Origin of the sequence: Bacillus sp. cl95 (assembly GCF_900115925.1) — a bacterium.
In the GTDB taxonomy this organism is placed as follows: domain Bacteria; phylum Bacillota; class Bacilli; order Bacillales; family Cytobacillaceae; genus Neobacillus_A.
In genome coordinates this window covers 86,507-201,849 of sequence record NZ_FOYF01000004.1, presented here as the reverse complement: position 1 = coordinate 201,849, position 115,343 = coordinate 86,507, and the positions used below count along the sequence as shown (strand labels likewise).

Below are 115,343 nucleotides of genomic sequence, written 5' to 3'. Positions count from 1 at the left end.
TTCCAATCCTTGCATTCCTGTTCTGTGGATATTTAGCATTGCAGCTTCCTTCAACAACTTGGATCAGCTTTGGAATTTGGATTACAATCGGGTTAGTAATCTACTTCCTATACGGAAGAAGAAATAGTAATCTCAACAATAATCCTGCAGATTTAAGAAAAATCAGCTAAGTCAAAGGGCAGCTTCCATTCATTGGGCTGCCCTTATTTGTTGTCATTGGACATCAATAAATGGTAAAAAGAGATAAAGAAATGTCGAATTTTCCTTGGTATTTGTCAAATTTAAATAAGCTGAAGGAGTTCATCTCAGCAAGGGGAGACAGTAGTGTTGATAAGGGAGAAAAAACTATGATAGATAATCTAAGAGATTCAAAGCTTATATCTGAGGAAATTAAAGCTACTAAGCTTTTCATTGGGATTTTTTATCTTGTATTCCTCTCCTATGATTTATTGTATTACTTCATCGTCCCGAGATATAACGAAAGATCCATAGGGTTGCCAGAAGGCGGTCTAGGATTAGTGATTTATTTGCTTGTCGGGTTACTCTTGCCCGTGACCTTTTATGTAATGAGAAAAAAAGATCCGTTCTGGATAAAGTATATAATCTACTTTGGATTTAACTTGATAGACATCATTAATAATTTTCTCATTTATTTTGGGACAGATTTAACTTTTAGAAGCGGGAATATCGTTGAAATCATGTTTATCATATTCGCCCCGCTATTTGTAGATAAGAAGTTCTTTTGGATTGTATTTACTGGATTGGTTGTAAAATATGTATTGTTTGGACTGGCTTTCCACGATTCAAGTGTAATTGTTGCGATTGGAATGTTGATCATCATAACGTTCGTGGCATACATCCTGTTGGTGAGGTTTACTTCATATGTAAAGGCCATCAGGTTAGCAAATGAAAGTGCTCGTCAAAAGGAAAATCTCGTCCTTATGGGGCAAATGGCTACAGCGATTGGGCATGAAATTAGAAATCCATTAGCTTCGCTAAGGGGATTTGCGCAATTACAGCAAGAAAATTATCCTAATCAAAATGAGTACTATCCAATTATGATACAAGAAATTGATCGAATTGATTCCATTGTAAGTGACTTAATGATGATAGGGAAGCCAAGAGTATCCCATTTTGAAAAGCATAGTTTGGAAGAAGTTATTGAGTATGTTGGTTCCATTGTCACTCAACAAGCAATGGAAAAAGGCATTATGATGAAGACGGAAATCAGTGAAAAGGTTGGCTATCTCGAATGTGATGACAAACAGATAAAGCAGGTTTTGATTAATCTCTTGAAGAATGCCATTGAGTCGATGGATAACGGGGGTACAATCCGAACAAAGTCTGAAATAGTAGACAAGAATGCAGTGTTGATTTCGATTAAGGATCAGGGCTGTGGCATTTCAAAAGAAGAACTGAAGCGGATAGGGGAGCCGTTTTTTACAACGAAGGATGATGGAAACGGCCTAGGACTGATGATTTCGAAGCTCCTTATAAAGGATCATGGAGGAGATTTAAGCATTGACAGTATCCTTGGAGAGGGCACCGAAATGAAAATCAGATTGCCTATTGTTCAATCTTAAGTGTTTGTGTCAGAGATGTGGCGAAATTGAATAAACTAAGGGATTTTTCCCCCGAGGATGGGGGAGTTCCCTTATATAAGGTACACTGACGAATTTCTTACAATTAGGGTAAGAAATTCGTCAGTGTATTTTTTTAGATAAGGAAGTCAATATTTTATCGAAGAAAACTGTCTAGCTCCAGCTCCCAGCCCCTCGGGGTTGTTTCCTAAAGCCGAAACAACCAAAATTGTTTTCTAAAGCCAAAACAATTTTGGTCATAAGCCAAATCACTCCAGAAATCAGGATTTCTTCTGTGATTCGTCTTATGCCTGTCGGGGCTAAGCAGGGCGCTTGCGCTTTTCTTATTAGGAGGAATAACTATGCAGGCAAGTACGAAAACAGCTAATCCTGATCATTCTTTTAACCGTGCTTTTGCTTCTCATTTTGCTAAATCAATGTTTTTAACGGTCAGTGGGCTCGTTATTTTAAGTTTTATCGGCACAAGAATGTTTACCCATGTCGATTTGAATCTATACGGATATATGGTTGGAACGCTTGTGTTTATAGGTGGTTTTTTCTACCGCTTCATTGCATGGGGAGAACGTCCACCTACGAAAATTTTCATTAAAAAAGGGATAAAACTTCTTTTCAGGAAGTCTACTCCGAAAACGACAACAGAACAATTGGTCACTTATAAGTTTATCTGGAACCGTGGTATTTACCGCTGGACACAGCATTTACTGATGGGTTGGGGCTGTGTGCTTTCTTGCTTTGTGACTTTCCCTCTCGTATTTGGCTGGATGTATTTCACAATGGATGACAATGGCTATTACACAGTCATTGGTATGGGCGTCGATTTAATGAAGGTAAGAGCTGACGGCATCATTGCTTTCTTTTTCTATAATGCTCTGAATTTTACAGCCATCATGGTGATTGCTGGCGTATGTATGGCGCTTTACCGCCGCTTGAAAAATATGCAGGCAAGAGCGGAGCAAAAATTCATCTATGACTTCTTACCGCTCTACTTACTTCTTTTCATTTCAATAACCGGTTTGTTGTTAACGTTTATGAACGTATTCTTACATGGTGCAGGGCAGCCAATCATGTCGATGATTCATCAATTCTCAGTCATTGTGACTTTAATCTACCTGCCGTTTGGAAAGCTTGCGCACATTCCATTCCGTCCTCTGAGTGTCTTTGCAAGAAACTATCGTGAACATTACAGTGAACAGGCAGAAAAGGAATGTAAGGTTTGTGGTACTCACTTCGTATCAGTTGAACAATCTAACGATGTAATAGACGTTTTAGGTATGAATAATCTTGAGTTTGCTAAAAAAGAAGGCTTCCATCTTGCAGAGCTTTGCTTACCATGCCGCAGGAAATACCGTATTGCACAATTCTCAGGCATCGCTACTCATGAAATAAAGGTCAAGGAGGCAAATCAAAATGCAAAGGGATAAATTTTTTAAAGAAATAGAAAACCTGAACCACCCTAATGAAAAATTAATTAAGACGCACTGCAGCTATTGTGGGATGCAGTGCGGTATGAATTTAAGAGTAAATACACAAACAAATAAGATTATCGGCGTTGAGCCTCGCTATGACTGGCCCGTTACGGTCGGGAAAATGTGTCCTAAAGGTGTAACGGCTTATCAACAGACCAATCACACTGATCGTCTTTTGAAACCGCTGATTCGTGATGATGCTTCTCTAAAAGGAACAAAAGAAGGTTTTCGTGAAGCTAGTTGGGAAGAAGCGTACGACCTCATTGTTAAGAAGTTTGAAGGACTTCAAGAAAACCATGGAAAAGACAGTTTGTCCGTTTTCAGTGGTGTATCAATGACGAATGAAAAATGTTACCTCACTGGTAAGTTTGCCCGTGTAGGTTTGCAAACACGGTATATCGATTACAACGGACGTTTTTGTATGGCAAGTGCAGCCGGTGGATTCATGCGCTCATTCGGAGTAGATAGAGGTTCGACGGTACCATGGACGGATCTACATGAGACAGATTGCCTGTTTATCGCAGGAAGCAATACAGCCGAATGTCATCCGACTTCTATGTTCCGTGTTTGGGCTGTACAGGAAAGAGGAGGCTATCTGATCGTAGCGGATCCTCGTGAAACGCCGATTGCGAGAAGAGCCGACGTTCATCTTGATTTACGACCAGGTACAGACCTAGCGCTTGCCAATGGAATTCTCAACCTCCTAATTCAAAACGGTGCTGCGGATGAAGATTTCGTTAATCATCATACAAATGGTTTTGAGGAAACAAAAGAGCTTGTAAAGCAATTTACTCCAGAATACACAAGTGAGATTACAGGTGTGGCGCCTGAAAAAATTATCAAAGCTGCTGAGATATATGGGAAAGCACCGAATGCGATCGTCATGTTTGCGCGCGGAATAGAGCAGCAGCATAAAGGCGTTGATAATGTATCTGCATACGTAAATATGGCTTTAGTTACGGGGAAAATTGGTCGTCCTAAATCTGGAGTCGCAACTTTTACCGGTCAAGGAAATGGTCAAGGTGGACGTGAGCACGGTCAAAAGGCTGACGCACTCCCTGGTTATCGAAAAATTACAAACCCGAAACACGTGGAAGAAGTTTCTAAAGTATGGGGAATTAAGCCGGAAGAAATGCCGCAAGCGGGTGTGTCGGCTTACGAAATGTTTGAGTTGATGGATCAAAAAACAATCCGTGGTTTATATCTGCTTTGCTCCAATCCAGCCGTCTCAGCACCAAACTTGAATTTTGTCAGAAAGGCTTTGAAAGGCTTAGATTTCATGGTTTGTGTAGACTTCTACCTTTCCGAATCAGCAGAATTTGCTGACGTAGTTCTACCAACTACTACTTGGTCAGAGGACGAAGGAACGGTTACGAACCTAGAAGGCCGTATCATCAAAATTAATAAGGCGCAGGAACCGATTGGTGAATCAAAGACAGATTGGCAGATTCAAGTTGAGTTGGCCGAACGTCTTGGACGCGGAAAGTACTTTTCACATTTAAAAACAGCTAGAGATGTTGCAGATGAATTCCGCCTTGCCTCTAAGGGTGGCTACGCAGATTACTTCGGAGCAACATGGGAGAAAATTGATGCTCAAGACGGAGTGTTTTGGCCTTGTAGGGACGAAAACGATAAAGGAACACCACATATGTTCCTAGATAAGAAATTTTATCACGATGATGGGAAAGCCAAAATCTGTGCGCTTCCATATCGTCCGCCTGCAGAAGAACCGGATGAAAAATATCCGCTTCGTTTAACGACAGGTCGAGTGGTATATCACTACTTATCAGGCAACCAAACAAGGAGAATTCAATTCTTACGCGATATGTGTCCAGATCCATACGTTGAAATACATCCGGAAACAGCTGCGAAATACAATATTGAACACGAAGAAAACATCCGCCTTTTTACTCGTAGAGGTGAAGCTGAATATAAAGTGAAAATCACGGAAGCGATTCGTAAAGATACCGTTTTTGTCCCTTATCATTTCGGCCATGATCAGTCTATCAATCTTCTAACAAATGCGGCACTTGATCCGATGTCACGCATGCCGGAGTTTAAAGCTTGCGCAGCCGAGATTCAAAAACTAGAAACTAAGAAGGTGTAATCATGAAAAAGAGGCTTTATATAGAACTAGAAAACTGTATAGGTTGCCGTTCTTGTCTGGCTGCCTGCACGCAGTGCGGAGGACATGAGGAACGTAATCGGAATTATGTTTATGATGTAAACCCGCTTGTAAACAGGCAGACGATGCCTCTTATGTGCCTTCATTGCGTGAATCCGGCATGTGCGAGAAGTTGTCCGGCCCAAGCGATTCAAATCCACGAAACAGGTGCTGTCCTTTCAGCGCTGGTCGAAAAGTGTATCGGTTGTCAAAACTGTACGATTGCTTGTCCATACGGCATTCCAAAGTTTGATACGGAACAGAACTTAATGTATAAGTGCGACCTCTGTATCGACCGAACAAAAGACGGTATCCCACCTATGTGTGCGAGTGTTTGTCCGGCCAATACCCTTCAATGGCTAACAGAAGAAGAAATCGATGCAAAACGAAATCAATTCAATCTTGATAACGATAAATGGGTTACAAGCATGCCTTTCTTAGAAGGCGAAACGAATGTAAAAGTAAATCTTCCTGGGATACTGCAAGGTGTCACCAAACTGTTTTAAGGAGGGATTGGCATGTCAGACAAAAATAAAAAAATCCCGTTTCATGAAGACAATTACACTCATAATATTGACCGGAATAATGAGCGTAAACTCGATCGACGCGGCTTTATGAAAACGCTCGTTGGGGCTGCAGGAGTCTTTGCTGTTTCATCTCTACCGTGGGGAGCAATGGCGGCAAAGGAACTGGCAGGACTAGGAGAGAAGGAATATCCTCATAAGAAAATTGCCGATGTAAATGCGGTCGGAATCGGGGATGCAGTTGACTTCGCTTTTCCTGGCGAGCATGACAGCGCGATTTTAATCAGAATTTCGGATGAAAAATATGTAGCATACCAAAATGCCTGTACGCATTTGCGCTGCCCTGTATTTTGGGTGAAAGAGGACGGAGAAATGGTTTGTCCGTGTCACCATGGAAAATTTGACGTGGCAACAGGTGAACCGACTGCTGGTCCACCGCGACGTCCATTGCCAGAAATTCAAGTGAAAGTAGAGAATGGATCAATCTACGCAGTAAGGGTGAAACGTTATGAAGCATAATTATGTGAGTGTCGCCATCCTCTGTGTCATCTTGATGCTGAACATTGTGTTCACGCAATATATGGTTCATCAATATTTTTATGAAAACTATGTAAATACGATTATATTTGGAACATTGAATATCTTGCTCTTCCCAGTGGCCATTTACGTATATGAGAAAGACAACAAACAAAAGGCGTGAGTCGTATGAATAATGAAGCATATATTGATTTTTGTTTTATCAGAGAAGACTTGGGCGGATTCTCTTCTGTGATAGATAGCTTGCTGAAATCGATGTTTGTGAACCATCGCTTGAGCTGGTATCTTGATGAAAAGAAGATAGATGGCGGTGAGATGGTGGTTGCCGAAATCAAAGGAATGAGCACTTGGAAGTCAGAGGAAGAAGCGATCGTATTCTTTGAAGAAAACGCAGATGAACTTTTTTGGGAATACCTCCAAGGTTATAAAATGTTCATTTATCCGGCTTCTACTCCTGGTATGCACGCGAAAACATCCTGTTCGAGTAAAAAGTCGCCGTTACTTAAGAAGGAATCAACGGCAGGAGGAGGCTGTGCCTGTGCAGGACATTGAATGGAAAGAGTTACAGATCTTAGTCAGTTCAAGAGTTGAAATATCAATTCATGATGCCCAAAACGAGGATCAGGCTCCTATTATCACAAAAATTATCTATAAAGTGGAATTGTGTCCAGATGGTACACATGTGAGAATCCATTTTGACAAAAAGAATTTCTTTGCAGTGCCATTGACTAGTAACTTCACTCAGACAGATCGGGAATGGAGAGCTACGGACACGCAGAGTGGACTAAGCTATGTCATTAGGGAAATCTAATGAAAGAAGGCTGAAGGAGGGGAACAATGGGACAATCGCCGGCTCACAAAGATGTCAGCAAGTATATTATTCAGTCGCAGGAAGAAGAGATTAAACGGATTGCATTAGAGCTTCACGAGGGAGTGGGGCAGAACCTGTATAGCCTTTATAATGGCTTACAGTTCATTGAGTCAGCCGTCGAAAAGCCCGAAGTGAAAAGCTACTTGAAGGAAATGGTGCAGACAATGGAAAGGACCATCCAGGAAATACGTCTTCTATCTGTCGAACTGCATCCGCCGTCCTTGCCTATACTTGGATTAGTGCCTGCTTTAAAAAGTTATATCAAACTGTATTCCTCAACATATGGAATTGAAGTTGAACTTCTTTCCTCAGGAAAAGAAAAGCCTATTTCTGAGCACAGTAAAATTTCTGTTTTCCGCGTGTGCCAAGAAGCGCTTGCCAATATTGCTAAATTTGCTGATACATCCCATGTGAAGATTTCACTTCAATGGGATGATGACAGCTTGTGTCTGTTTATTAACGACTTTGGCAGCGGTTTTGATGTCAGTCTAGAAGAATCATATGGGTTAGCCGCCATGAAAGAAAGAATGCGTCTCTGTAGCGGAGAATGCAACATTTCATCTAAAATAGGAGAAGGAACATCCATTGAAGTATTCTTGCCTTTATAGAAACGGTATACTGCCCAAGAGGGTAAATGGACCGAATACCAATCTCCATCTGAAAAGTCCTTTTGACTTTTACGGTGGGGATTATTTACCCTATATAGTAAGAAGTAAGGGGAAATAAAGACGCTTGCGCTTTTCTAAGGAGGGGTAATGTGATCAAGATTCTGCTAGTAGATGATCATGCGGTAGTGAGGATGGGTCTTACAATGCTTTTGAACGGACATCCCGATATGAGGGTTGTGGGGGAAGCATCCGAAGGGAATGAAGGAATCAACAAGGCGATTGAGCTTAAGCCGGATGTGGTGGTGATGGATTTGAGTATGCCACACGGTAAGGATGGCCTATCAGCAACAGCTGAATTAAAGAAAGTGATGCCTCAAGTCAATATTCTCATTCTAACGATGCATGATGATGAGGAATATTTGTTTAGAGCCATCCAAGCAGGGGCATCCGGATGCATTTTGAAAAGCGCCCCTCACGATGAACTGTTAAACGCCATTCAGACGGTTTCTAATGGGAACGCTTACCTTCATCCTTCAGCAACGAAGAGGCTGATGGAGGAATATATCGGTAATTTAAAAGAGGGTGCGGCAGATTCATTCAATCTTTTATCAGATCGAGAGAAAGAAGTACTTACCTTAATTGCAAAAGGATTTTCTAATAAGGAAATGGCTGAAAGATTAATGATTAGTGTTAAGACTGTTGAGACTCACAAAGGTAACTTGATGGAAAAGCTGCAAATGAAAACAAGGCCAGAATTGGTTGAATATGCATTGAAAAAGGGGCTGCTTGGTTATGGGCTTTAAAGGGAAACTTTATCCATGGTTTTGCTAGAAGAATTGGAACCTGTTGTGGAAGCTTGCAGTCAACTTAAGAGAGAAATAGGCTGTGATTTTGTCGGTCTCGCTCTCCAAAACGAATCAGGATTAGATGTTCGCTGGCACTTTGCCATCGGGAATCTAAATGACAAATATAAACGAATTACGGTTCGTTTTGGAAAGGGAATAGCCGGAAAGGTGATTATGACCGGCAGCCCTATGATGATAGAGGATTTCCCAAATGGTATTCAGGGCAAACCAACGGAACATCCAATCATGTTAGCGGAAAAGCTTATTTCTTCTTATGCATCTCCAATATTTTTGAGTGGTGCTTCAAAGGGAGTACTTTTTATTGGAGAAAGATCTAAGCGTTCATTTAACGAAATGGAACAGCAGCAAGTGAGAAAGACGGCTCTTCTTCTGGAAGAAATCCTGAAGGTACGTTTAGCACTTTAAGGCAGGAGGCTTCATATGGAAAGAGAAGGTAACAATCACTACGAAAATCCACATTTGAAAAAGGAATTTTCACAGTCATTAAATGAGCTTTTCGATCTGAAATTTGCTCTTGATGAATCCAATATTGTTGCGATAACAGATGCCAAGGGCAAAATTACATATGTAAATGAAAAGTTTTGTGAGATCTCGAAATATCGGGAGAATGAACTGATAGGCAAGGATCACCGCATAATCAATTCAGGCCACCATTCCAAAGAATTCATGAAAGATTTATGGAACACGATATCGCGAGGAGAAGTTTGGCGTGGTGAAATAAAAAATGTAGCCAAAGACGGTAGTTATTATTGGGTAGATACTACCATCGTTCCTTTTCTTGATGGAGAAGGGAAGCCATATCAATACATGGCAATCCGTCATGAAATCACGAAGCGTAAGCAAATTGAAGAAGAATTGAAAAGGTTGACAACAAGATTGATCGATGTACAGGAAGAAGAACGGAAACGGCTATCGCGAAACCTGCATGATGGTATTGGACAAAACCTTTACAGCCATCTCATTACAATCAATCGTTTGATGTCTGAGGTCAATCATCCTCTCATTGAGCAAATGCAGCAGGAAGCTACTCAATTGATTGAAGAAGTCCGTGAGATTTCGTGGGAGTTGCGCCCGTCCGTTCTGGATGACCTCGGACTTGTGCCAGCCATTCGTTCATTTTTGACTCGTTTCTCAGAGCATTATCGAATAGATGTGTACTTTGAATGCGTTTTGACTGAGAGGTTAGATTTCCATACCGAAACAACCATTTATCGTATTATCCAGGAATCACTCACCAATATCCGCAAGTACGCGGAAGTGCAGAAAGCAACGGTGACCATTCGTGAGACAGAAGAAATGATTCGAGTCATGGTTGAAGATCAGGGAAAAGGATTTGCCAAATCAGGTACGCCGCGTGGGGTTGGGTTGTTCAGTATGGAGGAAAGAGCCCGTTCAGTCGGAGGAGAATTGCAAATCATCTCGAGCCCCGATAAAGGAACGAAAGTTATATTAGAAGTTCCAAAATAGAAAAGACCTAATCTTCTTTAGGAGATTAGGTCTTTTTCATAGGCTCTTTTCGTAAACTTTGTTGTTTTCACAAGCAAAAGTAAAAATCGACTTTTGGATTTTTACGATTTTTTATGAATTCTTGATTCAGTAACTTCTCGAAAAGAGCCCCGAAGCCATCAAGAATGCGGTATGAAAGTAGCATGCGAAAAGCAACAATCAGTGCGAAAACGGCCTTTTTATGAATATTAAATTTTAAATGAACTCTTTAACGAAACGATGCGGTTGAAAACAATGCGATCGCCGCTTGTATACTTTGGATCAACATTGAAGTAACCATGTCTAAAGAATTGGAACTTGTCTTGAGGCTGAACATCTTTCATTTTCGGCTCAACAAAACCATGAACAATTTCAAGAGAATTAGGATTTACATGATCAAGGAAAGTTGTACCTTCTTCCTTAATTTCATCGTCCTTAATCAATGGCTCATAAAGGCGGAATTCTGCAGGAACAGCATTTTTTGCATCCACCCAGTGGATCGTTCCTTTTACTTTTCTTCCAGTGAAACCAGTGCCGCTCTTTGTTTCAGGGTCGTAGGTACAATGTAGCTCGACCACATTGCCTTCAGCATCCTTAATCACATCTTCACATTTAATAAAATATGCATTTTTTAAGCGAACTTCATTGCCAGGGAACAAGCGGAAATACTTGTTTGGCGGGTTCTCCATAAAATCATCTTGCTCGATATAAATTTCTCTTGAGAAAGAGATTTCATGCTTGCCCATTTCAGGGTTCTCAGGGTTAACCTCTGCTTCGAGCATCTCCACTTGATCCTCAGGATAGTTTGTGATGACAACCTTAAGTGGCTTTAAGATACCCATCGTTCGTGGTGCTTTCAATTTAAGGTCTTCACGTACAAAGTGCTCAAGCATTTGCTCATCAACAGCACCAGAACCTTTTGAAACGCCTGTTTCACGGACGAAGGCACGAATGGATTCAGGCGTGAAGCCTTTACGTCTCATACCAGAAATCGTAGGCATGCGTGGATCATCCCAACCATCCACAAATCCTTCATCTACAAGTTGTTTTAATTTTCTTTTGCTCATTACCGTGTTGGTAACGTTCAAACGACCGAACTCGATTTGTTGTGGAGTTGCGTTCATTTCACATTTTTCAACAATCCAGTCATAAAGTGGACGTTGATCTTCAAACTCAACCGTACAGATCGAATGTGTCACGCCTTCGATGGCATCTTCAAGCGGGTGCGCAAATGCGTACATCGGATAGATGCACCACTTGTCACCTGTGTTATGGTGCGTTGCATGTGCGATACGGTAGATAACTGGATCGCGTAAGTTGATGTTAGGTGATTTCATATCAATCTTGGCACGAAGGACGCGCTCACCATTTCCAAACTCACCATTCTTCATTTTTTCAAAAAGCTCAAGGTTTTCTTCAATGGAACGATCGCGGTAAGGACTCTCTTTACCTGGTTCCGTCAATGTTCCACGGTACTCACGGATTTCATCTGCAGAAAGATCATCGACATAAGCTAATCCCTTTTTAATAAGAAGCACAGCGCGCTCGTACATCTCTTCGAAATAATCAGAAGCGAAATAGAGGTTATCCCAATCGTAACCAAGCCATTTTACATCTTCCTTAATGGAGTTTACATACTCGATATCTTCCTTTAAAGGATTTGTATCATCGAATCTTAGATTCGTTTTACCTTTAAACTCATCTGCTAATTCAAAATTTATCAGAATCGATTTAGCATGACCGATATGTAAGTATCCATTTGGCTCTGGAGGAAAGCGGGTAATCACATGATCGCGTTTACCAGTTTCAAGATCTTTGATGACAATATCCCGTATAAAATTAGACACGTTATGGTCCACGATATTCAACCTCTTTCATTAATGAACTACTGTTAAGTTAATTGTATATATAACATAAATAAAGATATTTTTCCATCTATCCCGCTGAATTAACCTGTATGAAAGAAGAATGAAGACATTTGATGTTGGTTTTGGGGAGTGTTTTGTGTATGAGATGTGACAGATAAAAAGAGAATCGGAAATCCCACAAATAGAAGTTAGATTTACACAAATAAACCAGACAGTTACACAAATAGAGAATTCAAATATCTTTTATAATAGCTTAACTTAGTAACGGTTTACTCTTAAAGGGTAAATTCACCCTGTGTATTAGCACCCTCAATCGCAAAATCCCTACTTTGAGTATGAAAATTATTAATGGATATCCATTACCTCTTTCTAATAAAATTTACCAAATTATTATTTACAATTATTTCATTCATAGGTATAATTTGAGAGGAATACATTAAAGGAGGCTCGCAAAAATGATTGTTAATACTTTTTCAGCAACCAATTTAATAGATCGTTTTGAAGGCCTGCTTATTCTTGTGTAGTTGTATGAACTTTTTGTTGATAAAACAAACCACAGAGCAGCTGTCTGTGGTTTTTTTGTGCGCAAAAATCGAATATATGTTCGGAGAGGAGTTATTATTTTGATTACAGTTGAGAATTTAAAAAAGGAATATAAGCTTGTTAAACGTGATCCTGGTTTAAAAGGTGCGATCAAGTCATTATTCGTTAGGAAGTATGAAACAAAAGAAGCTGTAAAAGGCGTTAGCTTTACGATTAAACAAGGTGAGACAGTAGGTTATATCGGTGCAAACGGGGCTGGTAAATCCACAACGATTAAAATGCTGACGGGTATCTTAACGCCATCAGAGGGAAAAGTGACGGTCAATGGTCTTGTGCCTTATGAAAACCGTCAGAAAAATGCTAAAAATATTGGGGCTGTTTTTGGACAAAGAACGCAATTATTCTGGGATATTCCAGTTAGGGAATCTTTTCATTTGCTCAAGCACATTTACGAAATCCCAGAAGAACAATACCAAGAAACCCTCGCAAAGTTCACAGAAGTGTTAAACCTTGAACCATTGCTGGGAGTGCCAGTAAGGCAACTGTCACTTGGGCAAAAAATGCGCTGTGAGCTTGCGGCAGCCTTTTTCCACCGTCCATCCATTGTCTATTTGGATGAGCCAACAATCGGACTAGATATTGCTGTGAAGGTAAAGATTCGTAAGTTCATTAAAGAAATGAACGAAGAATGGGGAACGACGGTCCTTCTGACAACTCATGATATGCAGGATATTGAAGAGATTTGCGATCGCATCATCATCATTGATGACGGAAACATTCTTTACGATGGTGGTCTTGAAGAAATCAAGCGTAGATTTGGCCAGAAGCGTGTCATTCATTTTGAAATGGAAAAAATGGAAACGTTCGAACTGCCGCAAGGACTTCATGGCAAAGTAGCGGTATTGGAAAGTTCAGAGGAAGAAAACAAAGTCAGTTTATCTTTCGATCATGAAGAGATTTCAAGCTCATTTGTCATTTCAGAAATGATGGCAAACTATGAAATTCAGGATCTATCGATATCAGATCCGAAAATCGAAACAATCGTGGAACAATTATATACAAAGCAGGAGAAGGTGGGGGAAGATGAGAAAGTACTTGCAAATGGCTAAGATAAAAATGCAGGAAGGCGCAGCCTATTCTGCATGGTATTGGGCGGGAACGGCCTCGGCGGTCATGAGGCTATTAATCATTTATTATTTTTGGCAGGCTGTTTATGCCAAACAATCAACAATAGAGAATATCAATCTATCAACGATGCTCACCTATATCGTGATCGCGATGATCCTCCAAGGTTATGTGGGTGGGGTTGGTAATGAGTTATCACAAAATATTAAGAACGGAAATGTTTCCATAGAGTTGATGAGACCTTATGACATGATTTTTAAGTTGTTCGCCATGGATATCGGTTCAAAAATCATGTATTTTTTCCAAGGCACTATTCCCATTGTCGTCATCGCCTATTTCTTTCTTGATTTGAATGCTCCACCATCAGTAGGAACGATTCTGCTGTTCATTGTTAGTGGCATTTGTGGAATCTGGATTGGTACGTTTTTTGATTTTCTTGTTGGTGTGCTTGCCTTTTGGACAGTCAATGTTTGGGGAGTACGGGTCTTAAAGGAATCACTTATCGTGTTCTTTTCGGGTGCGCTTGTTCCAATTACACTGTTTCCGGATTGGTTACAGACCATTACAGAGTTCCTGCCTTTTCAGGCAATGGTGTTCTTACCGGTCTCCATCTATTCTGGATTGATAACGGGAACGGATGCTTATATGGCTATCGGCATTCAACTGTTTTGGCTCGTCTTCCTTTACGTCCTGGTTCGCGTGATTTGGACTCAGGCGCTGAAACAGATTACGATTTTTGGAGGATAGGAGGGAAAATTTTTGAAACGTTATAGCAGATTATATTGGGAGTTTGCGAAGAGCCATATGAAAGTCATGATGGAATATCGCATCGATTTTCTCATTGGTATCTTTTCTGTCATGCTGGAGCAATTTGCATCCATCTTTTTTGTAAAAGTTGTCTTTGATCACATCGAGCAAATTAACGGATGGAGTTTCTATGAAATTCTTTTTATCTATGGAATTGCGGCAACGGGTCGCTCGATTCACCAGATATTCTTTGATAATTTATGGACGCTTGGCTGGCAATATATCCGACCGGGACAATTAGATCGTCTATTAATCAGACCGGTGAATCCATTATTTCACTTATTGGCAGACCGTCTGCATCAGGATGGCTTTGGCCAACTATTTATTGGATTAATCATTTTAGGTACATCGATTCCGCATCTGGATATTGCGTGGGGAGCAATGGAAATCCTTTTCTTGATCATTATGATCATTTCATCCGGAATGATTTTTGTGGCGATTAATTTGTTCTTTGCTACATTTTCGTTCTGGATGGTTGATAGTTTGCCGATCGTGTGGGCAGTGTTCAACTTGAGTGATTTTGCCCGATATCCTTTAACTATTTACCACAAGGGCATCCGAACATTCTTAACTTGGATCATTCCATATGGGTTTACGGCATTTTATCCGGCTGCCTATTTTATCGGTAAATCAGGCTACAAGGAATTTGCCCTATGGACGCCAGTTGTGGCACTCGTTTGTTGTTTCATCGCCTACTCATTTTGGAATCGCGGATTGAAGGCATTTGCTAGCACGGGGAGCTAAGCCTATCGGCGAAAACCTCATCTATTTTTTAGGGAGTATCCGAATCATTTGGTTCGGATACTTTTTTCGTTTAAGATAGAAATATTACGAAGGGAGATTGATACATATGAATTTAGGTACAGTTGGAACAAGTTGGATTACATCTAGTTTTTTAGAGGCTGTTAAGCTCAGTGGAAAGCTTAATGTAACGGGCGTTTTTTCGCGTTCACTTGAGAAAGGGAAAGAAATTGCAGCCCCATTTCACTCGGCACGTGTATTTACAAACTTAGATGAAATGGCACAAAGTCCTGAAATCGATGTTGTTTATATAGCTTCACCGAATTCTCTTCACTTTGAACAGGCTCTTACTTTTTTGAAAAATAAGAAGCACGTGATTTGTGAGAAACCTATCTTTTCTAACTCTGCACAATTAGAAGCCGCATTTAAAACAGCTGAAGAAAATGGCGTTTTTGTTTTTGAAGCAATCCGAAATCTTCATGCTCCAAACCTTCAAATACTGAAAGATAACCTGAATCGAGCGGGTAAAATTTCAGGGGGTCTCTTTCAATACATAAGCTACTCGTCGCGCTATGATTTGTTTTTAAAGGGAGAAGACCCCAATATTTTCACAGCTGAATTTTCAGGTGGGGCCCTCGTTGATTTAGGGGTATATCCAATTTATGTGGTCGTCGCATTGTTTGGTGAACCAAAAGATGTTTCTTATCACCCGATGATGTTGAGGACGGGAGTAGATGGCAGTGGTACACTCCTGCTGCATTACGAGGATTTTAGCATTACCATTCTTTGTTCAAAAATCTCTGATTCCACGCTTCCTTGTGAAATTCATGGTGAAAAGGGCATATTTATCCTTGAGGATGCTGCGCCTATTACGAGCATTCAATTCCATGACAATCATTCTAAAACGAAGGAATCACTAGGCGTCGAGCAATCTGAGCAAGATATGGTCTATGAAGTAGAAGAGTTTGTGAAGATTATTGAATCAGGAAATACTTCTGAATATCTTCGCCTAAAAGAACTCAGCCAGGTTGTGCTGAATATTACGGAAAAGGCTAGAAAACAAAATGGAATTGTTTTTGGCTGCGAAAAATAAAAGCTTTTCTCTAAAACACTTGAATCTAGTATTCAGGTGTTTTTTCTGTGGAAATGGGGCGGAGCTGCGCAACCTAAAAGGGAATTGAAACTCATTGAACAGAATAGGAATTTTTATTCATAAAACGAGTCTAGTTCTAGCTCTGCTCACACCGCCATATTCTGTTTGTTCCTGCAAAGACAAATCCATTTCCATACTTGGGTTGGGAGGAATTTCTTTATAAAGAAAGTAGAAAAAAGTCGAAGCAGACACTGTGCTGGTTCGACTTTTTATTATTTCTTTCGACACATAGATTGAGATCGGAGCAGAAACCTAACTTGGCCGCATCCTTCTCTCCCTGAGGTCGGGTAACATGTTAAAAGCCCTCCCATATATATGTAAGGGATGAAATATTTCAATGTGCATGAAAACGGAACAAATGTTAGGAGTAATAGGAATGTACGATAAAGAAAATATGATAGACAGAATTAAGAATCTGTTGCCAATTGGAGCAAAGTTGTATTTAACCGATCTTTATTTAGATAAGAAGTATGAGGTTTCCAAATCACTTTACAGTGATAAGTACGGTGTATATACAATCGAGGACAAATATTATTTGTTTGTGCTGCAAGGTACTGAAACGGATTTTAGTCTTAGAGTGATTGCAGAACTAGAAGAACTCTCGGAGTTTGAAAAAATCCGAAAAGGAAATATTCTTCACCGTGCTTCCGTCAGAAAAGTTGGAGGTACAAAGTGGGGATTTATTAATAATAAAGGTGACTTTATCCTGCCTCCAATTTATGATGGAGCCCAAAACTTTCAAGAAAATGGCCTAGCGGTTGTAGAGTTGATGAACGAGGCGGGACTTATAAATGGAAAAGGTTATTTCATTGTTAAGCCTAAATATGATACGATCAATCCATTTTTTGAAGGGCGGGCAACGGTCATTACGTCTAAAGGGTTCAAAGTCATCGATGAGAGTGGCAAGGAGACAACTGAATCAGTTTATAGTTTTATAGGTGATTTTCATGACGGAAGGGCCGTCTTTGCAAATACAAATGCAGAAGGAAAATACTTATACGGTTATCTGAATCGACAAGGCCGCGAAGTGATTCCCCTTCAATTTGAAACAGCCTATGATTTTAAAAATCAGAAGGCTCTTGTCAAACGCCAGGATGGAAAATACGCACTAATTGGTTTGACAGGCAAAGAATTGGCCGTTTACGACTATGAGTATGTCGGGAATTTAGGTGATGGCCTCCTTGCTTTTCAAAAGAAAGCAGGAGAAAAATTCGGGTATATGGATGAACAGGGAATGGTGGTTATCCAGCCGCAATTTACAGGAGCGCAGCCGTTTTCAAAAGGTAGGGCGGTTGTAAATACAGCAGAGGATTATCAAAACATGTATGGGCTCATCAACAGGGAGGGAAAATTTGTTTTCCATCCAAAATACAATGAAATTGACAATTTAGGTGAAGGTAGATATTCAATCGGAAAAGCTCGAGATGCAGAAAAGCCCTATATGGGTTCAACTTACGCCCTTGGCGACGATAAAGGTCATATGTTGACAGGATTTTTATTCAATCGCATCTATGACTTTAAGAACGGTGTCGCTTCCGTTTTCAATGACCAATATACCTTTTTCATAGACCGTAGTGGAAAGAGAAATGAAAGATTACCGATGGTCAGTGGCAGCGGTATATTGGAGATTCAAGGATATCTAATTGAAGGGAATATTGATTATCGTCTTTACTATTTTGACAAAAATGGCAGTGTTGTGTGGAAGCAAAATACTGTCATTGAACTAAACAATCAATATTCCGTTCATGAAAGAAAGTTCAAACCCAATCGTGATTATTTAGTCTACTACCCTCAAATTGAGGGCTACTCTGATAAAGATATTCAAGTAAAGGTAAATCGAAAGCTAGCTGACATGTCAGGTGTGAAAAAGATAGACGAAAATGCCCAGCTCGAATCGAATTATGTCGGTGACTTTGAAGTGCCTTTTTATAAAAATATCCTCGTTCAACTAAAGTTAAGCGCTTATAATTATCCATTTGGCGCTGCACATGGGATGCCAACGAAGATTTATGCACATATCAATCTGAAGACGGGAACTTTCTATCAGTTAAAGGACTTATTTAAACCTGGAAGTGATTATGTCAAGGTGCTAAGTGATATCATTGCCCTTCAAATTAAATACGATGAACAATACAGTTATGTGTTTCCTGATACTTATAAAGGCATCAGTGCTGATCAGCCGTATTTTATTACAGAAAATGATTTAAACATTTACTTCGCTCCATACGAAATTGCTCCCTACGCAGCAGGCTTTCCAACGTTTAAAATTCCTTTTACAAGAATCATGGATATCATTGATACGCAATCGTCTTTCTGGAGGGCGTTTCATTAATAAAGAAATATTCTGCAGAAACCTCTTGGTGTTAAGAAAAAAGCCGCAATCGGAATTCAATCCATTGCGGCTTTCAATTATTTCATGCTTCTTTTACGAAATATAAACCAATAACTTCCCATTAAAAGAATGCTAATTATACCAATCGAACCTGGTAAAACGTATGCAGGAAAAGGGATATTAGCTGTATGATCATTATCGGGATTGATGGATGCAGCAACGGCTGGTCTTGCTGCGTCATCATGATTGGCAGAGGCATTAGAATGACTGTCTGTTTCTCCTGAAGCATAGGATACCGTATAGGAAAATAAGGTGGTACCTACAACATTAGAGAAGATGGGTGATGATAGTAGGCAAAGGATCATGGAAGAAAATAAGAAGACTTTTTTAATCATCTTTTCAACTCCGATATAGTGTTATCATCTCGTTTATTATTTTATCATCAATACCTACTGCTTTAATCGTCTGAACGTGGATGTTCACAATACTGTCATAATTGACTTCACAAATCCTTCAAAAAGACAAAATAAGATTTTTCATCTCTATTCATTTGGATTTGTTAACGGAACACTTTTGGAAGAGCAAAAGAATTACTTTTTTGCTTGTTTGCGTTGCATTGAAAAAGTTATCCGCAAATAGTAAAAAGGAATATTTATCCAGTAAAAAATAGGAAGAAATTTGTTGCGTAAATACACATAATTTGTTACTTTAACACCTATTTACACTAGTTTTGTAGGTTAGTAGTTTTAATATTTACAATATTTAATCAATTTGATAGGATGATTATCAGATTGGAAACACAATAATATTACATCTATTAATCTATCAAAACGGGGGGTATTCGATTGGGTAAGAAGCAAAACAAGTCACTAAAAGTTTTCTCAAGCATCACAGCAAGCACAATCATGGCTTCAACTTTATTCGCAGGGTCGTTTGTCGGTTCTACTGCAACGCCAAAATCGGTTTCAGCAGCTACATCTGTTGAATCGGCACCGATAGATATGAATGTAGTTGACCAAGATCGTCTAGCAAAAGCACTAAAGGATCGTGGTCTAGTTGCCAAAAATGCAACTAATGCCCAGGTTCAAAAGGCAGTTCAGACATATATTGAAAAGAAGCAAGGGGAAAAGAGTGAGCAAGCCCATGCTGAAAAAACCGTTACAAACGAACAACAAGCTTTTGACAAGAAAGCAAAGGACTTTGTAGCTAAGCAAAAGCAACAGCTAACAAAGCAGCTTCAAAAAGGCAATGGAACGTCTACGGCAGCAACTTCATTTAACGGTTTAGTAAAAGTTGATCCTGCTAAGCAAGCTACATACAGTGGTAGTGTGCGTAAAGACAAGGTCCTTGTACTATTAGTAGAGTACGCCGATTTTAAGCATAATAACATTGTCCAGGAACCAGGTTATATGTATGCAACTGACTTTAACCGTGAACATTATCAAAAAATGTTGTTTGGTGACAAAGACTTCACGTTATTTGATGGAAGTAAGGTAAAGACATTCAAACAATATTATGAAGAACAATCAGGTGGTAGCTATACAGTTGAAGGACAAGTATCTGATTGGTTAACTGTTCCAGGAAATGCTAAAGAGTACGGCGATGATAATCCTGCAGGAGGTCATGATAATTTAGCTCCTAAAGGACCCCGTGATCTTGTTAAGGATGCATTGAATGCAGCTGTAACAAAAGGCATCAATTTGGCTGATTATGATGAGTTTGACCAATATGATTTAGATGGTGACGGAAATCGTAATGAGCCAGACGGTCTAGTCGATCACTTAATGGTTCTTCATGCTGGAGTTGGTCAGGAAGCTGGCGGTGGTAAATTAGGTGACGATGCAATTTGGTCTCATCGCTGGACACTAAACGGAGTATATCCAGTTGCAAACACAACAGCAAAAGTAGGTTATTGGGGCGGGAAAATGGCCGCTTATGATTACACTATCGAGCCTGAAGATGGAGCTGTTGGTGTTTTTGCTCACGAATTCGGTCATGATTTAGGTTTACCAGATGAGTATGACACGCAATACTCTGGTCAAGGTGAGCCAGTAGCTTCATGGTCTATCATGTCGGGTGGAAGCTGGAACGGGAAGATTGCTGGTACTGCAGCACCAAGCTTCTCTCCACAAAATAAGGATTTCTTCCAAAAGACAATTGGCGGTAACTGGGCTAATATTACTGAAATTGATTATAAAGACATCAACAAAAAAGGTTATTTTGCAACAATTGACCAAAGTGTCACGAAGTCAAAAAATCCTGGTATTGTGAAAGTCAACCTTCCTAAGAAGGCTGTAAAAGGCATCCAGCCAGCATTTGGTGCAAAGTACTACTACAGTACAAAAGGCGATGACCTTCATACTACTTTAACAACTCCAGAAATCGATTTAACGAATGCTACAAATGCAAAGGTTGATTTCAAAGCTTTATACGATATCGAATTTGATTATGATTATGCATATGTAAAAGCTGTCACAAGCGATGGAACAATTATTCTTGATACTTTTGGTGACACTGATACAGATGGCGATGCTCGTGCTGAATCAACAAAAGGTCAATGGGTTGACAAGTCTTATGACTTAAGCCAATTCAAAGGTAAGAAAGTGAAATTAGTATTTGAATATGTTACGGACGGCGGTCTAGCATTAGATGGATTTGCAATGGATAATCTTACTGTAACAGTAGATGGCCAAGTAGTATTATCGGATGATGCAGAAGGCACTGCCAAAGTTACCATGGACGGATTTGTTGCATCAAATGGATTTGATTACAAAGATCACTACTACTACCTAGAGTGGAGAAACTGGGCTGGTTCTGACAAAGCACTTGAATTCTCACGTGGAGTAAAATACAATACTGGATTGGTTGTATGGTACGCTGACGACAGTTATTTAGATAACTGGGTTGGACTTCACCCAGGTGAAGGGTTCCTTGGAGTAGTTGACTCACATCCACAAGCGATTATTGGTACTCTAAACGGAAAACCTTCTGTAGCTCAAAGTACTAGATACCAAGTGGCAGATGCGGCGTTCTCATTAGATAAGACACCGAAGTGGTATATTAATAACGCTGCTCGTGGCATCTTTGATTACAAAGGGCTTCCTGGCGTATCTGGATTCGACGATTCTAAAACTTATATGAATACTGCAATTCCTGACGCAGGACGTAAAGTTCCAAACTTAGGATTGAAATTCCAAGTTCTTGGCGAAGCAAACGACAACTCTGCTGGGGTTGTTTGGATCCACAAGTAAGACAATTGAAGGCATCGGGCTGAATTTTAGATTCAGCTCGATGTCTTTTTTCATTGTCCATATGAAATTCAGCGTGTATTCTTTACCTATTGGGTAGACATTGACACTTCCATACGTTAGTATCAAAAACGACGCAAAGTGGATGAACGACTTGAAATAGCACTATAATAGAAAGAAACACCTAAAGGAGATCATGATGTTTAATATAGAAACTTTAAAGCCATTTATACAAAATGTGTGGAAAAAGTCTGAATTCAATCAACCGACGACGATTCAGACAAATGCAATTCCGCATGCAATTGAAGGAAGAGACTTAATTGCTGAATCCCCGACAGGGACAGGAAAGACACTTGCTTACCTTTTACCAGTATTAGAAAAAATTAATCCTGAACAAGGCGGAGTGCAGGCAGTAGTATTAGCTTCCTCACAAGAACTTGTCATGCAAGTGTATCAGGAATTCCAAAAGTGGTCGGAAGGTAGTGGGATTCGAGGTGCTACTTTCATTGGTGGTGCCAATGTGAAGAGACAGCTTGAAAAACTGAAGAAGCGCCCACAAGTTGTTTTCGGAACTCCAGGCAGAATGCTTGAGCTCATCAAACAAAAGAAATTAAAAATGCACGAAGTCAAGATTGTTGTCCTTGATGAAGGCGATCAATTGCTTGTTCCTGAACATTATGCGACTGTGCAAAACATCGTGAAGTCAACGCTCGCTGCTCGTCAAGTGTTGTTATTTTCAGCGACACTGCCTGCTCAAACGGAACAAAAAGCGAAAGAACTGACGAAGGACGCTGAAATTATTCGCGTTAAAAAGGATGAAACCATTACAGAAGGTAAAGTTGAACATATCTTCTTCAGTTGTGAGCCTCGCGACAAGATGAAAATGCTTGAAAAGATTATTCGTTTAGAGAATATAAAGGCCTTAGCTTTCATTAACGATATTGCCGAGATTACAGTCATGTCTGAAAAGCTGAACTTTAAAGATTTATCTGTGAAAGTTCTTCACAGTGACATGAATAAAGTGGAGCGTCAAAATGCATTGAACAGTTTCCGAGATGGAAAGGTGAACATGATGATTGCAACAGATGTAGCGGCACGTGGTCTCGACATTAAAGGTGTTACCCATGTTGTCCACTTCGACTTCCCGCAGGATATCAAGCAGTACGTTCACCGTTCTGGAAGAACAGGACGTTTCGGAGCGGATGGCACAGTCATCTCTCTAGTAACGGATCGTGAGGAACGCGAATTGCGCCAGTTTGCCCGTGAATTGAACGTTCCGGTTAATCGTAAAGTTTTTTATATGGGTAAAATTGCAGACGGAAAGCACGCAAAAAAATACTAATCCAAAGGCTGTATCAGACATAATCTGGTGCAGCTTTTTCTTTTTTTGAAAAGGATTCATCCAATGAATAAGAATATATTCTCCAAGATCTTCCAAGGGTCTCTAAGCCATTATTTTCCTGGCTGACAATGGGAAGCAGGCGGTTTTAATCGAGTGTGCCTATGGTCTTAAATAGTCGACCAAATATCGTATACCTCCCATTTTATAGTGCGAATAATAATTCTGACAGGCATCCATACTACGAAGGAAAGTGGGAAAAGGAGGCGAGTCAGATGGGAAAAACGAAGTTAGGTAACAAAAATGCGCAAGCGAACAACAATGTGAAAAAAGGCAAAACAAGTTCCGAATTAGTGGAGTTCACAACGGGACAGGAAAATGTAAAAAGAAATCGTCCTAATGACTAAAAGTGAGAAGAAGCCTGAAGTAATGGGCTTCTTTTTTTTAGGTTATGCTAGTTGGATTTTCAGACAGGCGTAATACTCGAGGATTTGCGCGGGATTTTTCTGAAATCAAGTGGGATTTCTGTATAAACTCGCGGGATTCAACTGAGAGGTGTAAAAGCCTCACTTCTTTATTTCAGTTTTTACAAAAAAAGTAAATTCCGCCCGCGCTATCTTCCATATTATCCCTGAAATATTTCAATCTTGCGAAACGAACCTGGATTCTTGCGAAAACCGCTAGGAATCTTGCAAAAAATGAGTGGAATCTTGCGGAAATCCTCCCAAATCTTGCGAAATCAAATTTTCAGCCTCCCAAATCAAATTGAAGCCCACACATCTGGTCTGTGTGGGCTTATTTCTATCAGTCGCTAATCTTTTTCAGAGGTTTCTTGGCAGGTCCTTCGACTACTTCGCCTGAATAAGCAAATCTTGAACCGTGACACGAGCAATCCCATGTCTTTTCGGCATGATTCCATTCACACTCGCATCCCAGATGTGTGCAGGTCGTATCGACGATAAATAACTCGCCGTTTTTATCCTTATAAGCGCCTGCTCTCTTACCATTTACAATGACAACAGAACCTTGGTCATTTTCTAAATCTCTAGTACTCTTAGGAACGAATTCGAGCTTCCCTTTCAATAAGTGGGCTGCTACATCAAGGTTTTGAGTGATTAGATTTTTTAAGCTTGGGTCGGCATTGAAGCGCGATGGTGTATAAACATCAACGTATGAATTCTCACGAGCCGTAATCAAATCAGTCATAAGCTGAGCGGCTACCGTACCGCTTGTCATGCCCCATTTTTTATAGCCGGTTGCAACTAAGATATTCTTTTTGTCCGATTTGATTGGACCGATATATGGCACCTTATCGAGGGAGACTAAATCTTGTGCTGACCAGCGGTAGATATACTCACTTTGTCCAAACACTTCTCCCGAAAATTCCTGCAATGCCTCATAGTATCTTAATGTATCCTTGCCTTGTCCGGTTTTATGGCTTTCCCCGCCGATTAAAATAAGTTGACCGTCATCGAGCGGAGTGCTTCGGATCGAACGTGTTGGACTATCAGCGCTAATGTACATGCCGCCTGGAAATTCTTCCTTCGTCTTAATTCCAATGACATAGGATCTTTCAGCATGCATTCGCGCAAAATAGAATCCCATTCCATCATAGAATGGAAAGTGTGATGCGACGACAAGATGTTTGCACGTCACTTTGTTACCGGATTTTGTAGAGATGATAGGAGAGTCACCGTCCTCGACATCGATTGCCGTTGTATTTTCATAAAATTCACAACCATTCGCTGTTGCCTCTTTCACAAGGTGAGTCAAATACTTCAAGGGGTGAAATTGAGCCTGTCCTTTCATGGATAGGGCATTTTTAATACTTATATTAAAAGGAATGCTGTCTGACAGTTCACCGGGGATTCCAAGTCTTTGGTATGCCTCATACTCCTTTTCAAGCTTTGATTGATATTCTTCGGTTGTGGAATAAATAAAGGCATCCTGCTCACTAAAATCGCAATCTATTCCATGCTCTTGAATCACATTCCTTATGAAATCAAGCGCCTGTTTATTAGATTCATAATAAAGTTTCGCTTTTTCTTCTCCGAAGTGGCTAATCAATTCATCGTATATCAGACCGTGCTGAGCTGTAATCTTGGCAGTTGTATGGCCGGTCGTTCCATTTAGGATGCTGCCGGCTTCCATGACCCCGACCTTTAAACCTGCTTTACTTAGTAAGTAGGCAGTAGTAATCCCCGTAATTCCTGCTCCTACAATCGCTACATCAACGTGTAGATCAGTCTCTAGTTTAGCGAATTGTGGAAGATTGGTTTCTCTCCAATACGTTTTAGGAAATTGAGGCATTTCGTTTGTGATATCCATCTATAAATCCTCCTTTTAAAAAAATCACTAGACTTAACTTTTCCAAAAATCTACATTTCATGTGCTGAACTTGATAACTATGGACATATTCCCTTTGCTTTGAAAAATAGCAATTATTTTGAAGATGTTAAACGAAGAGATAAAATAATAAAAAAGATATTCATTTACAAAGGAGGAATAAAGATGCCACAGCCTTGGACAGCAGAAATTGTTTTGACCGAGAAAGAGGCAGAAGGGCTTATCCTCTCACAATTTCCACAATTATCTCCGATTACAATAAAATTAATCGGAAAAGGTTTTGATAATACTGTTTTTAAGGTAAATAACCAATACGTATTTCGTTTTCCGCGTAGGGAAGTTGGACACGAATTATTGGAGATAGAGAATATGCTCCTACCTGCAATCGTAGCAACAGCTAGCATGGCCATTCCCAAACCAATCTTTTTCGGTCATCCATCTGAAAATTATCCTTGGTCCTTTACAGGTTATCGTTTAGTCGAGGGAATCACCCCTTCTACAGTCAACCACGATGATCGTCTGAAATCAGTTGAACGACTTGCAGAATTCTTAAAAGTGTTGCATAGCATTCCAATTAATCTCGCTGAAGGTCTGGGTGTACCGTATGACACACTTGAACGTCTCAGCATTAAAAAAAGGAAGGAACAACTCAAGAATTATGTGCAAAAGGCTGTTGGCAATCAACTGATAGCACAGGTAGAATTGCTCACGAAGTATGTGGATTCGTTAGAGCAGATAGAAACGGCAGGACCTCTAGTGCTAGTCCATGGGGATTTACATATTCGTAACCTGTTACTTAATAGCCAAAATGAAGTATCAGGGATTATTGATTGGGGCGACACGCATATTGGAAATCCGGCGGTAGACCTTTCAATCGCGTATAGTTTTATACCCAATAGCGGAAGGGGATTATTTTTCGAAAAATATGGACAAGTAAAAGGAGAGACAAAAAAGCTGGCAAGATTTAAAGCCATCTATACGGCTGTCTTGCTACTCGTATATGGACATGATCTGCAAGATGGAGAAATAGTAAAAGCAGCGCAGGAAAGTATTCATACAGCCCTTGAAGGGTGGGAATCATCATTATCATAAGTAGGTGATAGGTATGTTAGAATCCACTGAATCAGTAAAAGAGATTCAAAAGCAACGGGAAAAGTCAGAGAGGTTCGAAATTGCATTCAATCAAATTCATACCGAACTTCGCAAACTTGTAAAACTTGAGGACAGTGACCACTTCCTAGATTTATTGCATAAAGCAAAGAATAGACATGCTTCCATCCGAAATTTCTTTGATGATTTGAAAAGCTATGCACGGTTAAGAAATGCCTTGGTACACGAAAAAAGCCGAGAGAATTTCTATATTGCAGAACCTCATCTTGAGGTAGTAGAAAGAATCGAAAACATTTCGCAGTTTCTGCAAAGTCCACCCTCGGTATTGTCGATTGCATCAGGTCGAGTAAAAACATACGATGCTTTTGAAGAAGTGAAGGACTTTCTTGAGGACACGAAGGATGATCCGTATTCACAATTTCCCATCTATAGAGGTAATAAATTTGTATTCCTATTAACAGAAGGCGGGTTACGCAGCTTTTTCGCTGAGAAGATAAATGGACATACCATTGACCTTAAAGGAATAAAGGTTTTCGACCTTCAATCGTATGAAAAGGAGAGAAACGTTCAATTCATTACACCTAATCAAAACGTATTTGATCTTGAGGATTTGTTTGAAGGACGAGTTCAGGACGGCAATAAACTTGAAGCAGTTATTGTCACACCTAATGGTTCAAAGGAAGAAAAGCCTGTGGGGATTATTACTCCTTGGGATTTGATAAAAATGGATACATGATGACACAAGAAAAGAACCAGGCATCATCCTAGTTCTTTTTTTCTTGTTCATGTTGTTGATGGGCTAGGTAGCTGACTCTCTTTATGTTAACTCCTACAAAGGATTCAAGAATTGATTGTCCGCCAGCAATGGAAAGGATAAGAATGATGACAAAGGTTACTTTGGGGATGAGAAGGTATGCTGTGCCGAGGAAAATGGCACTCCAAATTCCTGTACACCAATAACAATTGAGTAGATAACCGAACATCGACTTCGGTACATTCTTTGTTTCTGTTCCGTGGTCGGTTTGAATTTCAATTTTTTTCATAAATGGCTTTCTGATAAATTCCGTTATCTTATCAAATACAACTAAGTGAGTTAGCCTGTAACTTGCCAGTATGAGCATCAAATATGTCATCCAAGTTAGTTCCTTCAAACAAATTCCTCCCTATTTTCATTTTTTTATTATCAGCGCTGACTTTCAAAATATACAAAAGCTCTCCTGAAGATGCCTTTCCCTTCCATCACATGGATGAATCCTCATTTCAAAAATAAGTCATGCAGGCAGTCTTGAAGTGAATATTTTTATCGGTAACTCACATCCTATTATCGGAGGTGCAAGTTAAAGATGAAAAAGGTATTAATAGCAGGCTTTATGTTTCTTATGGCACTCGTTTGTGTGCCAGCCATTTCCTTTGCGCAGCAGGTTTACACAGTTCAACCTGGTGATTCCCTTTGGAAAATTGCGGTGAAATATCAGGTAGGCATATCTGAAATTATTGAAGCAAACCCGCAATTTCCAAATCCGAACTTAATCTATCCAGGACAAAAGGTTAACATTCCGAATTACGATGCTGTAAAAAGTGTCGAACATCAAGTCATTCAATTAACAAACCAAGAACGTGCGAAATACGGTTTGAAACCACTCGTGGCTGATTGGGAGCTTTCAAGGGTGGCACGTTACAAATCCAATGATATGAGAGACAAAAACTATTTCTCTCACACAAGCCCAACATACGGTGATCCATTTACGATGATGAAGAACTTTGGTATTCACTATAATGCTGCTGGTGAAAATATTGCAGCAGGACAAACGACTGCAGCCTCAGTTGTTCAAGCTTGGATGAACAGCCCAGGTCACCGTAAGAATATCCTTAGCCAGAGCTACACTCATATTGGAGTTGGTTATGCGCAAGGCGGTTCACAACGTTACTATTGGACGCAAATGTTTATTTCTAAATAGAAATCTATATTTTTCAAAGAAGGGTCAGTCTGTTTAGCGGGCTGACTCTTTCTACGTCTCGGGACCTATATGAAAATCAAGCTCAAGCTCGTTATGAGAAATTCGCCAGAGAGGTAAGATGAATACATGAAAGAGAGGAGGAAACGTAAATGAAGAAATTTGGTTTACTTTTAGCAGGAGGTTTAGCGGCCATGGTGTTGTTAGCAACAGTTGGCCCGATGATCGGAATGGTGATCAGTCTTGCGATAATGTATTTCGTTTTCAAAAAGTTCATGAAGTCTGAGTCAACTGGAAGCAAGATTGGATGGGGCTTTGCCGGTTTCATTGCCTTAATGGCAGCAGCTCACAATGCTCCAGCCATCCTAGGTGTTGTAGCGCTATATGTTTTATACGTTGTCTACAAGAAATGGAATAGAAGCGAGTCACCATTAAAAGAAGAAAGCGATCCGTTCATGAATTTTGAAAAGCAATGGAACGAATTGAAACAAAATTAACCTAAAGGAGAGATGGAAAAATGACAAACTTATTTACTCGCATTAAAAACACGATCTCAGCTGATTTGCACGAAGTACTTGATACGAAGGAACGTAAAAATCCGATTGCATTATTGAACCAATATTTACGCCAAAGCGAACAGGAAACTGAAAAAGTAAGAAAGCTTTTGGAACGTCAATCTACATTGAAAGAAGAATTTACTCGTGAACTTCAGTTTGCTACAGACCTTGCAGCTAAACGAAAGTATCAAGCAGAAGTTGCCTCTAAAGATGGTGAATCGAATCTTTATGAATTCGCCTTACAAGAACACGCTCAATATGCAGAACGTGCAGAAAGATTGAAAGTTTCCTTGCAAAATACAATTGATGAATTGCAAGGGTTAGAGCGTAAATATGAAGAAATGAAGCACAAGTTGAAAGATATGCATATCCGCCGCATGGAATTAATGGGCAAGGAAAACATCACGCGTGCCAACCTTCGGGCTAACACAGTTCTTGATGAAAATGGTAACGGAGACAAAGCCTTTGCAAAGTTTCAGGATATTGAGAACTACCTAGAAAAGCTGGAGCACCAAGTGAATAGTTCTTACTATCGCAGCACCATAGATGCACGCATTGCACAATTAGAAAAAGAAATGAAAAAAGAGGAAATCTCGTCCATTTCTTAATCCAAACATGGTATTCTAAAAAGGCGTGGGAATCTGCGCCTTTTGAAGCTTTTTTCTGAAGTGGCACATCTTAAAAGGGTCTAGGAGATGAAGGAAATGCTAAACAATATTAAAAATAATTACTTGAGCTGGGTCATCTTCATAGGCAGTGTCGTTCTTTTGCTCGAAATCATCTTTTTTAACAGTGGCGTGATATTTTCGCTATTCGTATCGTCACTCATGATCTATTATGGGAAGAAGTCTCTTGAAAAAAGGAAAGGGAAATTCCTTTTCTGGGGCGGACTCATCTTTCTATGTGCTAGCGTATTTTCCATGATTACCTTTAAGTTTTTAATGTTAGCACTTTTGCTGTATTTCGTAATTAAATTTGTTTCCTCGAAAAAGGAACCTAAACATATTCTCCCCGTAATTAAATTGCCTGAACAAGAAACAAAGGACACTATTTGTATTACGAAGCCTTTCTTCGAAAATACCTTACTCGGACAACAGCGGACACCAGATGATGTTTACGAATGGAACGATATTAATATCCAGGCGGCTGTTGGAGATACAGTGATTGACCTAAGTTACACGGTCCTGCCAAAAGGTGAAACGGTGATTGCCATTCGTAATGTGATTGGAAAGGTTCAAGTTCTTGTACCATATGAACTGGAAGTGAATGTTTCCCATTCAAGCATAGTCGGGACAGTATCAGTATTTAATCATGCCGAGACCAAAGTATTCAATCAGGTGATGCAATATCAAACACCAGACTTCCTACAATCCGAGCAAAGAGTGAAAATCATTACATCCCTTTTCATAGGAGATTTAGAGGTGAAGCGCATATGAGTGCCGTACTTCGCCAAGTTATCTGGTCTTCGCTCTTTGTATTTTTCATTGTCATTACGATTTTAGTAGGCATGTTCATTGCGATTCCTGACCTTATTTGGCAGGATTTATGGAATGAAGAATTGATGGACATACCTGTAGGTGTGTTTATTCCTGCTTTTAGTATCGCCGTTGCCATAGTATTCGGCCTGGTTTCAGGCTTTTATTGGCGTAACCAATTTGCTGCTATCGATAAAGCCGTACATTCCCTTGAAGAAGGAAGACAGCTTGAGTTCAAGGCTGATGCCAATTTTTCCGAAGTTCAATCCATTCAAAGAAGAATAAGTAAAATTTACAAGCAAATGACTGAACAAACTATACTTTCCCAAAGGTTAGCAACTGAGAAGGTAGAAGACATTGAGGGAAGGATTCAAGAAATTATCTCCCAGGAACGAAACCGTTTGGCGAGGGAATTGCATGATTCAGTCAGTCAACAGCTTTTTGCGGCTTCCATGATGATGTCGGCGATAACGGAACCATTGAGTGAAAAGGAAGACCGCCAATCAAAGCAACTGAAAATGGTTGAAGAAATGATTCATCAATCACAATTAGAGATGCGAGCACTACTACTTCACCTCCGACCTGTAGCTTTAAAAGACAAGACGCTACAAGAAGGAATTGAAGAGCTATTAATCGAATTATCACAGAAGGTCACCATGAACATACACTGGAAGGTTGAAGCGTTCCCGTTGGATAAGGGATTAGAAGATCATCTTTTTCGGATTCTTCAAGAGTCTGTATCTAACACTCTCAGACATTCTAAAGCCACCAAACTGGAAGTTTTGCTTATTAAACGCGATGACTTGATTATCTTAAGGGTTGCGGATGATGGAATCGGTTTTGAAGATGGTTCCAAAGCAGGCTCCTACGGCTTGCAGAATATGCATGAACGTGCTTTGGAAGTTGGCGGCACGTTAAAGGTTGTTAGTCTTAAAGATAAAGGAACACGTCTTGAAGTAAAAGTTCCAATGATATTGAATGAGGGTGCTGCAAATGATTAAAGTGGTGTTCGTTGATGACCATGAAATGGTGAGGATCGGAGTTTCCTCGTATTTATCTGCACAAGAGGATATTGAAGTCATTGGAGAAGCGGATAACGGAAGAACAGGTGTTGAGTTGGCGCTAGAATTAAGACCTGATATTATCCTGATGGATCTTGTCATGAAGGAAATGGACGGAATTGAAGCGACCAGACAGATTATTGAAAAATGGCCAGAAGCAAAGGTTATTATTGTCACGAGTTTCCTTGATGACGAGAAAGTATATCCGGCACTTGAAGCAGGTGCTTCTAGCTACATGCTAAAAACTTCAAAGGCAAGTGAGATTGCGAATGCGGTGAGGGCTACATACCATGGTCAATCTGTTCTTGAGCCAGAAGTGACAGGCAAAATGATGATGAAAATGCGTCAGAAAAATGAGCATTTTCCACATGAGGACTTAACAAGCCGAGAGCTTGAAATCCTCATGCTTATGACGGAAGGGAAGACAAATCAGGAAATTGCAGACGAGCTTTTTATCGCCTTAAAAACAGTGAAAACGCATGTAAGCAATATCTTGAGCAAATTAGGTGTTCAAGACCGTACGCAAGCAGTCATTTATGCCTTTAAACATTCTCTTGTCGGTTAAATAAACAAAAAGATCGTCTACATGGTAGGCGATCTTTTTGTTTATTCCATTTTTAGAGTTGTCTCAACTCGAGAAAAAATGAAGTGTGTGACAGTCTGGGCATATGGATTGATCACATTTATAAATTCCTCTGCTTTCGCAAAAGTTTCGAATTGCATTTTAAGCATGTAACAGGCATTGCCTGCAATTCGATAACAAAATTCCAAGTTTGGCAAACTCTCGATAACACTTTTGAATGCTTTATAATCACCGTTTTTGACCGTTGCTTCGATTAAGCATTGTATAGGATAGCCAAGCTTTTCATAATCAACTTCCAATGTGTATTTCTTGATGATTCCATAAGACTCCATTTGTCTGACGCGTTCTGTCACGGATGGAGAGGAAAGATTGATTCTCCTTCCTAATTCGCTCATCGATAGTCGACTATTTTTCGATAATTCATCAATGATTTTTTTATCAATCGCATCTATTTTCAAATTTAATGTCGACCTTTCACTATTTGTTTATTTCTAAAAAGAAATTAGGTAAACAGGTTTCGAATTTAATGTAAAAAAGATTAATGGTTTATTATCATTAATTTAACAAGGAGGAGATGGAAATGGCAAGAATTAAAGAATCAGAATATGGAAAGACCCCGTTTCAAAAGTTGTTAGGACATAACAAAAAAGTGATGGAAGCTTGGACTGTTTTAGGAGAAAGTTTAGAAGGTGACGAACTGCTTTCCTCCATATTAAAGGAGCAAGTAAGGAGGACATTGGCTCAAAGTAATGGCTGTGAATATTGCAAAGCAAAAGGAAAACCTGATCCTCATTTATATGATGAGAAAACTTCCCTAGCCGTAGGATTTGCAGAAGTGTTCTTAAAGCAAAAGGGAGATATATCTGAAGAGACTTTTAAGATATTAAAAGAGGAATTTTCTGAAGGAGAAATCAGCGAACTTTGTGCCTTCATTTGCTTCACTACAGCTCAGCAGTATTATGGGGCGATGATGAAGCTAGAAGAAGTTCAATCAGGGGAGTAAAGTGGCTGACTTGTGTCTGAATTTCGACAGGCGCGAGTAGAATCGAGATTTGCGCGAGTAAAAGTGAGAATTACCCAAGTAAATCGAACAATTACACAAATAGAATGGGAAGAAGGATTAACACAGAGTGTAATAATTCTCTAAAAGTGAAATATTATTTTTTATCATCTGTATAAAGCTGCGTATTATAAGAAACTTAAACATAAGTAAAAACACCGGGTATAGTCCCGGTGTTTTGCCAATTTAGAATGGTTTTACTGACATAAGTACGATCAAGATAACTGCTGCAGCGTGAATCGCACCATTAAACGGTTTAAGTTCGGCATTCAATTTGTTATATGAATCAGGTAGTGTATCTCCCTTATACTCCTTAAGAATAAGGTCCATTTGCTTCATTTTCTTAGGCATGATGCCAGCAACAATTGGCTGTACAAGAACGTAGATTAACAATGATGCGATGTACCATCCTTGTGAAAATAATCCTGTATTTATGAATCCTAAAATTAGCCCGGTAGCCAAAAGTATAATACTACCGACTTTCGCAAATATCTCAATTTTGGTGTTTAGTTCTAATGAAAATCTTGCTTGTGTTGCGTTTTTTGCACTTTTCATGACCACTGGCATTGCAAAGCTCGCGCCAAGTCCTGTTACCGCAGCAATGACATGAATAAGTACGATAAAACTGTAAAGCGTCATTTGTGTTCCCCCTTAGAAAGAATAGAATAATTTTCCTTTTCTATTCTAATGGGTATTTTGCACTATGGCCATAGTAGAAATGGATATTTTTATTAAAAAAATCTTTCAGATTCTTGCATTGAAGAATTACTCATCAGATTCAGCCTTTTCAATTTCTTCTTCAAATTTATCTTTCATTAATTCCTTATCTCCATAAAGGACGATTTTATCTCCTGCCTGAAGTTTTGTATTCAGCCTTTTCTTGCGAATGACGATATCTCCACGTTTAATAAACATGATATTTATATCTTCGTTATCTGTAATCTTATCCACCAATGTCTGTCCGATCATATGTGAGGTTTGATGGATAGGAACTTCTAAAAAATTGTCTTCTTCATTGGTCATTAATACGTCTCGAATGGGCAGGTCTTTCAGGTCAAAATTTTTCTTTAGTTCACCTTTGAAAAAGCGAGCTATTTTTTTCTGCAACGGTGGTATTTTTAATATGATTAACGCTAGTAATAAAAACCCAGCAATAGATGCAATTTCCTTTGTTCTGAAATTATCCGATAGAATGCTACTTATCGCTGAAATCACAACTGCCAAAGAGAAGGCGCCAAATAATATGAGAAATGCTCCTACCCGACGACGAATCGGATGTCCAATGATTAGTTCGGATTCGCCGGTTGTAAATCCAGTACCTGTGAGCATAGAAATGACCTGGAATCTTGCAATATGCTTTTCCAGGCCTGTCAGGGTAAAGATAATGACATTTATTTCAATCACGGCTAAAACAATCGCCAAATACACCAATATGAATATAAAACCCATTCTTTGCCTCCTATTAAGATAGAAAAATTGGTCCTTTTAATATTTAGAAAAAAGAACAATAAACAGAGGAGCAAAAGCGCCTCTGTTTATTGTTCTTTTTCATTGTAATAATTTACAGAATACATAGCCCCTTCACTTACCATTTTGTTGTCATCGATATCATGGGGGTCAGGGTGTCCAGCTTTTTCAATAGGTGGTGTAGCAAGAGAAGTTGAAGGGAAAAACCTATTTTTCACAGTAGAATAGAGATTTTGCATTTTTGTATTACCGGGTCTTAAAGCTAACCAAACCGCAGTACCTATGCCTACGCCTGCTAGTACGAACGAACCTACTTGACGTGAGTTTCTCATATTCCATCATTCCTCCTTGAATAAGGTATTTCTTAACCTTTGTTCTTATATTTACCCACTCCAAAATATATAAAACCACATGATAATTGGAGAATGTTCCATTTATAGGAAATGTTTTTTTGAAGATGATTTGGGGAATCTAAATCTATATATTATGGACGGATACCAGATGGGTCTTGCAGGAGATGAGAAGATGGAGCACAAGTTTCATGATGAGGAATGGAAATGGTATCAGTTAGATGATACTGAAACTACAAAGATTGTTGAGTTAGCAAAACAGTATTCGTCTCTTTCCTTAGAAGAATGGAAAAAGGATATAGATAGACGCAATACTAATTTTCTAAAAGTGGATACTTCGGTTAGGGAAGAAGAAAAAGTGTCCGGTGCACTTGTTTATCAGCAGAACCTTGGAAAAAAAGATGATTTTGAGATTTTTAATTTTTTCATTACAAAAACATTCTTTGTAACTACTGGACTTAATTTTTCAAATGAGGGTATGCCCGTACACTCAACGTTGCTAAAACATATGGAGTATGCAGACAATGCAATTGAAGGATTTGCAATCTTATTGGGAGAAATTATGAAGCGAAACCTAATAAAGATTGACCAATTTGAATTAAGACTGAACGATTTGTTCTGGAAGGTCAAAGAACAAAATAGTACAACCATTCTCGAGGAAATCTATCAATGCCGACATGAATTATTGGTCGCCAAGCATTTGATGATGCCAATAAGAGAAATAAAAATGAGCCTAGACGAAGCCTTCGGAGACTCGATAGTGGAAACAATGGAATATCAGCGAACATGCAAAAGGATCGATCGGGGTCTCATGTTAATTGAAGGCTATGAACAAGAGATGGACACGTTGATTAACCTTGAAGAAGTGGTCTCTTCCCATCGAGGAAATGAAATCATGAAGACGCTAACAGTGATGACGACACTATTTACACCAGTAATGGCTTGGGGAGCATTATGGGGGATGAATTTCGACCATATGCCAGAATTAAAGTGGAAGTTTGGTTATTTAATTTCTCTTATTCTGATTGGTGGAACAACTATAGCTTTGTATATGTTGCTCAAGAAAAAGGGCTGGTTTGGAGATATTCTAAAGGGAAAGAAACGGAATACATTTTTTAAATAAACCAAGGCAGGGCCTCATAGGGTTCTGCCTTGGTTTTTTATGTGATGAATGACGTCATCTATGCTAGCATGATTTTCAGGAGATGAGTCTATATGGTGCCACAACAATTTTCCTTCAGAGGAGAATAGCCAGGTTCCGCCCTGAATAAAAACATCCTGAGTCTTCATTGATTTCTTAACAAATTCTTTCTGTCGGCTATCTTCAGGGAAGAAGTTCTTCACCTTACCTGTGATAAAACCTAATCCGGCTTTCAAGAGCAGTTTCCACTTTAGCATCGTAACATGTCCCATTCCTCTGTATGCCGCCCGTGATGGGTCACCAAATATCGGAAAAGGATAGGGTCCGAAGTGATCTAGAAACTGGTTAATAAAACTAGCCTTTGAAGGAACAATAACAATAACTTGGTAACCTTTTTCAGTAATTTCATTTATTCGCTCACGCAACTGCGTAAGATATTCACGGCAGACTGGTCAACCAAGGTGGCGGACGAAAACAACAACAGATCTTTTTCCGTTGATGAGTTCACTCAATAATACAGGAGTTTCTGACGAAGTGCTTTCTAATTGATAATTCATTCAATAACCTCCATTCATGGAAAGTGTACACCCATCTTAACATAGTAAAAGGCTCTGAATGGCAAGTGCCGCTCAGAGCCTTTGATCTCCACCATGGGAGAATTTTTAATCGTCGCTTCCTAGAATTCCGAAAATACGAAGAATGCTTAAGAACAAGTTAATGAAATCAAGATACAGGTTCAATGCCATCAAAGGAACATGTTCAGCACTAATGCCATAGTGCTTCATACGGTTGAAATCGAAAAGTACATAACCACTGAATACCAGAACGCCGATGAAAGAAAATGCAAGCATTCCAGTAGAACTTAACGGCCAGATAAAGCTAAAGATTGAAATGGCGATTAAAGCTAGCAATGCTGCCATCAGCATGCCGCCTAGGAAAGATAAATCACGTTTCGTTTTTGTTGCGTAAATCGCTAGACCAGTGAAAACAGTTGTTGTTGTAGCTAGGGCCATGAAAACAACGTTAGCACCTGCCAAAGCTGTGTAATGGGCTACAATTGGATAAGTAGTGATTCCCGAAATCGTCGTGAATACATATAGGAATGTGTATGAGATCGCTTTTTTGCGTCGTAAAAAGAATGCGAATACGAGCATTCCAATTTCAATGATTGCAAGTGGCAGGAATAATCCTGTCGGTACAAACACACCAGCGAAAGCACCTAGAATAGCAAAGGCCAGTGATAGTGCGAAAGTCCTCAATATAGAAGGCATAAATTGATTTCTTGTTTGTGCGTACATTTTTTTCTTCACCTCATAGTATTTTGCTTATTATGTTATACGAATCACGGACAAAGAAGATTCATTTTTTCTAAAAATTATTTTCACGTTGTTGTTTTAATAAATCGCGAATCTCCATTAAAAGTTCTTCTTTTTTATCAACAACCGCTTTTTCGTTTTTAGCTTCCTCTTTTTTCTTAAAACGGTTGATCAATCTTACAAATAAGAAAATCGAGAAGGAAATAATCAAGAAATCAGTGACACTCTGCAGAAATAGTCCGTATTTTACATCTGCTTCACCAAGCGTAAATTGAAGCTTGGAAAAATCGATCCCGCCCATTAATAATCCAATCAGCGGCGTTATTATGTCTGCAACAAGAGAACTAACGATTTTACCAAAAGCTGCCCCAATGATAACACCGACTGCCAGGTCGATGACGTTACCTTTTATCGCAAACTTTTTGAATTCATTAAACATAAATCAACCTCCTAACATTCAATCATTATACACGAAAAATATGCTGAACATAAAATAGCTTTTTTGAGTGGCTACCAAATATCACTTGTTGACAATAGAACGCTTTTTTCCTATAGTTACAATGTTACTAAAATACGAATACCCCGTTGCAGACGGGAGAGGTTCATAGCGGATACCCTCTGAAAAAAACTATGGATGATTTCAATTATCTATCGTTGCCTCTCTGTATGTTACGGACATATTAGGAGGCATTTTTTATGGCTGGAAGAAAAGATGAAGAACTAGAAGGCGTTACGTTATTAGGCAATCAAGGGACAAATTATATTTTTCAATATGCTCCAGAGATTCTAGAAGCATTTGATAATAAGCATGCTTACCGCGATTATTTTGTAAAATTGAACTTCCCGGAGTTTACAAGCCTTTGCCCGAAAACAGGACAGCCTGATTTCGCCACTATTTATATCAGCTACATTCCTGGTGAAAAGATGGTTGAAAGTAAGTCGCTTAAATTATATTTGTTCAGCTTCCGTAACCATGGAGATTTCCATGAGGACTGTATGAATATTATCATGAACGACCTTATCAAGTTAATGGATCCTCGTTATATTGAGGTTTGGGGTAAATTTACGCCACGTGGCGGGATTTCAATCGACCCATACACAAACTATGGCAAGCCTGGAACAAAGTATGAAGAAATGGCTAATTATCGCATGATGAACCACGACATGTATCCAGAAAAAATTGACAACCGATAAAAAGATAGAAAAAGCAGGAAACCATATATCGGTTTCCTGCTTTTTTGTTCTACACGAACAGAGGGCTTAATCAAAGGCTGTTTTCGCATAGATTGTTGCTTTTACGATTAGAGCAAAAACGTATAGATTCTTATTTCGTGCTCTTTTCCTCAATATAAAATTCTAAACGCAAAATCACTTCTGACTAATTCAATAACAACAATTTTTTCGAAAAGAGCCTAATCAAACGTTTGATTAAACGCGCTGAATCCTTGCAGGAACTAGCTTTCCCTTAAATCGCCCAATTCCCAGCACGGAAAACAGGAACCGTTTTGCCGTCTGCTGTAATACCGTCAATATCCATTTTATCAGAGCCAATCATGAAATCGACGTGTGTGAGACTCTCGTTTAGCCCATTTGCTTCCAGCTCTTCAGAAGACATTTTCTTCCCGCCTTCGATACAGAAAGCATAGGCACTTCCGATTGCCAAATGGTTTGAAGCATTTTCATCAAACAATGTGTTATAAAAAAGAATATTGGACTGCGAGATTGGTGAATGGAATGGTACGAGTGCCACTTCACCTAGATAGTGTGAGCCTTCATCTGTATTCACTAGTCGTTTCAGAATTTCTTCGCCTTCCTCGGCTTTGAAATCAACGATTCTTCCGTTTTCGAAAGTTAGTGTGAAGTTATCAATGATATTTCCGCCATAGCTAAGAGGCTTCGTACTTGATACCGTTCCATTTACACCCGTTTTTACAGGTACAGTGAAAACTTCCTCTGTCGGCATATTCGCCATGAATTCGATTCCTTGCTCATTCACGCTACCTGCGCCAACCCAGAGGTGCGATTCAGGTAATTGAATCGTTAAGTCTGTACCTGGAGCTTTGTAATGTAATTTTTGAAAATGGTTTTCGTTTAGAATTTTGACCTTTTCATGGAGGGTAGCATCATGCTCTTTCCAAGCAGAAACAGGATCCCCTAAATCAGAACGAGTTGCTTTAAAAATGGCATCCCATAAGAGTCCGACTTGCTCTTCTTTTGCCGCTTCAGGAAACACTTTTGCTGCCCAATCAGGAGAAGCAGCAGCAACAACTGTCCAACTCACTTTATCTGTTTGAACGAACTTTCTATATTTAGAAAGAGCTTTTCCAGCCGCTTTTTGAAAATTTGAGATGCGTTCTGGATTTACACCCTTCAATAGATCAGGGCTTGCGGAAACAACAGACATGAATGCTGCACCGTTTTCGGCTAATTCTTCGATTTCCTTCGCTCTCCATTGTGGATATTCGTTGAAAGCATCATCTGGAGCAAGGTCATATTTCAGCCTTGATACTGTATCATCACTCCAATTAACCACGACGTTATCTGCACCAGTTTCATAAGCTTTTTTGGTAACAAGTCGTACGAATTCAGCTGCATCAAGTGTTGCATTTACAACTAGAGTTTGACCCTTTTGAATATTTACACCAACCTTAACAGCTAGTTCTGCATATTTCTCAAGAGTATTCTGAAAGTTAGTCATATGTATTCTCCTTTTCTCAAAGCACCTCGAAGGTACAATTGTTTTTATAGAATTCTCTGTCTTTTATAATTGTAGCCGTTTACATGGAAAAAAGAAAGGTTGTGAAATCTAGTGGATAGTCACAGAACTTAATAGCCTTTTTAGTAACCACTATTTATAATTAAAAACGGATAAGAATAAAGGGGAACAAGGGGGACGTAATGAAATATCAAGTTTTGCTATTAAGATTCTCTGCCATCTATGCTTTTGCAGGAGCATTTTTAGGTTCACACATGGCTGGTGCTGGTGGTTATAGCTTCAGGGCAATCCATGCACATATTCTCGTAGTAGGATGGCTAAGCTTATTTGCTTTTTCAACATATTATCGCCTATATAAAGTACCGGCAGATTCGAAGCTAGCTTTCCTTCATGTATGGACTGCTATCATTGGGAGTTTCGGATTAACTTCGGGTATGTGGCTTTATACTTTAAAACCATTCGCTTTACCTGAAACATTCACCATGATCTTCTACATCGTAGGAGGATCCACTTTATTGCTGAGTTTTCTTTTATTCGTCATCATGACATTTAAATACAGTAGCAACAGAGATTAATTAAATTCATAGAACAATAGAGAATACAAAGACGACGCTCAGAGAATAATCTCTGAGCGTCGCCTTTGTTAAATACTAATTCTATTGTAATGTAAAAATCCATTTAAAAATCCTATTTTCATTGCTGGCTAGTTTAACTAAGTCCCGCTAATTGGTGAGACACTTTTTGTGGAATCCTCTAACTTTCTAAACATAAGCCAATACAAAACACCCGTTAGGATAGATAGTAAACATAGGATTCCGAATGTCCAATCATATCCCAACCAAACTGTAAGAGGGATAGAGAGAGGAGCGAGAGTTCGACCGAGCGTATAACGTAAGCTAGCGGCAGCGAAGTACTGTCCTCTCATGTGTTCCGGGGCAATTTTAGTAATAAAGCTTTGTTGAATTCCTGCAACCATCAATTCCCCTAATGTGTATATGGCCATTGCCAAAATAAGTCCCCAAATCCAACTTGATTGTCCAAATACAATCATGGAAACAGCATATAAAAGGGAAGAGATGATAAATACATTCTTCTCCTTAAAATGCTCCATCCATCTCGTCACTAAAACCGTAAAAAGTGCTACAAGAAGTCCATTTTCAGCTAGAACTAGTCCAAAAGCCTGTTCACCTTTCACCACAAAGGACCAATCTCCAAATGAAAGAAGTGTTTGATTATCAATGACATCTTTAATATAAACAGGGAAAAGCATATCCAACTGCATGAACGTTTGTGCACCTATTACGCCAGCGATGATAAACATAAGAAACGTCTTATCTTTGGCAATAATACCGTATTCTTTTATCTGATTTTGTAGGAAAGCGTACCATTTTTCATTGTGGTCTTTTACATGTATGTTTGAAACAGGTACAGTTTCACGAATGTATTTTATGAGAACAAAACCAAGGACTATACAAATGACTCCCGCTACCAAAAGCAATTCAAAACGATAATACGTATAAAAAATAGCTCCAAGAAGTGGTCCAACTACAACAGCAATATTAATCATTGTATAGAAAATAGCGAAAACATGATTACGATCCTTCTCATCAACAACATCGGCAACCATCGCCTGACTCGCTGGCCAGTAAAACGAACCGAAAACTCCTGCTAATGCATAGCACATAAAACTCAGCCACGGCGCATCGAGCCATGGAGAATTGGCAAAAGCAAAAATTAGGAAGGATATTCCTTGTCCGATAGAGCCGATTACCATCATTGTCTTTCTGCCGTAGCGGTCAGCGCAGTAACCACCCATTAAATTGGCGAGCACTGAAAATATCTGCGAGAAAACAAGTAAAAATCCAGCCGTGCCCTTTCCAAATTCCTCAGCAAAATATATCGTTAAGAACGGAAAGAACATCCAAAACGTAATATTGATTAATGCTTCTCCAAATAAACGTACTTTTAAGTTAAAATCCCAATCTCTAATTCTCATATAAATTCCTCATTTCTTCCGGGCAACCATTCCATCATACTAAAAAGACAAAAGGGAAAACAAGGAAAAAACACGACATTATTAACTCCACACTTCAATTAAAGTGTCTCTAAAAAGCTGATCGAGTTTCCTCGTGGGGTCTTTTACCTCAACACGTAAACCTTTTGCAAATGCCTCTAGTCTTTCTAGTTCATCGTGGACAAATTGGTGAATGCAATCGATTCTTGGTTCAAAGTCCAACTCGTCGCCTGCCATTTTTCGTTCTAACAAAGTCATGATTTCTTTTTTTAATAATGAGCCAGTTGGTATTAAATCTTCTACTAATGTTTGAAACAGCATAGGTGGAAATGAATTGTATTTTTCGACCCAGCCTGAAGCAAGAATGGGTCGAAGGATGTAAAAGTATTTTTTGATCTTCACTTCCGAACCCTTTAGATAATCACGGTAATTCCCTTTCGCCATATTCAAATAATGATGTACAGAGGAAACGGGCGAAAAGATTTCTGTTGCGATGTCTTTCATTTTATCAACGGTTGTAAATGCTTCATGATAAACGATGCTTGAATTGAGCCATTCCAATAATGGGGGATTGGATTTTCTGAATAATTTCAGTGCTTTCGTCAATTCCCAACCGCTTGCATCTATTAATTCATGTACGGGTATCGAGATAGTATCATGCTTTGGAACTTCCAAGACATCTCTTTTTTGATCAATGGAGAGATACCAGTCCAGTTTATGAACATAAATAAATCTAACATCATAATCGCTATCCTTTGAAGGAAATCCCCATGCGCGGCTTCCTGATTCACAAGCATAAAGGATCTTAACGTCATACTCTTGTTCGATTTTCAAAAGTACTTCTTTTATATGAATTTGCACATCCGTCAGCCTCCTTGTAGTTAGATATCTTTCTCTTCTAGCAAAGTATTTCTTTTTCCTGCAAAAAATACTACTAATAATCGGGATAGTGTATGCGTAGAAGCTTGTTACGAGATGATAATAATAAGAGAAAGAGGGGTTTTATGGGAAGGACAGGTATATGTGAATTATGCAAAAGGGAAGATGTCGAGATCACAGAACATCATTTAATACCAAGAGAAGAAAATGGTGCTTACTTGGACAAAGCTGAGCTATGCATTCCTTGCCATAAACAAATACATGCACTATTTACGAATAAAGAATTAGCGATTCGCTTAAATACGATACAAGCCCTCCAGCAAGACGAGGAAGTTGGGAAGTATCTTAAATGGATCAAGAAGCAGCCATCTAGTGGCATGATTAAAACGAAACGCTCAAAGAAAAATCCAAGAAGATGAGAACGGCTGCATAAAAACGAGGAGGGATGCTTTTGTTTTATTTTTTTCAATTTTTATCAATGCTATTAACACCAGGAAGCACAATGCCGCTTGATACGGAAAGGATAGACAAACATATCAGTGAACTAAGAAAATATGATTGGTTTGAAGAACTTTATCAAAGAACGGAGTATCACAGGTTATTCTTTGTGAGAAAAAGACTGCGCCTATACCTGCAGAGTGCTTGGCGTACTCGTCAGCTGAAAAATAGTATAAGAGCTCAGGAGAAATTTATTGAGTTTCTAAATAAGGAATTGAAGCGTTCGTCTCAAGAGAAATAAGTGAATGAGGGAAAAATATGTACGAATTCGGACACGAACATCGCAAAAAGGAAAAGAAAAACAAAATATATTTTGTTTTATACATATTTATCGCTATCTCAGGTGTGTTTGCTTTATATTTCGAGTACGGAAGCGGATTGGAATTTCTAATCCGAACCTTAGTTAGCCTATTTTTCACATTAACGGTTCTCTATTACTATCGTCGTAATAAGTCTTGGGCTAAGTTTGCAGTCAAGTGGATGGTATGGCTTTATGGGTTGATGATCATCTTCATGCTGATTACGTATTTAGTGAATAGATAAAGAAATGGGAGATGCCTGAGGCATCTCCCATTTTTAATCTTTATCTTTTAGGGCTGCTTTTAGTAAATCTCCAAGGCTTGTGCCGAAATCTTCATTTTGTGAGTATTTTTGCACGAGCTTTCGTTCGTCTCTTTTACTTACAGCCTTTTTCTTTTCCTCTGCTTTTTCTACGACATTGCAGCGTCGACATTGGAAGTAAAGTCCTGCTTTGCCTTCATGCATTTCCATTTTCTTTTTACATTGTGGGCATCTGCGATTGGAAAGTTTCGGGTCTTTCCGTTTGCGATAGCCGCAATCAAGACTTGAGCAAACGAGCACTTTACCTTCTTTCGTACTTCTTTCTTTCAAGAATGAATCACATTCAGGACACTTGGAACCTGTGAGGTTGTGAGCGCGATAGTTTTTATCGCTAGCTTTAATTTCTGAAACAAGCTGTTCCGTTTGCTTGCGAATTTTTTGAGAAAAGGCTTTTGGATCGGCTTTGCCTTTAGAAATCAGCTCTAGTTCCTGCTCCCAACGTGCAGTCAGTTCAGGTGATTTTAATTCTTCATTGACTAGTTCAATGAGCTGTTTTCCTTTTTTCGTAGATTGGAAACGACCGTTCTGACGCTCTACGACTTCTGATGTTACCAGGCGTTCAATGATTTCCGCACGGGTAGCAGGCGTACCTAGTCCAAACTTCTCCATCTGTGCAAGAATGTCTGCTTCAGAATAGCGAAGTGGCGGCTCAGTGAATTTTTGTTTTAAGATGACATTCTTGATTGGAAAAGCTTGACCTTTACTTAAATTTCCAGCAGTTTTATTAACTGATGCTTCTTCATCTTTGCCTGTGATCTTCTTGAAGCCAGCATCGATTACCAATGTTTCTTTGGAAGTGAAAGTTTCGCCGGCAACTTCGAAAATCGTGCTTACTGATTCGTACTTATATTCTGGATAAAAAAGCGTCAGAAATCGCCTTACGATTAAATCATAAAGCTTTCTTTCATCTGAATCCAAATCGCTGAGATGTAACCTTTCTTCGGTAGGAATGATGGCATGGTGGTCCGTCACTTTGCTATTGTTGAATACTCTTTTGGCAACAACTTTACCTTTGGTAGCAAGAAGAGGACGTACTTCATCCTTATAACCGGAAGCAATGCCTTGAAGTCTATCGAGCATGGTTGCTTCCATATCTGTCGTCAAGTAGCGTGAATCTGTCCTAGGATAGGTGACGAGCTTATATTGTTCATAAAGGCGCTGCAAAACATTAGATGTTTTCTTTGCTGAAAAACCAAATCTTTTATTTGCATCCCGTTGTAATTCTGTCAGGTCATAAGGAAGTGGCTGTTGTTCAGTTTTTGCTTTGCGATCAATTGCCTTAAGAGTCGCCGTAGCAGCTGTGACTTTCGTTTTCGTCTTTTCTGCAGTCTCTTTGTTGAAGATTCTTTTCTCACCATTCTTTTCCCAATCTGCAGATAGGGAGGCGATATCAGCAGATAGAGTCCAATATTCCTGAGGCACAAACTTTTGAATGGTTTGCTCTCGTTCCAAGACCATTGAAAGCGTAGGTGTCTGAACACGACCGGCAGACAATGGATCTTTATATTTGGTCGTCAATGCTCTTGTCACATTGAGTCCGATTAACCAATCCGCTTCAGCACGGCATACAGCTGAATCATATAAAGCATCATATACCTTACCTGGCTTTAGTTGCTGAAAACCTTCGCGGATTGCTTTATCAGTTTGAGATGAAATCCAGAGACGTTTCAGTGGTTTATTCCATTTGACTTTTTCAAGAATCCAGCGAGCGACAAGTTCCCCTTCACGACCTGCATCCGTTGCAATAATACACTCTTTTATATCTTGGCGTTTCGCCAACCCTTCAATCGCACGGAATTGATGATTGGTTTGTTTGATGACTTTTAAGCCCATCTTTTGAGGGATAATGGGTAAGTCTTCAAGAGTCCAGTTTTTATATTTATTATCGTAATGCTCTGGCATTTTAAGTTCAATTAAATGACCTAGCGCCCAAGTGACGATATAACGGTCACCTTCCATATAACTTTTATGTGATTGTTTGCAACCAAGAACACGTGCAAGTTCACGGGCTACACTCGGTTTTTCTGCAAGTACAAGAGATTTCATAAGTGCTGCTCCTTTCAAAACAAGGGTTTCCTTTTCATTCATTTAGTATAACGGAAAACAGGTTTGTTTTGTAAAAGTAGGTAGTCGTAATATGAAATCTATACAGAAACCGAAAGCTCGTCAAATTGTTTTGCTTTTTCCATTCCTGACTTAAAGATAAAAACTGCTATAGATTTTCCTTCCATCATAAGAAACGAATTAAGTCTTGATTTTGGTCTTTCTTCAAACGGAGAAGATGAAAATTTCAAATGATGAAGCCAACGAAGAATTAGATTTACTTTTATAAAACGTTTCACTAGATTAAGTCCATCAACATGAGAGAGGCTGACCTGAGCGGATTTGATCAATCCATTTAGGTCAGCCTTTTTTGTTTCTCATATAAATTTATTATGAAAATTACGTTTCCTTCACAAATACAGCTGTTCCAGTTTCTACGCACATCATCATGCCTTCACGCAGCGTTTCAAAATCGAGGTCGACGCCAATCACGGCATTTGCACCTAAACGACGTGCCTTATCTTCCATTTCGCGCAGCGCAATTTCACGCCCTTCAGAAAGCTTGTTTTCGTAGGCACCACTTCTTCCACCAATAATATCCGTCACACTTGCCAAGAAGTCTCTTACAACGTTTGCCCCCATGATGGCTTCACCAGATACAATTCCTAAATATCGATCAATTTCTTTCCCTTGCAGTGTTGGAGTAGTTGTTACAATCATCATTGTTCCTCCTTATTTTGGATAACTCTAATACGAATCAGCATCGTTTAGGTTTCACTTGAGATCATCATTATATGAAGAATTATTTTTTGGCTCCATTGACAGATGGATTCAAAAAAACATACACTTATAATAGTTGGTAAATTTAGAAAATTGACTCATTAAGGATGTTCTTTATGAAAAAACTTAGCCTTAACAAAATAATAACCTTATCAGAAGGATGCTTTCCTGCAAATCAGAAGTGATTTGAAGGTCGGCATCCTTCTTTATTTTGGTAGAGTGGTAGAGGTGGAAACGATGGTCATATTAACTGGAAAATCACTGACATTAGCAGAAGTCAAAAAAGTTATTTTTGAAAATCAAAAAGTTGTGGCATTTGAAGAAAGTATGGATGTAGTACAAAAAAGCAGAAATGCTGTGGAACGTATTGTAAAAGATGGCAAAGTTGTATATGGCATTAATACAGGCTTTGGGAAATTTAGTGATGTGCTAATTGATCAAGAACATGTAAGAGACTTGCAACTAAACTTAATAAGATCACATGCATGTGGAATGGGAGAGCCATTCCCGGAAACGGTCGCCAAAGCGATGATTTTATTACGGGCAAATGCTTTGCTTAAGGGATATTCAGGTGTAAGACCAGAATTGATAGAAGCATTATTATCTTTACTGAATGCAAACATTATCCCGGTCATCCCCCAGCAAGGTTCATTGGGGGCAAGTGGTGACCTTGCTCCGTTATCCCACTTGGCACTCGTTTTAATTGGTGAAGGAGAAGTTTTTTATAAAGGTTCAAGGATGGAAAGCCAACAAGCTTTACAACAGGAAGGAATATTTCCTATTACACTCGAAGCTAAAGAAGGTCTTGCCTTGATTAATGGAACACAGGCCATGACGGGAATGGGAGTTGTCGCCTATTTAGAGGCCGAGCAATTGGCATTTCAAAGCGAATGGATTGCAGCAATGACGATGGAAGGGCTTAACGGAATTACAGATGCATTTGCAGAGGAAATCCATATTGCCAGAGGTTACCGTCAACAAATCGAAACAGCTGAAAGAATGCGTGGATATCTAAAGGACAGTCGTTTAACGACCGTGCAAGGAGAAGTTAGAGTACAAGATGCTTACTCACTACGATGTATTCCACAAGTGCATGGGGCTTCTTGGCAGGCTCTCGATTATGTAAAAGAAAAGCTTGAAATTGAGATGAATGCAGCAACGGATAATCCACTTATTTTTGACGATGGGGAAAAGATCATTTCCGGAGGGAATTTTCATGGACAGCCGATTGCGTTTGCGATGGACTTCATGAAGATTGCGGTAGCGGAACTCGCAAATATCTCAGAGCGAAGAATTGAACGTCTTGTAAATCCTCAGTTAAATGACCTACCAGCCTTTTTGAGTCCTGAACCAGGACTTCAATCAGGTGCGATGATCATGCAATATGCAGCTGCATCACTCGTATCCGAGAACAAAACGCTCGCCCATCCAGCTAGTGTCGACTCCATTCCTTCTTCGGCCAATCAAGAAGATCATGTGAGCATGGGGACGATCGCTGCTAGACATGCCTATCAAATCATTCAGAATGCAAGACGAGTGATAGCCATTGAACTCATATGTGCCCTTCAGGCCGTGGAATATCGTGGAGTAGAAAAAATGGCTAGAAGAACGCGGTTATTTTTTGATGAAGGACGAAAGAGAATTCCATCTATAACCAAAGACCGCATTTTCTCAAAGGATATTGAGACAGCCGCAGATTGGTTATCACAATTAGAACCTTTACATGAAAAGGAGCCTTGCTGAATTTAGCAAGGCTTCATTTTAACTTCTGTCTTCATTAAGTGTTTCTACACGATTTTTAAAAGCTTCCTGGGTGACGATAAATTCTTCATCACCGATTGCATCTTTCGAGTGTCTTTCTACTTGGTTATTAGCAGGAAGATCACCGGGATGTCCTTTTTTCTTATGGTTGAAATGTTCTCCACGACTCATAAAATAACACTCCTTTCGTCTTCCCGTGTAGCATGCCCACATTTTGTGCAAATATGAATCGTCAAACATAGTATTTCCGCATATGCATAATACGTGGAGTTTGAAGCGGAAAGGATGTGAATCGAATGTCCAATGAGTTATATGCGAGTGATTTAGCCGCATGTCCATCAGTATTTTGTGCCACAAGGGATGATTATGCTCCGTTGTTTTCGGCTGATGCGATGGTAAATGGAGAAATCAAGAAAGTGCACTTTAATGATTATAAAGGCAAATGGGTGCTGCTATTTTTTTATCCAAGCGACTTTACCTTCGTTTGACCGACAGAATTGGCGGCGGTCGCCGCTATTTATCGCGATTTAGAAGCAATGAATGTAGAAGTTCTGGCATTAAGTACAGATAGTGTCTATTCTCATAAAGTCTTCCTGGAGACGTCGCCTTCTTTAAAAAACGTCGGCTATCCATTGCTCAGTGACAGAACTCAAGAAATTAGCCGTGCCTATCGGGTCCTCGATGAAAACTCTGGTGCTGCCTTTCGAGCATCGTTTTTTATTAATCCTGAGCAAATAATTGTAGCTAAACTCGTTTATCCACGGGAGATAGGGCGGAATATAGATGAGCATGTGCGTCTTTTTGAAGCCTTGCAATATTCGAAGGTGACGGGGAAAGGGACTCCAGCAAATTGGAAACATGGTGATTCGGGAGTTTCAAAGAATCCGAAAAATGTTGGACGGATGTAATAGAAATGGAAACACGGCTGAGATCTATAAAAAGAACTCAGTCTATTTCCAATTATTTTCTAAATAATCGAAGTACATATATAATAGAATTATTCATACTCGAAGGGTGGAATAGTTGGTGGATTTTTCGTTTATTATGAGTGAGGATCGCATCAAACGCGCTTACAAAGAGGGGGAATTCGATAATCTCCCTGGTTACGGAAAACCGTTGGATTTAGAAGACTTATCGGGAGTACCGGAAGAGTTGAGGATGGCACATAGGCTAATGAAAAATGCGGGTTATTCACCTGAGGAAAACAAAATGAGACAGGAAGTTATGACCATTGAAGATCTAATCAGAAAATGCGAAGACCCTGACGAAAAAGAAGAACTCAAAAGAACATTGAATGAAAAAATGATTCGTTTCAATAGTGCCGTTGCAAAACGGGGAGGAACGACCAATTCCTCGCTATTTAAAAACTATGAGCAAAAAATTTCAAAGAAGCTTAATTTCTAAAGATAAGGCTTTGTTAAAGTGCATGGTTGATTTTCAGCATTTTCTTGATTAGAGCGGAGGGTGCTAACATTTGGGAAGCAAGCGACTGGAGCAGCAATCAACAGAGCATATTTTTAGGGGAATTGACGGGGATTTCTCTGATTTCGTGATTTTTCTAAAAGCCGATATGAACTGAGCGAATAAATTTTGAAAACGTTGATTACCATGAAAAAACAGGCGATAACATTTTTGAAATTGGCGATTACGTTTAAAAAACAAGAGTATAAAAAAAGGGTGTAAACCACACGAGGGTATAATGAAATGTTTTTATATCATCTTTAAAAGTGATAATTACGCCAGAATCTCCAATTTTCGTAGAAGTAGACTTTTCGTGCCTTCTGCCAGTATTCTTGAAAAATAAAGGTAAATTAAAGTGATTTGTTGATTTTCTTCACTTTGTTGATTGGGGAGGAAATGGATAGGCAAGGTACCAGAGCCAAACATAAAGAGCCAGATTCCTAAAAGACAATATCAGGTCTCGTTGAGGAAATCTGGCTATACTTCATTACAGTTTTTTCAGTTCATCAGCAAGAAATTCGACATCTGTACCTACCACAACTTGCAAGTCATTATCGCTCAGTCTGATGATTCCTTTAGCCCCGACATTTTTCAGCTCCTCCTCATTGACCAAATCTGGATCTTCAATTTGAAGACGGAGCCTTGTCACACAATTGTCAATGAAAATGAGATTGTCACTGCCTCCTAGCGCTTTCAAGTACTTTTTTGCCAGGCTTTTGTAGTCACTGTTATTCGCTGCCGTGTTTTCAGTGAACTCACCCTCCATTTCATCTTCACGTCCAGGTGTTTTCAAATCTAGTTTTACGATAAGGAAGTAGAAGATGAAGAAATAAAGTACCGCATATACCAAACCCAATCCTGCAAGTAGTAGCGGTTTTTGAGCGATATTATAGTTCAAGAAATAATCAATGGCTCCTGCTGAAAAACCAAAACCGTGGTGGATATCCAACAATGTGGCAACAGATAAAGATAGACCTGTTAAAAGCGCATGCACGAAATAAAGCACAGGCGATAAGAACATGAATAAGAACTCGATTGGTTCCGTAATACCTGTTAGGAAGGAAGTAAACGCTACACCAACTAGCATCCCGGTAACGATTTTTCGTCGTTCTTTTTTAGCGGCAGCTATCATCGCAAAGCAGGCCGCTGGTAGCCCGAACATCATGACAGGATAGAAACCGGCCATAAAGATTCCTGCCGATGGATCTTTGGCAAAGAAACGATGTAAATCACCGGTAGCTCCGTTATATTCTCCAAAAACAAACCAGACTAAACTGTTTAGGACGTGATGAAGTCCAAGTGGAATAAGCAAACGGTTCAAGAATCCGAATACCCCAACCCCGAATGCACCTGCCCCTACAATCCATTCTCCAACTGAATTGATGAGATCTTGTATAGATGGCCAAATGAATCCAAAAATGCCTGCTAACAGTATCATGACAAAAGAAGTAATAATGGGAACGAAGCGTCTTCCTCCGAAAAATCCGAGCCAATCTGGAAATTTGACATTATGATAGCGGTTGTATAAAAGACCTGCGATAACCCCCGATAATATACCCCCTAGCACAGCCATATTATTATCTTCGTTAATGGCAACTGTACCTTTGGTCAAAACAAGGTATCCGATGGCACCGGCCAAACCTGCAGCACCGTTTCCATCTTTTGAAATCCCGACTGCGACACCAATCGCGAATAATAGTGCCAAGTTCGCAAAAACGGCGTCTCCTGAAGCAGCGATAAACTTAATTCCTAACAAATCATCCTGGCCAAGACGGAGCAACAGAGCGGCAGCGGGAAGAACGGCAACGGGTAACATCAGTGCCTTCCCAATTCTTTGCAGAAAACCTAACATGCCTAAAACCCCCTTGAGATGAATGCATGTGTTCTACCGTGAAATGATTGGTATTATTAACAATCTATTGGCCAACCGTTGGGAATAGAACGAGGTGATAATTTTTAGGTGCAAAGGCGGATGATGGTATTTTTCAGAATGATGGATATGAGTTTGTAACGATTCAAAACAAACGATCATGCTTGTAAGCTATGAAAATTCTTAATTACCCTAAATAAATTATGAATCTTGTCGAAATAAAGAATAAGGAATATATGTAAGAAGGGCGTCCACCTTGTGACGAATATTATGAACTAAGATAGGTGAGAAGATCATGGATAAAACATCATTAATAGGCCTCATACTTGGGGTAGTCGCAATTCTTGTCGGAATGATCTTTAAAGGAGTAGCTGTCAGTGCGTTATTGAATCCAGCAGCATTTCTAATCATCATTGCCGGTACAATAGCAGCAGTTGTTACGGCTTTTCCTTCAGATGAGATCAAGAAGGTGCCAAAACTTTTTGGAGTTATTTTTAAAGAACAAAAAATCCTCCCTCCTTCTGATTTAATCAAAATGTTTTCAGATTGGGCTCAACTAGCTCGTAAAGAGGGTTTGTTAGCACTCGAAGCGAAAACGGGTGAGGTTAACGATCCTTTTTTGAAGAACGGTCTGACATTGGCAGTAGACGGTCAAAGTGCAGATTATATCCGTGATGTCTTGTCCGAAGAAATTGAGGCAATGGAAGAACGCCATCTTGCAGGGGCAGCAATTTTTACACAGGCGGGGACTTATGCGCCGACGCTTGGAGTACTTGGAGCCGTTATTGGATTAATTGCTGCACTTGGGAACATGGACAACACCGATGAACTTGGTCATGCTATTTCAGCAGCATTCATTGCAACATTGCTTGGTATTTATACGGGTTACGTTTTGTGGCATCCGTTTGCCAACAAATTGAAGAGGAAATCTAAGCAAGAAGTGAAGTTGAAGCAAATGATGATTGAAGGAATTCTGTCGATTCTGGAAGGTGAAGCGCCAAGAGTAATTGAGCAGAAGCTTGCATCTTATTTGCCTGCCGGGGATCGTAAGAAATTCCTTGAAGAAAGCGTTGTGAAGGCGGATGAGTAAACGAAAGAAAAAGCATCATCATGAGGAACATATGGATGAATCATGGTTAATCCCCTATGCGGATTTATTGACGCTTCTTTTAGCTTTATTTATCGTTTTATTTGCAATGAGTTCTGTAGATGCACAAAAATTTCAACTCATGTCCAAAGCTTTTAATGAAGTATTTTCAGGCGGGACGGGAGTAATGGATTTCAACAGTCCTACACCAGACGGTGCTTCTGATGCTCCAGTCGATAAAAAGAAAGAGAAAGACGATAATGAACATGATCCGAAGTCTAGTGTTGCTCAAGATCGTCAAGAATTGGAAGAATTGCAGCAAAAGGTAAATTCATATATCGAAAAAAAGAACCTTACAGATAAACTGGATACGTCACTAACAGACGAAGGTCTGCTTATTTCCATTCGTGACAATGTTTTATTTGACTCAGGTAGTGCGGAAATAAAAGGTAACGATTTAAAAACGGCAACAGAGATTGCAGACTTATTCATTATGGATCCACCTCGAAACATTATCATAAGCGGACATACGGATAATGTGCCAATCTCAACAGCACGATATGATTCTAACTGGGAATTGAGTGTTATGCGTGCGGTCAATTTCATGAAGATTATTCTTGATAATAATCAGTTAGACCCACGTTGGTTTAGTGCCAAAGGATTCGGTGAATTTCAACCTGTTGCATCCAATGATACTGCTGAAGGCAAGGCAAGAAACAGACGTGTGGAAATTTTAATTTTACCAAGGGGCTAAATCTAAATGGTTTAGCTTTTTGTTTTGCCCTTTTCTTGATGGTGCTTATCAAACGAATCTACTTTACACATTTTGTCGAGTAAAAAGCCAAAGAAAGCCATAAATCCAATTGGAATTGAGTAATTAAGAACATGGATAATAGTCATGATTCTACCTCCACTTTATTTATTTTGAATATTATGAATATTATATCCCCCACCCTTTTCTTTACCAACTTTTCTTTGCAAAATGAATCAACTTTTTCAGTAATGAGAATAGGATATGATGTAATGCCCAGAAAAAATGAGTATTTTGGGGAGGAACAGTAATGCTGAAAGAAGAAATTCAACACTTGCTGAATCAGTTAATTCAAGTTGAAAATAACTCATCGTATTTATACACTGCCATGTCAAACCATTTGGCCCGCTTAAACTATACAGGGATGGCAAACTGGTTGAAGCTGCAAGCTGCTGAAGAGAAAACTCATGCTGATAAACTCATGACCTATGTAATCGATCGTGGAGGAAAAGTTCAATTGATGGCTCTGCCGGAACAGTCCGCAGATTTTGGTAGCCCTTTAGAGACCTTTCAAAAAGTACTTGAACATGAACGATTTGTAACCAACTCTTATCAGAAATCATTTGATTATTTAGCAGGGCAGAATGACCAACAAACATCCTTGATTGTCCAGGATATTTTACGTGAGCAGATTGATGAAACGGCTCAGGCGGAGGTTATTATTGGCCGACTGAAGATTGCTGCAGATAATCCATCGGCCATATTGATCCTCGATCAGGAACTAGGGCAAAGAAAATAATTGTGAATATGAAAAGTGCGATACTATCGCACTTTTCGTATTCACAATTTACTATTTGAATGATCGTATTCTTTCGACTTTATACTCGGTTTTTTTACAAATAATGTATCTTACATACGCTACTTTATGTTTAATTAACTGAAAATTAGGATAAACAACCTACGAAGTGTAGAGTTTTGGTAAACCATGTATAAAAAATATTTATTATTATTAGAAATTCCTGACAAAAAACAACACCTTACTGCAAAAGAACTATCTATAATAAAACTATAGTTAGGAAATGAGTCAGTACATAATTACAGAAAAAGGCAAACCTTTTGAAAAATAGGGACGCAAAGTTTCGGGTCTAAAGTATGGTAAATGCCTGCTATGACGGCTGGGCTGCCTGGAATACGATACGTATTTTAGGGGTGGGAAAATGGTTATGAAAGAAGTAATGGTCGAAGGTGTCGATGTTGAATGGGTAGCACTAATTTTGGAAGCGAAAAAGATAGGTATTGCTCAAGAAACGATCAGAGAATTTCTTAGCCAAAATGGGGCAAGGGAGCTATTAGTAGAAAAATAAATCCAGTGCCAAACTGCTTCTAAAGACAAAGTAGGGAAATTAAAAGGCATGCCTTGAGCATGCCTATTTTTGTGTTTATATCCAATTCTATCTATTGTTTTAAGCTTCATTCACCAGAAGGGTTATCTTTTTTGACTCGCCACTTATTAAATTCCAGGAACTCACGGAATTGATCTTTAGAAACACCAGATTCCATTGCATCCTTAACAAGATTCATCCAATCAGTATCTAAATCTTCCTTATTGGTTTGTTCATATATCAAATGGTCTACTGGCACATTTAGGACAGCAGATATTTTCTCAAGGAACTGGATAGATGGATTCGTCTGCAAGTTTCTTTCGAGAGAACTCAAATAGGACTTAGCGACTCCAGCTTGGTCAGCAAGCTCAGACAAAGACATTCTTTTTTCTAAACGGAGCTTTTTAACACGTTCACCGATCATGATGCTTCACACACCTTACACTTATTTATATTTTTATCATATCAAATCGAAATGGAAAGTTCCATATAAAGAACGATTATTTATGACAGAATTTTTGATTTTTATTGGGAAAACTTTATTTTTTGACAACTTTTTGCTCTGTCAAATTACAAGGTGACTATTCACTAGAATACGCCTCCTTTTATCTGGAAAATTTATAAGTTTACGCCTCTCAGTTAAGGGAATACCAACATAATGAATAATACCTCAGAAAGAAGGAGTGAATGTAATGAGCAAGAAAATTGCCTGTTTGGTTACAAACATGTTTGAGGACTCAGAGTATTCGGAGCCTGCGAAAGCCTTTCAAGAGGCCGGACATCAGGTAGTTACTATTGAAAAAGAAAAAGGTAAGACGGTTACCGGAAAACAAAACGAGGTTTCAGTCGTCATCGATGAAAATATCGATAAGGTTAATCCAGAGCAATTTGACGCCTTATTTTTACCAGGAGGATTCTCACCTGATCAACTCCGAGCAGATGAACGCTTCGTCTCGTTCGCTAAAACGTTTATGAATGCGAAAAAGCCGGTATTTGCAATTTGTCATGGACCACAATTGTTAATTACAGCGAAAACGCTGGACGGTCGTGACGCAACAGGTTATACATCTATTAAAGTTGATATGGAAAATGCCGGTGCCAAGTTTCGGGATGAAGAGGTAGTCGTATGTCAGAACCAATTGGTAACTAGTCGACAACCAGATGATATACCAGCCTTCACTAGAGAGGCCTTAAAGCTTCTCTCATAAGTGAAAAGTGTTTTCGTATTGATTATTGCCTTTCGGATGCTACCCTCATCCCGCATTCTTTATGGCTTCGGGGCTCTTTTCGAGAAGTTCCTGAACCAAGAATCCATAAAAAATCGTAAAAATCCAGAAACCTATTGTTACTTTTACGTGTGAAAGCAACAAAGTTTACGAAAAGAGCCTAAGTTAAAAACAATCCCTTCCTAAAAAAACGGAAGGGATTGTTTTTTGAAAAAATATCTTGTAAAAGCTAATATAAGAAAGACACTATCATAAAATGAACGATAAAATGAAAGTGATATATAGATGAAGGTTAAGGAAGGTTGGGAAAATATGATTGTACTGAAATCTCAGCGAGAAATAGAGAATATGAAAAAAGCTGGTGAATTACTGGCTGCTTGCCATAGAGAAATTGCAAAACTAATCAAACCAGGTATCACAACGATCGAAATTGATGAATTCGTTGAAGAATTTCTAAAGAAACATGGTGCGGCTCCTGAACAAAAAGGGTATAAAGGATACAAATATGCAACTTGTGCAAGTATCAATGATGAAATTTGCCATGGCTTTCCTAGAAAAGAATCTTTACAAGAAGGCGATATAGTAACAATCGATATGGTCGTCAATCTGAATGGGGCACTTGCAGATTCTGCATGGAGCTATCCTGTCGGTCAGGTTTCAGAAGAGACAGAACGATTATTAAACGTAACAAAGCAAGCATTGTATAAGGGGATTGAGCAAGCAGTGCCAGGAAACAGAATTGGTGATATCGGCCATGCGATTCAATCGTATGTCGAAAGTGAAGGCTTTTCGGTTGTCCGTAATTTTATCGGTCACGGAATTGGAGCAGTCATTCACGAAAAACCCGATGTACCTCACTTTGGGTTGCCAGGTAAAGGCGGTCGAATTAAAGAAGGAATGGTATTCACAATCGAGCCAATGGTAAACGTCGGAGCCTATGAAACAAAGATGGATGACAACGGCTGGACAGCCAGAACAATCGATGGCAAGTATTCTGCACAATACGAACATACTATTGCTGTTACAAAAGAGGGAACAATTATTTTGACTGAACAATAATTTCGTCATAAAGCAAAGGGAGCGGATCATGAGATTAATAAGCATAGATGAATATCGAATGAAAACGATGCAGCTTGCAAGACCTGTGGTCGATAAGCAGAGGAGAGTTTTGCTGGCAGCAGGACGAAGTATCCATCCGGCCTACTTAAAGCGACTTGAGCAAATGGGCATCCGCTACCTTTTTGTAGAAGATGCTGTTTCTTTTGGTATTAGTCTAGAGGAAATGGTGGATATGCCTACATGGATAGATGCCATACAAACAGTTCAGGCTGCCTATCAGACAGTCATGACGGCCAAAACAGAGTTTCCGCTCCGTGAACTTCAAAGATTGGTTGTTAAGCTTCTGGATGAAGTGTCCAAGCGAAAAGCGATTGTCTTAATTCCGGCATCTTCATTAGCAGAAGAACTAAGAGAAGCTGCCCATTGTGTAAATGTAACCTTGCTAAGCTTACAGTTAGCAAAAAAGATGAATTTACCACAATTGCAAGTAAAAGATTTGGCATTAGGGACGTTGGTACATGATATCGGTAGGATTATCGTGGGCAATGGTGAAGATCACCCGCAAGCTGGTTTTGATTTTTTAAGGAGACAGAGAGAATTGAGTTTGCTCTCTGCACACGTGGCATTCCAGCATCATGAAAGGGCAGACGGAAGTGGGTACCCAAGAGGATTAGATCAAAGTCAGATTCATGAATTTGCACAAATTTGCGCCATTAGTAATACTTTTGATCAGCTGCTTTCCGATGAAAATATGCCACCACATGAAGCAATGGAATGGATCATGACTCAAAGCGGAAAGATGTTTACTACGGATCTTGTCCAACTATTTGTGCAAGAAGTGCCGCCCTATACACCGGGGACAAAAGTGATGATTAATAATGGTCGAATGGCGATTGTGACAAAAATTAAATCGAATGTACAAAGGCCATACATTCGCTATCTGGACACAAATGAAGAAATTTCGCTCGCTGAGAATCATACAATGCTTATCACAAGTGTATTGGTCGAAGAAAAAGAAAAAACAGATCAGTAATGACCTGTTTACCTATACTAGAGAAGAAAGTATAAAAATTTAACGGAGATAGCTGTCTAGCTCCAGCGCCCAGCCCCTCGGGGTTGTTTCCAGAAGCCGAAACAACCTCGGTCATAAGCCAAATCGCTCCAGAAATCAGGACAAGGAACGCTTCGGCAGCATCATCATCGCACGAAGAAAAGGCGATAGCCTTTTCGAGGATGTACTGCGCGCTTCGTCTTATGCCTGTCGGGGCTAAACAGGGCGCTTGCGCTTTTCTTAAAATAACTTATTGTTTACGCAGGTTGCCGAGTTCTTCTGCCAATGCCTGCATTTCACTTGGGCTAAAGGAATTTTTTCTCATAACCATTTCATATATATCCTTTAGTTCTTCATACATATCTCCATCAAAATGAGAAGGCTTAATAGCTCCAAAGTTAAGTACTCTTAGTTTTTCTTTAATTTTCTCGATCATATATTCTACATTTTCAGTGGATTTTTCGGAAAGATTCAAGATATTCATCCTTTCATACGTCATAATCTCATCTTTCCACGATTAGGTTTAAAAGTCAATGAAAGTATAGATTCGAGTTCGGATTCGTCATCACAAGTTAGTGAGCATGTTTCGCTGTTCTTAAAATCGGGAAGATTAATAGCAAACATTTAGGATTTAGACGCAAATAATTCATTATATAAAAGGAGAGAGAAAAATGGCTGGTACAAGCAAGTTTTGGAAAGGTGTCCTTTATGGAGCAATTGCAGGAGGGGCAGTCACATTATTAGACAAGCAAACGAGGCAATCCGTCACAGAAAGCTGCCGAAAAGCAGGAACTAATATTTCCTATATGATGAAGCATCCGGATGAAGTGACAGAACAAGTGAAAGATGTAACCGGAAAAATCAAATCAACGATTCAAAATGTAACAGAAGAATTTAATTACGTGACAAGTAAAATCGAAGAGATTCGCGAAATGGCTCCGCAAGTAGCTGAAATTGTCAAAGAAACGAAGGATGCATTTATTCTTCCAGATAAGACACCCAGTGAGCCAAGCGGAAATGTCATTGAATATCCAAATGGCAAAGCAAATGAACGAACCAACGGACGAGTACTTGACCACCAAATGGAAACAGAAAGTCTTTATGGAAAAAGAAATCTTCAATAGTGAGCACACAAGAGGTGATAGGATGAGAAAAATGGACAAATCTCTTTTAAAAGAGTTGTGGGCAAGGATTCAAGGAGATGATTTGCCAGGGTTAGCAGCACAATTGGCCTATTTTTTCTTGCTCTCTTTGTTTCCGCTTCTCATTTTCCTATTTACTTTGTTGCCATATTTACCAATCCCTCAAAGGGATATACTTGGTATTTTGAGTGACTTTGCTCCAGGAGAAGCAATGGATTTAATCGAAAAAAACCTGAAAGATGTCATGGACAATCGAAGTGGCGGTTTACTTTCTTTTGGTATCATCGGTACGATATGGTCCGCATCTAATGGTATTAATGCGATTGTCAGGGCATTCAACAAAGCCTATGATGTTGAAGAAAGTCGTTCGTTCATCGTTGCAAGAGGAACCGCAATCTTACTTACATTCGGCATGATATTGGTGTTTATTGTTGCATTAGTACTTCCTGTGTTTGGGAAAGAAATAGGCTTGTTTCTATTTTCGCAGTTTGGTTTTTCTGACCAATTCCTGACAATTTGGGGATTATTAAGATGGCTTGTGAGTGCCATCATTCTTTTCTTAATCTTTACGGGGCTTTATTGGATAGCTCCAAACGTCAAGATGCGCTGTCGTAGTGCTTTTCCAGGAGCGCTGTTTGCAACAATTGGTTGGATCGTCGTATCTTTAGGATTCTCTTTTTACGTCGGGAGCTTTGGAAATTACTCTGCAACATACGGTGGGGTAGGGGGAATTATCGTACTGATGGTTTGGCTTTACTTATCAGGATTCATCATTGTCCTCGGCGGAGAAATTAATGCTTTTTATAGTGATCATAAAAAGGATGGCTGTTAATCGGCCTTCCTTTTTTTACCCTTCATGAAATGTGGAGAAAGGTTAAAACTAATGAGGGAAACACCTCTCTGAGCACATATGCTTGGAGTGTTTCTCTAAAATAAATTCTCCCAAAGTGAGGTACATTCGAATGACTAAACATACGAAAAAAGATGGCGGCACAAAGCAAAAGGGTAAGAACAAGCCAACACAAAAAACATCCGGCTCAGCTAACGGACAGAACGGATATCATTAAGTAGAAAAGCGGAAGCGCCCTTGTTAGCCCCGACAGGCATAAGCCAAATCACGCAGGAAATCCTGATTTCTGGAGTGATTGGGCTTATGACCGAGGTTGTTTCGGCTTCTGGAAACAACCCCGAGGAGCTGGGCGCTGGAGCTAGACAGTTGTCTTCGTTTAGATTTAATATCATTTTGTAAGTAAGGCGCTCCTCTTAATGAGGAGCGCCTTACTTATTTATGACCGCAGCAATCTTAAGCTATTCAAGATGACAAGTATTGTACTACCCTCATGGCCGATGACGCCATATGGCAAGTCGAGGACTTGCAAGAAGTTTGAAGAAATCAAAAGCATGATAACCGAGATGGAGAAAATGACATTCTGCTTGATGATACGGTTCATTCGTTTTGAAAGATCGATCGCTTCAGCAATTCTTGGTAGATCATTTTTCATGAGGACGACATCTGCCGTTTCAAGTGCAACATCCGTGCCTTCTCCCATCGCGATTCCGACATTCGCTAGCGCTAAGGCAGGAGCGTCATTGATTCCATCCCCGACCATTGCAACTGTTTTGTATTCTTCTTTTAACTTTCTTAGTTGGTCCACTTTTTGATCTGGGAGACATTCTGCATAATAACGATCCACATGACTTTGGCTCGCAATAGCTTTGGCAGTCTTTTCACTGTCTCCAGTCAGCATCACTGTGTAAATTCCTTGATTTCTAAGGTGTTCAATCGCCATTTGGGTTTCTTCACGAACGTTATCTTTAAGGGCGATCATAGCAACGACTTTTTCTTGGTTGCTCACATACACGACAGTGTTTCCTTCGGAAGCAAATGTTACTTCTTTACCGTTTGCGAACGTGGCTGCTTCTTCTAAACCAACAAAATCGGCTTTCCCTATTTTCCACGCTTCACCATCGATTTGTGCGCGTACACCCCATCCGGCCACGTCTTCAATCTGATCGGGTTGAACGAGTTCTTGATCGAAATGATTTCTGGCATATTTGACGATGGATTGTGCAAGAGGGTGGTTGGATTGATTTTCTATACAGGCAATTTTCCAAAATAACGTATTGCTTTCGAAATGTTGGTGTAAAACGACTTCGGTCACTTCAGGTTTCCCTTTTGTTAGTGTTCCTGTTTTATCGAAGGCAATAGCCTTGAGGTTACTTAAGTTTTCTAAATGTACGCCGCCTTTGAACAAGATTCCGTGACGAGCCCCATTCGAGATTGCCGATAATGTTGCAGGCATGATGGAGGCTACGAGGGCACATGGGGATGCGACTACAAGTAAAATCATCGCTCGGTATAATGTTTCATTCCAGTTCCATCCCAAAAGGAAGTGGGGGAGAAACATCATCAATAAAACCAATAAGAGGACGATTTTTACATACGTACCTTCAAATTTTTCAATAAATAATTGCGATGGGGACCGCTCGCTTTGGGCAGATTGCACGAGCGTTATTATTTTTTGAAAAAGAGTTTCACTACTCGGCTTGCTGATACGGACTGTTATTGACCCGGTAAGATTAACCGTTCCTGCAAAAACTTCGTCCTGAATGCTTTTATCAACTGGCATGGATTCACCAGTGATAGCGGCTTCGTCAATATTTGTGGAGCCGTTTATGATGATCCCGTCCGAAGGTACTCTCTCTCCCGCCTTAACAAGAATCTGATCACCAATCTTAAGGTCTCTAACAGATACTTTTCTTTCTTCACCATTCAAAAGTAATAAAGCTTCTTCAGGCTGCAAATCCATGAGGGCCGAAATTTCTTTATGGCTTTTGTTCATGGTGTAAGTTTCAAGAGCACCGCTGACCGCGAATATGAAAATAAGAATGGCACCCTCGGTCCAGTATCCGATAATAGCTGAACCGATTGCAGCAAATATCATCAGCATTTCAACGTTCAGTTCTCTATTTTCAATGGTCTCTTCAATACCTTCTTTTGCTTTGGCAAAACCACCAATAACAAATGCCAGAATATAAGCAATGACGGCTGATGTTTCTGTACCGTTTTTATCCAAGAACCAACCAATTACGATTAAAATTCCACATGCAATAGCTGCAATTAATTCGGCATGTAGCTTCAATTTTTCAAGAAAGCTGGTATCTAATGTGTTTTTGGTTAATTCCTTTGCTTCCGCACTCATATTTCTCCCTCCATTACTTAAAGTTTTCCCTAAATGAGAAAAAGAATCAGAATCAATACCCCTAAAAAATGACGAAAGCTGCCACCTATGGTGACAGCAAAAACATTCATTGATAAAGTGTGACTTTAGTTAAGTTCATCATACCACGGTTACCTTTTTTTAGAAACTAGGAATTCACTTAAAAAGCTTCTTTCTTCCCCGATGTGGAATGCACTGGCTTAAATGTGACGAGCGCGATAAAAATCGCAAACATGATCATGCTAATTACATAGAAAAAGCTGCCGCCTTGAAAATATTGTATGACCAATCCGCCAATAAAGGGACCGGTAATACTTCCAAAGCTAAAGAAAATACCGCACATCAAATTACCTGCTGGCAAAAGTTGTTTTGGCAGTAAGTCTGCCATATAACTGATACCTAATGAAAAAGTGGACCCCACAAGCATGCCAGCAATAAAGAAGCAAATGAACAACCCGAGAACTGATTGCTCCAGCATCCCGGCAGCAGTAAAGGCAATAAAACCTGATAACATGACTGCCATTAAAACAGGTTTCCTTCCGAAGCGATCACTCATGATCCCGAGTGGGAGCTGGAAAATGATCGCTCCTCCAGCAAAAGCGGGCAATAGAATAGAAACCGCGCTAATATCAATGCCTGAACGTAAAGCGTATACTGGGAAGTTTCCATTTAAGCTTGTTTCTAAGAATCCATACCCAAAAGGAGGTAGTAATGAAACCCATGCGTATTTCCAAACTTGTCCAAAGCGCTGGAATGTGCCAAGGAAGGAACTTGTCTGGATGAATTGTTCTGGCTTTTCGTTTTGCAAGAACCAGATAGCTCCCCAAGCTACAAGGCTGATAGCAGCAGAAATCATGAAGGGGAGAGATTCGCTTACAGAGACAAGACTCGTTAAGATTGGTCCGGCTGCAAAACCGATACCAAAAAATAGTCCATATAAAGAAATATTGCGACCTCTTTTGTCTCCGGGTGAAAAGGACGTAATCCAGGTTTGCGTACCGAAGTGCAGCATATGATCGCCAATTCCAATGATTAAACGCAGTAGAAACCAAAACCAAAATGATTTCCAAAGTGGAAAGAGGGCGAGTGATAAGGCAACGGCAAGTCCACCCCAAAGAATGATAGGCTTATAGCCAAAGCGGCGCAATGGCGCTTCCATAAGAGGTGATACAAGAAGAATTCCTAAGTAAAGGCCTGTGGCATGAAATCCGTTCATAGAAGAGGAAAGACCGTCTTGTTCAAAAATTATAGCAATGAGCGGGAGAAGCATTCCTTGCGAAAATCCAGAAATGGCGACAATCCCTACTAGTATCCAAAACCTTAAAGATGACTGTTTATTCATGGCATCAATCTCCGAGTGAAATAATATACTCTCATGATGTTATAGGCTAAATAAAGCTTTTGCAAGGAATAAAATATCCAAATGCTTTTAACTACGAAAAAAATAGTGTAACCTCATAAACAGGGAAGAGTAAGTTATGAAGAAAGGTGTGAAAATAGATGGAGTTTAAGATGAAAGACGGCGGTTTTTACAGTGAATTACCATATGGAAAGTTAGAGGTTTCAGGAAATGATGAGTACGGGTTCAGACCTTATCAACTGATGATTTCTTCAATTGCTGTTTGTAGCGGGGGAGTTCTTAGAACCATTTTACAAAAAATGAGATTATCTTTTGAGGATATCCATATCACGGCAGATTATGAGCGAAATGAAAAAGAGGCTAACCGTATTGAAAAGATTCACTTGCACTTCCGCATAACCGGAAAAGGTTTAAGTGAAGAAAAAGTACATAAAGCAATGGATCTGACAAAGAAAAACTGTTCAATGGTACAGTCTGTGATTGGAAGTATACATATTGAAGAGACTTTCGAAATTATTTAGCAAGAATGGGAAAGAATAAGAAGAAGGTTCATATTCTTTCAGAGGAATGAATTATTTGAATTTTGGTAAATACTGCTTAGCGCATTTGTAAATGGGTATAAGTGTTAGAAATATTAAAGATAGAGAGGGAATGTCTGTGACGAATAAGATTTTCATGGCATTGGCATTTATCGGTGTGCCGGTTTCCGTAATTGGTTCACTGATGCACTGGCCAAGTACGGTATTGTTTATTATTTACTGTTTAACAATTATTGCGTTAGCAAGTTTTATGGGCAGAGCCACAGAGAGTTTAGCAATTGTGACGGGACCAAGAATTGGGGGTCTCTTAAACGCTACATTTGGAAATGCAGTTGAACTAATCATTTCTATTTTTGCTTTAAAGGCAGGTCTGGTTGGGGTAGTATTAGCATCACTAACTGGTTCGGTGCTTGGTAATCTCTTGCTTGTAGCGGGACTTTCCTTCTTTGTAGGCGGTCTAAAGTTTAAGCGCCAACTTTACAATGTTTACGATGCAAGACATAATTCTGGATTGCTCATGTTTGCAGTTGTCGTTGCTTTCGTCATTCCAGAAGTTTTTTCCATGAAGATGGAAGCACCTAAGACGCTGTCCCTTAGTGTTGGTATTTCCATTATTTTAATTGCACTTTATTTAGCTGCTTTGTTCTTCAAGCTTGTCACACACCGAGGTGTATACCAGCATGAAACAGAAGGTGGAGAAGCGCACCATGAAGAAGAGCCTGAATGGGGAAAGGGCAAAGCACTAACTATCCTTTTAGTAGCAACACTTGCTGTTGCTTATGTCTCTGAAAAGCTTGTTCATACGCTTTCTGTCGTAGCAGAATCTTTCGGCTGGACAGAGTTGTTCATCGGGGTCATTATCGTAGCGATTGTTGGTAATGCTGCAGAGCATGCATCAGCAATTATTATGGCATACAAGAATAAAATGGATATTGCTGTTGAGATTGCTGTCGGTTCAACATTGCAAATCGCCATGTTTGTTGCTCCGTTATTGGTGCTCATTTCATTGTTTTTTGAGAAATCAATGCCACTTGTATTCAGTATGCCTGAACTCGTTGCGATGGTTTCCGCCGTCCTTCTGACCATAGTGATCTCTAATGATGGTGAATCGAACTGGTTCGAAGGTTTAACGATGCTAGCCGCTTACATTATCATTGGAATTGGGTTTTTCTTGTTATAATGAAAGAAATATATGCTAAAATAAAGACTCTGTGCAAAATCGCACAGAGTCTTTATTTGCTGCTATTAAGTATTTCTTTTGATTAATGGTAAATATGTGTTGAGGGTACTAAAATCAATCGCTAATATTTGGGAGAACGATCACCAACCTTCATGTTATTTTTTATACAAAAAACACGAGTGTTGAATAGATAAAATCGTGAAGTCCCAGCCTCCTTACGTTATAGTGGTTGCGGATTGATTGCGGCCCTCCTTTTGATTAGGTTATTAACATCATAAAGTATTATTTGATTTTTGTAAATGTTCAGAAATTTACAATTTTATTACAATCTTATTGCATGACGTGAGCACAATGCTTTAAGGGAGAAGGAGACAAACGTGGCTTTATTTTATCGCTTTTTATTTTTCCTAATCGGTCTCATTATACTTACTTTTGGCGTTTCCTTAAGTATCAAAGCGGATTTAGGTGCAGGTGCATGGGATGCTTTGAACGTGGGATTATCACAAACAATTGGTTTAACGATCGGGAGCTGGGTGATTATTGTCGGGATCATCTTAATGCTCATTAACGCTCTCCTGCATAAGAAAAGACCTGAAATCTTGGCAATCTTCACGGTTTTCTTAACCGGTTTTATGGTCGACTTTTGGATGCTTGTCGTCCTGGAGGCTTGGGAACTTGAAACGCTTGCTTTAAGGTCTATTGTTTTTATAATAGGTGTAGCTATCATAGGGATTGGTGCTGCAATTTATCTACAAGCTAAATTTCCACTCATTCCGATTGATAACTTTATGATGGGAATCAAGCTTCGCCTGGGTGTGAACCTTATGGTAGCTAAAACAATCGGAGAATTAATTGCCTTGGTGTTTGCGCTAATGGTTAAGGGACCGGTCGGTTTAGGAACTCTCGTGATTACCTTTGCCATCGGACCATTCATCCAAGTTTTCTTTCCGATTTTTGAAAAGCTTTACGTAAAATGGACAGGTTCTTACACAAAATAATGTTCGTAATGGATAATATCAGCGAACTCCGAAAAAACTATGAGCAGACATAAAAAGTTTGCATGATAGGAAAGGAGTTATACCTTTTGAAAAAGCTGACATATTCCATTGTTACTTCTTTATTTGTTTTGCAGTTCATGCTGCCTTCGGCTCTAGCTGAAAAACCGACAAATAAGCCGGCTCCAAAAGTTGAGGCAACAAAATATCAGATTCCTTCTTCTGTGAAAAACATTACGAAGGAAAACACCTACCCAAATCCAACACAGGATTTGCCTAAGCTTCAGCCGAGTGAATTGTCACAAGAACTGATCGATTCCTCGAAGGAGAAAATTGAAAATCCCGATCTCATTCGTATGCTGAATGAAAGCTCTGTAAACAGTACTCCATTTGCGATAGGTTACCGAGCTATTGTATATCTGGGGAAATGGCCTTTGAATTATGTTTCTTCTGAAACGGCTTCAAATTGGGAATATCAAAAAATCAATACAAATTATTATGACAATCGTGGTGGGCAAAAACCATATCAATTCCACTACGTTCAAGAAGCACAAAAGTTAGTAAAAGGCGGTTTGACGGCCAAAGTACCTCATGCTGAAGACGTAAAGAAAATGATGTTGCTAAAAGCAATGAAGAAAACGAATTTGCCGCTTTCTTTTGAAACGGTAGTCGGTGCAGGAACGAAAAACAATCAAGTCTATAATATTCCACCCAAACGCTTAGGTTATTTGTATGCATTCGCGCCGGCAGTGAACGAAAAAGGAACAGTCACCTATGGTGAAGTATATTTGATGCTCAAAGGCAATAAGAAAATGATTCTCGTCAAGAATGTCACTTCTCAAGGGATTGGAGCATGGATTCCGGTTCAAGACCATGTGTCATTCGGATTTGCTGCTTCTGAAAAACCGCGTTGAGCGAAAGCGCCAGGACGATTCCTGGCGTTTTTTGATGTGGAAATTGTGAATTTGGTGTAAATTTGTTAATTTACGATTAATTTTATAGAAAATTCTAAAATTTATGTTGTAGATAGTCGAATATACTTGTAAAATTATTCCTATAGCCCATTTTAGTAGGTGAGAAGTTTGGAAATTACGAAGCATTTCTTCTTTAATCTATCACTGCTTATCATTTTGCTTTTTTTCGGGCTGCTTTGGTTTGAAAAAAGTAAAAATGTTAAGATATCGAAGCTATCATACATACTCTTTTTTATCTTGTTGCTTTGGACTTGTATTCAGTTCTCTTATCACCCTCTTGGGACTCCAGAGGCACGATACGATTTGAGGATCATTCCACTCGTTATTGGTGGTTTATATTTAGGGATTGGTCCGATCTTAACAATCTCCACAATAATCATTAGGTCCTTTTATGGAATTGATATCGGTTTTTACGAGACCCTTGTTTTATGTGTTCCATTAACTTTTATTCTCTGGGGAATGTACCCTTGGTTTTGGAAGCAATATCCGAAACGCAGGATATCTTTTTCTGTTTTTATGGGGATGGGATTAGGTGTGGCCACCGCAACGGGTATGGAAATGAATGATGTTCCGCACGTTTGGTACGATTCGTGGTTTGCATACCTAATAGTCCCACCACTTGGTATTGGTATTCTCGCATTTTGTATTGAATTTCTAAAAAGTAATATTGAAATGAAACTAGAACTAATTAAAGCTGAAAAACTACAGGCTGTGGAGCAAATGGGTGCTGCGATTTCTCATGAAATTCGAAATCCATTGACGGCCGCAATCGGTTTTGTTCAATTACTTCAGGATGGATATCTTCCAAAAAACAAAGTGAACGAGTATCTGACGATTATTAAAGAAGAGCTAAGAGCTGCTGAAAGGGTCATACAAGATTACCTCACTTTTGCGAAACCTTCTTTGATTAAGGTTGAAGAATTGAATGTTAAAAAAGAATTGAAACAGGTTATTAATATTTTACAACCTCTGGCAAACCAAAATTCTGTTCATATCACCACCGAGTTTGCCTTAATGGGAGTCACACATGGTGATCAGCAAAAGTTCAGGCAGATTTTTATCAATGTGATAAAAAATGCAATTGAATCCATGCCTACAGGCGGTTATTTAATGATAAAGATGGATTATAACCGATCATATGTATCCGTTGAGGTCCGCGATACGGGTGTAGGGATGTCAAAAGATCAGCTCGAGAGATTAGGGGAACCATACTATTCAACAAAAGGATCTAAGGGAACCGGACTTGGTATGATGGTTGTATATAGCATTGTTAGGGCCATGAACGGGACGATAAATGTCGAAAGTGAATTAGGAGTGGGCACCACTTTTCACTTCAAATTCCCTACATATCGCCACGATCAAAATGAATTAGAAGAAGAAAAACAATAATATTGCCCTTTCAAACTCGTCGATTGACGAGTATTTTTTTTGTTTGGAATTAAATTCCACGTGTGAATTAGGTGTTGTTTTGCTTTTGCATAGTTTACATCTAACGGTAAGCGGGAAATAGAAGGACATGCTCAACAAAATATTTAACAATTTAGAGGAGGAAATAACTATGGATCAGTACAAGACAACAGCTACTTACATGTCAGAAAGCGAAAAGAATAGCAAGCTACTAAAAGGTATTGTTCTTGGAGGCATTATCGGAGGTGTCGTATCTCTTATGGACTCCAATACTCGAAATTCAGTGAAAGAAGCAGCAAAAGGTTTAAAATCATCTTCACAAACTTTGTTAACGGAAGTGAAAGAGAATCCAGAAGACTTAAAGGAGCAGATGATCAATCAATTCCGCGAAGCTTCTAATATTCTAAAAGATGCAATCGGCGACGCCCAAACTCTTTACGAGCGTGTAAACACTGATCTATTCAGTAAAGTTGGCGATGTAAAGGAATTAACAAACACTGCGATGACGACTGTGAGAGATGCAAAAGGCGAAATCGCTCAAATCGGTTCTAAAGTTGCTGATGCAGGTGCAGAATTGAAGGGTGTAACTTCTCCAACAACTTCATCGACATCTACATTAGACACAACAAACTCTGCTACAAGTTCTTCTTCGTATGACACAACTAATACTTCTTCTTATGGTACTGTAACAGGTTCATATGGAAGTACTTCTGACACAACTGGAACGGACACAACTTTTGCGAACAGTTCCGAAACCATTGACGACATGAATGATGCCTTTGGTGTGTCAACTGACAAAACGAGCGATACAACAACGGGATTTAGCGCTACTTCAGGCGATAGTGCAGCAGGTAGCACAAGTTCAACAACGTCTGATTACTCTAACTCAACAGATGATGTGACTGGTTCATACACTTCATCTGACAGCTCAAAATCTAAAAACTTAACATCAAACTATTCATCTAATAACAAGTCGAACAAGAAGAAATAATCTTGTATGATGGAAAGACCGGCCTTTTGGCTGGTCTTTTTTGCGTGAAAAAGATTCGAAATTGAGTAACCCCACATTTCCCCAGTTTGTAAAAAATCCGAAAGGGGTACTCAATAAAAAAAGAGAGAGTGGGGATTTCGAATGGATTTCATTACACGTTCAAAAAGATGTTCAATTGAACGCGAAACGGATAAAGGTACGACAGGAATGGTCGTCACTGCCCATCCGTTAGCGTCTGAAATAGGTAAACAGGTATTAGAAAATGGCGGAAATGCGATTGACGCTGTCGTGGCAATCCAATTCGCACTAAATGTAGTAGAACCAATGAATACGGGAATAGGTGGCAGCGGCTTTCTGATGGTTCATCATGCAGCCACTAAAACAACGAAAATATTTGATGGTCACACACAAGCACCAAAAGGCGCCTATCCTGAGATGTTCCTTAATGATGACGGGGAAGTAATCCCGTTTAAAGAGCGTTCTACGAAAGGTTCAGCCGTGGGGATTCCTGGCATTTTAAAAGCGATGGATGCCGCTCTCAATGAGTATGGATCGAAGACACTTGCTGAACTAATTGAACCAGCAGCAGTTGCGGCTGAGTCAGGAGTTGAAGTCAATTGGGTCATGAATGATACGCTTGAAATATTTCACTACAGGCTCGGTGATGAGGCGAAAAAATTATTTTCACCTGAAGGAAAAGGGCTAAAAGAAGGAGACAAATTATTCAAAGAGCATCTCGCAAAAGCTTTCCGCGTTTTGCAAAAAGAAGGCATCAAAGCGTTCTATGAAGGAGAAATTGCCGAAGCAATCGTAAGCACCTTAAAGGAACAAGGTGGCTTCATGACGATTGATGACTTGAAAAATTACAAACACACCGAGGATGAGCCAGTATGGGGAGAATATCGCGGTTATCAGATTGCGTCTTCAGCACCACCAAGTGCTGGGGGTCCAATTTTACTTCATATTCTCAAGATTTTAGAAGGCTATAATCTTCGTCAATACGGCCCTAAGTCCTGGCAAAAGTATTACTTGTTCACAGAAGCCATGAGGCTCGCCTTTTCTGATAAAATTGCCTTCCTTGGTGATCCTCATTTTCTGGAAATGCCATTGAAAGGGATGCTGGATGAGAGTTATATCAATGAAAGACGAGGGTTTATCAATTTTCAGCATCGAAATAATGAAATAGATTTCGGCAATCCGTGGAAGTACGAAGGCAAGGAACAAGTTAATGTCGTGCGCCAACCATTTGAGAAGCATCATGGTGAAACGACTCACTTTACCGTAACAGACCGTTGGGGCAATATTGCTGCGTGTACTTCAACTGTTGAGCATCCATTCGGCTCAGGCATCATGGTACCTGGATATGGAATCTTGTTAAACAATGAGTTAACTGATTTTGATGCCGTTCCTGGCGGAGTGAATGAACCAGGTCCAGATAAGCGACCGTTAAGTTGTAAGACACCGACGATCTTGTTTAAGGATGGCACGCCAGTTTTGACATTAGGTTCTCCTGGAGGGCCAACGATTATTGCGTCGGTTTTCCAAACGCTTGTAAATCTCATTGATTTTGATATGGATCTTAAAGAGGCAATCGAAGAGCCGCGAATCTTCGCGACACCTGGACCATTAATTTCATGGGAATTAGGAATGGATATGCACAGCAAAGGAAAACTAGAATCAATGGGGTTTCAATTTGCCGAAATCAACCATGTTATCGGGAATGTACAAGCAATTGAAATCGGGGAAAAAGAGCTCTATGGTGCAGCGGATTCAAGCCGGGAAGGCACAGCGCTTGGATTAAGGGGTTAAATCGGCTGCTAATGTGTTGCTCATTATTTCCTAGCATTGCGTAATTTTGCGCTTTTCGGTAGGATAGTATCGATAAGCGAAAGGAGAGATGGACATGGGCAGCCCGCTTAATGATAAAAATGCACAAATGACCTTCTTAAAACAAAGATTAAATATGTTCCTTGATGTAATTGAGGCAATCGATCCGGAGGATACGGACTTAGAAGATATTGATCGCTTAATTTCAATGGTAGACGAGCTGGAATCAAAGTGCAAAGAATTCAATCATCGCGAAAAATAGAACCTGTATGTGCAGGTTCTATTTTTTTGTGCTTGGATATGATGTTTTTCTGAATAATCAGAAGTCAGCATAAATCCTACTGAACATAACAAATAATTTCAAAACACCGCATAAAATGCATCGAGCATAACAAAAATTCTCGGGAACATACCAAATATCATAAAGAGAAAAATTACGAAGAGCTGTGTCGTGAAAAAGGTGCAGAAAGTTTTGAGAATGGCGATAAAAGTGATCGTGAAATTTTCAGAAAATTAAGTTCCAATCACAAGTTACGGAAATCCCGTCAAATATTGAAAAATCCCGTCAAATATTCCGAATTCGCCTCATAAATTTCGAAAATCCCGTCAAAAGATCCAAACCAAACATTTTACCAATACCAATAACCTCTTGAAATCGGTTACACCTTCCACTTTCCAACCCAAACGGATAGGAGTATAATAAAAATCGTCAAATAATTGTAAAATTCATGAATGAAATATTAAGCACGGACATGGGGAAGGGGAATGCAGTTATGAATATAGAGAAATTCCAGGAAAGCATGTACAAGCTGATTGTTGAAACATCAACAAAGCTTCCAAAAGATGTGCGTCGTGCCATTAAAGCAGCGAAAGAGCGCGAAAATGAAGGCACAAGATCGGCGATGAGCCTTGCAACGATAACAAACAATATTAAGATGGCGGACGATCAAGTATCGCCAATTTGCCAAGATACAGGACTACCAACTTTTAAAATCAAGACGCCCGTTGGAGCGAATCAAATAGAAATGAAAAAAGCCATCTATTCTGCGATTGCCCAAGCAACGAAGGATGGAAAGCTTCGTCCGAACTCTGTTGATTCACTAACTGGAGATAATAGCGGCGACAATCTTGGCGATGGTACGCCTGTAATTAAATTCGAGCAATGGGAAAAAGATTATATTGATGCGCGCCTAATTTTAAAAGGTGGCGGTTGTGAAAATAAGAATATCCAGTACAGCTTACCATGTGAACTTGATGGACTTGGCCGTGCGGGCCGTGACTTGGATGGAATCCGTAAATGTGTAATGCATTCCGTTTACCAAGCTCAAGGACAAGGCTGCAGTGCCGGCTTTATCGGAGTTGGTATTGGAGGCGACCGTTCTTCTGGATACGACCTTGCAAAAGAACAACTTTTCCGTTCAGTTGACGACGTAAATCCGAATGCGGATCTTCAAAAACTTGAAGACTACATTATGGACAATGCGAACGAGCTTGGCATTGGAACAATGGGATTTGGTGGTGAAACAACCTTACTAGGATGTAAAGTTGGGGTCATGAACCGTATTCCAGCAAGTTTCTTCGTTTCAGTCGCTTACAATTGTTGGGCATTCCGCCGTCTAGGTGTTGCCGTGAATCCAGAAACAGGCGATATCAATGATTGGATGTATCAAGAAGGTGAAATGATCGATTTCGCTCAAACTGAAGCTGAACGAGAAACGGCTGCAGCAGTAGAAGAAATGATCACACTTCAAGCTCCTATTACCGAAGAAAAAATTCGCAGTCTAAAAGTCGGTGATGTCGTTCGAATCAATGGAATGATGTACACAGGTCGTGACGCGATTCATAAATATTTATCCGACCATGATTCACCGGTAGACCTAAACGGACAAGTGATTTACCATTGCGGACCGGTAATGTTGAAAGACGAAGCAGGTCAATGGCATGTGAAAGCTGCTGGACCGACTACGAGTATTCGTGAGGAGCCTTACCAAGGTGACATCATGAAGCGTTTCGGCATTCGTGCGGTTATCGGAAAAGGCGGAATGGGACCAAAAACGCTAGCTGCTCTTCAAGAACATGGTGGAGTATATTTAAATGCCATTGGTGGAGCTGCACAGTACTATGCCGACTGTATCAAATCCGTTGAAGGCGTAGACTTGATGCAGTTTGGTATCCCAGAAGCAATGTGGCACTTAAAGGTTGAAGGATTTACGGCGGTTGTTACAATGGATTCTCATGGAAACAGCTTACATGCTGACGTTGATAAATCTTCGCTTGAAAAATTAGCCCAGTTCAAAGAAAAAGTTTTTAACTAAGACGAAAGAAGCTGATACGCTTAGGCCTATCAGCTTTTTCATTTTTTACCAAAATTAAATTTCCTTTCTTAACAAACACTAACAAAAACTTTGTAAGGAGGAAATGTAGTGAAAAAAGGGCTTTTACACGTGCTGATGCTGCTATTAATAGTATTCCCTATCCACGCAGCAGCTGCACCGAATGCTCCCATCCATTGGGGACTTAAAAAAGCGACGAACGAGCAGCCTGCAGAAGCTGGTGCGCAGCTTGATGCTGTGATTGCTAAATACGGCGCTTTTTACAAAGGTGATCCTGCCAAAAAGGATGTCTATTTGACGTTTGATAATGGCTATGAAAATGGATATACACCCAAAATTCTTGATGTACTGAAAAAAGAAAAGGTACCGGCGACTTTTTTCGTGACCGGTCACTATTTAGAAAGCTCGCCGCACCTGGTGCAACGAATGGTAAAAGAAGGTCATATCATCGGTAATCATTCGTACTATCACCCTGATTTAACGCAAGTGGATGATGAGCGTTTAAGAAGAGAGCTCCAAAAGGTGAAGGCAGAAACAGCTAATATCACTAAACAAAAGCAGATGAAATACTTGCGCCCACCACGCGGAGTATTCAGTGAACGTACGATGGAACTGGCCAAACAAGAAGGATATACCCATGTATTCTGGTCAGTGGCGTTTGTCGATTGGCACGTTAATCAACAACGAGGTTGGGAGTATTCGTACAATAACATCATGTCGCAAATCCATCCAGGTGCTATCATCCTTTTGCATACTGTATCTAAAGACAATGCAGATGCTCTTGAAAAAGCGATTAGGGATTTAAAAAAGAAGGGCTACAAGTTCAAAAGCCTTGATGATTATCCTCAGAAAAAATAATCTTTATGTCGAGCCGGATTTCCAAAAGGAATCCGGTTTGTTTTTCGTCTGATGATGGTCAAGTAGAAATTGTTTTAGAAGTGAAGAAAAAAATCCGAAACGGTAGAAATTAAATTAGATTTAGTAGAAAAAAATCAACGAAGAGGGAAGATTAATTTTAGAATAGACGAAATTCGCCTAACATGATCAACTCCTTTAGATTCATCACGAACAAACATGCTATAATACGGGAAAATGCTTTTTAAAAGGATGGATTTGTTCGTGTGGCATGAATCGATAAAAATCGAAGGTCCATATAATTTTGACCGTGTACTTGAGCGTTTATCGCTTGATCCTTTAAATGTGTTGAATCGGGAAGAACGCAGTGTCAAGGTACCGATATTGGTGGAAGATAAGCCTTTTGTTGTAACGATTACAGCAGCTGGGAGTGTGGAGGAACCGGGTTTTGAGTTGAGCGGAACAGATGAATCTTATAGACAAGCGGTTATCGAGAGTGTATCAGAAATTTTTCAATGGCATGTTCCTTTGAGAAATATTCATGATCATTTTCAGCAAACTGATTTAAATGAGATTTTTCAAGAGCATATCGGAACGCCAATCGTGCTTGATGTGGATCCATTTGGATGTTTACTAAAATGTATCATCCATCAACAACTGAATTTATCATTTGCCCATAAGCTAACCGAACGATTTGTAAAAACATTTGGTTATGAAATAGAAGGAGTATTATTTTATCCGAAGCCTAAAACGGTTGCAGAGTTAACCGTTGAACGGCTACGCGAAATGCAATTCAGCGGTCGTAAAGCGGAATACACAATTGGGATTGCTCAAGCGATTGTAAATGGAGAGTTAGATTTAGAGGCTTTGAAGCATGCAGACGAAACGGAGATTTTTAATAAACTCATCAAAATTCGTGGTATTGGTCCGTGGACTGTCCAAAATTTCATGATGTTTGGTCTTGGCCGGGCGAATCTTTTTCCAACAGCGGATATTGGCCTGCAGAATGCATTGAAAAAGTTATATAAATTAGACGTGAAACCAACAGTAGCCGAAATGGAACGCTACATGGAAAGTTGGAATCCGTACTTAAGCTATGCTTCGCTATATTTGTGGAGAAGCATTGAATAATTTGGAGTGGAAAATCAGATGAACAATCAGCAAACAGTGAAAATACAGCCAAAACAAACCTTTCCTTTAACGATTAAAAGACTTGGGATCAACGGCGAAGGAGTCGGTTATTTTAAGAGGCAGGTTGTGTTCGTACCAGGTGCACTTCCGGGTGAAGAAGTGGTCGTGGAGGTTACGAACGTTAATCCGAGATTTGCCGAAGCGAAAATCAAGAAGATACGTATTGCTTCAAAAGAACGCGTACAGCCGCCTTGTCCGGTTTACGATCAGTGTGGGGGTTGTCAGCTCCAACATTTGAGCTATGCTGGTCAGCTAAGAGAGAAACGCGATATCGTCATTCAATCGCTGGAAAGACACACAAAACTAAACTTGTTTGCGATGGATATCCGTCCGACCATTGGAATGGAAGATCCTTGGGGTTATCGTAACAAGAGCAGTTTCCAAGTTCGTCAAAAGGCTGGAAAAGTACTTGCGGGATTGTATGGCTTGAACTCTCATCAACTCATCAATATTGAACACTGTGCTGTTCAGCATTCGCAAACAAACGAAGCAACATTGGCGGTCAGAAGCATTCTAGAAGAATTGAAGATACCTATTTATAATGAAAAAATGCAAAAAGGCCTCGTGAGGACGATTGTGGCAAGAGTAGGTGTACAGACGAACGAGCTTCAAGTTGTACTCATCACAACACAAAAAGAAATCCCGAACCGCGACTTGTTGATCGAGAAAATCCAAAGCAAGCTTCCGAACCTAAAATCGATCGTGCAAAACATTAACGGTGAGAAAACATCGCTCATTTTCGGAGATGAGACAGAAGTAATGGCAGGTGAAGAGTTTATCCAAGAAACATTGGGAGACCTCCAGTTCGAACTATCTGCTCGCACCTTCTTCCAACTGAACCCGACTCAAACCGTCAACTTATACAATGAAGTGAAAAAGGCTGCTGCTTTGACAGGTGTGGAAAAAGTAGTCGATGCTTACTGCGGTGTCGGAACAATTGGCTTATGGCTCGCTGACAAAGCAGCCGAAGTACGCGGAATGGACATCATTCCTGAATCGATTGATGATGCCAAGAAAAACGCTAAACGCCACGGCTTCACTCATACAAAATACGTGCCAGGCAAAGCAGAAGAAGTCCTGCCAAAATGGGTCAAAAAAGGCTGGAAACCAGACGTCATCGTCGTCGATCCACCAAGAACAGGACTGGACGCACAATTGTTGCAGACCATCTTAAACGTAAAACCGCAGAAGGTTGTATATGTATCTTGCAACCCATCGACATTGGCAAAGGACATACAGACGCTAAGTAAGAGCTATAATGTTGATTATATCCAGCCGGTTGATATGTTCCCGCAGACGAGTCATGTTGAGTGTGTGGCAAAACTCATCATAAAATAAATTATATAGAAAGTGCCTGACCCACCCCATGCTTTGATGAACTATTTCATGAATATACGGGGCGTGACAGGCACTTTTTAAGGTTTAGAAGGAAGAAAAATTTATTCTCATCATGGAAATACCTTACTTTATGTCCATTTGCCAAAGTTGATTTGAGCCTGTTAGATCTCTATTAACGGCTATAGCTCTTTTTACCTTAGCTTTAACAAACTCTTTGATCTTTCGGTATGTCAATCTTTTTGCAAAGCCTATATACCTTCTGATGGCTGATCATTAAGGGCTATTGAGAATGACTTTTCTAGTCTGCGTCTGCCGTTATCGCTGAAAAGCCACATCCCTTGAGGGCGTTGCTCCGAATAAGCGTTTATACTCTCTGCTAAACTGAGAAGGACTTTCATATCCAACTCTGAAAGCGGCTGAATTTGCATTTAATCCGTCCTGAATCATAAGTGTACGAGCCTTGTGAAGGCGGACGTTTTTAATATACTGGAGTGGCGATGTATTTGTTACTGACTTAAAGCTGCTGTGAAATGTAGAGTTGCTCATTTCCAAATCTTCAGCCATTTTGTCTATGTCAAATTTATCGCTGTAGGACTCATTAATTTTCTGAATCACCTTTGCTATCTGAAAGAAACGCCTGTTGCGGTGTAAAAGTGACTGAAGTATCTCCCCGTTTTCACCCTGTAACACACGATAGATTATTTCTCTTTTAATCATCGGAGCCAACACCCTTTTATCCTGAGGGTCAGTAATTGCCTTTAAAAGTCTAGTTGTCGCATCGTAAATTGCATCATTCATTGGAGAACTATAAATACCCTTTGGCAAAGCTTTAACTCCTTTTTTGTTATCCTCCATTGCCAACAGTATTTCCCCGACTTCAATAGGATCAATGTCAATACTTAATCCCAAAATCGGCTTATCCATCTTTACTCGCCCTTCACATTCAGCCGGCAAAGGAACAGGTAGAACTAGGTAGTGTGACGAATCATAAGTATATATGTCATCCCCCAGATAGACCACTTTTTCTCCTTGTGCAAGAATAATTATCTCAGAACTATATGAATATGGTGTTCTGGAAAAAGAATCTTCGATTCTAAATAAAGAGAGCCCCGTTACTGCTGTAGTTAAAACAGTTTCTTTTGGAATAATTTGATTAAACAATGATATCATTTGATTTTGTTTCTCTGTCATTGAATCCTCCGATTATGCAAGATTTTGTAATATTGTATCATGATATTGTTGTTATCACGAAGATATTTTTTTTGTTTTGGAGTATTAGGCAACAAAGCGTAGGATTATGTATTGTTAATGCCTACAATGTTTATTATTCTTAAACTAACCTCAGTGCCATGAGAACTATAATTGGATTGGCTAATTTGTACTGTTAATTCTGATATAAGGAGAAAAATAATGTCATCAATTGAAACACAATTTCTTAATTTGAAGTCCCATCACTCAACTTATTCTGGCATAGATCCAGAGACTGCCTTAAAAGGAAGCGCTTCGGGCAAAACTATTTTTATTTCTGGTGCATCACAAGGCATCGGTCAGGCAACAGCTATAGCCTTTGCACATGCAGGAGCAAAAGCAGTTTATATTGTTTCCAGATCGGAAAGTCAACTTATAAAGACTAAGGCTAAAGTAATGGAAGCAAACCCTGAAACCCGGTGTTCTTATATGGTTTGCGATGTAACAAACCCAGAGCAGGTTAAAGCAGCTGTTGATGATTGTATCGCCCAGTTCGGAAGCATTGATGTGGCAGACGCCAATGCGGGTTACCTTGGCAAATGGAGTAAAATCGGAGAATCAGATATAGACAGTTGGTGGATGTCGTGGGAGGTCAATGTAAAAGGGACATATTATGTTGCCCGCTATTGCATCCCGCATCTTATAGAATCTGCACGTAAGCACTCCGCAAAAGGTGGAACTGGAGGACACTTGATACTTATTTCATCAGTCGGTGCTCAACTGTTGACTCCGGAAGCATCGGATTATCAGACTTCGAAACATGCAATCAACCGCCTTTGTGAGTTTATAAATGTCGATCATAGCGAAGATGGCATCAAGTCATTTGCTATCCATCCAGGTGGTGTAGCAACAGACCTTGCAAAAAATATGCCAAAGAATATGCATCCTTATCTAGTGGACAAACCAGAATTGGCTGCCGGGTTCATCGTTTGGCTGTGTTCCGGGCAAGCCGATTGGGCTACAGGACGTTATCTAAGCAGCAACTGGGACGTGGAAGAATTATTGGCAATGAAAGATCAGATACTCAAAGACGATTTATTGGTGAATCGTCTGAGAACAAAAGCTTAATCAATTAAACAAAATAAATATATTTAGTAAGGAGATTCATTATGGAATTATCAAAATTGACCCGAAAAAACGAATTAGGTATGCCTCTTGTTGGCTTTGGAACTTACCAGTTGTCTGCAGCTCAGGCAGAAACAAGTGTAAAAGAGGCTTTAAAAGCAGGTTTCAGACATATTGACGCAGCAGAAGGCTACAATAATGAAGAAGGAACCGGAAGAGGTATAAAAGAATCCGGAGTTCCCAGAAGTGAAATTTTTGTAACTTCTAAACTTTTCCCAGGTTATAAGCCATGGGGAGCACCAGAAAAAACTTACGAGCAAACCATTGAAACACTGAAGAATCAGCTTAAACAATTGCAGCTTGACTATGTAGACCTTTACCTTATCCATGCCCCTTTGGCAGAGCTGAGGCTTGAGCAGTGGAGGGCACTGATGGAACTGAAGAGGCTAGGGCTTACTAGACATATTGGAGTATCAAACTATAATGAAGAAAAAATCAAAGAAATATTGAACGCCGGATTAGCAAAACCAGAGGCAAACCAGGTTGAGTTTCACCCTATGAATACTCAAATTGAGCTGACCAAGTATATGAAAGAAAATTCAATCGTTCCAATTGCGTATAGCTCCCTTGCTCCACTTTCCAACTGGCGTTCAGTAGAAGGCCAAGGTGGGGAAGTTCTTGCTGATCTGAAGAAAGAAGGCCAATTTTTCATCAAAGATATTGCAGCAAAACTAAATGTATCAGAAGCTAAACTGTTGTTGCGTTGGGGATTGCAGCATGGTTATAGTGTATTGACCAGAAGTACTAAGCCTGAACGTATAAAAGAAAACTTAAATCTATTTGACTTTGAAATTCCTAATAGCGACATGGAACTTCTCAATAAGCTTAACAAAAACCAACCTTTCGCTTGGGCAGCAAATGGTCTAAATCCAATGGAAGCAGCTCCATTACTAAAATAAAGGAACTGTACACTTCATTAGGGGAAACTTCTTAGAATATATTAATACCTCCTATAGATAATCGTATCAATATCATGATGACATTTGGAAATATTTAGATTACTTTTTTTCAAAAAGGTATAAACAATATCACTTTTCTTATTTTTGCAGTATCCCAGGGGATAGTATACGTAAAATTGTTGTTTTGATTTGTAAAATTGCTAAATTGTATAATGAAAAAATAATGACACACGTCGAGTGTGTGGCACAACTCGTGTTAACCGTGTAACCCCCAACAAACTTTTGCTAGTACGACCCTGATTTCGTAAAAAACTTTTGCGATTTCGGGGTCTTTTTCCTATTAAACATTTGGCAATCCAGTGTTCTTTCAATTTTCTCTTCAGTCTTTTTTAGTAAGACTTAATTTTTACTCGGATTGATGAATCCTGTTTGAAGGGGAGGATTATAGCAAGAGGTATTTTGGTTATACGGAGATTCTGAAGTTAAAATAAACATTTCCGACCAGTTTGATTAAAAGTACTTAAGCATGGTATAAGTGTAAAAGAAGCAGGGAGATTCTGCTTTTTAATTTTGGGATAAGGGGTTGTCATGTTATCCCATAATGAGAGGATTGGAATGAATTATGAAAGAAAATTTTTGGCGTGATTTACCACGACCTTTTTTTATACTGGCACCAATGGAAGAAGTAACGGATGTTGTTTTTCGTCATGTGGTGAGTGAGGCTGCCAGACCTGATGTGTTTTTTACCGAGTTTACAAACTCGGATAGTTATTGTCACCCAGAGGGGATCAATAGTGTGCGTGGCCGTTTGACTTTTACAGAGGATGAACAGCCAATTGTAGCCCATATTTGGGGAGATAAGCCTGAATACTTCCGGCAAATGAGTATTGGGATGGCGGAACGGGGCTTTAAGGGTGTGGATATCAATATGGGCTGTCCGGTACCAAATGTGGCACAACACGGGAAGGGAAGTGGCCTGATTCGTCGCCCGGATGTTGCAGCCGATTTAATACAGGCAGCAAAAGCAGGTGGGTTGCCTGTTAGTGTAAAGACAAGGCTTGGTTTTTCCGAAGTAGACGAATGGAAGGTCTGGCTGAAACACATTTTGGAACAAGACATTGCGAATCTTTCCATTCATCTGCGTACAAGGGATGAAATGAGCAAAGTGCCTGCACATTGGGAGCTGATCCCGGAAATCAAAAAACTTCGCGATGAGGTTGCACCGGATACCCTTTTGACGATTAATGGAGATATTCCTGACCGTCAGACTGGCTTAAAGCTTGCTGACCAATATGGTGTTGATGGGGTGATGATTGGGCGTGGTATTTTCCATAATCCATTTGCCTTTGAAAAAGAGCACAAAGAACATAGCAGTGAGGAATTGCTCAATCTCTTAAGCTTGCATATGGATCTCCATGATAAATATTCGCATTTAGAGCTGCGAAAGTTCACGGCTCTTCATCGCTTTTTTAAGATCTATGTCAAAGGATTTCGAGGGGCGAGTGAATTAAGAAATCAGTTAATGAATACAAAGTCAACAGATGAAGTGCGTGCATTGCTTGATAACTTTGAAAAGTAATTTTGTTGGGACGGGGACAGTGAAACGATGTAACTCTCAAAAAGTTAGAAGGAAAATGAATCAAATCAACTCATGTGTACTTATTTTATTCAGTTTCAAGTTCCTTTGTAGCCGGCAACTTTTGTTTTGATAAAGTCTGTTTTCTGAAAAAAAGGTCTTGAAAATGTAATACCAGCACCTCCTGGGTGTTGCCACATGCACTTTGGACATGTGGAGTGTGTAACACAATTAGTGTTGAAGTAGTTCAAAATACTCCATCCAGTTGGATTAGGACTACAAGATATTCTAAACAGAAGCAGGTCCTCAATAGAGGACCTGCTTCTGTTATGTTGTAGAGGAGACTTGATTAAGGTACCTGACCCTCAGTACACTCAAGCATTAGAGTACCGGGGGCCAGGCACCTTTTTTTAATAGTTACTTCATCTAAGTTCATAAAAAGCTGAAAAGTCCTATTCTAAGTGTATTGCCAATAACTTCCTCTACTTATATCATTAGGTAAAAAGAGAATGTTAAAGGGGGGGAACACATTTATGATCCCAGCAAAAATAGAAGCCAATTCAATCACTACCATAAAAGTCAAAGGCTTGGAATCCATCGCCGATTGGTTCGATCAGCATAAACAATCGTTTTATATTCTCGGTTGGTCTTATCTTAGGAGTCAGAGGCAAATGGAAGAGCTTTTTTACAGATCCATTATAAAAGTTCATAAGGAGCTGCTATTTGAAAGAGATACATCATTTGAAACGAAGGTCACTTCTATTTTTATACAAATCTGCCGGGAGCTTTCGAACGATAAAAGTTTACAAGTTTCAGAGGAAATTGAACAACATAAGGAATTATTTAAAGCACTTGATCGGTTAAAAGAAAATGAGAAAGAAGCGGTGGTCCTTACATATATAAAAGGACTATCTCAGGAGGATGCGTCTCATCTTCTCCAGGTTTCAGTGGAAAAGATGAAAGAGCAATTGTTATCCGGAATCCAGTCACTTAGAAATGGAATGGGATTTGGGTCAAGCTTCAATGGCTGTATTGAGTATCATGAGAATTACATAGATTTCTTAGAAAGAACCCTGGAACGGCCGAAAAAGATTGATTTTGAGAAACATATTTATCATTGCCAAGACTGTCAGCAGGATTTGGCTTCCTTTCAGGATGCTAGGTTAGCCCTATCAAATCTTACTGAAAAAATGGAAGATTTCCATGTGCCATCAGATTTCATGGAGAACGTCAAAGAAAGGCTGGCTGATAAGGAAAAGCACCGACAACTGAAGAACAAGAAACGTTTAAGACTGGGACTTGTTTTTGCTAGTGTGTTCTTATTATTAATGGGTTTAGAAGTTTTTACTAGGTCGTTTTCCAACCTCTACTATACCTGGACCGAAGAAGATCAACAATTGCGTGCCTTTCTAAAACATGACTTGGGTGAAGTGCTGAACTTGGAAGCTGAAAGCGACGGGGTCAAAATTAAGATTAAGAGCGCGATTGCTGATGATGTTCAGACTATTGTTTTTTATGAAATAGAAGATACAGAAGAAGACAATCAATATGTGATGAATTATGATGATGGGGTTTCTGTGGAGAACGAATATGAAATCATGAAACAGGATGTCTATCCAAGATTCTACCCTCCAGATCTTGAATCGGATATAAATAACAAGGAAAAGAACGTGTATCATGGAAGGATTAGTCTACGGCCTCTTGATAAGGATAACGGAACCATTAAACTTAAAATCACAAAGCTTTATAAATTGATTCGTGATTCCTCTGACCGGAATAAATTTAATGGTTTCGAGATGGAATTTGCAACAGGGGAGTGGGACTTCGAGATACCTGTAACAAAACAGCCTTCCATCGAATATGCATTGGATGAAGAAACAGAAGTAGAGGGGATTCCGGTTCGATTTGATAAACTAACGATTGCTCCAACAGCGACGGTTCTGCAATATGCTATACATAATGCTCAACAAAAGAAACGTACCGAAGTTCTTAATTTTGACGATCTAGAAGTCAACAATAAAAAAGTGAAAGCTGATATGTATGGTAGCTCTTTTGTAAATTCACAACAAGACATAAATTGGACTACTTTTCAAACACATTATGAGCCTCTTTATGGAGAAAAACCAAAAGAGGTCAATGTGCAATTCAAATCAGTACAACTAATGATTGAAGACCAAAAAACCATCGAACTAGATGCTTCTAGAGAATATCCTCAGACCTTTGAATATGCAGGCAGTACAATCTCCATCGATAAGGTTGAAGTCGGACAACCTACCAAAGTGGTCTTAAGCAATCATGAAATAAAGAATCGCGCATATGAGTCGCTTCACTTCAATATTGTGGGTGAGGATGAAAATGAACTGAATTCAATGGAGATAAATTCTGAAGGAGTGATCGTTGATAAAAACGGGGTTGAATACGACATGAATAAAAACCCTGTCGCATATGAAGAAATCGAGCAGCCTCGTTATTTCTTTACTGTTCATAGTATGGCGTTACACAATGACTCCGGAAAAAAAGTGATTCCTAAGAGGCTGGAGATTTATGGATATAATTCAACGGTATATTTGGATGATGTTGTTAAGATTTTGGTGGATTGAAAGGTAAAGGAGAGCGGTACTTCAGCAAGCATAATAAATATTTCGGTTAAAGTGATGAGCGAACTGAGATAGCTACTGTTCGCTTTACTTTTGTTAAGTCAGTAAAAATCTTATTAGCGTGCCTGACCCCCAGTACACTAAAGTATTAGCGTATCGGGGGGGAGGCCCTTTTTTGTATTTATGCTTTTATTTTTATTTTTTTCATTATGGTAATTTTCAGATAAACAATCTCTTTAACGGAAAAATAAGGTATATTTAAAGTAAATCTTACCAGTAAAAAGGAGAAGAGATGGAGTTTAATCAGTTTCTATTATCATTAAAAAATGATATTGCTCATAATCACTTTCGCGTTTTTTATGATCCTAAAAAAGATACAGCAAACATAAAGGAAATTCTAATCGGAATCGGAAATCAGGAATCTGGCGGTATGGTAATAAGTAATAAATGGAACCGTTCTAAAGGTAATTCTGTTTCGCAAATCCTTTATCAGGACAGCGACGAAATCGTGGCAGCGATTAGTCAGCAAATAAACGATACAGACCTACAGACGCTCCATTTTTTCATTGAAGATTTATCGCCAGATACGTGTTTTTCTTTTGTTCTTTTATTTGCCTTCATTCGGGGCGTGAGAAAGGAAACACTGCCGTTGCGCTGGCTGGAATATGTGAATAAGTGGGAGCTTGGAGATGTAAAAACAACCGGAGAACCGGTTAAATCATGGGGATGCTTACTGAATGCACTTTCTCATGAGTATTTTGAATACAAAAATGAACAATATGATCAGCATAAAATTCAGCATGGGTTCAACATGTGTTTAAAGTTCACTCTAGAAGCCTTACTATCTGGACAGGACCCTGCAAATCTTACTTACCTTCCTCATTCTGAAGGGTTTCTAAAAGCTACTTCGGCTCTTCAAGTTGAAAAACTTGAATATCAGCAGCTCGTGATGAATTCTGAAAAGGTACAGCTCCTGTTGCCGATAAAAGACTCGACAAAGAAGGTATTAGTTGATGCTTTGATTACGACCGAATTAAATGTTCTAGGTACGTTGAAAAATTTTGCCAGAAACGACAGGGACACTCCTTCCATGGGAAACGGTTTTGGATTATTGGCACTTCATCGCCCTAGCTTGAAAGGAACAGGGGATGATGTGGTCATTTCGGTCGATCCAGCCGCAAGCACCCACTTAACGAAGCTTTGGGATTCGTTAGAAAGTCTAGAGGATGAAAAATGGCAAAGTGCCAGACCGAATGATCGTCCTAGAGAAGGTTATACCGTAAATCAGCCATGGTTCAATGGAAATGGCTCTTATACGCTACTTGCAGCACCAAGGAAAATTTATGGGGCGAGTTCGGAACAATTTGGTTCAAAACTGAGCTGGAAGGATGTCCTTGATAAACTTTGGGAAAATTATCATCCATTAAAAAATCTAAAAGTACACGATTATTTAAGTGATGGAAGCTGGAGTGCACCGTCCAATTTGATCGATTGTACACCAGTAAACTCGCAGAGCGCCAAAAGATTCATGGGGATCAAATGGTCCGATTCTAATCAAGAGCTTTCCCTAACGATCACACCCACAATGAAGAGGTATTTGGTTGCCTGTTTACAAGGTAATGGAAAAGCACCAGGCATTTTAGACCTTCCGAATGAAAAAACGTTTGATTATGTTGAATTACCTGGAGGCTTCGCTCTTGTTCATTTGAATGGAATTGTATTCTTTGATGATTGGTCAAAACAACATTCGGAGATTCAGCTCTACAAAAATGAATTTGATCATCTACTTAAACGATATGAAGCCATTGATGAATATCAATCGTATATCCAGACTGAGATGCAGGAAATATTGGATTTATTTAAGGATAGAAGGATGTTGCGTAAAAAATTAGTAAGCCTTAGTGAAAGGCTGGCCAAAATCAAAATCGAGTTAAGGCAGAACCTTTTTGCTACCATGCCAGCTTCAAAGGAGTATTACATTCAATTTTTTAGAGAAACCGTAGAAAAACGTTGGGGATTAAATACACAATTGAACGAACTTTATGAAACGGTGAATGAAGTAGAGAATACGATTAATAGTATTGTAGAAACGAGATCCAATCGAGTTCTGCGTGGAATTTCGATATACGGTTTTCCCATTGCATTATTCTCTTCTTTGTTTCAAGGGCCGCTACAGGATTTGTTTATTCATTCAAAGTTTAATTGGCAAGCATTACTATCTTTTGCTATCTTTACGCCAATATCCATCTGGATTTTAAGCAAATTAGTCGATCGAGAATAACCATAATATGAACAAAGGGGTAGTTATTTGTGGAACAGCAGTTGAGAGAAACCAAAAGTGTTCTTGGGGAAGAGGCGTCTTTATCCAAGATTGATAGATTATTTAAAGAGGAAAAGACATTCCTGGTTAATTTATACGGGGAAGAAGGAGCCGGAAAAACTTTTGTTCTGAACTACCTAGGGGGTCAGTACGAGAATGTGACGAAGGTTATTTCAGATATTACTGACCTAGAATATATCGAGTTTGATCAACAACAAATTTACGTGATGGATGATGTAGATCATTTTTATTCACGTGATCATTTTAAGGATTTTATCATGAAGATTTACCTTCACCAATCTTTTCCAAAAATCGTTTTTACAAGTAAGAACAAGTTTTTTTTAGAATCAATTCCTGGTGTAAATTTTTATCATTTTGAAATGGGTAACCGACGATTTACCTATCAGCAATTTCGGGAATTATTTGAATTGGTAATGAATCAGAATGCCGTTGAAATGAGCATGGTTCCTGATTTTGTCATAAAAAATACCTATCTTCTGTCCACCTATTGCAAAAATTTCAATTTGGTCAATCAAATTTCACAACACATAGCAGATTTTATTAAAACTAGAAGGAAAATCAAACCGAACGATTACATATCTTTCTTGAACAAATCGAACATCCTTTCAAAAATAGAAAAGGAACTTATCATTGACACGAAAGGTATGAAAGATGACGATTACTTTTTCTCAATAAGATCAAAGGATAAGATCGAAAAGCTTTGCGACTTGATTCTTAAGTATTATCCTGATGAGAAAATCATGGTTGAAGTGATGAAAAATCAGTTTCAATCAGGGTTTGTCGTAGACACCTTCCGGATGGATATGTCCTATAAAGATAAAATTTTGAATATTTGCCTAACCTTCGATCCAATTGAATTGTTAATCAAGCTTCTGGGACCTAGAGATATTATCCTTGAGCTTGCAGAAAGAAACATTGGCGAAGCAAGCTTCACCTATACAATTGAGGAAAAAGCAAAACTTATCCTCAAAAATATTGGAATGAACATCCTCGATGAACCAAAAGGAATTGAGTATTTCCGAAATCGTTTCTTGACCAATCAAACTCTGATTAAAAAAGAAAAGCTTAACAAGGAATATATCATCGGGCTTGGAATATCTACTTTTCAAGAGCTTGAGCACATCTTTTATGAAATGATTAATTTTTATGGCGCTTATATTTTCGAATCGGTTTCAAAAATGTTCAAGGAATACAATGACCATAATCCAAAAAACCCTATTCAGTATAGAAGAATTACTTTTGGTCAATATATTAGCATTTTTCAATTTTTAAATAAAATTAAAAAGGATGATTTATATCAATTGAAGTTTTACCAGCTTAATATGGACACGATTATCACACCGTCAATTATAAAGATGATAGAGGGAATCTCTGGTTTAAGATCATTCTTCTCCCATAATCAGCGAGTCCATAACTTTGAGATACCATATGATTCATATATTAATCGAATCGATAAGCTTTATTCGGCGGTAATTTCGTTAATGGACGAAATCATTAGCAAGAATATCTTTCCGGAAATCATTAAGATTAAAGAAGTCATCTTTGATGAATTTGACCGTAGACTGTTTGTTGCGATGGATTGGAAAAAGGCTGAAATCCGCTTTAGTTTATCGAGCGCCTATAAGAACATTGATATTTATTCCCAGTATTATATTCTTAGGGAAAAGCAACGAGTGGCAATAAACCCAATCTTAATTCCAAGGAACATGGATGCAAACCAAGAAAAATTCGAAGGGGAAGATTACGACAAATCCTCTCAAACCCAATTTAAGCAAGGAAATTCATTGATTGAGAAAATTAGCCTTAAGGACAACATGAAAGTCTTAGATATTGGATGTGGAAATGGACGGACGACCATTGAATTATGGAAGAAAAACCCATCAATTCGAGTAGATGCTTTCGATTTATCAGAAAGCATGGTGGAAAGAGCCATTCAAACTAGGGATGATCTCCAAATAAATGCAGAAAAACTTCAATTTTTCACCCTTAGTGCCTTGGATCTAGATGTTCGTGATCAGTATGATTTAATATTTAGTAATGCTTCCCTGCACTGGATTGTTGAAAGTCAAACCATGTATCAAAAAATCTTCCATGCGTTAAGATCCGGCGGGGAAATTGCCATTCAACAAGGCGGAAAGAATTGTTATATGGGTCTTCATGATAGAGTAAAAGAAGCCATTGTTCAATTGGACTATCAAATGTATTATGCAAATTGGACGTATCCTATCTATTATCCTGCTAAAAATGATTATGAGCAGCTTCTCCATTCATGTGGATTTAAGAACATTCATGTGGAGAGTGTTGAAACCGATGGTGAGGAATTCGCCAACCTGGAAGATAACTTTGCAAATGCTGGCATGCTTCCATATATACACCGCCTGCCGGACCCAAATATGAAAAATAAATTAAAGAATACTTTCTTAGAATTATGTGCGAGGAATAAAACGGATAAATACACACATCGACTTTACGCTTTTGCGAGCAAGGAGTGACATTAAATGGGTTTTCAGTTTCAGTTCTATGAAGGTTTGAAGGACCCTTCTTTAAAAGAAGAGGTATGGGAAATACTTTGTGAGTGTGATAAAGAATTCATTCCACATTTATCTTCGCGGGAAAGCTCTGTTCAAAGTATGTTGACAGTGAACAAAACAACAGAACAAAAGCCAAAGCTGTATTTTAATGAAATGCTCCAGCAACACTTTATTCTTTGCCAAGATGAGGAGAGCGGCCGTGTGGTTGCTTTCTTATCCTATCGTAATCAATATGATGCGGACGAACTTAAGGACCACAACCCTAGCAATTATATTACAACAATTTGTACGACAAAGTCTTATCGCAATAAAGGGATTACAAGGACTTTTTATGAAATCATTTTCTCGGATCAGCTCCCAGAACAGTTGAGAATGCCTTACGTCACAACCAGAACATGGTCAACGAATGATTCGCATATTCATATTCTAAATTCGTTAGACTTTGATAAAGTTCGAATTTTAAAAAATCATCGTGGAGAAAATGTAGATACGATTTATTTTTCGAAAAAGAGTATTTATTAAGAACTCTGGAATCTTAGATTCAGGTCACAAATCTGCCTAAACTGAAGACGTAGACTATATGAGAATCCTGCTTTGATAATTAAAACAGAGGAGACGATTAAATTGACACTTAAGAAGATTTCAGCAGAAGAATTATTTCTGAGAATCGAAAATCAAGAACAACTAGTGCTCTTAGATGTAAGAGCAGAGGAAAAGTACAACGACTATCATATAGAAGATTCAAGTATAGAGAATATAAATATTCCTAAAACAGAAATTCTCGAAGGAAAGGAAGATGTCCTTCATTCTTTACCCAATGGAAAAGAAATGATTGTTACTTGCACAACAGGGAATTCAGCTACAAGGTGTGCAACGATTCTTAGTGATAAGGAATATGATGTTGTCGTTTTAGATGGTGGAATTACTGCTTGGAAGAAGTATCTAGAAACAAAGTAGTTAAACTTTAGCAAACAAAGATTGTTTTAGAGGAAGCAGGAATCAAACAAGGTTCCTGTTTTTTTGTACACTTGAATTTAGACCAACAAAAACCTCTCCATAATATCAATAGAAAAGAAAGGCCCTAAAGTAAGTGTTTTCGAGCGGACCTTAGAAATTAGGAAGAGATGGGGCAATTGCTAACATTTACTCATCAATTACTTGATGGACTTGATTTAGTCGTTAGCAATGCGGGCATTAAATAAACCCTAAAGAGCAGACTGGTTTATATCAAGTCTACTATTAGGGTTCATTTTTAGTGTTTTCAAGAAAAATGATCAAGCAATAATGAAGCTAACAAACCAAGTGCAGCAATTAATCCTGTCGTCGGTCCACTGTCTTCATAGGCCTCAGGCATCATTGTCGAAGCAATCATCGCAATAATTCCTCCACCTGCAAAAGCTGCGATTCCAGACATAAAGGCATCAGAAGCACCATCGAGGAAAAAATATCCTGCCCACGAGGCAAAAGAGGAAATGAGCAAAACAGAAATCCATAAAAATAAAATCTTTGCTTTGGAATAGCCACTGTTTTTCATCCCGACTGTACTGGAGAGTCCTTCTGGAATATTACTGATAAAGATAGCGATCACTAAAAGAAAGCTTACCGATTGATTTCCCAGAAGACTTGACCCAATCATGATGGACTCAGGTATGGCATCTATTAAGGTTCCAATGAATATAGCGATACCGGCACTTTCTACAGCCTTTTTTTCGGAGCGCTTTCGATGGGAAGCACCTCTTTTGGAAACGAGATAATCAAAAAGGGTAAAGACGGCAGCGCCCGTAACAAACCCAATGCTAGTTGAGGTGATTCCTCCATTATGAACCGCGTCGCCAAGTAGTTCATAAGAAGCTGCCCCAATTAATACACCGGTACCAAATGCCATAATATAACCGATAATTTTCTTAGGGATAGATAAGAACAAGGCGGCTATCGCACCGACCAATACTGCCGAACCTGAGATACCGCCCCACATTGCTGCATTCCACATTTAAAAGGCTCCTTTCATCAATATAAGTACAACTACCCATTATGATTTGGAACAAACTTTAAAATATGACAGGAATTTAAGGGCGAACCTAAAAAAAGCCCTGCGAGATGAATAAAAATCTGACAGGGCTTAACTTTTTAGTTTGCTTCAATTTCCTTACGGTTTTTCTTAAACATCTTAGATAATACTTCATAAACGATTGGAACAATAATCTATTAGCGTACGGGGGTCAGGCCCCTTTTTTAAACAGGCATTTTTTAATTAATTGTAAATGTTGATATTCCCCCAATTTGTATGTGTGGGAAAAAAGATATGAATGGGTTTAAAGGAGAAATGATTTATGGAATTTGATTGGCAGCTGTTTAGGTATTTAGCTTTAAGTAAAGAATGCAGTTTAATATTAAACCAATCCAAATGAACTGTTTTTGTAAAATTTACAATTTCAATATATTTCGACAACTTTTTTACATTATGATTATCTTGGATTTATATTTGAGGGGGTAGTCAAGTTGAAGAAGTTGATTTCTGTTTTTCCGGCTTTAATTCTATTGTCTTCTATTCTTTTTCCGTCAATGCTGAACACTGTTCCAAACGCAGAAGCGGCTGGAACAGAGAAGTTGGTAATTAATGAAATAGCCTGGATGGGAACATCCACAGATTACAATGATGAATGGATTGAGCTATACAATCATTCCGCTTCTCCGGTAGTACTAGATGGCTGGAAGTTAAGTGCTGCGGATGGGACACCTGCCATTTCTCTCAAAGGAACGATACCGGCATATGGCTATTTCTTATTGGAAAGAACCGATGACCAAACTGTATCTGATGTTGCAGCAGATCTTACATACAGCGGAGCGTTGGGAAATAGTGCAGAACATCTTAAACTCATTGATCAAGCAGGAACGACAGTAGATGAAGTCGACACATGGTATGCCGGAGATAATTCATCAAAAGCAACAATGGAGCGTATTGATCCAAATGCTGGAGGAATTTCCGCTTCTAATTGGGCGACTGCTAACAAGAGCTATGCGGCTGGATTTGGGACACCGAAAGCTCTTAATTCTACAGGTACAGATGGAAGTGGAGCTATAGATGAAGGCGGTAGTTCAACAACGTCTTCACCAACATCTAATGTTTGTAATGATAGGAGCCAACATATAAATAGCGTATCCGAAGCTGAAGGAGCAATGAATGTCTATTTTAACAAATGTGCATTTCCTCAATATTCATCAGCTGGAAACGAAGCAAACTATAACGTGAATTTTGAAGATGTATTAATAAAGCGCCTTAATTCAGCAACGAAAAGCATCGATTTTGCAACATATGAAATTAACCTCCCTCGCGTGGTAGATACACTAATTACGAAAGCAGCAGAAGGTGTTGATGTTCGTGTCATTGCTGATTCCAAAGATTCAGCGGATCCTCATTATGCAGAGCGATTCGAAACTATGCGTCTGTATTTGGAAAAAATGGTTCGCGGAAAAGATCTAACAATCGGGACTGCAGATGATATCGTGATTTTGTCTGATTCACCAATGTTCGCGGTAGAAGATAGTACAAAAAGAACAAGCAAAGGGCTTCCCTCATCTGCAAATGATATCAATCAAGTTTCAGTGACAGTTGGAAGCACTGCTGTAACTGGACGACTATTTGTAGATGCAGAATCTAAATCCGCAGGAAGCTACTACGGTCCTGGGAACCAGATGCATAATAAAATTGCAATTATTGATGATCGCTGGGTATTTACGGGGACATGGAATTTTACTGTGACTGGGCTCTATGGATCTGATGAAAACATGCAACAAGGTATTCTAGATGGGAACCAAAATCAGATTGTTGAAATTAACTGGCCGCAACTTGCAGGTATTTACGAAACTGAATTCAATGAAATGTGGGGTACTGCTACATTGAATCCTGATCCTGTTGCATCAAACTTTAGCAGCCGCAAGACGGATAACACGACACATGTGATTAATATTAATGGCAAAAAAGTTGAGATATACTTCTCTGCTGGTGACAATGCTGTTGGCAAAATGGCTGAACTTATTCGGAATGAGGCACAATTCAATACGTACTTCTCTATTTTTGCTTGGAGTGATCAAGCAATAGCCGATGAGCTGAAAAACAAGTGGGAAGGGTCATACAATGACCTTGAAGGAACGCTTACGGGATTTGATGTGAAGGGACTGTTTGACTCAGATTTCTGGAATCAATGGTGGTCAGCTAGTGTTGATATGACGGGAAGAACTGCCTCCCAAACGAGTGTTAATAATCCTAATACCCGCTGGAAAAATCCAGCGCCTGTTTATGCGGATGCAGAAGTGCGAAAGCTGCACAGCAAGACGATGTTGATTGATGCGGATACAACTAGTGACCCAACCGTTATTGTTGGATCTACAAACTGGAGCAACAACGGCAATAATGTAAATGACGAAAATATGTTGATAATCCATGATTCAGCTATCACTAATCAATTTGTTCAGGAATTTAACGCGCGCTACGTCCAAGCTGGTGGGACAATCCAATAAAATTAAATGTGCCTGTCCCTTGCGAGGACAGGCACATTTAATTATTGAGAACCGTTAGTTTGCTTCAATTTCCTTACGGTTCTTCTTAAACATCTTAGATAATACTTCATAAACGATTGGAACAATAATCAATGTTAACAACGTTGAACTTGTTAAGCCGCCGATTACGGTGATGCCAAGACCTTTGGAGATTAAACCGCCTCCCCCAGATCCAATCGCTAACGGAATCAACGCACCGATCGTTGCGATGGCTGTCATAAGGATTGGACGTAGACGTGTTGCTCCAGCTTCGAGGATTGCCTCACGCATGTTCATGCCATCACGTTCCATATGAATAATCCGGTCGACAAGTACGATTGCGTTCGTGACAACAATCCCGATTAACATCAATAGACCCATCATGACGGATACCGAGATGGTTTCACCGCCGATCAATAACCCGACAAATGCTCCGATTACCGCAAATGGTAATGAGAATAGGATGGAGAATGGTGCGACGCCTTCACCAAATGTTACAACTAGGATGAAGTAAACGATGGCGATGGCTGCCAGCATGGCTAAACCAAGCTGTGTAAATGTTTCAGTCATATCCGCCGCGACACCACCGACATCAACTGAAACACCTTTAGGTAAGTCTAGTTTTTTAATATCTTTATCAGCTTCAGATGTTGCCTTGGAAATATCTTTACCAATGATAGTACCTGAAACGGTTGCGTGATATTCCCCGTGACTACGTGCAAGCGTATTTAACGTTGTTCCTTTTTCAACTTTTACAAGTTCAGAAAGTGGCATCGTTGTTCCAAGAGCAGTAGGGACTTTTGTGGCTAAAATATCATCGATAGATTTCGGTTGTGCCTTTTGTTCTTGCTGTACAATCACATCAAGTGTGTCACCGTCTTTTTCAACGGTCGTTAAGACCTCTTGTTTGGATGGACTTAACATCATCACGATTTGACCAGTCGTTAATCCGTACTTCAACAGTTCATCTTGTTCTACTTTAAAAGTATGCTCAACGTAAGCATCCTCTGTACTTGAAGTAACGTCTTTTAAGCCTTTATTTTTGCTCAAGATTTTTTCTGCTTTTTTAACCGTATCATTCAGTTTGTCTAAATTTTCACCATAAAAAGAATAGCTGACTTCATTGTTAGACATAGAAGAAGCAGAGAAGTTCTGACTCTTCCATTCACCTGATTGACCAATGTTCTTTACATACTCTTCAATTTCCTCACGAACTTCTGGAAAATCTTTCATTTCAGGATCAAAGATGAGGTACATTAATGCACCGCTTCCGCCTCCCGACATAGCTAACATCGGATCAACTTCGTCTGATACTGAAATTTGGACGATATCAATATCGTCTCGTTTCATCATTTTTTCTTCCACCAATTCAATGTTCTTCAACGTATCTTCCTTTAGCTCACCGGCTTCAGGAGTATATGTTAAGTACATTACTTTGTCTTCTTCACTTCCCATAAAGCTAAAACCGATCAATGGAGTTAAAGCCAAACTGCCAACTAATAGAATGACAGAAATGATGGATGTAATGATTTTGTGGTTAAGTGTCCAATTAAGAATTCCTTTGTACCAGTTAGATAATTTACCAGCTTCTTTATGACTGCTTTCCGCCTTTTCGACATATAACTTTTTCTTGAATAGGAAGTGGGAAAGAGCAGGGACGACTGTAATGGCAACAATTAACGAAGCACCAAGTGAAAACGTCATAGTTAATGCGAACGGTGTAAACAATTCGCCGACCATACCGCCAACAAAGATGAGTGGTGCAAATATTGCAACTGTTACTAAAGTTGAAGATAGGATAGGTTTGAACATTTCAATTGTGGCTTCGCGTACTAATGCCATACCTGTTAATTTCTCTTCTTTTAAGTGCAGGCGACGATAGATATTTTCCACAACTACAATCGAGTCATCTATGACACGACCGATGGCAACCGTAATAGCGCCTAGCGTCATAATATTAAGTGTAATATCCATCCAATTTAATAATAGTAAAGCCATGAAAATAGAGACTGGAATGGATACGATAGAAATGATGGTTGACTTGAAATCGCGTAAGAATAGAAGGATGATTAATACAGCGATCAAACCACCAAATAAAGCTTTTTCAGCCATAGTAGAAACTGATTGTTCAATAGGTTTACCTTGGTCTAGTGATACATCGATAACAAGACCATCAATTTTCTTCTCTTCTTCTTTAATCAGTTTCTTTACTGCGTTAACAACAGTAACCGTGTTTGCTTCTTGCCCTTTGACGATTTGAATGGCAATCGCATCTTTACCATTCGTACGTGAAACGGACTGAACTCTACCTTCTTCTGAGATGGTAGCAATATCACTAAGTTTCACAAATGGAGAAGGTTTAGTGGCTGTTGGTGTCACCGGGATAAGCATTTCTTTTAATTCGTCTGTGGTCATGAACTTACCGTCAACTGCTACAGCTTGTTCACCTTCTTCAAACTCGTAAAGACCTAATGAAACAGCCAGATTACTCGCTTGTATCATTTGCTTTACTTTATCCTCTGTTAAACCAAGTTCGTTCATTTTTGCATCGTCATATGTGAGTTTTACTTCTTCAATGTGCTGACCTGTAATCTTTGCAGAGGCAACACCATCGATTTTCTCAATTTTAGGTAGTAAAACGTCCTCAACTGTTGATGTTAATTCAACAATATCTTCCGATGTGCTACTAACACTTAGAGCCGCAACAGGCATCATGTTCATACTGATAGCTGTAACCGTTGGCGCTTGTGCGTTTTCGGGTAATTTAACTGCCTCTAGTGCAGATTTTAATTCACGTTTTGCCTCGGCCATATCCACACCATACTCATATTCCACTTGAATACTTGACATGTTAGAATATGAATTTGAGTATACAGACTTAACGCCTTCAAGGTTTTCGGCAGCTTTCTCTAAAGGCCTGGACACTTCTTCCATTACTTTTTCAGGAGTAGCACCAGGGTAAACGTCCATTACCATTAAGTAAGGAATTGAGATATTTGGAATCGTCTCCATATTCATTCTTGTACCTGAATAAATACCAGATACCGTTATGATAATCGTAAGCAACCAAACTGCAAGTTTATTTCTTAAAACAAAATTAACTAAACCTTTCACTATTACACCTACCCATAATTGACTTAACATGCTCAATTTCTTATACTAATGACTGAGTGGTCATTTGTCAATCATCTGACATAGGAGCGATAAAAAATTATGATCAAAAAACAATTAATTATGGAAAAAGCGTTGGAGCTTTTTGCGAGTAAAGGTATTGAATCAACTTCTATACAACAAATAACTGAGCACTGCGGTATCTCAAAAGGTGCTTTTTATCTATCCTTCAAGTCAAAGGATGAGCTGGTCTTAGCGTTGATTGACCATTTTATGATGGAAATCACTTATGATATTGACCGTGTAGTCAAAGAGGCCGAGAAAGAGGAACTCTTAAGTCAATTTTACTTCGTGACTTTCGATACGTTTCATAAGCATTCTGATTTTGCTAAGGTGCTAATCAAAGAACAAGCACAATCCTTTAATGAGGAATTCATTCTAAAAACTCGTTACTATGATGGATTAATGGAACAAATAATCTTATCCATGATCGAGCGTTTATATGGTGATGAGGTCAAACGCATAAAATATGATTTGATTTATTGTATTAAAGGATTCATGAGAATTTATTCTGAGCTGTTTTTATTCTATAACGTAGACTTAGATTTGAATTTGCTGTCAAAGTCATTAGTGGAAAAAACAAATCTTTTGGCAAGACATACTACCATTCCATTTATTTCAGAAGAACTGATCCAAATGTTTAACCAACCTATGAATGAAGAAGTAACGAAGGAGCAAATCCTTGAAACCGTTGACCAGAAAATAGAAGAATTAGAAGAGTCTATTGAAAAGGAATCGTTAATCCTGCTATCACAACAGCTGAATGAACCGACTTTGAATAGAGCGATTGTAAAAGGATTGATAGAAAATATCCGAAATCATCCGCATTGTAAGTGGGTTTCCTATTTACTTCGGACGTACTTTGGATTCTGAAGAGTGCCTGTCACCACCCGAAGATTGTCGAATGTTGGCGATTTTCTGGGCGTGACAGGCATTTTTTTAGAACATTGAAAAATGAAAAGATACTTGTTCTTCTATATAATGAAGTTAAAATCACATCTAGATTGAGGAGTAGTTCTATGACCCTAGCAGTTAGCTACAATAAAAGTACACAAGTATTAGAATCGAATGCTGTCTTATCGGCACTTGAATCTAATTTAGCGATGGTAGAATTCAATTTGAAAAAGGAAGTTATCTGGGCGAACGAGAACTTTGCTAAAACCTTAGGATATCAAACACAGGAACTTGAAAAGATGTCCCATATGAAGTTCTGTGCGGAAGAGTTTAGGAACAGTCGCGAATATGAAGAATTATGGGCTGATCTAGGTAAGGGTAAAAAGTTTCAAGAAAAAATAGAACGTATCGGCAAAAAAGGAAATAAATTATGGCTTGAGGCTACCTATATCCCAATCAAAAACGATGATGGTATGGTCGAGGCAGTTCTTAAAATTGCGACTGATATTACAGAGAGAGAAAATAAGACTATAGAAATTATTTCTCAATTGAAAGCTATGCCATCGGAACTAGTGGGAATTGTCGTAGATAATTCCAAAGAGAAGTTGGAAGCTTTACAATCTCTGAAAAAACAGACGGACTTAATCGGTGAGTTATCTAAATTGATTCGTAACATTTCTGCACAAACAAACATGCTTGCATTAAATGCTGCGATTGAAGCAGCACGTGCAGGAGAACATGGTAGAGGTTTCAAAGTGGTTGCTGACGAAGTACGAAAATTAGCTGGTAACGTTGCAGAATCGATTAACCAAGTGAATAGTAATGTTGATAATATTTCAAAAGAAGTCGTCAAAGTGAGTAAAATTACGGATAATCTTCAGGATGCTGTAATAAAAACTCAAACAGAATTCGAGAAAACGATTAAAGAATTTGAAGACTTAAAGTTAGGAAATTAACTATTAGTCTGTGTGCTTGTCACCTGTCATCACCTGAAATATTCAGGGAGAGACAGGTGTTTTTTTGTTTTACGTAATTGTGTGCAGGGGTAAAGCAGGAGAAAAAAGGATGATACCATGCCATTTGACTATTCATTGGATTTTGACAACATAGATTTCCGAGAAAAACCAGAATTGTATTGCGTTGGCCGGGGAGAACAAGGCGTATTACTAGTAGAGCCCTATAAAAGCGAAATACTTCCGTACTGGCGGTTTAAGACACCAGAAATCGCAAAGGAATCTTCTGAAAAGATTTATCAAATGTTTCTAGATTATAAGGCTAGTAGAGACTTTGTTGGAATGGATATGGCTAGAAAGTTCCTTCAAATAGGTTATACAAGAGCCCGGCGGTACACCAATTATAAAGGTGGGAGAAAATACGAAAAAGATGGCAGCCTTAAAGAACGACAAAATGATCCTATAAAAGCGAGGTCAGCGATTATCTTCAAGGAAAAATGGAAGCTTGCCAGAGAGGATGAGGGTTATCTCGTCATGAAAAAGAAGCACCAGAAAAAATATGGATAGAGCTTTTTGGTTGTAGTTCCTCTTTTATAATTGATTAATATTGTAAAGGGCATTAACACAATTTTAAAGTTGCGGTATTGGTAATTTTACATTGGGATACTTTAATAGAGAGTGAAAGACAAAGTAGTAAATAGGAGGATCCAAAATGAAGAAAAGGCGTATGGGCAAAAAAGGAGTTACGGCAGCACTTACTCTGGCATTGACGTTACCGGCTTTAACATCAGCGTGTGCAGAGCCTTCACAGCAGGTCAAGATTGACTCTGTTAAATTTAATGGAATGAAAGCACCAACTACAATTGACGAAATGGTAAAAACGTATACAAATGCATCTGTTAATGTAAAATACAGCAATGGTAAGGTGAGGAATTTCCCATTATCATACAAACAGCTGTTTAAGTCTGAAGATAAAGTAGCAACAGTTAAAGGTGAAAAAATTCCAGCAGGGACACCGATTGATGTTAACGGCAATCCTATTATTGATAAAAGTGTTCCTGGAGATAAAACTTATTATGTTTCCGATGCTCCCGATTCAAATAGTTTGCTGAATCCTATTGACGGTAAGCTATTTATGGTCACACATTATGAATACGATACGATTGATGCGGCAGGAAAGTCTGCTTATGGACTTGTGCCAGCTTCCATGTCCTTAACGACTTTGGATCAAGATGAAAAAACAGGGGAACTGAAGCCTGCTGAAGTGAAAAAAATTGATTTTTCTGCGGTAAACGGTCTCTGGATTCCATGTAATGGTTCTACATCGCCTTGGAATACACATTTAGGATCGGAAGAGTATGAGCCAGATGCACGCAATTTTGAATTTGACGCATCATCTACTGCAAGAACATGGACTGAAAGCTTTGCCCAGCTCTATTTCGGGGATAAATCAAAAGCTAACCCATATTTCTATGGATATATTCCAGAAATTACAGTGCAAAAGAACGGTAATACAAAAGTAGAGAAACATTATAGTGCGGGCCGTTTCTCACATGAAGTCATGAAAATGATGCCTGACAACCGCACTGCGTTTTATGGTGATGATGGCAATTATACAACCATGTTCATGTATGTTGCTGATAAAGCGAAAGACTTATCTGCTGGTACGTTATATGCAGCAAAATTTAATCAGACAGGTACAGAAAATGGCGGTTCAGGGAACCTAGAGTGGGTTAAACTTGGACATGCCAAGGATAAGGAAATTAAAAAGATCATTGACAGTGGAATTAAGTTCAGTGACATTTTTGAAACATCCACTGCTCCTGCAGAAGGATTTAAAGCAATTAAGCAGTATTCATATGGAAAAACAGAATATCTGAAACTAAAGCCTGGTAAGGAAAAAGCAGCAGCATTTCTTGAGTCACGCCGTTATGCCGCTTATTTAGGGGCAACGTCTGAATTCAACAAGATGGAAGGCATCACACTGAATGCGAAAGATAATAAAGTATATGTTGCTGTTTCTGACCAAAGTGGTGGAATGGAAAAAGATTCGGCTGGTAAAGACCCAGTTGACCATATTCAATTACCTAAGAAGAAATCCGGTGTGTCATATCAATTAGATTTAAAGAGTGGACAAAAAGATAGTAACGGAAATGTGATTCTCAGCAAATACGTAGCTTCAACAATGTCGGGGTTACTCATCGGGGAAGACCTTCCGAAAGCAGACGCGTATGGGAACACGGCCAATGTTGATATGGTAGCAGGTCCCGATAACTTAAGTTACTCTGACGCCATGAGAACATTATTTATCGGCGAAGACAGTAGTATGCATACGAATAATTTCGTATGGGCGTATAACATTGATACAAAATCATTGCAAAGGATTTTATCAGTCCCAGCAGGATCTGAATCAACTGGTTTGTTTGCTGCTGACGACCGTAATGGCTTCTCTTATATCATGAGTAATTTTCAGCATCCAGGTGATGAAGTAGATAAGAAGGATATTACGGCCGTCAATAAAGAAGAATTATTGAAAGCAGTCGATGAACAAATTGGAATTAATAAAACAGGCGGAGTCGGCTATATCTCAGGACTTCCATCCTTGACTAAAATGCCGGATTTCACTGCTCAATCTAATAAATAATCATTCAATATTACTAGTGTGAATAAAATAATACTCGAACCGCCATTGAACCCGGAATCTCTCACATGAGTCCGGGTTCTTTTCTTAATCATATTTGATTTTCCTTCATCTTCTATGTAGGACTTTCGGAAAGCAGAAACGAATACAATTCTATAGAAAAAATAAATGATGGAAGTTGATAAGATGAGAATCGGCAAATTTGCGAAACATAATAGCTTAACGATTGATACGCTCAGGCATTACATGGATTTAGGATTGATTGTTCCAGAAAAGAATGGCAGCCATTATTTTTTTGACGAACGTTGTCAAAAGGACTTGGAGTTAATATTGGAATATAAAGGTATGGGCTTTAGCCTCAATGAAATAAAAACCATTTTCCTCTATAAAAATCTCGGAGAATTTACAGCCTATGAAGACGATGCTTACTATCAATCTCTATACAAAAATAAGTTTAAACAGCTTGAAAATGAGATTGAGAATCTAATTGAAGTGAAGAGTAAACTTGAGAAGAAGATGGATCAAATAAACAAGAGAACTACTGGATTCAACTCTGTTATGGGAGTGGATTTAAGTGTGCTCGATAAACTTCGGTGCGTAACCTGTAAGGGAATTCTCACGTTGGAAGACGGGATGATCAATCGAAATCAAATTCTAGAGGGGAAATTGTCATGTAGCTGTGGCAGCGATTATAAAATCGAAGAAGGAATCATGATCGTTGGGGAACCAATTCTTCAACCTGTAGAAAATCCTCTAAATCATTTTGTTTTTGACTATTTACATATGACAGACCCAGTCTATCTTGAAAATGTTCAAAAAGGTGGGCAATGGACGAAAAGGAAACTTGCCCAATGCGATTTATCTAACAAAGTAATATTAGAACCTGGGTCTGGTGTTGGTTTTTTACTTCGTTCCATCTATCAGGATTTACCGGAGAACTGCTTATATATAGCGGTCGATCGTAATCTTGATCGTCAACGTTTTTTGAAAAATGTGTTGGAAAGGACCGGTCTGAAAAGGAACATTCTTTTCATATGCTCGGATTTTTTGAGTACTCCTATCCAGGATAGAAGTGTGGATATCGTAATGGATCATGCTGGAACGAGTAATTACAGCTTTGAACATGAAACGTTCTTACTGAAAGACATTGATTATCTTATCAAACAGGACGCTCTCTTATTGGCTTCCTATATCGTTTTTAAAAACTTTGATAAGAATAGTAAAATAGAGGCTTGCTATAGAAATCACTTTAAGATGGACGTAATAAATGAGGAGCTATATAAGCTTGGCTATCGAGCACTAGAGGAAAGAATTTCAGATTCTGTAGATAAAGGCGGGAAATATGAGGATTATTTTGTAGAAGGAGAAGAGGTCTTCTGCAATTCCTTTTTTGGGAAAAGGTAGGGTTAGCCCTATCTTTTTACTTTTTTTAAGTGGAAATTTGTGTTTTTTCACTATTGATGTGGGGTCGTGACGACCGCTTAAAATTCACTTATAACGAATTTTAGGAGGCCGTGATGGAAGCTTTAAAATTTGAACGAAGTGAAACCAATAGCTACAAAGAAATGAAGAATCTATATTTATATGCAACAGGAAAATCGATTAGTTTGTTTGGAACAGCCATATATAGTTTTGCCATAGGACTATTTGTATTAAAGATGACGGGATCTGCACTCAGCTTTGCTGTAACTCTTATCCTAGGAATCCTGCCAATGGTCATTTTAAATCCATTTGCAGGGGTAATCGCGGATAAGTTTGATAAGAAAAAGATGGTTGTATGGATGGATCTATTAAATGGGACATTGTTGATATCGGTCTATTTGATCAGCCTCATGACAGGGTTGAATTTGACCCTAATCTACACTGCGACACTACTTCTGACGGTCTTTACTACTTTTTTCGGTGTTGGGCTCGAGGCGGCGAAGCCGAACCTGGTATCAGATCATAAGCTCATGAATTTGAATTCTACAAGTAAAATCATTGATTCATTATCCATGATTACAGGACCGATGTTAGGGGGAGTGGTGTTTGCCTTTTTTGACATTCGAGCCTTCATCATTTTCAATGGCGTTTCTTTTATTGTGTCAGGATTAATGATGCTTTTCATGGATTTCAAACTTTATTGCACCAGCGAAATGGGGAAAACTGAACCAACGAAACTCAACTTTATAAGGGATATCAAAGAAGGATTCCACTATTTGCTTGGAAGAAATAGTATTATGAGTTTATTTGTCATCCTCATTTCCCTGAATTTCTTTCTGGGCTTTTCTGTGACCGTTCCGCTTCCATATATGATCAATAATGTTCTTGGTCTAAGTTCCAAAGAGTTTGGTATCATTCAAGCAGCCTTTCCACTTGGGATGATTATCGGTGCTTTATTAGTAAAAAAAATCATGAACCGCATGCCATACCAAAGTCTATTGAAAATGTTATGTTATTCGCTATCCCTATTCATGGTGCTATCAGGCATGCCCGTTTTGCTAAAAGGTCTTGAATGGGGGGGCCACTCCTACGTCATCTATTACGGAGTGGTGATGTTTAGCCTTGGAGTGATCATCGCTTGGATTGACATCCCTCTTGCCTATTTCATGCAGACAGCAATTTCCGATGAATACAGAGGAAGAGTTTTGAGCATCGGGATTAGCATTGCAAAGACAATGCTTCCACTTGCCATGTTAGCATCAGGTTCATTACTCAGCTCAGTACCATCCTTTATCATGCCTATTGTAGGGGGAATTTTATTTTTATTGTTTAATATGTTGACCTTGGCAAAAATGAAATTTGATATTTCGACGGGGGAAGTTTAGGGCTGTAAATAAATGGAGTGTGAAAAAATTAAGAATCCATGGAGAAAGGGAGTTACCACACTCCATGGATTCCAATTGGTTACCGTCAGTATGGAAGTAGTCCTGCAATTTCTAATAGTGTCAGCATGATCTCAATAAGGATGAGAATGACAACAATCCATTCAACGAAAAGCCCTCTAATTGAATGACTAATCGTGGAAAAGCCATTCAAGATGTTATATAAAATGTCAGTTTTGCTCTTCAGTATTTTAAAGCGGTCATTCAGCTCGAAAAATTCCACCATCATATCGTAAAAATCTCCAGCGGTGCTAGACGTCCAAGTTATTTCAGGTTTGTCTAGAATCATAATGTAAGCAAGCGTGTTATATTCGTGACGCACAATTTGTGCGGTTGTTCGCGCCAACTCTTTATTCCCAATTCTGAGTTTGCCTTTCTCTAATCGTTCTATCATCGTTTCGAGATTATCATGAATTTTTCCAAGTTGTTCCTCTGTTTTCTCTAAAGCAACTGACTTTGCAAGCACCGTTGATATCAATTCAGGGTAGAAGGTTTCATATTCCGGTACCATCACATACTCGTCGGTAAGTTCTATGTTTTCGGATTCTTTGATATGAAGTCTATAGTCGTCGAAATATCTTTCAGCATTTTTCATATCAATATCCTGCTCAAAGGATTGAATAAAATTGAAAAATTTTTTAGTCTCATTGGAATCTGAGAGGTTTATGAAAACGATACTGCCGAAAGAAAAAACCATCACCATTTGCGTGTCGGTCACATCTTTCTCGATGATCGAATTTAAAATATCGCCTTTTAAGATTAATGGTTGTTCCCACGTGAATTTCTTAGGAATGCCACAATGAATGGCGATTTTATTCAAATCAATTTCATTTGTAATAGCAAAAGCTTTAAAAGTAATAGCCTTCATTTTCCCCGACCCTTTCAGCAGATTAGTCTTCGATTACCTTCCATTCTTTCCAAAATAGTGCATGAACAATCCTTTTGTTTAATAAAGTAGGAGAAGAAGTACTTGGCACACTCTCAATTTTTCGTCTGTTAGTCATATTAGCTACGGGTGCATTCCTGAGCTTGGGGCGATGCCACCATATGAATACTGCTGGTAAAGCCGTTTTTTACTAAATATCGTGACGACAAAGGCTAAGGAGAAAACGAAATAACGGAAGGAGGGAGAGGATTTGGTTGAAGATTCTTTTTCTTATTTTAGGTGAGAAAGTGTATTTTTAGACTATGACTTAGGATTTGATTTAGAAACAAAGGTAGCCAATACTAATTCATTATTTATGAAAGGAAAATATATTGAAAATCTGTAGTTACTCATTTACTTAAATTTTATTATCAGGTAAAATTAACTTCCGTAAAACATATAAGAATAGTAGGGATTTGTTGTTATTAATAAAATTTCCAGCTATCATTCTATGAATTTGCTTAAAAAATATTACATAGGGGGAAAAAAAGTGAATCGAAAAAATTTCAATGTTTTTGTAGCTATATTACTAAGTATCTCTTTTGTACTGGCTGGCTGTTCTTCAACAACTAAAGAAAATGCTACCTCAAAAGATAAAAGTGGAGATACAAATAAACCAGATACCTTTATTTATGGAATTGATGGTGATCCAGGGAATGCAGTAAACGTAATTACAACTGGTGATCGTTACGGATTGATGGAAATCAAAACTTTATTTTCTCCGTTGTATATGTATAACGGAAAAGATGACATTAAATACTTTTTAGCGGAAAGCATGACTCCATCAGAAGATTTCTTAACGTACACTGCGAAATTAAGAAAAGACGTCAAGTGGCATGACGGTCAAGCATTTACTGCGGATGATGTCGTATTTACTTATAATGAAATGTTAAAAGAAGAAAACGGAGGTTGGGCACGAAGCCAGTTAGTATTTAACAACCAACCCGTTAAAGTTGAAAAAGTAGATGACTATACAGTTAAATTCACACTTCCAACAGTGAGCATGGGTGGTATGGAAGCTCTTGGTAACATTTTTATTATGCCTAAGCATGTTTACGATGGCGAAACAAATATTGCAAACAGCCCTAAAAATGCTACTCCAGTAGGAACTGGTCCTTATAAGTTTAAGGAATATAAAGCTGGGGAAAGCGTAACTTTTGAAAAGAACGATGACTATTTCCTTGGCGCACCAAAGATTTCTAAAGTTGTTTATCGTATTATCATGGATGCAAACACGGCAACAATGGCATTGCAAAAAGGAGAAATTAATGCCCTTGCCATTCAGCCTTCAGATTCAAGCAAATTTAAAGATAGCAAAAATGTCACTCTTAAACCTTATGATGAAGGAAGAATCGGTTACTTGGCCTTCAATTTAAGCTCAAAGGCAGTTCAAGCAAAAGAGGTAAGACAGGCAATCGCTTTCGGATTAAACCGTGATGAAATTAACACTGCAAGCTATATCTCAACGGATTATTCAACACCTGCTTATTCATTCTTACCGAAAAAAGCAACCTACTTTACAGATAAAGTGGAAAAACATAAATTTGACACCAAAAAATCAAAAGACCTACTGTCAAAAGCAGGAGCTTCGGATCTTAAATTAAAGCTTGCCTTTATTGCAAATAATCCAATTCAACAAAAACAAGCAGCTGTTATTCAACAAAACTTAAAAGCTGCAGGCATAAGCGTCGAGCTAGTGGGTATGGATGGAACAGCATTAAGCAAGAAAATGCAAAGTGAACACTCTGACTTTGATATGTATCTTGGTGGATACATCATGGGTATTGACCCAGACACATTTAACTCATTATTCGTAACGAATGGTGAAGCTAACTATATGCATTACAGCAATCCAAGAGTGGATGAATTATTTAATCAAGGCCGTGTAGAGAAAGATGACGCAAAACGTAAAGCGATCTATGAGGAGATTCAAAAACTCATTATCGAAGATGCTGCTTTCTACCCTCTTACAGAGAACAAACGAATTCTTGCGATTGATTCTAGAATTAAAGGAATTGACGAAGCTGCTTTAGTACCAGTGTATACGTTTGAAGATATGTCAAAGCTCTCTTATTAAGAAAATAGAACCATTAGTAAATAAAGATAAACAGTTTAACTGTTTATCTTTATTTATTAATATATGAAATTATAGAATGATAGTGAGTTCTTAATATGGAGAAATAAGGAGTGGGATTCTACTTGTTAAAGTACATATTTAAAAGGGTTATGCAAGCAGTTCCTTTATTAATCATTATATCGGTTATTTGCTTTACGCTTATCCAACTAGCTCCATACGATGCAGTGGATGCGATGACCACACCGAATATGACAAAGAGTACGATAGAATTAATCAAAGCTAGATACGGGCTGGATCAGCCTGCATACATGCAGTATTTTTACTGGGTAAAAGGAATTGTAAGCGGAGAGTGGGGTTACTCCATTGTCACTCATGAAAGTATTGCGAAGGACCTTTCAGTAAGAATCCCGAATACGCTCATTCTTGTCCTCCCAGCATATATTCTAGCGTTATTTCTATCTATTATTCTTGGTCTTATAGCTGGAGCAAAAAAGGGTAAATTAGCAGATAAAATCATAGATGGATTAAGTTCTTTTGGGATTGCCATTCCAAGCTTTTGGATGGCCATGATTTTAGTATTTATCTTTGGATATCGATTAAATATGTTTCCGATTCTCGGTATGAACACAATTGGAGCCGAAGAATCGCTGTCCGATCTGATTAGCCACATGGTGTTGCCATGTACGGTTTTGACTCTTTCTTTTATGCCGGAGTTTGTTCGCTATGTCCGTTCATCTACAATCGGACAGCTTTCCGAAGATTACGTCATGGTACAACAAGCATATGGTGCAGGTTCTGCAGAAGTTCTGTTTAAACATGTTCTTAGAAACGTTTTACTGCCAATTATAACGATTGTTGGGATGAGCCTTCCTATGTTAGTAACGGGTGCAGTAGTAACGGAGACGGTATTTGGTTGGCCTGGAATCGGGACTTATTTTGTTAAAGCCATTCAAGGTTTTGATTATCCGATTGTGATGGCAATCATGCTTCTATCATCATGTCTTGTGATTATTGGGAACTTGGCTTCTGATATTTTGTATAGCATTATTGATCCGAGAATCAAGGGAACGGGGGAATAGAAGTTGGCCATAAATAAAAATAGAAGAATAGAAAAGTTTAAGAGCGAACTTAGAAATAATAAGACGGCCTCTGCTTCATTACTTTTCCTATTCCTAATCGTTATACTATCAACTTTCGCATTTTTATCACCATTTCCTCCTAATCAGGTTGATGTTACAAATGTTCTGCAACAGCCAAACTCAAAGCACTTATTTGGTACAGACGAGCTTGGAAGGGATTATCTAACGAGAGCATTATATGGAGGGCGAATCTCCCTTATGGTTGGGATATTAGCAATGCTCATTTCTACAGGCATCGGTGTTTTTGTTGGGACGGTAAGTGGTTATTTCGGAGGTTGGATCGATAACCTTTTGATGAGAATGGTAGATGTTATCTCTTCCATTCCATGGATGATTCTTGTAACAGTAGTTAGCATTTATCTAACACCGGGTTTAAAAGCTATTATTCTTGTAATTGGACTATTTACATGGATGAGCACAGCAAGGCTGGTACGTGCTGAAACCCTTTCGATTAAAGAAAGAGAATATGTTCTATATGCAAAATCCTCGGGACAATCGTTCAAGAAAATGATTTTGAAACATATTATCCCGGCGGTTTTCCCCACTTTCATTGTTGCTTCGACTGTTAGTATAGCAAATGCTATTTTAATGGAATCGGCCTTAAGTTTTCTTGGTCTTGGAATTCAACAGCCGTTATCTTCTTGGGGGAGCATGCTCCAAAATGCACAAGGAAATCTAGGGAATGCACCATACATGGCGATTTTGCCTGGCCTATTAATAGTGTTAACCGTTTACTCCTTTAATAAGTTGGGTGACGTTCTTAGAACCGTTGTTGAACCGAAGACAGGTGGAAAATAGAGAGGAGGTTTCAAATGGTGGATAACATAAAAGATAAAAGTAATTTGCTTGAAGTAAAAGATCTTCGTACTTCCTTTTATGACGGAAACTCTAAAATGGAAGCAGTTCGTGGGATTGACTTCACCGTCCAAAAAGGTGAAATACTGGGGATTGTTGGCGAATCAGGAAGCGGTAAAAGTGTAATGGTGAAATCGATTCTTGGAATTATCCCTGCTCATGCGAAAGTGGATGCAGGTGAGATTATTTTGGATGGGAAGCGGATCGATGCCCTATCACCAAAACAAAAAAGGTCCATCAGAGGACGCGAAATTGCTATGATCTTTCAAGATCCGATGACAGCTCTTAATCCTTTAAAAAAAGCTGGAGACCATCTTGTTGATTTATTAATAAGAGTAAGAGGGATGAAAAAGAAGGAAGCCAAACTTGAAGCAATCGAGTTATTAAAAATGGTTGGCATTCCGTCTCCGGAAAAAAGAGTTGACCAATACCCTCATGAGTTTAGCGGCGGTATGAGACAGAGGGTTCTAATTGCCATGGCGCTCGCATGCAATCCGAAGCTTTTAATTGCGGATGAACCAACGACTGCCCTTGATGTTACCATTCAGGCGCAAATACTCGAATTATTAAATAAGCTTCAAAACGAAAAAGACATGTCCGTTGTGCTCATCACTCATGATCTGGGTGTCGTAGCGACGATTTGCAGTCGGATTTTAGTCATGTACGCTGGAATGGTGATGGAAGAAGGACTGACCCACGAAATCTTTTATTCACCAAAGCATCCATATACGAAGGCTTTATTGAACTCGATTCCAAGGGTCGATGGGGAAAAAACAAGATTAAAGCCGATTAAAGGCTCCGCGCCATCGCTCAAAGGCACTGCACAAGGATGTCCTTTTGCTGAACGATGTGAATTTGCATTTGATAAATGCTTAAATGAAGTTCCTGAATACCATCACTTCTCGTCCACACAGAGATCTATGTGCTTTCTAACAGAGAAAGGAGAAGAGATAAATGAATGAATCACGTGAAAAACTCCTGGAAGTTAAAAATCTAAAGAAATACTTTCCATTAAAATCATCGCTCTTCAAGAAGAGCAATCAAGCCGTCAAAGCAGTTGACGATGTATCTTTCCACATTTACAAAGGGGAAACCTTTGGACTTGTAGGCGAATCTGGCTGCGGAAAATCGACATTAGGGCGGACGCTTAATCGTTTGTACGATCCAACCGCGGGAGAGGTTATTTTTGATGGGATGGACATTGCCAATCTTAACTCAAGAGAGCTACAGCCCTATAGGAAAAGAATGCAAATGATTTTTCAGGATCCCTATTCATCCCTGAATCCTTATATGAATGTCGGAGAAATTATTGATGAGCCGCTTGAGATTCACACTAAATTAACAAAAGATGAAAGAAAAGAAATCATCATTAATATTCTTGAAAAAGTAGGATTAAAGAAAGAGGATATGGAAAAATTCCCGCACGAATTTAGTGGGGGGCAACGACAAAGAATTGGAATTGCACGTACCCTTTCAATAAATCCTGAATTCATTATTTGTGATGAGGCAATCTCTGCTCTGGACGTGTCTATACAAGCTCAAGTGATTAATATGTTGGAAGATTTACAAAGTGAAATGAACCTTACTTATTTGTTCGTGGCTCACGATTTATCCATGGTCCGTCATATCTCAGATCGGATTGGTGTGATGTATCTTGGGAAAATGGTGGAGATATCCAAGAGTGATGAATTATATGAGAAACCATTGCATCCATATACACAAGCATTGCTGTCAGCCATACCTATTCCAGATCCGATTAAAGCCCAAAATAGTAAGCGAGAAATTATTACAGGAGAGCTTCCAAGCCCTATTGAAATGGAAATGGGCTGCAGATTTAGATCGAGGTGTCCGTTTGCGATGCCTATCTGTTCAGAAGCCGACCCACTACTAAAGGAAGTGGATGGCGAACATCTTGTCGCTTGCCACTTATATTAACTAATTTTTTGCGTGAAGTGGTGTCTTTCTCCCCGCCCAAGTGGAATTAGCCACTTGGTGTTTTCTTTATTTTGAGTGGTGCAAAACTGGCGCTTCCTCTTTTCATACTTAATGGCTAAAAGGAGATTGAAGATAATGGAAAAGATGAAATTAGCTCTAAATTATGCTCTTATGATTGAAATGATTAAGGCAAAGGGTTACAGTCCCAGAGAAGTGATTCTATTCCTAGAAGAAGGAAATGAAACGGCATTGGAGAGTCTAGGAGAAGGAATCCCAACTTGGAAAACGCTCTTGGAGTTTTATCAAAACAATAAACAAAAATGTCAGAGAGCGATCGAAGAAGGTTATGAAATTACCTTCCTAACGAAAGGAGCCCTTAAATCACTGCTGACTATTAAGTTTCAAATGAAGGAAGGCGAGGATTTCGTTGACACTGGAGAATTTCTAAATGAAGTCAAAATCACTCGTGAAAATCTTCAAGCTTTAAAAGAAGTTATCTCTAAAAACTGGACGATAATTTTACCAGAAGAAAATATCGCTGAAGATTTCTATATGCTGAAAATTGAACTTACGCATAAACCTTTATTTAATTTTTAACCTGATTCACAGAAGAACATTCGGCTATGGCATTGATTATGCACAAAAGTATCGGAATTCACCTTGCATCACCACTGTGTAGTATTAAAGCGGACAGTTGCTCATGAAAAATACGCCATAAAAATAGATTTGAAGAGCCTTCCATTTAGGAAGGCTCTTGTTATTTTGTGGGGAAATTTGAAACCGAACTAAACTTCGTAAAACTGCGCTAGGTACTAGTATCCCCAGAACACATGTCAATCCGTCAAGGAACGTAAAAGAACAATCTTCTCTTCTGGGTTAAAAACACTGCCTGTGCATTTTAATCGAAAATGTCTTAAAAGTTCAATGATTAATAGGTTCGGATAAAAAGCCATAGGCATGAAAACATAAATAGTACATTTTTATGTATAACACTTTTAGAATCCTTCATGGTAAATGAAAGAATGTACAAGTTGTAAAAAATATGTGAAAGTCTATCGACATCAGTCCATTCAGATAACAGCTCTGAAGCATATAAAATATAGTAAGTCAAAAGAATAAGAGAAATGAACTGATAACGGATATTTCTGTTGTTTCTTTTGATAAAATTATTAAGGAGTGAATTGAATGAAAAAAAATACTGGATGTGGCTGTAACTCACATGATAAATGCCCGCCTATGCTATCTTGCGATACTGCAAAAACTCATGACCATTTTTGTACGCTAGGAACTCTTCAAAATGTTAACGATTTTGAACGTACAGTCATTCTCGCTGATGTTCCTATCACAGCAAATGTAGAAGCAGATATTCGTCTTCCGTCGTTTGCTAACGATATTAAATCTATTAGGAAAAATGTACATTTAACACAGTGTAAGGCAATCCCTGTGCCAGACCCGGCAGCTCCAGGTTTTGCACAATCTTTAAATTTGTTTATTGAAGGATTTGTGCACAAAAATATTCAATATTCAGAGGGTTGTAGCGGCAATATAAAAGATTTTAGTGTAAATGTTCCGTTTAAATGTTTCCAACCAATCCCTCCAGGTTTATTATTTCACTTTCCTTTCTTCACTAGCCAAAAAAGTAATCAGATTTCTGAGATCAGAGAACTTGCAAAAGATGGAATGGGTTCAGATCGCTGCAGTTTTGGATCTGTAACATTCGAAAATTTGAACGAACCGATTGAGTGTAAATTGCTTAGAGCGAGAGTAAGTCAGATGGACTTTCCGAAACACTTCGATAATTGGGGACGCTTCAACAAAATTACTGAAAAAGTGACAATTGATCTCGTAGTTAGATTGACTCAACTACAACGTCGTGAAAATGCTGGTGGATCCGTAGGAGAAATATTTTTCACCTAATTGAATAGAAGGGTGTCTCCTAAACTAAGGCACCCTTTTTAAAGTGATGTTAAAAAGGGATGACTCATTTTTTGAGACACCCTTTTTTATTTATCATTGAATAGACCATAGACCTATTTTGATAGATAGATAGATAGATAGATAAACCTAATAGAAATATTATTTTAGAACTTATATACATAGTTTTACTGTTTTACATATTGTTGAATTCTACATACTGAGATTGTAAAAGGCTAATAGTCAATGTACCTTTACCTTGAATATCAAGTTTCGGTTTACCGTTCTTTGATATTAACTCGTCATGCCAGATTGAATGTGTACCATGCAATTCGCAGTAAACTGGTTCCGCATATCGTTGAGTAAATTCGCGGTGATACTGAACATCCTGGCGATCAGGTGATATGAACATATACTCAGCCTCGTGGGTGCTAGGTAAGTTAGGAGAATGAAGCCATTCAGCTACAATCACCTTTTTGTATGGAACAATAATTTTGATTGAATGTAGAGTACTTTCCACATTATCTTTTACATATTCAATATCTGCAATTAACTCACCTTTTAAGAACACATTTGAGGATGGGAGAAGGACCTTACAATCTAAAGAATTTATACTCCAGTTTACCTTTATTACGCTTGATACTGGGACGAAGAGATTAAAAGAATCATAAATATCAATGTCAACCTTTAACAATGACAGTAAAACGGGTATCTTTACGATCGGATGGTGAACTTGAACTTTACCTTTGTCCAGATAGCATACCAATGATGAGGATTCCTCTGATGACTCATCATTAATGAAGGTAGAAGATTCCTTATCACTTGACGAGGATTCATCAAGAGAAGAAGACTCATCAGCTTGGGATGAAGA

Annotated in this window: 110 protein-coding genes, 1 pseudogene and 1 riboswitch (1 of these 112 cut by a window edge); of the genes and pseudogenes, 82 read left to right on the top strand and 29 right to left on the bottom strand. The window is 39.0% G+C overall.

Features of this window, described 5'->3' with window-relative positions; all coding sequences use genetic code 11:
* From BMZ31_RS13075 to BMZ31_RS13015, 13 genes are all read left to right on the top strand, one after another.
* Positions 1–170, top strand: partial view of a branched-chain amino acid transporter BcaP gene (locus tag BMZ31_RS13075; RefSeq protein ID WP_090832205.1) — the end only. It extends 1,246 nt beyond the left edge of the window; 170 of the gene's 1,416 nt are visible here — the last part of the coding sequence; its start codon lies off the left edge, out of view; the stop codon is at positions 168–170.
* A gap of 177 nt (positions 171–347) precedes the next feature.
* Positions 348–1,583: an ATP-binding protein gene (locus BMZ31_RS13070; RefSeq protein ID WP_175478102.1), complete on the top strand. Its 1,236-nt coding sequence runs from the start codon at positions 348–350 to the stop codon at positions 1,581–1,583.
* Between the two features lie 359 nt (positions 1,584–1,942).
* Positions 1,943–3,022 (top strand): hypothetical protein, encoded by a 1,080-nt coding sequence (locus BMZ31_RS13065; protein ID WP_090832203.1) that lies wholly within the window; start codon positions 1,943–1,945, stop codon positions 3,020–3,022.
* A complete protein-coding gene (locus tag BMZ31_RS13060; RefSeq protein ID WP_090832202.1) occupies positions 3,009–5,174 on the top strand; it encodes a molybdopterin oxidoreductase family protein in 2,166 nt (721 codons plus the stop codon). Before BMZ31_RS13065 ends, BMZ31_RS13060 begins: the two co-directional genes overlap by 14 nt.
* A 2-nt stretch (positions 5,175–5,176) precedes the next feature.
* Positions 5,177–5,737 carry a 4Fe-4S dicluster domain-containing protein gene (locus BMZ31_RS13055; RefSeq protein WP_090832201.1) on the top strand — a complete coding sequence of 187 codons (561 nt, stop codon included), beginning with the start codon at positions 5,177–5,179 and terminating at the stop codon, positions 5,735–5,737.
* A 12-nt stretch (positions 5,738–5,749) separates the two neighbouring features.
* Complete coding sequence (locus BMZ31_RS13050) at positions 5,750–6,274, top strand: Rieske (2Fe-2S) protein (RefSeq protein WP_090832200.1); 525 nt, start codon at positions 5,750–5,752, stop codon at positions 6,272–6,274.
* Positions 6,264–6,455 carry a hypothetical protein gene (locus BMZ31_RS13045; RefSeq protein WP_090832199.1) on the top strand — a complete coding sequence of 64 codons (192 nt, stop codon included), beginning with the start codon at positions 6,264–6,266 and terminating at the stop codon, positions 6,453–6,455. Before BMZ31_RS13050 ends, BMZ31_RS13045 begins: the two co-directional genes overlap by 11 nt.
* Positions 6,456–6,460: 5 nt before the next feature.
* A complete protein-coding gene (locus BMZ31_RS13040) occupies positions 6,461–6,844 on the top strand; it encodes a hypothetical protein (protein WP_254778803.1) in 384 nt (127 codons plus the stop codon).
* Positions 6,831–7,103, top strand: coding sequence for a hypothetical protein (locus tag BMZ31_RS13035; RefSeq protein WP_090832198.1), 273 nt, complete (start codon positions 6,831–6,833; stop codon positions 7,101–7,103). Before BMZ31_RS13040 ends, BMZ31_RS13035 begins: the two co-directional genes overlap by 14 nt.
* Positions 7,104–7,129: 26 nt before the next feature.
* Positions 7,130–7,771 (top strand): sensor histidine kinase, encoded by a 642-nt coding sequence (locus tag BMZ31_RS13030; protein ID WP_090832197.1) that lies wholly within the window; start codon positions 7,130–7,132, stop codon positions 7,769–7,771.
* A gap of 149 nt (positions 7,772–7,920) precedes the next feature.
* Positions 7,921–8,574: a response regulator gene (locus tag BMZ31_RS13025; RefSeq protein WP_090832196.1), complete on the top strand. Its 654-nt coding sequence runs from the start codon at positions 7,921–7,923 to the stop codon at positions 8,572–8,574.
* Between the two features lie 15 nt (positions 8,575–8,589).
* Positions 8,590–9,042 carry a GAF domain-containing protein gene (locus BMZ31_RS13020; protein ID WP_090832195.1) on the top strand — a complete coding sequence of 151 codons (453 nt, stop codon included), beginning with the start codon at positions 8,590–8,592 and terminating at the stop codon, positions 9,040–9,042.
* A gap of 15 nt (positions 9,043–9,057) precedes the next feature.
* Positions 9,058–10,104 carry a PAS domain-containing sensor histidine kinase gene (locus BMZ31_RS13015; protein ID WP_090832194.1) on the top strand — a complete coding sequence of 349 codons (1,047 nt, stop codon included), beginning with the start codon at positions 9,058–9,060 and terminating at the stop codon, positions 10,102–10,104.
* Between the two features lie 227 nt (positions 10,105–10,331).
* Here the strand turns inward: BMZ31_RS13015 and BMZ31_RS13010 are convergent, their stop codons facing one another.
* Entirely contained in the window at positions 10,332–11,981 is a 1,650-nt protein-coding gene (locus BMZ31_RS13010) for a glutamine--tRNA ligase/YqeY domain fusion protein (RefSeq protein ID WP_090832193.1), read from the bottom strand.
* A 632-nt stretch (positions 11,982–12,613) separates the two neighbouring features.
* Here BMZ31_RS13010 and BMZ31_RS13005 point away from each other — a divergent pair.
* The 5 genes from BMZ31_RS13005 to BMZ31_RS12985 all read left to right on the top strand — a co-directional run bounded on the left by BMZ31_RS13005 (position 12,614) and on the right by BMZ31_RS12985 (position 18,691).
* Positions 12,614–13,642 (top strand): ABC transporter ATP-binding protein, encoded by a 1,029-nt coding sequence (locus tag BMZ31_RS13005; protein ID WP_090832192.1) that lies wholly within the window; start codon positions 12,614–12,616, stop codon positions 13,640–13,642.
* Positions 13,617–14,405, top strand: coding sequence for an ABC transporter permease (locus tag BMZ31_RS13000; protein WP_090832191.1), 789 nt, complete (start codon positions 13,617–13,619; stop codon positions 14,403–14,405). The genes BMZ31_RS13005 and BMZ31_RS13000 overlap by 26 nt, the downstream gene beginning before the upstream one ends.
* Before the next feature lie 57 nt (positions 14,406–14,462).
* Positions 14,463–15,209 (top strand): ABC transporter permease, encoded by a 747-nt coding sequence (locus tag BMZ31_RS12995; protein ID WP_090832459.1) that lies wholly within the window; start codon positions 14,463–14,465, stop codon positions 15,207–15,209.
* A gap of 106 nt (positions 15,210–15,315) precedes the next feature.
* Complete coding sequence (locus BMZ31_RS12990) at positions 15,316–16,299, top strand: Gfo/Idh/MocA family protein (RefSeq protein WP_090832190.1); 984 nt, start codon at positions 15,316–15,318, stop codon at positions 16,297–16,299.
* 436 nt (positions 16,300–16,735) lie between these two features.
* The gene (locus BMZ31_RS12985) at positions 16,736–18,691 is read left to right on the top strand and encodes a WG repeat-containing protein (protein WP_254778799.1); all 1,956 of its coding nucleotides are present in this window, start codon (positions 16,736–16,738) and stop codon (positions 18,689–18,691) included.
* A 77-nt stretch (positions 18,692–18,768) separates the two neighbouring features.
* On the opposite strand, the gene BMZ31_RS12980 is transcribed toward BMZ31_RS12985, so the two are convergent.
* Positions 18,769–19,086 carry a hypothetical protein gene (locus tag BMZ31_RS12980; protein ID WP_090832189.1) on the bottom strand — a complete coding sequence of 106 codons (318 nt, stop codon included), beginning with the start codon at positions 19,084–19,086 and terminating at the stop codon, positions 18,769–18,771.
* Between the two features lie 510 nt (positions 19,087–19,596).
* Here BMZ31_RS12980 and BMZ31_RS12975 point away from each other — a divergent pair.
* From BMZ31_RS12975 to BMZ31_RS20945, 3 genes are all read left to right on the top strand, one after another.
* Positions 19,597–21,942: an immune inhibitor A domain-containing protein gene (locus BMZ31_RS12975; protein WP_090832455.1), complete on the top strand. Its 2,346-nt coding sequence runs from the start codon at positions 19,597–19,599 to the stop codon at positions 21,940–21,942.
* A 193-nt stretch (positions 21,943–22,135) separates the two neighbouring features.
* Positions 22,136–23,281, top strand: coding sequence for a DEAD/DEAH box helicase (locus tag BMZ31_RS12970; protein ID WP_090832188.1), 1,146 nt, complete (start codon positions 22,136–22,138; stop codon positions 23,279–23,281).
* A 272-nt stretch (positions 23,282–23,553) separates the two neighbouring features.
* Positions 23,554–23,685 carry a hypothetical protein gene (locus tag BMZ31_RS20945; RefSeq protein WP_302846854.1) on the top strand — a complete coding sequence of 44 codons (132 nt, stop codon included), beginning with the start codon at positions 23,554–23,556 and terminating at the stop codon, positions 23,683–23,685.
* Between the two features lie 397 nt (positions 23,686–24,082).
* On the opposite strand, the gene BMZ31_RS12965 is transcribed toward BMZ31_RS20945, so the two are convergent.
* Positions 24,083–25,606: an FAD-dependent oxidoreductase gene (locus tag BMZ31_RS12965; RefSeq protein ID WP_090832187.1), complete on the bottom strand. Its 1,524-nt coding sequence runs from the start codon at positions 25,604–25,606 to the stop codon at positions 24,083–24,085.
* 183 nt (positions 25,607–25,789) lie between these two features.
* On the opposite strand from BMZ31_RS12965, the gene BMZ31_RS12960 reads away from it, so the two are divergent.
* Both BMZ31_RS12960 and BMZ31_RS12955 read left to right on the top strand, forming a co-directional pair.
* A complete protein-coding gene (locus tag BMZ31_RS12960) occupies positions 25,790–26,716 on the top strand; it encodes a phosphotransferase (protein ID WP_090832186.1) in 927 nt (308 codons plus the stop codon).
* A gap of 13 nt (positions 26,717–26,729) precedes the next feature.
* Positions 26,730–27,470, top strand: a complete 741-nt coding sequence (locus tag BMZ31_RS12955) for a CBS domain-containing protein (RefSeq protein WP_090832185.1) — start codon at positions 26,730–26,732, stop codon at positions 27,468–27,470.
* Between the two features lie 28 nt (positions 27,471–27,498).
* On the opposite strand, the gene BMZ31_RS12950 is transcribed toward BMZ31_RS12955, so the two are convergent.
* On the bottom strand, positions 27,499–27,885 hold the full coding sequence (locus BMZ31_RS12950) for a DUF1360 domain-containing protein (RefSeq protein ID WP_254778797.1): 387 nt from the start codon (positions 27,883–27,885) through the stop codon (positions 27,499–27,501).
* 192 nt (positions 27,886–28,077) lie between these two features.
* On the opposite strand from BMZ31_RS12950, the gene safA reads away from it, so the two are divergent.
* The 6 genes from safA (at position 28,078) to BMZ31_RS12920 (ending at position 32,347) form a co-directional block, all read left to right on the top strand.
* Entirely contained in the window at positions 28,078–28,692 is a 615-nt protein-coding gene (gene safA / locus BMZ31_RS12945; RefSeq protein ID WP_090832184.1) for a SafA/ExsA family spore coat assembly protein, read from the top strand.
* Positions 28,693–28,841: 149 nt separating this feature from the next.
* A complete protein-coding gene (locus BMZ31_RS12940; RefSeq protein WP_090832183.1) occupies positions 28,842–29,186 on the top strand; it encodes a lmo0954 family membrane protein in 345 nt (114 codons plus the stop codon).
* A 20-nt stretch (positions 29,187–29,206) separates the two neighbouring features.
* Positions 29,207–29,854 carry a PspA/IM30 family protein gene (locus BMZ31_RS12935; protein ID WP_090832182.1) on the top strand — a complete coding sequence of 216 codons (648 nt, stop codon included), beginning with the start codon at positions 29,207–29,209 and terminating at the stop codon, positions 29,852–29,854.
* Between the two features lie 96 nt (positions 29,855–29,950).
* Positions 29,951–30,682, top strand: coding sequence for a cell wall-active antibiotics response protein LiaF (gene liaF, locus BMZ31_RS12930; RefSeq protein ID WP_090832181.1), 732 nt, complete (start codon positions 29,951–29,953; stop codon positions 30,680–30,682).
* A complete protein-coding gene (locus BMZ31_RS12925) occupies positions 30,679–31,722 on the top strand; it encodes a sensor histidine kinase (RefSeq protein ID WP_090832180.1) in 1,044 nt (347 codons plus the stop codon). The genes liaF and BMZ31_RS12925 overlap by 4 nt, the downstream gene beginning before the upstream one ends.
* Positions 31,715–32,347, top strand: a complete 633-nt coding sequence (locus tag BMZ31_RS12920) for a response regulator transcription factor (RefSeq protein WP_090832179.1) — start codon at positions 31,715–31,717, stop codon at positions 32,345–32,347. The genes BMZ31_RS12925 and BMZ31_RS12920 overlap by 8 nt, the downstream gene beginning before the upstream one ends.
* A 41-nt stretch (positions 32,348–32,388) precedes the next feature.
* On the opposite strand, the gene BMZ31_RS12915 is transcribed toward BMZ31_RS12920, so the two are convergent.
* Positions 32,389–32,823 (bottom strand): Lrp/AsnC family transcriptional regulator, encoded by a 435-nt coding sequence (locus BMZ31_RS12915; RefSeq protein WP_090832178.1) that lies wholly within the window; start codon positions 32,821–32,823, stop codon positions 32,389–32,391.
* Positions 32,824–32,945: 122 nt separating this feature from the next.
* Here BMZ31_RS12915 and BMZ31_RS12910 point away from each other — a divergent pair, with 122 nt between their 5' ends.
* The gene (locus BMZ31_RS12910; RefSeq protein ID WP_090832177.1) at positions 32,946–33,368 is read left to right on the top strand and encodes a carboxymuconolactone decarboxylase family protein; all 423 of its coding nucleotides are present in this window, start codon (positions 32,946–32,948) and stop codon (positions 33,366–33,368) included.
* A 243-nt stretch (positions 33,369–33,611) separates the two neighbouring features.
* Here BMZ31_RS12910 and BMZ31_RS12905 read toward each other — a convergent pair whose 3' ends face one another.
* From BMZ31_RS12905 to BMZ31_RS12895, 3 genes are all read right to left on the bottom strand, one after another.
* Complete coding sequence (locus BMZ31_RS12905) at positions 33,612–34,064, bottom strand: DUF2269 family protein (RefSeq protein WP_090832176.1); 453 nt, start codon at positions 34,062–34,064, stop codon at positions 33,612–33,614.
* 126 nt (positions 34,065–34,190) lie between these two features.
* On the bottom strand, positions 34,191–34,874 hold the full coding sequence (locus BMZ31_RS12900) for a TrkA C-terminal domain-containing protein (protein ID WP_090832175.1): 684 nt from the start codon (positions 34,872–34,874) through the stop codon (positions 34,191–34,193).
* Positions 34,875–34,960: 86 nt separating this feature from the next.
* Positions 34,961–35,224: a hypothetical protein gene (locus BMZ31_RS12895; protein ID WP_090832174.1), complete on the bottom strand. Its 264-nt coding sequence runs from the start codon at positions 35,222–35,224 to the stop codon at positions 34,961–34,963.
* 154 nt (positions 35,225–35,378) lie between these two features.
* On the opposite strand from BMZ31_RS12895, the gene BMZ31_RS12890 reads away from it, so the two are divergent.
* Complete coding sequence (locus tag BMZ31_RS12890) at positions 35,379–36,365, top strand: magnesium transporter CorA family protein (RefSeq protein WP_254778795.1); 987 nt, start codon at positions 35,379–35,381, stop codon at positions 36,363–36,365.
* 14 nt (positions 36,366–36,379) lie between these two features.
* Here the strand turns inward: BMZ31_RS12890 and BMZ31_RS12885 are convergent.
* The 3 genes and pseudogenes from BMZ31_RS12885 to mscL form a co-directional block, all read right to left on the bottom strand.
* Positions 36,380–36,823: pseudogene (locus tag BMZ31_RS12885) on the bottom strand (peroxiredoxin-like family protein); the annotation flags it as partial.
* Between the two features lie 222 nt (positions 36,824–37,045).
* Positions 37,046–37,681: a Bax inhibitor-1/YccA family protein gene (locus BMZ31_RS12880; protein ID WP_090832171.1), complete on the bottom strand. Its 636-nt coding sequence runs from the start codon at positions 37,679–37,681 to the stop codon at positions 37,046–37,048.
* Between the two features lie 70 nt (positions 37,682–37,751).
* Positions 37,752–38,138 carry a large conductance mechanosensitive channel protein MscL gene (gene mscL / locus BMZ31_RS12875; RefSeq protein ID WP_090832170.1) on the bottom strand — a complete coding sequence of 129 codons (387 nt, stop codon included), beginning with the start codon at positions 38,136–38,138 and terminating at the stop codon, positions 37,752–37,754.
* Positions 38,139–38,395: 257 nt separating this feature from the next.
* Here mscL and queF point away from each other — a divergent pair, with 257 nt between their 5' ends.
* Entirely contained in the window at positions 38,396–38,893 is a 498-nt protein-coding gene (gene queF / locus BMZ31_RS12870; RefSeq protein ID WP_090832169.1) for a preQ(1) synthase, read from the top strand.
* Positions 38,894–39,164: 271 nt separating this feature from the next.
* Here queF and BMZ31_RS12865 read toward each other — a convergent pair whose 3' ends face one another.
* Positions 39,165–40,397 (bottom strand): aminopeptidase, encoded by a 1,233-nt coding sequence (locus tag BMZ31_RS12865; RefSeq protein ID WP_090832168.1) that lies wholly within the window; start codon positions 40,395–40,397, stop codon positions 39,165–39,167.
* Positions 40,398–40,597: 200 nt separating this feature from the next.
* On the opposite strand from BMZ31_RS12865, the gene BMZ31_RS12860 reads away from it, so the two are divergent.
* A complete protein-coding gene (locus BMZ31_RS12860; protein WP_090832167.1) occupies positions 40,598–40,990 on the top strand; it encodes a hypothetical protein in 393 nt (130 codons plus the stop codon).
* Positions 40,991–41,127: 137 nt separating this feature from the next.
* Here BMZ31_RS12860 and BMZ31_RS12855 read toward each other — a convergent pair whose 3' ends face one another.
* Complete coding sequence (locus BMZ31_RS12855; protein ID WP_090832166.1) at positions 41,128–42,411, bottom strand: MDR family MFS transporter; 1,284 nt, start codon at positions 42,409–42,411, stop codon at positions 41,128–41,130.
* Positions 42,412–42,492: 81 nt separating this feature from the next.
* The gene (locus tag BMZ31_RS12850) at positions 42,493–43,290 is read right to left on the bottom strand and encodes a nucleotidyltransferase domain-containing protein (RefSeq protein ID WP_090832165.1); all 798 of its coding nucleotides are present in this window, start codon (positions 43,288–43,290) and stop codon (positions 42,493–42,495) included.
* Positions 43,291–43,433: 143 nt separating this feature from the next.
* On the opposite strand from BMZ31_RS12850, the gene BMZ31_RS12845 reads away from it, so the two are divergent.
* Genes BMZ31_RS12845 through BMZ31_RS12835 form a run of 3 tightly spaced genes read left to right on the top strand, consistent with a single transcriptional unit; the run spans position 43,434 to position 44,349 of the window.
* A complete protein-coding gene (locus tag BMZ31_RS12845; protein ID WP_090832164.1) occupies positions 43,434–43,727 on the top strand; it encodes a hypothetical protein in 294 nt (97 codons plus the stop codon).
* 32 nt (positions 43,728–43,759) lie between these two features.
* A complete protein-coding gene (locus BMZ31_RS12840) occupies positions 43,760–44,047 on the top strand; it encodes a hypothetical protein (protein WP_090832163.1) in 288 nt (95 codons plus the stop codon).
* Positions 44,048–44,064: 17 nt separating this feature from the next.
* Positions 44,065–44,349, top strand: coding sequence for a hypothetical protein (locus tag BMZ31_RS12835; protein ID WP_090832162.1), 285 nt, complete (start codon positions 44,065–44,067; stop codon positions 44,347–44,349).
* Between the two features lie 33 nt (positions 44,350–44,382).
* Here BMZ31_RS12835 and BMZ31_RS12830 read toward each other — a convergent pair whose 3' ends face one another.
* The 3 genes from BMZ31_RS12830 to BMZ31_RS12820 form a co-directional block, all read right to left on the bottom strand.
* Positions 44,383–46,473 carry a DNA topoisomerase III gene (locus tag BMZ31_RS12830; protein ID WP_090832161.1) on the bottom strand — a complete coding sequence of 697 codons (2,091 nt, stop codon included), beginning with the start codon at positions 46,471–46,473 and terminating at the stop codon, positions 44,383–44,385.
* Between the two features lie 98 nt (positions 46,474–46,571).
* On the bottom strand, positions 46,572–46,820 hold the full coding sequence (locus tag BMZ31_RS20385; protein ID WP_090832160.1) for a hypothetical protein: 249 nt from the start codon (positions 46,818–46,820) through the stop codon (positions 46,572–46,574).
* Positions 46,821–46,869: 49 nt separating this feature from the next.
* Complete coding sequence (locus BMZ31_RS12820) at positions 46,870–47,190, bottom strand: YbjQ family protein (RefSeq protein ID WP_090832159.1); 321 nt, start codon at positions 47,188–47,190, stop codon at positions 46,870–46,872.
* Positions 47,191–47,487: 297 nt separating this feature from the next.
* Here BMZ31_RS12820 and hutH point away from each other — a divergent pair, with 297 nt between their 5' ends.
* The gene (gene hutH / locus BMZ31_RS12815; RefSeq protein WP_090832158.1) at positions 47,488–48,993 is read left to right on the top strand and encodes a histidine ammonia-lyase; all 1,506 of its coding nucleotides are present in this window, start codon (positions 47,488–47,490) and stop codon (positions 48,991–48,993) included.
* A gap of 18 nt (positions 48,994–49,011) precedes the next feature.
* On the opposite strand, the gene BMZ31_RS20380 is transcribed toward hutH, so the two are convergent.
* Positions 49,012–49,182, bottom strand: coding sequence for a hypothetical protein (locus BMZ31_RS20380; protein WP_175478100.1), 171 nt, complete (start codon positions 49,180–49,182; stop codon positions 49,012–49,014).
* 125 nt (positions 49,183–49,307) lie between these two features.
* Between BMZ31_RS20380 and BMZ31_RS12805 the strand changes: the two genes are divergently transcribed.
* The gene (locus BMZ31_RS12805; protein WP_254778792.1) at positions 49,308–49,919 is read left to right on the top strand and encodes a peroxiredoxin; all 612 of its coding nucleotides are present in this window, start codon (positions 49,308–49,310) and stop codon (positions 49,917–49,919) included.
* Between the two features lie 118 nt (positions 49,920–50,037).
* Positions 50,038–50,415 (top strand): DnaJ family domain-containing protein, encoded by a 378-nt coding sequence (locus BMZ31_RS12800; protein WP_090832155.1) that lies wholly within the window; start codon positions 50,038–50,040, stop codon positions 50,413–50,415.
* A gap of 544 nt (positions 50,416–50,959) precedes the next feature.
* Here BMZ31_RS12800 and nagE read toward each other — a convergent pair.
* Complete coding sequence (gene nagE / locus BMZ31_RS12795) at positions 50,960–52,324, bottom strand: N-acetylglucosamine-specific PTS transporter subunit IIBC (RefSeq protein WP_090832154.1); 1,365 nt, start codon at positions 52,322–52,324, stop codon at positions 50,960–50,962.
* A gap of 313 nt (positions 52,325–52,637) precedes the next feature.
* Here nagE and motA point away from each other — a divergent pair, with 313 nt between their 5' ends.
* Together motA and motB are read left to right on the top strand one after the other, a co-directional pair.
* Positions 52,638–53,432: a flagellar motor stator protein MotA gene (gene motA, locus BMZ31_RS12790; protein WP_090832153.1), complete on the top strand. Its 795-nt coding sequence runs from the start codon at positions 52,638–52,640 to the stop codon at positions 53,430–53,432.
* Positions 53,425–54,183 (top strand): flagellar motor protein MotB, encoded by a 759-nt coding sequence (gene motB, locus BMZ31_RS12785; RefSeq protein WP_090832152.1) that lies wholly within the window; start codon positions 53,425–53,427, stop codon positions 54,181–54,183. The genes motA and motB overlap by 8 nt, the downstream gene beginning before the upstream one ends.
* An 11-nt stretch (positions 54,184–54,194) precedes the next feature.
* Here motB and BMZ31_RS20940 read toward each other — a convergent pair whose 3' ends face one another.
* The gene (locus BMZ31_RS20940; RefSeq protein WP_302846853.1) at positions 54,195–54,329 is read right to left on the bottom strand and encodes a hypothetical protein; all 135 of its coding nucleotides are present in this window, start codon (positions 54,327–54,329) and stop codon (positions 54,195–54,197) included.
* 161 nt (positions 54,330–54,490) lie between these two features.
* Between BMZ31_RS20940 and BMZ31_RS12780 the strand changes: the two genes are divergently transcribed.
* Together BMZ31_RS12780 and BMZ31_RS12775 are read left to right on the top strand one after the other, a co-directional pair.
* On the top strand, positions 54,491–54,979 hold the full coding sequence (locus BMZ31_RS12780) for a ferritin (RefSeq protein ID WP_175478099.1): 489 nt from the start codon (positions 54,491–54,493) through the stop codon (positions 54,977–54,979).
* Between the two features lie 297 nt (positions 54,980–55,276).
* A riboswitch (cyclic di-GMP riboswitch) is annotated at positions 55,277–55,368 on the top strand.
* 29 nt (positions 55,369–55,397) lie between these two features.
* Positions 55,398–55,544, top strand: coding sequence for an anti-repressor SinI family protein (locus BMZ31_RS12775; RefSeq protein WP_090832151.1), 147 nt, complete (start codon positions 55,398–55,400; stop codon positions 55,542–55,544).
* A gap of 106 nt (positions 55,545–55,650) precedes the next feature.
* Here the strand turns inward: BMZ31_RS12775 and BMZ31_RS12770 are convergent, their stop codons facing one another.
* Positions 55,651–55,986: a helix-turn-helix domain-containing protein gene (locus BMZ31_RS12770; RefSeq protein ID WP_090832150.1), complete on the bottom strand. Its 336-nt coding sequence runs from the start codon at positions 55,984–55,986 to the stop codon at positions 55,651–55,653.
* 268 nt (positions 55,987–56,254) lie between these two features.
* Here BMZ31_RS12770 and BMZ31_RS12765 point away from each other — a divergent pair, with 268 nt between their 5' ends.
* The 3 genes from BMZ31_RS12765 to BMZ31_RS12755 all read left to right on the top strand — a co-directional run bounded on the left by BMZ31_RS12765 (position 56,255) and on the right by BMZ31_RS12755 (position 58,880).
* Positions 56,255–56,770 carry a type 1 glutamine amidotransferase domain-containing protein gene (locus BMZ31_RS12765; RefSeq protein WP_090832149.1) on the top strand — a complete coding sequence of 172 codons (516 nt, stop codon included), beginning with the start codon at positions 56,255–56,257 and terminating at the stop codon, positions 56,768–56,770.
* Between the two features lie 330 nt (positions 56,771–57,100).
* Complete coding sequence (gene map, locus BMZ31_RS12760; RefSeq protein ID WP_090832449.1) at positions 57,101–57,847, top strand: type I methionyl aminopeptidase; 747 nt, start codon at positions 57,101–57,103, stop codon at positions 57,845–57,847.
* A gap of 28 nt (positions 57,848–57,875) precedes the next feature.
* On the top strand, positions 57,876–58,880 hold the full coding sequence (locus BMZ31_RS12755; RefSeq protein ID WP_090832148.1) for an HD-GYP domain-containing protein: 1,005 nt from the start codon (positions 57,876–57,878) through the stop codon (positions 58,878–58,880).
* A 268-nt stretch (positions 58,881–59,148) separates the two neighbouring features.
* On the opposite strand, the gene BMZ31_RS12750 is transcribed toward BMZ31_RS12755, so the two are convergent.
* Positions 59,149–59,373 (bottom strand): DUF1128 domain-containing protein, encoded by a 225-nt coding sequence (locus BMZ31_RS12750; protein ID WP_090832448.1) that lies wholly within the window; start codon positions 59,371–59,373, stop codon positions 59,149–59,151.
* Between the two features lie 196 nt (positions 59,374–59,569).
* Between BMZ31_RS12750 and BMZ31_RS12745 the strand changes: the two genes are divergently transcribed.
* Both BMZ31_RS12745 and BMZ31_RS12740 read left to right on the top strand, forming a co-directional pair.
* A complete protein-coding gene (locus BMZ31_RS12745; protein WP_175478098.1) occupies positions 59,570–60,022 on the top strand; it encodes a YtxH domain-containing protein in 453 nt (150 codons plus the stop codon).
* Between the two features lie 22 nt (positions 60,023–60,044).
* On the top strand, positions 60,045–60,872 hold the full coding sequence (locus tag BMZ31_RS12740) for a YihY/virulence factor BrkB family protein (RefSeq protein WP_090832147.1): 828 nt from the start codon (positions 60,045–60,047) through the stop codon (positions 60,870–60,872).
* Positions 60,873–61,326: 454 nt separating this feature from the next.
* On the opposite strand, the gene BMZ31_RS12735 is transcribed toward BMZ31_RS12740, so the two are convergent.
* Complete coding sequence (locus BMZ31_RS12735; RefSeq protein WP_090832146.1) at positions 61,327–63,243, bottom strand: heavy metal translocating P-type ATPase; 1,917 nt, start codon at positions 63,241–63,243, stop codon at positions 61,327–61,329.
* Positions 63,244–63,421: 178 nt separating this feature from the next.
* Complete coding sequence (locus BMZ31_RS12730; RefSeq protein WP_090832145.1) at positions 63,422–64,603, bottom strand: MFS transporter; 1,182 nt, start codon at positions 64,601–64,603, stop codon at positions 63,422–63,424.
* Positions 64,604–64,761: 158 nt separating this feature from the next.
* Here BMZ31_RS12730 and BMZ31_RS12725 point away from each other — a divergent pair, with 158 nt between their 5' ends.
* The 12 genes from BMZ31_RS12725 (at position 64,762) to rlmD (ending at position 78,251) form a co-directional block, all read left to right on the top strand.
* Complete coding sequence (locus BMZ31_RS12725; RefSeq protein ID WP_090832144.1) at positions 64,762–65,142, top strand: OsmC family protein; 381 nt, start codon at positions 64,762–64,764, stop codon at positions 65,140–65,142.
* Between the two features lie 154 nt (positions 65,143–65,296).
* Positions 65,297–66,340 carry a calcium/proton exchanger gene (cax, locus tag BMZ31_RS12720; protein ID WP_175478119.1) on the top strand — a complete coding sequence of 348 codons (1,044 nt, stop codon included), beginning with the start codon at positions 65,297–65,299 and terminating at the stop codon, positions 66,338–66,340.
* A 377-nt stretch (positions 66,341–66,717) separates the two neighbouring features.
* Positions 66,718–67,338, top strand: a complete 621-nt coding sequence (locus tag BMZ31_RS12715) for a YczE/YyaS/YitT family protein (RefSeq protein ID WP_090832142.1) — start codon at positions 66,718–66,720, stop codon at positions 67,336–67,338.
* A 137-nt stretch (positions 67,339–67,475) separates the two neighbouring features.
* Positions 67,476–68,249 carry a YfkD famly protein gene (locus BMZ31_RS12710; RefSeq protein ID WP_090832446.1) on the top strand — a complete coding sequence of 258 codons (774 nt, stop codon included), beginning with the start codon at positions 67,476–67,478 and terminating at the stop codon, positions 68,247–68,249.
* Between the two features lie 168 nt (positions 68,250–68,417).
* Entirely contained in the window at positions 68,418–69,698 is a 1,281-nt protein-coding gene (locus BMZ31_RS12705) for a sensor histidine kinase (protein WP_090832141.1), read from the top strand.
* Between the two features lie 169 nt (positions 69,699–69,867).
* Positions 69,868–70,707: a hypothetical protein gene (locus BMZ31_RS12700; RefSeq protein ID WP_090832140.1), complete on the top strand. Its 840-nt coding sequence runs from the start codon at positions 69,868–69,870 to the stop codon at positions 70,705–70,707.
* A 141-nt stretch (positions 70,708–70,848) separates the two neighbouring features.
* Positions 70,849–72,516 (top strand): gamma-glutamyltransferase, encoded by a 1,668-nt coding sequence (gene ggt, locus BMZ31_RS12695; protein ID WP_090832139.1) that lies wholly within the window; start codon positions 70,849–70,851, stop codon positions 72,514–72,516.
* Between the two features lie 94 nt (positions 72,517–72,610).
* Positions 72,611–72,796, top strand: a complete 186-nt coding sequence (locus tag BMZ31_RS12690; RefSeq protein WP_090832138.1) for an SE1561 family protein — start codon at positions 72,611–72,613, stop codon at positions 72,794–72,796.
* Positions 72,797–73,307: 511 nt separating this feature from the next.
* Positions 73,308–74,849, top strand: coding sequence for a fumarate hydratase (locus tag BMZ31_RS12685; protein ID WP_090832137.1), 1,542 nt, complete (start codon positions 73,308–73,310; stop codon positions 74,847–74,849).
* A gap of 135 nt (positions 74,850–74,984) precedes the next feature.
* Positions 74,985–75,725 carry a delta-lactam-biosynthetic de-N-acetylase gene (pdaA, locus tag BMZ31_RS12680; protein WP_090832444.1) on the top strand — a complete coding sequence of 247 codons (741 nt, stop codon included), beginning with the start codon at positions 74,985–74,987 and terminating at the stop codon, positions 75,723–75,725.
* A 249-nt stretch (positions 75,726–75,974) separates the two neighbouring features.
* Positions 75,975–76,853 carry a DNA-3-methyladenine glycosylase family protein gene (locus BMZ31_RS12675; protein ID WP_090832443.1) on the top strand — a complete coding sequence of 293 codons (879 nt, stop codon included), beginning with the start codon at positions 75,975–75,977 and terminating at the stop codon, positions 76,851–76,853.
* 18 nt (positions 76,854–76,871) lie between these two features.
* Positions 76,872–78,251, top strand: a complete 1,380-nt coding sequence (rlmD, locus tag BMZ31_RS12670; protein ID WP_090832136.1) for a 23S rRNA (uracil(1939)-C(5))-methyltransferase RlmD — start codon at positions 76,872–76,874, stop codon at positions 78,249–78,251.
* Between the two features lie 315 nt (positions 78,252–78,566).
* On the opposite strand, the gene BMZ31_RS12665 is transcribed toward rlmD, so the two are convergent.
* Entirely contained in the window at positions 78,567–79,442 is an 876-nt protein-coding gene (locus tag BMZ31_RS12665; protein WP_090832135.1) for an AraC family transcriptional regulator, read from the bottom strand.
* 249 nt (positions 79,443–79,691) lie between these two features.
* Between BMZ31_RS12665 and BMZ31_RS12660 the strand changes: the two genes are divergently transcribed.
* From BMZ31_RS12660 to BMZ31_RS12625, 8 genes are all read left to right on the top strand, one after another.
* Complete coding sequence (locus BMZ31_RS12660) at positions 79,692–80,567, top strand: SDR family NAD(P)-dependent oxidoreductase (RefSeq protein WP_217642760.1); 876 nt, start codon at positions 79,692–79,694, stop codon at positions 80,565–80,567.
* 41 nt (positions 80,568–80,608) lie between these two features.
* Complete coding sequence (locus BMZ31_RS12655; RefSeq protein WP_090832133.1) at positions 80,609–81,523, top strand: aldo/keto reductase family protein; 915 nt, start codon at positions 80,609–80,611, stop codon at positions 81,521–81,523.
* A 622-nt stretch (positions 81,524–82,145) separates the two neighbouring features.
* Entirely contained in the window at positions 82,146–83,102 is a 957-nt protein-coding gene (locus BMZ31_RS12650) for a tRNA dihydrouridine synthase (RefSeq protein ID WP_090832132.1), read from the top strand.
* 530 nt (positions 83,103–83,632) lie between these two features.
* The gene (locus tag BMZ31_RS12645) at positions 83,633–85,699 is read left to right on the top strand and encodes a DUF4179 domain-containing protein (RefSeq protein WP_090832131.1); all 2,067 of its coding nucleotides are present in this window, start codon (positions 83,633–83,635) and stop codon (positions 85,697–85,699) included.
* Positions 85,700–85,988: 289 nt separating this feature from the next.
* Entirely contained in the window at positions 85,989–87,977 is a 1,989-nt protein-coding gene (locus BMZ31_RS12640; protein ID WP_090832130.1) for a hypothetical protein, read from the top strand.
* Positions 87,978–88,006: 29 nt separating this feature from the next.
* The gene (locus BMZ31_RS12635) at positions 88,007–90,529 is read left to right on the top strand and encodes a class I SAM-dependent methyltransferase (RefSeq protein WP_090832129.1); all 2,523 of its coding nucleotides are present in this window, start codon (positions 88,007–88,009) and stop codon (positions 90,527–90,529) included.
* 6 nt (positions 90,530–90,535) lie between these two features.
* Positions 90,536–91,090 (top strand): GNAT family N-acetyltransferase, encoded by a 555-nt coding sequence (locus tag BMZ31_RS12630; RefSeq protein WP_090832128.1) that lies wholly within the window; start codon positions 90,536–90,538, stop codon positions 91,088–91,090.
* A 102-nt stretch (positions 91,091–91,192) separates the two neighbouring features.
* The gene (locus BMZ31_RS12625) at positions 91,193–91,525 is read left to right on the top strand and encodes a rhodanese-like domain-containing protein (RefSeq protein ID WP_090832127.1); all 333 of its coding nucleotides are present in this window, start codon (positions 91,193–91,195) and stop codon (positions 91,523–91,525) included.
* Between the two features lie 304 nt (positions 91,526–91,829).
* Here the strand turns inward: BMZ31_RS12625 and BMZ31_RS12620 are convergent, their stop codons facing one another.
* Complete coding sequence (locus BMZ31_RS12620; RefSeq protein ID WP_090832126.1) at positions 91,830–92,558, bottom strand: ZIP family metal transporter; 729 nt, start codon at positions 92,556–92,558, stop codon at positions 91,830–91,832.
* Between the two features lie 509 nt (positions 92,559–93,067).
* Here BMZ31_RS12620 and BMZ31_RS12615 point away from each other — a divergent pair.
* The gene (locus BMZ31_RS12615; RefSeq protein WP_254778790.1) at positions 93,068–95,086 is read left to right on the top strand and encodes a phospholipase D-like domain-containing protein; all 2,019 of its coding nucleotides are present in this window, start codon (positions 93,068–93,070) and stop codon (positions 95,084–95,086) included.
* 54 nt (positions 95,087–95,140) lie between these two features.
* Here BMZ31_RS12615 and BMZ31_RS12610 read toward each other — a convergent pair whose 3' ends face one another.
* Positions 95,141–98,218, bottom strand: coding sequence for an efflux RND transporter permease subunit (locus BMZ31_RS12610; protein WP_090832440.1), 3,078 nt, complete (start codon positions 98,216–98,218; stop codon positions 95,141–95,143).
* Positions 98,219–98,317: 99 nt separating this feature from the next.
* On the opposite strand from BMZ31_RS12610, the gene BMZ31_RS12605 reads away from it, so the two are divergent.
* The 6 genes from BMZ31_RS12605 to BMZ31_RS12580 all read left to right on the top strand — a co-directional run bounded on the left by BMZ31_RS12605 (position 98,318) and on the right by BMZ31_RS12580 (position 105,570).
* Positions 98,318–99,148, top strand: a complete 831-nt coding sequence (locus BMZ31_RS12605) for a TetR/AcrR family transcriptional regulator (RefSeq protein ID WP_090832125.1) — start codon at positions 98,318–98,320, stop codon at positions 99,146–99,148.
* Between the two features lie 146 nt (positions 99,149–99,294).
* Entirely contained in the window at positions 99,295–100,125 is an 831-nt protein-coding gene (locus tag BMZ31_RS12600; protein ID WP_090832124.1) for a methyl-accepting chemotaxis protein, read from the top strand.
* 117 nt (positions 100,126–100,242) lie between these two features.
* Positions 100,243–100,689, top strand: coding sequence for a DUF4385 domain-containing protein (locus tag BMZ31_RS12595; protein ID WP_090832123.1), 447 nt, complete (start codon positions 100,243–100,245; stop codon positions 100,687–100,689).
* A 145-nt stretch (positions 100,690–100,834) separates the two neighbouring features.
* Complete coding sequence (locus tag BMZ31_RS12590; RefSeq protein ID WP_090832122.1) at positions 100,835–102,766, top strand: PhoX family protein; 1,932 nt, start codon at positions 100,835–100,837, stop codon at positions 102,764–102,766.
* Between the two features lie 183 nt (positions 102,767–102,949).
* A complete protein-coding gene (locus BMZ31_RS12585; protein WP_090832121.1) occupies positions 102,950–104,167 on the top strand; it encodes a MerR family transcriptional regulator in 1,218 nt (405 codons plus the stop codon).
* A 113-nt stretch (positions 104,168–104,280) separates the two neighbouring features.
* A complete protein-coding gene (locus BMZ31_RS12580) occupies positions 104,281–105,570 on the top strand; it encodes an MFS transporter (RefSeq protein ID WP_090832120.1) in 1,290 nt (429 codons plus the stop codon).
* A gap of 85 nt (positions 105,571–105,655) precedes the next feature.
* On the opposite strand, the gene BMZ31_RS12575 is transcribed toward BMZ31_RS12580, so the two are convergent.
* Positions 105,656–106,495, bottom strand: a complete 840-nt coding sequence (locus tag BMZ31_RS12575) for an RMD1 family protein (RefSeq protein ID WP_090832119.1) — start codon at positions 106,493–106,495, stop codon at positions 105,656–105,658.
* A gap of 547 nt (positions 106,496–107,042) precedes the next feature.
* Between BMZ31_RS12575 and BMZ31_RS12570 the strand changes: the two genes are divergently transcribed.
* From BMZ31_RS12570 to BMZ31_RS12540, 7 genes are all read left to right on the top strand, one after another.
* Positions 107,043–108,629: an ABC transporter substrate-binding protein gene (locus BMZ31_RS12570; protein ID WP_217642761.1), complete on the top strand. Its 1,587-nt coding sequence runs from the start codon at positions 107,043–107,045 to the stop codon at positions 108,627–108,629.
* 122 nt (positions 108,630–108,751) lie between these two features.
* A complete protein-coding gene (locus BMZ31_RS12565; protein ID WP_090832438.1) occupies positions 108,752–109,708 on the top strand; it encodes an ABC transporter permease in 957 nt (318 codons plus the stop codon).
* Positions 109,709–109,711: 3 nt separating this feature from the next.
* Positions 109,712–110,566, top strand: a complete 855-nt coding sequence (locus BMZ31_RS12560; RefSeq protein WP_090832117.1) for an ABC transporter permease — start codon at positions 109,712–109,714, stop codon at positions 110,564–110,566.
* 14 nt (positions 110,567–110,580) lie between these two features.
* Positions 110,581–111,585 carry an ABC transporter ATP-binding protein gene (locus tag BMZ31_RS12555; RefSeq protein WP_090832116.1) on the top strand — a complete coding sequence of 335 codons (1,005 nt, stop codon included), beginning with the start codon at positions 110,581–110,583 and terminating at the stop codon, positions 111,583–111,585.
* Positions 111,578–112,558, top strand: a complete 981-nt coding sequence (locus tag BMZ31_RS12550; protein WP_090832115.1) for an ABC transporter ATP-binding protein — start codon at positions 111,578–111,580, stop codon at positions 112,556–112,558. Before BMZ31_RS12555 ends, BMZ31_RS12550 begins: the two co-directional genes overlap by 8 nt.
* 135 nt (positions 112,559–112,693) lie before the next feature.
* A complete protein-coding gene (locus tag BMZ31_RS12545; RefSeq protein WP_090832114.1) occupies positions 112,694–113,155 on the top strand; it encodes a hypothetical protein in 462 nt (153 codons plus the stop codon).
* Positions 113,156–113,743: 588 nt separating this feature from the next.
* Positions 113,744–114,475, top strand: coding sequence for a CsxC family protein (locus BMZ31_RS12540; protein WP_090832113.1), 732 nt, complete (start codon positions 113,744–113,746; stop codon positions 114,473–114,475).
* A 193-nt stretch (positions 114,476–114,668) separates the two neighbouring features.
* On the opposite strand, the gene BMZ31_RS12535 is transcribed toward BMZ31_RS12540, so the two are convergent.
* Positions 114,669–115,343, bottom strand: a 675-nt coding sequence (locus tag BMZ31_RS12535; protein WP_175478096.1) for a hypothetical protein, incomplete at its 5' end; no start/stop codon positions are given.

Excerpts from the sequence above, each read along its gene's own strand:
- BMZ31_RS13070 (WP_175478102.1), top strand. The coding sequence starts at position 348 with ATGATAGATAATCTAAGAGATTCAAAGCTTATATCTGAGGAAATTAAA.
- BMZ31_RS13065 (WP_090832203.1), top strand. The coding sequence starts at position 1,943 with ATGCAGGCAAGTACGAAAACAGCTAATCCTGATCATTCTTTTAACCGT.
- BMZ31_RS13060 (WP_090832202.1), top strand. The coding sequence starts at position 3,009 with ATGCAAAGGGATAAATTTTTTAAAGAAATAGAAAACCTGAACCACCCT.
- BMZ31_RS13055 (WP_090832201.1), top strand. The coding sequence starts at position 5,177 with ATGAAAAAGAGGCTTTATATAGAACTAGAAAACTGTATAGGTTGCCGT.
- BMZ31_RS13050 (WP_090832200.1), top strand. The coding sequence starts at position 5,750 with ATGTCAGACAAAAATAAAAAAATCCCGTTTCATGAAGACAATTACACT.
- BMZ31_RS13045 (WP_090832199.1), top strand. The coding sequence starts at position 6,264 with ATGAAGCATAATTATGTGAGTGTCGCCATCCTCTGTGTCATCTTGATG.
- BMZ31_RS13040 (WP_254778803.1), top strand. The coding sequence starts at position 6,461 with ATGAATAATGAAGCATATATTGATTTTTGTTTTATCAGAGAAGACTTG.
- BMZ31_RS13030 (WP_090832197.1), top strand. The coding sequence starts at position 7,130 with ATGGGACAATCGCCGGCTCACAAAGATGTCAGCAAGTATATTATTCAG.
- BMZ31_RS13020 (WP_090832195.1), top strand. The coding sequence starts at position 8,590 with ATGGTTTTGCTAGAAGAATTGGAACCTGTTGTGGAAGCTTGCAGTCAA.
- BMZ31_RS13015 (WP_090832194.1), top strand. The coding sequence starts at position 9,058 with ATGGAAAGAGAAGGTAACAATCACTACGAAAATCCACATTTGAAAAAG.
- BMZ31_RS13000 (WP_090832191.1), top strand. The coding sequence starts at position 13,617 with ATGAGAAAGTACTTGCAAATGGCTAAGATAAAAATGCAGGAAGGCGCA.
- BMZ31_RS12995 (WP_090832459.1), top strand. The coding sequence starts at position 14,463 with ATGAAAGTCATGATGGAATATCGCATCGATTTTCTCATTGGTATCTTT.
- BMZ31_RS12990 (WP_090832190.1), top strand. The coding sequence starts at position 15,316 with ATGAATTTAGGTACAGTTGGAACAAGTTGGATTACATCTAGTTTTTTA.
- BMZ31_RS12985 (WP_254778799.1), top strand. The coding sequence starts at position 16,736 with ATGTACGATAAAGAAAATATGATAGACAGAATTAAGAATCTGTTGCCA.
- BMZ31_RS12980 (WP_090832189.1), bottom strand. The coding sequence starts at position 19,086 with ATGATTAAAAAAGTCTTCTTATTTTCTTCCATGATCCTTTGCCTACTA.
- BMZ31_RS12975 (WP_090832455.1), top strand. The coding sequence starts at position 19,597 with ATGGCTTCAACTTTATTCGCAGGGTCGTTTGTCGGTTCTACTGCAACG.
- BMZ31_RS12970 (WP_090832188.1), top strand. The coding sequence starts at position 22,136 with ATGATGTTTAATATAGAAACTTTAAAGCCATTTATACAAAATGTGTGG.
- BMZ31_RS20945 (WP_302846854.1), top strand. The coding sequence starts at position 23,554 with ATGGGAAAAACGAAGTTAGGTAACAAAAATGCGCAAGCGAACAACAAT.
- BMZ31_RS12965 (WP_090832187.1), bottom strand. The coding sequence starts at position 25,606 with ATGGATATCACAAACGAAATGCCTCAATTTCCTAAAACGTATTGGAGA.
- BMZ31_RS12960 (WP_090832186.1), top strand. The coding sequence starts at position 25,790 with ATGCCACAGCCTTGGACAGCAGAAATTGTTTTGACCGAGAAAGAGGCA.
- BMZ31_RS12955 (WP_090832185.1), top strand. The coding sequence starts at position 26,730 with ATGTTAGAATCCACTGAATCAGTAAAAGAGATTCAAAAGCAACGGGAA.
- safA (WP_090832184.1), top strand. The coding sequence starts at position 28,078 with ATGAAAAAGGTATTAATAGCAGGCTTTATGTTTCTTATGGCACTCGTT.
- BMZ31_RS12940 (WP_090832183.1), top strand. The coding sequence starts at position 28,842 with ATGAAGAAATTTGGTTTACTTTTAGCAGGAGGTTTAGCGGCCATGGTG.
- BMZ31_RS12935 (WP_090832182.1), top strand. The coding sequence starts at position 29,207 with ATGACAAACTTATTTACTCGCATTAAAAACACGATCTCAGCTGATTTG.
- liaF (WP_090832181.1), top strand. The coding sequence starts at position 29,951 with ATGCTAAACAATATTAAAAATAATTACTTGAGCTGGGTCATCTTCATA.
- BMZ31_RS12925 (WP_090832180.1), top strand. The coding sequence starts at position 30,679 with ATGAGTGCCGTACTTCGCCAAGTTATCTGGTCTTCGCTCTTTGTATTT.
- BMZ31_RS12920 (WP_090832179.1), top strand. The coding sequence starts at position 31,715 with ATGATTAAAGTGGTGTTCGTTGATGACCATGAAATGGTGAGGATCGGA.
- BMZ31_RS12910 (WP_090832177.1), top strand. The coding sequence starts at position 32,946 with ATGGCAAGAATTAAAGAATCAGAATATGGAAAGACCCCGTTTCAAAAG.
- BMZ31_RS12905 (WP_090832176.1), bottom strand. The coding sequence starts at position 34,064 with ATGACGCTTTACAGTTTTATCGTACTTATTCATGTCATTGCTGCGGTA.
- BMZ31_RS12900 (WP_090832175.1), bottom strand. The coding sequence starts at position 34,874 with ATGGGTTTTATATTCATATTGGTGTATTTGGCGATTGTTTTAGCCGTG.
- BMZ31_RS12895 (WP_090832174.1), bottom strand. The coding sequence starts at position 35,224 with ATGAGAAACTCACGTCAAGTAGGTTCGTTCGTACTAGCAGGCGTAGGC.
- BMZ31_RS12890 (WP_254778795.1), top strand. The coding sequence starts at position 35,379 with ATGGACGGATACCAGATGGGTCTTGCAGGAGATGAGAAGATGGAGCAC.
- BMZ31_RS12880 (WP_090832171.1), bottom strand. The coding sequence starts at position 37,681 with ATGTACGCACAAACAAGAAATCAATTTATGCCTTCTATATTGAGGACT.
- mscL (WP_090832170.1), bottom strand. The coding sequence starts at position 38,138 with ATGTTTAATGAATTCAAAAAGTTTGCGATAAAAGGTAACGTCATCGAC.
- queF (WP_090832169.1), top strand. The coding sequence starts at position 38,396 with ATGGCTGGAAGAAAAGATGAAGAACTAGAAGGCGTTACGTTATTAGGC.
- BMZ31_RS12865 (WP_090832168.1), bottom strand. The coding sequence starts at position 40,397 with ATGACTAACTTTCAGAATACTCTTGAGAAATATGCAGAACTAGCTGTT.
- BMZ31_RS12860 (WP_090832167.1), top strand. The coding sequence starts at position 40,598 with ATGAAATATCAAGTTTTGCTATTAAGATTCTCTGCCATCTATGCTTTT.
- BMZ31_RS12855 (WP_090832166.1), bottom strand. The coding sequence starts at position 42,411 with ATGAGAATTAGAGATTGGGATTTTAACTTAAAAGTACGTTTATTTGGA.
- BMZ31_RS12845 (WP_090832164.1), top strand. The coding sequence starts at position 43,434 with ATGGGAAGGACAGGTATATGTGAATTATGCAAAAGGGAAGATGTCGAG.
- BMZ31_RS12835 (WP_090832162.1), top strand. The coding sequence starts at position 44,065 with ATGTACGAATTCGGACACGAACATCGCAAAAAGGAAAAGAAAAACAAA.
- BMZ31_RS12830 (WP_090832161.1), bottom strand. The coding sequence starts at position 46,473 with ATGAAATCTCTTGTACTTGCAGAAAAACCGAGTGTAGCCCGTGAACTT.
- BMZ31_RS12820 (WP_090832159.1), bottom strand. The coding sequence starts at position 47,190 with ATGATTGTAACAACTACTCCAACACTGCAAGGGAAAGAAATTGATCGA.
- hutH (WP_090832158.1), top strand. The coding sequence starts at position 47,488 with ATGGTCATATTAACTGGAAAATCACTGACATTAGCAGAAGTCAAAAAA.
- BMZ31_RS20380 (WP_175478100.1), bottom strand. The coding sequence starts at position 49,182 with ATGAGTCGTGGAGAACATTTCAACCATAAGAAAAAAGGACATCCCGGT.
- nagE (WP_090832154.1), bottom strand. The coding sequence starts at position 52,324 with ATGTTAGGTTTTCTGCAAAGAATTGGGAAGGCACTGATGTTACCCGTT.
- motA (WP_090832153.1), top strand. The coding sequence starts at position 52,638 with ATGGATAAAACATCATTAATAGGCCTCATACTTGGGGTAGTCGCAATT.
- motB (WP_090832152.1), top strand. The coding sequence starts at position 53,425 with ATGAGTAAACGAAAGAAAAAGCATCATCATGAGGAACATATGGATGAA.
- BMZ31_RS20940 (WP_302846853.1), bottom strand. The coding sequence starts at position 54,329 with ATGACTATTATCCATGTTCTTAATTACTCAATTCCAATTGGATTTATG.
- BMZ31_RS12780 (WP_175478099.1), top strand. The coding sequence starts at position 54,491 with ATGCTGAAAGAAGAAATTCAACACTTGCTGAATCAGTTAATTCAAGTT.
- BMZ31_RS12775 (WP_090832151.1), top strand. The coding sequence starts at position 55,398 with ATGGTTATGAAAGAAGTAATGGTCGAAGGTGTCGATGTTGAATGGGTA.
- BMZ31_RS12770 (WP_090832150.1), bottom strand. The coding sequence starts at position 55,986 with ATGATCGGTGAACGTGTTAAAAAGCTCCGTTTAGAAAAAAGAATGTCT.
- BMZ31_RS12765 (WP_090832149.1), top strand. The coding sequence starts at position 56,255 with ATGAGCAAGAAAATTGCCTGTTTGGTTACAAACATGTTTGAGGACTCA.
- map (WP_090832449.1), top strand. The coding sequence starts at position 57,101 with ATGATTGTACTGAAATCTCAGCGAGAAATAGAGAATATGAAAAAAGCT.
- BMZ31_RS12755 (WP_090832148.1), top strand. The coding sequence starts at position 57,876 with ATGAGATTAATAAGCATAGATGAATATCGAATGAAAACGATGCAGCTT.
- BMZ31_RS12745 (WP_175478098.1), top strand. The coding sequence starts at position 59,570 with ATGGCTGGTACAAGCAAGTTTTGGAAAGGTGTCCTTTATGGAGCAATT.
- BMZ31_RS12740 (WP_090832147.1), top strand. The coding sequence starts at position 60,045 with ATGAGAAAAATGGACAAATCTCTTTTAAAAGAGTTGTGGGCAAGGATT.
- BMZ31_RS12735 (WP_090832146.1), bottom strand. The coding sequence starts at position 63,243 with ATGAGTGCGGAAGCAAAGGAATTAACCAAAAACACATTAGATACCAGC.
- BMZ31_RS12730 (WP_090832145.1), bottom strand. The coding sequence starts at position 64,603 with ATGAATAAACAGTCATCTTTAAGGTTTTGGATACTAGTAGGGATTGTC.
- BMZ31_RS12725 (WP_090832144.1), top strand. The coding sequence starts at position 64,762 with ATGGAGTTTAAGATGAAAGACGGCGGTTTTTACAGTGAATTACCATAT.
- cax (WP_175478119.1), top strand. The coding sequence starts at position 65,297 with ATGGCATTGGCATTTATCGGTGTGCCGGTTTCCGTAATTGGTTCACTG.
- BMZ31_RS12710 (WP_090832446.1), top strand. The coding sequence starts at position 67,476 with ATGCTGCCTTCGGCTCTAGCTGAAAAACCGACAAATAAGCCGGCTCCA.
- BMZ31_RS12700 (WP_090832140.1), top strand. The coding sequence starts at position 69,868 with ATGGATCAGTACAAGACAACAGCTACTTACATGTCAGAAAGCGAAAAG.
- ggt (WP_090832139.1), top strand. The coding sequence starts at position 70,849 with ATGGATTTCATTACACGTTCAAAAAGATGTTCAATTGAACGCGAAACG.
- BMZ31_RS12690 (WP_090832138.1), top strand. The coding sequence starts at position 72,611 with ATGGGCAGCCCGCTTAATGATAAAAATGCACAAATGACCTTCTTAAAA.
- BMZ31_RS12685 (WP_090832137.1), top strand. The coding sequence starts at position 73,308 with ATGAATATAGAGAAATTCCAGGAAAGCATGTACAAGCTGATTGTTGAA.
- pdaA (WP_090832444.1), top strand. The coding sequence starts at position 74,985 with ATGCTGCTATTAATAGTATTCCCTATCCACGCAGCAGCTGCACCGAAT.
- BMZ31_RS12675 (WP_090832443.1), top strand. The coding sequence starts at position 75,975 with ATGGATTTGTTCGTGTGGCATGAATCGATAAAAATCGAAGGTCCATAT.
- rlmD (WP_090832136.1), top strand. The coding sequence starts at position 76,872 with ATGAACAATCAGCAAACAGTGAAAATACAGCCAAAACAAACCTTTCCT.
- BMZ31_RS12665 (WP_090832135.1), bottom strand. The coding sequence starts at position 79,442 with ATGACAGAGAAACAAAATCAAATGATATCATTGTTTAATCAAATTATT.
- BMZ31_RS12655 (WP_090832133.1), top strand. The coding sequence starts at position 80,609 with ATGGAATTATCAAAATTGACCCGAAAAAACGAATTAGGTATGCCTCTT.
- BMZ31_RS12650 (WP_090832132.1), top strand. The coding sequence starts at position 82,146 with ATGAAAGAAAATTTTTGGCGTGATTTACCACGACCTTTTTTTATACTG.
- BMZ31_RS12645 (WP_090832131.1), top strand. The coding sequence starts at position 83,633 with ATGATCCCAGCAAAAATAGAAGCCAATTCAATCACTACCATAAAAGTC.
- BMZ31_RS12640 (WP_090832130.1), top strand. The coding sequence starts at position 85,989 with ATGGAGTTTAATCAGTTTCTATTATCATTAAAAAATGATATTGCTCAT.
- BMZ31_RS12630 (WP_090832128.1), top strand. The coding sequence starts at position 90,536 with ATGGGTTTTCAGTTTCAGTTCTATGAAGGTTTGAAGGACCCTTCTTTA.
- BMZ31_RS12620 (WP_090832126.1), bottom strand. The coding sequence starts at position 92,558 with ATGTGGAATGCAGCAATGTGGGGCGGTATCTCAGGTTCGGCAGTATTG.
- BMZ31_RS12605 (WP_090832125.1), top strand. The coding sequence starts at position 98,318 with ATGATCAAAAAACAATTAATTATGGAAAAAGCGTTGGAGCTTTTTGCG.
- BMZ31_RS12600 (WP_090832124.1), top strand. The coding sequence starts at position 99,295 with ATGACCCTAGCAGTTAGCTACAATAAAAGTACACAAGTATTAGAATCG.
- BMZ31_RS12595 (WP_090832123.1), top strand. The coding sequence starts at position 100,243 with ATGCCATTTGACTATTCATTGGATTTTGACAACATAGATTTCCGAGAA.
- BMZ31_RS12590 (WP_090832122.1), top strand. The coding sequence starts at position 100,835 with ATGAAGAAAAGGCGTATGGGCAAAAAAGGAGTTACGGCAGCACTTACT.
- BMZ31_RS12585 (WP_090832121.1), top strand. The coding sequence starts at position 102,950 with ATGAGAATCGGCAAATTTGCGAAACATAATAGCTTAACGATTGATACG.
- BMZ31_RS12580 (WP_090832120.1), top strand. The coding sequence starts at position 104,281 with ATGGAAGCTTTAAAATTTGAACGAAGTGAAACCAATAGCTACAAAGAA.
- BMZ31_RS12575 (WP_090832119.1), bottom strand. The coding sequence starts at position 106,495 with ATGAAGGCTATTACTTTTAAAGCTTTTGCTATTACAAATGAAATTGAT.
- BMZ31_RS12555 (WP_090832116.1), top strand. The coding sequence starts at position 110,581 with ATGGTGGATAACATAAAAGATAAAAGTAATTTGCTTGAAGTAAAAGAT.
- BMZ31_RS12550 (WP_090832115.1), top strand. The coding sequence starts at position 111,578 with ATGAATGAATCACGTGAAAAACTCCTGGAAGTTAAAAATCTAAAGAAA.
- BMZ31_RS12545 (WP_090832114.1), top strand. The coding sequence starts at position 112,694 with ATGGAAAAGATGAAATTAGCTCTAAATTATGCTCTTATGATTGAAATG.
- BMZ31_RS12540 (WP_090832113.1), top strand. The coding sequence starts at position 113,744 with ATGAAAAAAAATACTGGATGTGGCTGTAACTCACATGATAAATGCCCG.